Annotated in this window: 108 protein-coding genes (2 of these 108 only partly in view); 63 read left to right on the top strand and 45 right to left on the bottom strand. The window is 72.0% G+C overall.

The features are described from left to right. Positions 1-188: the 3' portion of an alpha/beta hydrolase gene (locus Q5425_RS07620; RefSeq protein ID WP_308671440.1), read on the top strand. It extends 1303 nt beyond the left edge of the window; 188 of the gene's 1491 nt are visible here — the last part of the coding sequence; its start codon lies beyond the left edge, outside the window; its stop codon occupies positions 186-188. On the opposite strand, the gene Q5425_RS07615 is transcribed toward Q5425_RS07620, so the two are convergent. Beyond that, positions 116-1513: an NAD(P)/FAD-dependent oxidoreductase gene (locus Q5425_RS07615; RefSeq protein WP_308671381.1), complete on the bottom strand. Its 1398-nt coding sequence runs from the start codon at positions 1511-1513 to the stop codon at positions 116-118. The genes Q5425_RS07620 and Q5425_RS07615 overlap by 73 nt on opposite strands. Positions 1514-1608: 95 nt before the next feature. On the opposite strand from Q5425_RS07615, the gene Q5425_RS07610 reads away from it, so the two are divergent. The 3 genes from Q5425_RS07610 (at position 1609) to Q5425_RS07600 (ending at position 5193) form a co-directional block, all read left to right on the top strand. Further along, entirely contained in the window at positions 1609-2511 is a 903-nt protein-coding gene (locus Q5425_RS07610; RefSeq protein WP_308671380.1) for a class I SAM-dependent methyltransferase, read from the top strand. A 137-nt stretch (positions 2512-2648) separates the two neighbouring features. Continuing rightward, entirely contained in the window at positions 2649-3338 is a 690-nt protein-coding gene (locus tag Q5425_RS07605) for a hypothetical protein (RefSeq protein ID WP_308671379.1), read from the top strand. A gap of 277 nt (positions 3339-3615) precedes the next feature. Continuing rightward, a complete protein-coding gene (locus Q5425_RS07600) occupies positions 3616-5193 on the top strand; it encodes a DNA polymerase Y family protein (RefSeq protein ID WP_308671378.1) in 1578 nt (525 codons plus the stop codon). A 10-nt stretch (positions 5194-5203) separates the two neighbouring features. On the opposite strand, the gene Q5425_RS07595 is transcribed toward Q5425_RS07600, so the two are convergent. Then, the gene (locus Q5425_RS07595) at positions 5204-6166 is read right to left on the bottom strand and encodes an alpha/beta hydrolase (protein WP_308671377.1); all 963 of its coding nucleotides are present in this window, start codon (positions 6164-6166) and stop codon (positions 5204-5206) included. A gap of 187 nt (positions 6167-6353) precedes the next feature. On the opposite strand from Q5425_RS07595, the gene Q5425_RS07590 reads away from it, so the two are divergent. Next, complete coding sequence (locus tag Q5425_RS07590) at positions 6354-7166, top strand: alpha/beta hydrolase (RefSeq protein ID WP_308671376.1); 813 nt, start codon at positions 6354-6356, stop codon at positions 7164-7166. Between the two features lie 33 nt (positions 7167-7199). Here Q5425_RS07590 and Q5425_RS07585 read toward each other — a convergent pair whose 3' ends face one another. Further along, complete coding sequence (locus Q5425_RS07585) at positions 7200-10067, bottom strand: BTAD domain-containing putative transcriptional regulator (protein ID WP_308671375.1); 2868 nt, start codon at positions 10065-10067, stop codon at positions 7200-7202. A gap of 133 nt (positions 10068-10200) precedes the next feature. Between Q5425_RS07585 and Q5425_RS07580 the strand changes: the two genes are divergently transcribed. The 4 genes from Q5425_RS07580 (at position 10201) to Q5425_RS07565 (ending at position 16149) form a co-directional block, all read left to right on the top strand. Then, positions 10201-10338, top strand: a complete 138-nt coding sequence (locus tag Q5425_RS07580; protein ID WP_308671374.1) for a hypothetical protein — start codon at positions 10201-10203, stop codon at positions 10336-10338. Next, positions 10320-10658 carry a hypothetical protein gene (locus Q5425_RS07575; RefSeq protein ID WP_308671373.1) on the top strand — a complete coding sequence of 113 codons (339 nt, stop codon included), beginning with the start codon at positions 10320-10322 and terminating at the stop codon, positions 10656-10658. Before Q5425_RS07580 ends, Q5425_RS07575 begins: the two co-directional genes overlap by 19 nt. Positions 10659-10720: 62 nt before the next feature. Beyond that, positions 10721-14038, top strand: coding sequence for an error-prone DNA polymerase (locus tag Q5425_RS07570; RefSeq protein ID WP_308671372.1), 3318 nt, complete (start codon positions 10721-10723; stop codon positions 14036-14038). An 80-nt stretch (positions 14039-14118) separates the two neighbouring features. Beyond that, entirely contained in the window at positions 14119-16149 is a 2031-nt protein-coding gene (locus Q5425_RS07565; protein ID WP_308671371.1) for a cellulose binding domain-containing protein, read from the top strand. 52 nt (positions 16150-16201) lie between these two features. Here Q5425_RS07565 and Q5425_RS07560 read toward each other — a convergent pair whose 3' ends face one another. Beyond that, a complete protein-coding gene (locus Q5425_RS07560; protein ID WP_308671370.1) occupies positions 16202-16603 on the bottom strand; it encodes an SRPBCC family protein in 402 nt (133 codons plus the stop codon). Between the two features lie 53 nt (positions 16604-16656). On the opposite strand from Q5425_RS07560, the gene Q5425_RS07555 reads away from it, so the two are divergent. Further along, a complete protein-coding gene (locus Q5425_RS07555) occupies positions 16657-17073 on the top strand; it encodes a MarR family transcriptional regulator (protein ID WP_308671369.1) in 417 nt (138 codons plus the stop codon). Between the two features lie 387 nt (positions 17074-17460). On the opposite strand, the gene Q5425_RS07550 is transcribed toward Q5425_RS07555, so the two are convergent. After that, positions 17461-18324 carry an LLM class flavin-dependent oxidoreductase gene (locus tag Q5425_RS07550; RefSeq protein WP_308671368.1) on the bottom strand — a complete coding sequence of 288 codons (864 nt, stop codon included), beginning with the start codon at positions 18322-18324 and terminating at the stop codon, positions 17461-17463. After that, a complete protein-coding gene (locus Q5425_RS07545) occupies positions 18321-19343 on the bottom strand; it encodes an aldo/keto reductase (protein ID WP_308671367.1) in 1023 nt (340 codons plus the stop codon). Before Q5425_RS07545 ends, Q5425_RS07550 begins: the two co-directional genes overlap by 4 nt. A 90-nt stretch (positions 19344-19433) precedes the next feature. On the opposite strand from Q5425_RS07545, the gene Q5425_RS07540 reads away from it, so the two are divergent. The 6 genes from Q5425_RS07540 (at position 19434) to Q5425_RS07515 (ending at position 23829) form a co-directional block, all read left to right on the top strand. After that, positions 19434-20006 (top strand): TetR/AcrR family transcriptional regulator, encoded by a 573-nt coding sequence (locus Q5425_RS07540; protein WP_308671366.1) that lies wholly within the window; start codon positions 19434-19436, stop codon positions 20004-20006. Further along, on the top strand, positions 20003-20437 hold the full coding sequence (locus Q5425_RS07535; RefSeq protein WP_308671365.1) for a pyridoxamine 5'-phosphate oxidase family protein: 435 nt from the start codon (positions 20003-20005) through the stop codon (positions 20435-20437). Before Q5425_RS07540 ends, Q5425_RS07535 begins: the two co-directional genes overlap by 4 nt. A 164-nt stretch (positions 20438-20601) precedes the next feature. Then, positions 20602-21810, top strand: coding sequence for a cytochrome P450 (locus Q5425_RS07530; protein ID WP_308671364.1), 1209 nt, complete (start codon positions 20602-20604; stop codon positions 21808-21810). After that, positions 21807-22457 carry a TetR family transcriptional regulator gene (locus Q5425_RS07525; RefSeq protein WP_308671363.1) on the top strand — a complete coding sequence of 217 codons (651 nt, stop codon included), beginning with the start codon at positions 21807-21809 and terminating at the stop codon, positions 22455-22457. Before Q5425_RS07530 ends, Q5425_RS07525 begins: the two co-directional genes overlap by 4 nt. Then, complete coding sequence (locus Q5425_RS07520; protein WP_308671362.1) at positions 22454-22654, top strand: ferredoxin; 201 nt, start codon at positions 22454-22456, stop codon at positions 22652-22654. The genes Q5425_RS07525 and Q5425_RS07520 overlap by 4 nt, the downstream gene beginning before the upstream one ends. Continuing rightward, entirely contained in the window at positions 22651-23829 is a 1179-nt protein-coding gene (locus tag Q5425_RS07515) for an FAD-dependent oxidoreductase (protein WP_308671361.1), read from the top strand. The genes Q5425_RS07520 and Q5425_RS07515 overlap by 4 nt, the downstream gene beginning before the upstream one ends. On the opposite strand, the gene glmS is transcribed toward Q5425_RS07515, so the two are convergent. From glmS to dapA, 3 genes are all read right to left on the bottom strand, one after another. Beyond that, entirely contained in the window at positions 23816-25639 is a 1824-nt protein-coding gene (gene glmS, locus Q5425_RS07510; RefSeq protein ID WP_308671360.1) for a glutamine--fructose-6-phosphate transaminase (isomerizing), read from the bottom strand. The two genes, Q5425_RS07515 and glmS, sit on opposite strands and share 14 nt — an antisense overlap. Before the next feature lie 12 nt (positions 25640-25651). Next, positions 25652-25924, bottom strand: coding sequence for a hypothetical protein (locus Q5425_RS07505; RefSeq protein WP_013229189.1), 273 nt, complete (start codon positions 25922-25924; stop codon positions 25652-25654). Between the two features lie 63 nt (positions 25925-25987). Beyond that, complete coding sequence (gene dapA, locus Q5425_RS07500) at positions 25988-26866, bottom strand: 4-hydroxy-tetrahydrodipicolinate synthase (RefSeq protein WP_308671358.1); 879 nt, start codon at positions 26864-26866, stop codon at positions 25988-25990. Positions 26867-26938: 72 nt separating this feature from the next. Between dapA and Q5425_RS07495 the strand changes: the two genes are divergently transcribed. Continuing rightward, positions 26939-27838, top strand: a complete 900-nt coding sequence (locus Q5425_RS07495; protein WP_308671357.1) for a LysR family transcriptional regulator — start codon at positions 26939-26941, stop codon at positions 27836-27838. Between the two features lie 101 nt (positions 27839-27939). On the opposite strand, the gene Q5425_RS07490 is transcribed toward Q5425_RS07495, so the two are convergent. The 3 genes from Q5425_RS07490 to Q5425_RS07480 form a co-directional block, all read right to left on the bottom strand. Beyond that, positions 27940-28293 carry an STAS domain-containing protein gene (locus Q5425_RS07490; RefSeq protein ID WP_308671356.1) on the bottom strand — a complete coding sequence of 118 codons (354 nt, stop codon included), beginning with the start codon at positions 28291-28293 and terminating at the stop codon, positions 27940-27942. Further along, positions 28290-29456, bottom strand: coding sequence for a SpoIIE family protein phosphatase (locus tag Q5425_RS07485; RefSeq protein ID WP_308671355.1), 1167 nt, complete (start codon positions 29454-29456; stop codon positions 28290-28292). Before Q5425_RS07485 ends, Q5425_RS07490 begins: the two co-directional genes overlap by 4 nt. A 62-nt stretch (positions 29457-29518) precedes the next feature. Continuing rightward, positions 29519-30319, bottom strand: a complete 801-nt coding sequence (locus tag Q5425_RS07480) for an alpha/beta hydrolase (protein WP_308671354.1) — start codon at positions 30317-30319, stop codon at positions 29519-29521. A 78-nt stretch (positions 30320-30397) separates the two neighbouring features. Between Q5425_RS07480 and Q5425_RS07475 the strand changes: the two genes are divergently transcribed. Continuing rightward, positions 30398-30784, top strand: coding sequence for a hypothetical protein (locus Q5425_RS07475; protein ID WP_308671353.1), 387 nt, complete (start codon positions 30398-30400; stop codon positions 30782-30784). A gap of 70 nt (positions 30785-30854) precedes the next feature. Here Q5425_RS07475 and Q5425_RS07470 read toward each other — a convergent pair whose 3' ends face one another. The 5 genes from Q5425_RS07470 to Q5425_RS07450 form a co-directional block, all read right to left on the bottom strand. After that, on the bottom strand, positions 30855-31223 hold the full coding sequence (locus tag Q5425_RS07470) for an STAS domain-containing protein (protein WP_308671352.1): 369 nt from the start codon (positions 31221-31223) through the stop codon (positions 30855-30857). Between the two features lie 143 nt (positions 31224-31366). Further along, positions 31367-32335, bottom strand: a complete 969-nt coding sequence (locus tag Q5425_RS07465; RefSeq protein ID WP_396135135.1) for a hypothetical protein — start codon at positions 32333-32335, stop codon at positions 31367-31369. Between the two features lie 103 nt (positions 32336-32438). Next, positions 32439-35369, bottom strand: coding sequence for a beta-galactosidase (locus Q5425_RS07460; protein WP_308671350.1), 2931 nt, complete (start codon positions 35367-35369; stop codon positions 32439-32441). Further along, positions 35366-36397 carry a GDSL-type esterase/lipase family protein gene (locus tag Q5425_RS07455; protein ID WP_308671349.1) on the bottom strand — a complete coding sequence of 344 codons (1032 nt, stop codon included), beginning with the start codon at positions 36395-36397 and terminating at the stop codon, positions 35366-35368. The genes Q5425_RS07460 and Q5425_RS07455 overlap by 4 nt, the downstream gene beginning before the upstream one ends. After that, complete coding sequence (locus Q5425_RS07450; protein ID WP_308671348.1) at positions 36394-39129, bottom strand: hypothetical protein; 2736 nt, start codon at positions 39127-39129, stop codon at positions 36394-36396. The genes Q5425_RS07455 and Q5425_RS07450 overlap by 4 nt, the downstream gene beginning before the upstream one ends. A gap of 270 nt (positions 39130-39399) precedes the next feature. On the opposite strand from Q5425_RS07450, the gene Q5425_RS07445 reads away from it, so the two are divergent. The 4 genes from Q5425_RS07445 to Q5425_RS07430 all read left to right on the top strand — a co-directional run bounded on the left by Q5425_RS07445 (position 39400) and on the right by Q5425_RS07430 (position 44388). Continuing rightward, positions 39400-39606 carry a hypothetical protein gene (locus tag Q5425_RS07445; protein ID WP_308671347.1) on the top strand — a complete coding sequence of 69 codons (207 nt, stop codon included), beginning with the start codon at positions 39400-39402 and terminating at the stop codon, positions 39604-39606. Continuing rightward, positions 39603-40682: a LacI family DNA-binding transcriptional regulator gene (locus Q5425_RS07440; protein WP_308671346.1), complete on the top strand. Its 1080-nt coding sequence runs from the start codon at positions 39603-39605 to the stop codon at positions 40680-40682. The genes Q5425_RS07445 and Q5425_RS07440 overlap by 4 nt, the downstream gene beginning before the upstream one ends. 113 nt (positions 40683-40795) lie before the next feature. Next, the gene (locus Q5425_RS07435) at positions 40796-41908 is read left to right on the top strand and encodes a glycosyl hydrolase 53 family protein (protein ID WP_308671345.1); all 1113 of its coding nucleotides are present in this window, start codon (positions 40796-40798) and stop codon (positions 41906-41908) included. 212 nt (positions 41909-42120) lie between these two features. Then, positions 42121-44388 (top strand): cellulase family glycosylhydrolase, encoded by a 2268-nt coding sequence (locus tag Q5425_RS07430; protein ID WP_308671344.1) that lies wholly within the window; start codon positions 42121-42123, stop codon positions 44386-44388. Between the two features lie 57 nt (positions 44389-44445). Here Q5425_RS07430 and Q5425_RS07425 read toward each other — a convergent pair whose 3' ends face one another. Continuing rightward, on the bottom strand, positions 44446-45642 hold the full coding sequence (locus tag Q5425_RS07425; protein ID WP_308671343.1) for a thiolase family protein: 1197 nt from the start codon (positions 45640-45642) through the stop codon (positions 44446-44448). Positions 45643-45773: 131 nt separating this feature from the next. On the opposite strand from Q5425_RS07425, the gene Q5425_RS07420 reads away from it, so the two are divergent. From Q5425_RS07420 to Q5425_RS07400, 5 genes are all read left to right on the top strand, one after another. Next, positions 45774-46214 carry a helix-turn-helix domain-containing protein gene (locus Q5425_RS07420; protein ID WP_308671342.1) on the top strand — a complete coding sequence of 147 codons (441 nt, stop codon included), beginning with the start codon at positions 45774-45776 and terminating at the stop codon, positions 46212-46214. Between the two features lie 293 nt (positions 46215-46507). Beyond that, positions 46508-50080 (top strand): discoidin domain-containing protein, encoded by a 3573-nt coding sequence (locus tag Q5425_RS07415; protein ID WP_308671341.1) that lies wholly within the window; start codon positions 46508-46510, stop codon positions 50078-50080. 66 nt (positions 50081-50146) lie between these two features. Further along, on the top strand, positions 50147-50899 hold the full coding sequence (locus Q5425_RS07410; RefSeq protein ID WP_308671439.1) for an NAD(P)H-binding protein: 753 nt from the start codon (positions 50147-50149) through the stop codon (positions 50897-50899). Positions 50900-50996: 97 nt separating this feature from the next. Continuing rightward, positions 50997-53324, top strand: a complete 2328-nt coding sequence (locus Q5425_RS07405; protein WP_308671340.1) for a glycosyl hydrolase family 95 catalytic domain-containing protein — start codon at positions 50997-50999, stop codon at positions 53322-53324. A gap of 15 nt (positions 53325-53339) precedes the next feature. Continuing rightward, positions 53340-54041, top strand: a complete 702-nt coding sequence (locus Q5425_RS07400; protein ID WP_308671339.1) for an HAD family hydrolase — start codon at positions 53340-53342, stop codon at positions 54039-54041. A gap of 6 nt (positions 54042-54047) precedes the next feature. Here Q5425_RS07400 and Q5425_RS07395 read toward each other — a convergent pair whose 3' ends face one another. The 3 genes from Q5425_RS07395 to Q5425_RS07385 all read right to left on the bottom strand — a co-directional run bounded on the left by Q5425_RS07395 (position 54048) and on the right by Q5425_RS07385 (position 54986). Next, complete coding sequence (locus Q5425_RS07395; RefSeq protein WP_308671338.1) at positions 54048-54209, bottom strand: hypothetical protein; 162 nt, start codon at positions 54207-54209, stop codon at positions 54048-54050. A 112-nt stretch (positions 54210-54321) separates the two neighbouring features. After that, entirely contained in the window at positions 54322-54750 is a 429-nt protein-coding gene (locus Q5425_RS07390; protein WP_308671337.1) for a hypothetical protein, read from the bottom strand. After that, complete coding sequence (locus Q5425_RS07385) at positions 54747-54986, bottom strand: hypothetical protein (protein ID WP_308671336.1); 240 nt, start codon at positions 54984-54986, stop codon at positions 54747-54749. Before Q5425_RS07385 ends, Q5425_RS07390 begins: the two co-directional genes overlap by 4 nt. A 193-nt stretch (positions 54987-55179) precedes the next feature. Between Q5425_RS07385 and Q5425_RS07380 the strand changes: the two genes are divergently transcribed. Continuing rightward, the gene (locus tag Q5425_RS07380) at positions 55180-56151 is read left to right on the top strand and encodes a LacI family DNA-binding transcriptional regulator (protein ID WP_308671335.1); all 972 of its coding nucleotides are present in this window, start codon (positions 55180-55182) and stop codon (positions 56149-56151) included. On the opposite strand, the gene Q5425_RS07375 is transcribed toward Q5425_RS07380, so the two are convergent. The 3 genes from Q5425_RS07375 to Q5425_RS07365 form a co-directional block, all read right to left on the bottom strand. After that, the gene (locus tag Q5425_RS07375; protein WP_308671334.1) at positions 56130-56750 is read right to left on the bottom strand and encodes an HAD family acid phosphatase; all 621 of its coding nucleotides are present in this window, start codon (positions 56748-56750) and stop codon (positions 56130-56132) included. The genes Q5425_RS07380 and Q5425_RS07375 overlap by 22 nt on opposite strands. Before the next feature lie 127 nt (positions 56751-56877). Then, the gene (locus Q5425_RS07370) at positions 56878-57633 is read right to left on the bottom strand and encodes an MBL fold metallo-hydrolase (RefSeq protein WP_308671333.1); all 756 of its coding nucleotides are present in this window, start codon (positions 57631-57633) and stop codon (positions 56878-56880) included. Positions 57634-57653: 20 nt separating this feature from the next. Continuing rightward, the gene (locus tag Q5425_RS07365; RefSeq protein ID WP_308671332.1) at positions 57654-58442 is read right to left on the bottom strand and encodes an alpha/beta hydrolase; all 789 of its coding nucleotides are present in this window, start codon (positions 58440-58442) and stop codon (positions 57654-57656) included. An 83-nt stretch (positions 58443-58525) separates the two neighbouring features. Between Q5425_RS07365 and Q5425_RS07360 the strand changes: the two genes are divergently transcribed. From Q5425_RS07360 to Q5425_RS07345, 4 genes are all read left to right on the top strand, one after another. Further along, a complete protein-coding gene (locus Q5425_RS07360; protein WP_308671331.1) occupies positions 58526-58960 on the top strand; it encodes a MarR family winged helix-turn-helix transcriptional regulator in 435 nt (144 codons plus the stop codon). 154 nt (positions 58961-59114) lie between these two features. Further along, positions 59115-61379: a glycoside hydrolase family 3 N-terminal domain-containing protein gene (locus Q5425_RS07355; RefSeq protein ID WP_308671330.1), complete on the top strand. Its 2265-nt coding sequence runs from the start codon at positions 59115-59117 to the stop codon at positions 61377-61379. A 52-nt stretch (positions 61380-61431) separates the two neighbouring features. Beyond that, positions 61432-62121, top strand: a complete 690-nt coding sequence (locus tag Q5425_RS07350) for a HEAT repeat domain-containing protein (RefSeq protein WP_396135134.1) — start codon at positions 61432-61434, stop codon at positions 62119-62121. After that, entirely contained in the window at positions 62115-63128 is a 1014-nt protein-coding gene (locus Q5425_RS07345; protein WP_308671328.1) for a MerR family transcriptional regulator, read from the top strand. The genes Q5425_RS07350 and Q5425_RS07345 overlap by 7 nt, the downstream gene beginning before the upstream one ends. Positions 63129-63141: 13 nt before the next feature. On the opposite strand, the gene Q5425_RS07340 is transcribed toward Q5425_RS07345, so the two are convergent. Together Q5425_RS07340 and Q5425_RS07335 are read right to left on the bottom strand one after the other, a co-directional pair. Beyond that, a complete protein-coding gene (locus tag Q5425_RS07340) occupies positions 63142-63876 on the bottom strand; it encodes a hypothetical protein (protein ID WP_308671327.1) in 735 nt (244 codons plus the stop codon). Next, positions 63869-64402 (bottom strand): sigma-70 family RNA polymerase sigma factor, encoded by a 534-nt coding sequence (locus Q5425_RS07335; RefSeq protein ID WP_308671326.1) that lies wholly within the window; start codon positions 64400-64402, stop codon positions 63869-63871. Before Q5425_RS07335 ends, Q5425_RS07340 begins: the two co-directional genes overlap by 8 nt. 116 nt (positions 64403-64518) lie before the next feature. Here Q5425_RS07335 and Q5425_RS07330 point away from each other — a divergent pair, with 116 nt between their 5' ends. The 7 genes from Q5425_RS07330 to Q5425_RS07290 all read left to right on the top strand — a co-directional run bounded on the left by Q5425_RS07330 (position 64519) and on the right by Q5425_RS07290 (position 74588). Continuing rightward, a complete protein-coding gene (locus tag Q5425_RS07330; RefSeq protein ID WP_308671325.1) occupies positions 64519-65154 on the top strand; it encodes a hypothetical protein in 636 nt (211 codons plus the stop codon). Between the two features lie 133 nt (positions 65155-65287). Next, complete coding sequence (locus Q5425_RS07325; RefSeq protein ID WP_308671324.1) at positions 65288-65509, top strand: hypothetical protein; 222 nt, start codon at positions 65288-65290, stop codon at positions 65507-65509. Between the two features lie 255 nt (positions 65510-65764). Then, complete coding sequence (locus Q5425_RS07320) at positions 65765-66937, top strand: ThuA domain-containing protein (protein ID WP_396135131.1); 1173 nt, start codon at positions 65765-65767, stop codon at positions 66935-66937. Positions 66938-66972: 35 nt separating this feature from the next. Next, a complete protein-coding gene (locus Q5425_RS07315) occupies positions 66973-69840 on the top strand; it encodes a PQQ-dependent sugar dehydrogenase (RefSeq protein WP_308671323.1) in 2868 nt (955 codons plus the stop codon). A gap of 141 nt (positions 69841-69981) precedes the next feature. Next, a complete protein-coding gene (locus tag Q5425_RS45715; RefSeq protein WP_396135130.1) occupies positions 69982-72471 on the top strand; it encodes an ABC transporter permease subunit in 2490 nt (829 codons plus the stop codon). Positions 72472-72502: 31 nt separating this feature from the next. Further along, complete coding sequence (locus Q5425_RS07295; protein ID WP_308671322.1) at positions 72503-73477, top strand: glycine betaine ABC transporter substrate-binding protein; 975 nt, start codon at positions 72503-72505, stop codon at positions 73475-73477. Positions 73478-74255: 778 nt separating this feature from the next. Continuing rightward, positions 74256-74588 (top strand): helix-turn-helix domain-containing protein, encoded by a 333-nt coding sequence (locus tag Q5425_RS07290; RefSeq protein ID WP_308671321.1) that lies wholly within the window; start codon positions 74256-74258, stop codon positions 74586-74588. A 49-nt stretch (positions 74589-74637) separates the two neighbouring features. Here the strand turns inward: Q5425_RS07290 and Q5425_RS07285 are convergent, their stop codons facing one another. Next, on the bottom strand, positions 74638-75735 hold the full coding sequence (locus Q5425_RS07285; protein WP_308671320.1) for an AI-2E family transporter: 1098 nt from the start codon (positions 75733-75735) through the stop codon (positions 74638-74640). A gap of 201 nt (positions 75736-75936) precedes the next feature. Here Q5425_RS07285 and Q5425_RS07280 point away from each other — a divergent pair, with 201 nt between their 5' ends. Further along, positions 75937-76128 (top strand): hypothetical protein, encoded by a 192-nt coding sequence (locus tag Q5425_RS07280; RefSeq protein WP_308671319.1) that lies wholly within the window; start codon positions 75937-75939, stop codon positions 76126-76128. Positions 76129-76448: 320 nt separating this feature from the next. Here Q5425_RS07280 and cysC read toward each other — a convergent pair whose 3' ends face one another. From cysC to Q5425_RS07255, 5 genes are all read right to left on the bottom strand, one after another. Beyond that, entirely contained in the window at positions 76449-76970 is a 522-nt protein-coding gene (cysC, locus tag Q5425_RS07275) for an adenylyl-sulfate kinase (protein WP_308671318.1), read from the bottom strand. Then, complete coding sequence (locus tag Q5425_RS07270) at positions 76967-78310, bottom strand: FAD/NAD(P)-binding protein (RefSeq protein ID WP_308671317.1); 1344 nt, start codon at positions 78308-78310, stop codon at positions 76967-76969. Before Q5425_RS07270 ends, cysC begins: the two co-directional genes overlap by 4 nt. A gap of 69 nt (positions 78311-78379) precedes the next feature. After that, the gene (locus tag Q5425_RS07265; protein WP_308671316.1) at positions 78380-79183 is read right to left on the bottom strand and encodes a tyrosine-protein phosphatase; all 804 of its coding nucleotides are present in this window, start codon (positions 79181-79183) and stop codon (positions 78380-78382) included. After that, a complete protein-coding gene (locus tag Q5425_RS07260) occupies positions 79180-79365 on the bottom strand; it encodes a hypothetical protein (protein ID WP_308671315.1) in 186 nt (61 codons plus the stop codon). The genes Q5425_RS07265 and Q5425_RS07260 overlap by 4 nt, the downstream gene beginning before the upstream one ends. Then, entirely contained in the window at positions 79362-80417 is a 1056-nt protein-coding gene (locus Q5425_RS07255; protein ID WP_308671314.1) for a glucose-1-phosphate thymidylyltransferase, read from the bottom strand. The genes Q5425_RS07260 and Q5425_RS07255 overlap by 4 nt, the downstream gene beginning before the upstream one ends. A gap of 118 nt (positions 80418-80535) precedes the next feature. Between Q5425_RS07255 and Q5425_RS07250 the strand changes: the two genes are divergently transcribed. Further along, positions 80536-81369 carry an LLM class flavin-dependent oxidoreductase gene (locus Q5425_RS07250; RefSeq protein WP_308671313.1) on the top strand — a complete coding sequence of 278 codons (834 nt, stop codon included), beginning with the start codon at positions 80536-80538 and terminating at the stop codon, positions 81367-81369. A gap of 7 nt (positions 81370-81376) precedes the next feature. Here Q5425_RS07250 and Q5425_RS07245 read toward each other — a convergent pair whose 3' ends face one another. From Q5425_RS07245 to Q5425_RS07230, 4 genes are read right to left on the bottom strand one after another with little or no spacing between them, the layout of a single operon-like run. Further along, on the bottom strand, positions 81377-81979 hold the full coding sequence (locus Q5425_RS07245; protein ID WP_308671312.1) for a helix-turn-helix transcriptional regulator: 603 nt from the start codon (positions 81977-81979) through the stop codon (positions 81377-81379). After that, a complete protein-coding gene (locus Q5425_RS07240; protein WP_308671311.1) occupies positions 81976-83556 on the bottom strand; it encodes an FAD-dependent oxidoreductase in 1581 nt (526 codons plus the stop codon). The genes Q5425_RS07245 and Q5425_RS07240 overlap by 4 nt, the downstream gene beginning before the upstream one ends. A 21-nt stretch (positions 83557-83577) precedes the next feature. Next, on the bottom strand, positions 83578-84219 hold the full coding sequence (locus Q5425_RS07235) for a class I SAM-dependent methyltransferase (protein ID WP_308671310.1): 642 nt from the start codon (positions 84217-84219) through the stop codon (positions 83578-83580). Continuing rightward, entirely contained in the window at positions 84194-85474 is a 1281-nt protein-coding gene (locus tag Q5425_RS07230; RefSeq protein WP_308671309.1) for a nucleotide disphospho-sugar-binding domain-containing protein, read from the bottom strand. The genes Q5425_RS07235 and Q5425_RS07230 overlap by 26 nt, the downstream gene beginning before the upstream one ends. Positions 85475-85508: 34 nt before the next feature. Between Q5425_RS07230 and Q5425_RS07225 the strand changes: the two genes are divergently transcribed. The 19 genes from Q5425_RS07225 (at position 85509) to asnB (ending at position 100481) form a co-directional block, all read left to right on the top strand. Further along, positions 85509-86168 carry an SDR family NAD(P)-dependent oxidoreductase gene (locus Q5425_RS07225; RefSeq protein WP_308671308.1) on the top strand — a complete coding sequence of 220 codons (660 nt, stop codon included), beginning with the start codon at positions 85509-85511 and terminating at the stop codon, positions 86166-86168. A 244-nt stretch (positions 86169-86412) separates the two neighbouring features. Then, positions 86413-87111, top strand: coding sequence for an LmbU family transcriptional regulator (locus Q5425_RS07220; RefSeq protein ID WP_308671307.1), 699 nt, complete (start codon positions 86413-86415; stop codon positions 87109-87111). A gap of 450 nt (positions 87112-87561) precedes the next feature. Further along, complete coding sequence (locus tag Q5425_RS07215; RefSeq protein ID WP_308671306.1) at positions 87562-89289, top strand: BTAD domain-containing putative transcriptional regulator; 1728 nt, start codon at positions 87562-87564, stop codon at positions 89287-89289. A 103-nt stretch (positions 89290-89392) separates the two neighbouring features. Then, a complete protein-coding gene (locus Q5425_RS07210) occupies positions 89393-89716 on the top strand; it encodes a TcmI family type II polyketide cyclase (protein WP_308671305.1) in 324 nt (107 codons plus the stop codon). Between the two features lie 17 nt (positions 89717-89733). Continuing rightward, a complete protein-coding gene (locus Q5425_RS07205; RefSeq protein WP_308671304.1) occupies positions 89734-90150 on the top strand; it encodes a cupin domain-containing protein in 417 nt (138 codons plus the stop codon). Next, entirely contained in the window at positions 90147-91418 is a 1272-nt protein-coding gene (locus Q5425_RS07200; RefSeq protein WP_308671303.1) for a beta-ketoacyl-[acyl-carrier-protein] synthase family protein, read from the top strand. The genes Q5425_RS07205 and Q5425_RS07200 overlap by 4 nt, the downstream gene beginning before the upstream one ends. Then, positions 91415-92605 (top strand): ketosynthase chain-length factor, encoded by a 1191-nt coding sequence (locus Q5425_RS07195; protein ID WP_308671302.1) that lies wholly within the window; start codon positions 91415-91417, stop codon positions 92603-92605. Before Q5425_RS07200 ends, Q5425_RS07195 begins: the two co-directional genes overlap by 4 nt. Next, positions 92598-92852, top strand: coding sequence for an acyl carrier protein (locus tag Q5425_RS07190; RefSeq protein ID WP_308671301.1), 255 nt, complete (start codon positions 92598-92600; stop codon positions 92850-92852). Before Q5425_RS07195 ends, Q5425_RS07190 begins: the two co-directional genes overlap by 8 nt. A gap of 1 nt (position 92853) precedes the next feature. Beyond that, complete coding sequence (locus Q5425_RS07185) at positions 92854-93315, top strand: SRPBCC family protein (protein ID WP_308671300.1); 462 nt, start codon at positions 92854-92856, stop codon at positions 93313-93315. Next, entirely contained in the window at positions 93315-93773 is a 459-nt protein-coding gene (locus tag Q5425_RS07180; RefSeq protein WP_308671299.1) for a DUF1772 domain-containing protein, read from the top strand. The genes Q5425_RS07185 and Q5425_RS07180 overlap by 1 nt, the downstream gene beginning before the upstream one ends. Positions 93774-93847: 74 nt before the next feature. Then, positions 93848-94579, top strand: coding sequence for an SDR family NAD(P)-dependent oxidoreductase (locus tag Q5425_RS07175; protein ID WP_308671298.1), 732 nt, complete (start codon positions 93848-93850; stop codon positions 94577-94579). An 11-nt stretch (positions 94580-94590) separates the two neighbouring features. Further along, the gene (locus Q5425_RS07170) at positions 94591-94875 is read left to right on the top strand and encodes an antibiotic biosynthesis monooxygenase family protein (RefSeq protein WP_308671297.1); all 285 of its coding nucleotides are present in this window, start codon (positions 94591-94593) and stop codon (positions 94873-94875) included. Next, positions 94872-95168 carry an antibiotic biosynthesis monooxygenase family protein gene (locus tag Q5425_RS07165; RefSeq protein ID WP_308671296.1) on the top strand — a complete coding sequence of 99 codons (297 nt, stop codon included), beginning with the start codon at positions 94872-94874 and terminating at the stop codon, positions 95166-95168. The genes Q5425_RS07170 and Q5425_RS07165 overlap by 4 nt, the downstream gene beginning before the upstream one ends. Then, on the top strand, positions 95168-95608 hold the full coding sequence (locus Q5425_RS07160; RefSeq protein WP_308671295.1) for a DUF1772 domain-containing protein: 441 nt from the start codon (positions 95168-95170) through the stop codon (positions 95606-95608). Before Q5425_RS07165 ends, Q5425_RS07160 begins: the two co-directional genes overlap by 1 nt. Before the next feature lie 24 nt (positions 95609-95632). Then, positions 95633-96328 carry an SDR family NAD(P)-dependent oxidoreductase gene (locus Q5425_RS07155; RefSeq protein WP_308671294.1) on the top strand — a complete coding sequence of 232 codons (696 nt, stop codon included), beginning with the start codon at positions 95633-95635 and terminating at the stop codon, positions 96326-96328. A gap of 28 nt (positions 96329-96356) precedes the next feature. Further along, positions 96357-96719, top strand: a complete 363-nt coding sequence (locus Q5425_RS07150) for a SchA/CurD-like domain-containing protein (RefSeq protein WP_308671293.1) — start codon at positions 96357-96359, stop codon at positions 96717-96719. Positions 96720-96727: 8 nt separating this feature from the next. Further along, complete coding sequence (locus tag Q5425_RS07145) at positions 96728-97597, top strand: NAD(P)-dependent oxidoreductase (protein ID WP_308671292.1); 870 nt, start codon at positions 96728-96730, stop codon at positions 97595-97597. 91 nt (positions 97598-97688) lie between these two features. After that, positions 97689-98711 (top strand): methyltransferase, encoded by a 1023-nt coding sequence (locus tag Q5425_RS07140; RefSeq protein ID WP_308671291.1) that lies wholly within the window; start codon positions 97689-97691, stop codon positions 98709-98711. Continuing rightward, positions 98712-100481, top strand: coding sequence for an asparagine synthase (glutamine-hydrolyzing) (gene asnB, locus Q5425_RS07135; RefSeq protein WP_308671290.1), 1770 nt, complete (start codon positions 98712-98714; stop codon positions 100479-100481). It abuts the gene before it with no gap. Here the strand turns inward: asnB and Q5425_RS07130 are convergent. The 5 genes from Q5425_RS07130 to Q5425_RS07110 are packed head-to-tail and all read right to left on the bottom strand — an operon-like array spanning position 100471 to position 105543. Continuing rightward, on the bottom strand, positions 100471-101625 hold the full coding sequence (locus tag Q5425_RS07130; RefSeq protein ID WP_308671289.1) for a nucleotide disphospho-sugar-binding domain-containing protein: 1155 nt from the start codon (positions 101623-101625) through the stop codon (positions 100471-100473). The genes asnB and Q5425_RS07130 overlap by 11 nt on opposite strands. Position 101626: 1 nt before the next feature. Continuing rightward, positions 101627-102439, bottom strand: a complete 813-nt coding sequence (locus tag Q5425_RS07125; RefSeq protein ID WP_308671288.1) for a class I SAM-dependent methyltransferase — start codon at positions 102437-102439, stop codon at positions 101627-101629. Beyond that, positions 102436-103575: a nucleotide disphospho-sugar-binding domain-containing protein gene (locus Q5425_RS07120; protein ID WP_308671287.1), complete on the bottom strand. Its 1140-nt coding sequence runs from the start codon at positions 103573-103575 to the stop codon at positions 102436-102438. The genes Q5425_RS07125 and Q5425_RS07120 overlap by 4 nt, the downstream gene beginning before the upstream one ends. A 9-nt stretch (positions 103576-103584) precedes the next feature. Beyond that, positions 103585-104733, bottom strand: coding sequence for a nucleotide disphospho-sugar-binding domain-containing protein (locus tag Q5425_RS07115; RefSeq protein ID WP_308671286.1), 1149 nt, complete (start codon positions 104731-104733; stop codon positions 103585-103587). Positions 104734-104736: 3 nt separating this feature from the next. Beyond that, positions 104737-105543, bottom strand: a complete 807-nt coding sequence (locus tag Q5425_RS07110) for a methyltransferase domain-containing protein (protein ID WP_308671285.1) — start codon at positions 105541-105543, stop codon at positions 104737-104739. 177 nt (positions 105544-105720) lie between these two features. Here Q5425_RS07110 and Q5425_RS07105 point away from each other — a divergent pair, with 177 nt between their 5' ends. Together Q5425_RS07105 and Q5425_RS07100 are read left to right on the top strand one after the other, a co-directional pair. After that, positions 105721-106944 (top strand): sulfotransferase, encoded by a 1224-nt coding sequence (locus Q5425_RS07105; protein WP_308671284.1) that lies wholly within the window; start codon positions 105721-105723, stop codon positions 106942-106944. Positions 106945-106946: 2 nt separating this feature from the next. Continuing rightward, positions 106947-108074 carry a nucleotide disphospho-sugar-binding domain-containing protein gene (locus tag Q5425_RS07100; RefSeq protein ID WP_308671283.1) on the top strand — a complete coding sequence of 376 codons (1128 nt, stop codon included), beginning with the start codon at positions 106947-106949 and terminating at the stop codon, positions 108072-108074. Positions 108075-108096: 22 nt separating this feature from the next. Here Q5425_RS07100 and Q5425_RS07095 read toward each other — a convergent pair whose 3' ends face one another. The 4 genes from Q5425_RS07095 to Q5425_RS07080 are packed head-to-tail and all read right to left on the bottom strand — an operon-like array spanning position 108097 to position 112683. Next, on the bottom strand, positions 108097-108741 hold the full coding sequence (locus Q5425_RS07095; protein ID WP_308671282.1) for a VC0807 family protein: 645 nt from the start codon (positions 108739-108741) through the stop codon (positions 108097-108099). A 13-nt stretch (positions 108742-108754) separates the two neighbouring features. Continuing rightward, on the bottom strand, positions 108755-111142 hold the full coding sequence (locus Q5425_RS07090; protein WP_308671281.1) for a PEP/pyruvate-binding domain-containing protein: 2388 nt from the start codon (positions 111140-111142) through the stop codon (positions 108755-108757). Then, a complete protein-coding gene (locus Q5425_RS07085) occupies positions 111139-111768 on the bottom strand; it encodes a PadR family transcriptional regulator (protein ID WP_308671280.1) in 630 nt (209 codons plus the stop codon). The genes Q5425_RS07090 and Q5425_RS07085 overlap by 4 nt, the downstream gene beginning before the upstream one ends. A gap of 33 nt (positions 111769-111801) precedes the next feature. Next, positions 111802-112683 carry an NAD-dependent epimerase/dehydratase family protein gene (locus Q5425_RS07080; protein WP_308671279.1) on the bottom strand — a complete coding sequence of 294 codons (882 nt, stop codon included), beginning with the start codon at positions 112681-112683 and terminating at the stop codon, positions 111802-111804. Between the two features lie 103 nt (positions 112684-112786). Here Q5425_RS07080 and Q5425_RS07075 point away from each other — a divergent pair, with 103 nt between their 5' ends. Continuing rightward, positions 112787-113073 carry the 5' portion of an NAD-dependent epimerase/dehydratase family protein gene (locus Q5425_RS07075; RefSeq protein ID WP_308671278.1) on the top strand. The gene runs 751 nt beyond the window's last position, so 287 of the gene's 1038 nt are visible here — the first part of the coding sequence; its start codon is at positions 112787-112789; its stop codon lies beyond the right edge, outside the window.

The raw sequence follows: 113073 nt of genomic DNA, 5'->3' as shown, positions 1-113073 counted from the left end.
ACGGCGCTCAGGACGGCGCCGCGGAGCTGGCGCGGGCGCGGGTGTTCGTGACCGAGGGCTACGGCCACTCGTCGATGTACGTGCCGAGCACGTGCACCGAAAAGGTCAAGCGGGACTACCTGATCTCGGGGACCTTCCCCGCCGCGGGCAAGACCTGCTCGATCGACGCCAGTCCCTTCGCGGGCTGATCGCCGGGGCGGGCCGCACCGGCGACGGTGCGGCCCGCCGCCACGAAGGCGTCCCGCGGGTGCTGCACCGAAGCCAGGCTGACGATGTCGCGGCCGAACAGCGCCTGCGTCAGCCACACGGCGAGGACCCGGACCTTGCGTTCCCAGGTGGGTACGGCGAGCACGTGGTAACCGCGGTGCACGAGCCACGCCGGGAAGCCCTTGATGACGAGCCGCCGGTACTGGAAGATGCCGCGGCCCAGGCCGAGGGTCGCGATGGCGCCCAGGCTGTGGTGGACGTACGGCTTCGGCTCCCGGCCGCGCAGCGTCGCGATGATGTTGCGGGCCAAGAGTTTTCCCTGCCGGTACGCGTGCTGGGCGTTGGGCACGGCCCGCGCGCCCGGAACCGGCGAGGCGAGATCGGGCACCGCGGCGTCGTCCCCGGCCGCCCAGGCATCGGCCACGCCCTCGACCCGTAGATCCGGCCGCACGACGACGTAGCCGCGTTCGTCGACCGGGAGGTCGGTGTGCCGGCTGACGACGGGGTTGGCGTCGTTGCCCGCGGTCCAGACGATCAGCTCCGAGTCGAACTCCTCTCCGGTCGAGAGCGTCACGTGGCCGTCCTTCGCCGACGTCACCAGGGTGTCCAGGTGGACGTGGGCACCCCGCCGGGTCAGCTCCCGCACGACCCAGCGCCCCGGCCGGCCGGTGACCTCGGGCAGGATGCGGTCCGACGCTTCGACGAGGTGGAACCGCAGTTCGTCGCGGCGCAGTTCCGGGTAGCGCTTGAGCAGCGCCGTCGCGAGCGACAGCAGTTCGCCGAAGCCCTCGACGCCCGAGAAGCCGCCGCCGACGAAGGTGACGGTGAGCAGCTTCCGCCGCCTGTGGCCTTCGGGCAGCGCGGCGGCGCGGTCGAAGGCGGTGAGCAGCCGGTCCCGGATCGCGACAGCCTCTTCGACGTGCTTGAGCCCGATGGCCTGGTCGGCGACGCCGGGCACGGGCAGCGTCCGGGTGACCGCGCCGGCGGTGACGACGATCAGGTCGTAGCCGATCTCGAAGGGAGCGCCGTCGGCGGCCTGCACGGTGACGACGCGGTGGCCGTGGTCGACGGCGGTCACCTTCCCGGCCACGATCCGGGTCCGGCGCAGGTGCCGCCGCAGCGACACGGCGGCGTGGCGCGCCTCGACCGAGCCGGCGACGACCTCGGGCAGGAACGGCTGGTAGGTCAGGTAGGGCCGCGGCTCGACGAGGGTCACTTCGGCCTCGCCCCGCCGCAGCTTCTTTTCCAGCTTCCAGGCGGTGTAGAAGCCCGCGTAACCACCGCCGACGATCAGGATCCGACGCATCTGGTCCTCTTTTCTCGCTTCACCCCGTGGACGAGGTGGCGGCGGCGGGTGTGACCGCGACGTGCGTCACAGCGGATGCGGCAGAATCGGCGGAGATGACTTCTCACAGGCATGACGGCGACACCTGGGACCTGGCGGCCGGCGTCGGCGCGACCGCCACGATGGCCGCGGCCGCCCGGGCGATCGCGACCCGCACCGATCCTTCGCTCATCGACGACCCCTTCGCCGAGCCGCTCGTCCGGGCGGTCGGCGTCGACCTCCTCGCCCGGCTGGCGAGCGGGGAAGTGGCGCCCGGCGAGCTCGTCGAGCAGGTGTGGATCGACGTGGCCAAGGTGCGGACCCGGTTCTACGACGAGTTCTTCCGCGAGGCCGGCCTCCCGCAGGCCGTGATCCTGGCTTCGGGGCTGGATTCCCGCGCGTACCGGCTGCCCTGGCCGGCCGGGACCGTCGTCTACGAGGTCGATCAGCCGCAGGTCCTCGAGTTCAAGACCCGCACGCTGGCCGGGCTGGGCGCCGAGCCCACCGCCGACCGCCGGGTGGTCGCGGCCGACCTGCGCGGCGATTGGCCCGGCGCCCTGGGCGCGGCCGGCTTCGACCCGGCGCGGCCGACCGCGTGGAGCGCCGAAGGACTGCTGGGCTACCTGCCGCCCGACGCGCAGGACCGGCTGCTGGACACCGTCACCGAACTCAGCGCGCCGGGCAGCCGGGTGGCCACCGAAAGCCGGCCCACCCCGCGGCCGGGCGACGAGGACCGGACGAAGGAAGGCCTGAACCGGATCTCCGAGCGCTGGCGCGAGCACAGCTTCGACACCGACATGGCGAAGCTGCGGTACTTCGGCGAGCGCAACGAAGCGGCGCCCTACCTGTCCGCACGCGGCTGGACGCTGAGCGGGAGCACCGTCCGCGACCTGCTCGCCACCCACGGTCTCGCACCCTTGGCCGTCGATGACCTGCGCACGGGTGACGTGCGCTACGTCAGCGGCGTCCGCTCCCCCTGACGTTCCGTCCGGCTTGACAGCGGGCCCGCTCGTCTCGCAGTATGCGAACAAGTGTTCGATGATTGTTCTGGGTTCGCCTGTGGCTTCCTCACGCGGGTGTCTCCGGTGCGAGTACGTGGTGCTGGAGGTGGTCGGTGGTGGCGGTGCCGGAGGCGCTGGCCGGGCTCACGGCGATACCGGGGGTCCGCACGGCCGCGCAGCTGCGTGAGCCGGGTTCCGGCGAGCTGCTGGCGGTGCTCCCCGAGCTGTCCCGCCTGCTCCCCGGCGGCGGTTTGCGGCGCGGCAGCACGATCGCGGTGCGCGGAGCGACCTCGTTGGTACTGGCCCTCCTCGCGGCGGCCACCCGCACCGGTTCCTGGGCGGCGGTGACGGGCCTGCCCGACCTGGGCCTGGCCGCGGCGGCGGAACTCGGCGTCGACCTGGAGCGCATCGCCCTGGTCCCGAACCCGGGCGCGGAGCTGGTGGCGGTGCTGTCGGCCCTGGTGGACGGATTCGACGTGGTGGTCCTCGGCCCCGCGCCGGCCGGCGGCGTGCAGCCGCAGACGGCCCGCCGCCTGGCGGACCGGGTCCGCAACCGGGGAACGGTTTTGCTGACGGCGGGCCCGTGGCCGGGCGCGGAGCTGGAGCTGAGGGTTTCGGGCCGCCGCTGGCACGGCCTGACGCAGGACGGGCACGGCCATCTGCGCACCCGCGAGGTGGTGGCGACCAGCCGCGGAAGGGGAGCGGCGGCCCGGCCGCTGTCGGTGGGGCTGCAGCTGCCGGGCCCGGCGGGAGCGGTGACGGCGGGCGGCTCACCGGGGCGGCGGCTGGTCGAGGTGGCCGGATGAGCTCGGCGGCGTGGCCGGTCGAGCTGCGGGTGGTTCGGCTGTGCGGGGCGTTGAGCTCGGTCAAGCCGCGGGTGGCCCGGCCGCACACGGTGGTCGGTCAAGGTGAGTGCGGTGCCGGCTCTCCACGCCGGGCGCACGGGATGAGCGCGGCCAGGTCGCGGGTGGCCCGGCTGCACACGGTGGTCGGTCAAGGTGAGTGCGGTGCCGGCTCTCCACGCCGGGCGCACGGGATGAGCGCGGCGCTGAGCCCGATGAGGTGGCCGGCCGGTGCCGCCGGATGAGTGATGCGCCACGGTTGCTGGTGCTGTGGTGTCCGGACTGGCCGGTTGTCGCCGCCGGGGCTGCTGCCGGGACTCCGCCCGCCTCGCCCGCCGCCGTTTTCTCCGGCAACCGGGTTGTTGCCTGCTCGGCCTCCGCGCGGCGCAGCGGTGTCGGGCGGGGGATGCGGCGGCGGGATGCCCAGTCGCGCTGTCCGGAACTCGTGGTGCACCAGCACGAGCCCGATCGGGATGCGCGGCTGTTCGAACCCGTGGCCGCCGCCGTCGAAGGGCAGGCCGTGGGGGTCGAGGTCGTGCGGCCCGGGCTCGTTGCCGTGCCCGTCGACGGGGCCGCCGGGTACTTCGGCGGGGAGGCCGCCCTCGCCGAACTGCTCATCGACGAGGTGGCCGCCCGGGCCGGGGTCGAGTGCCAGGTCGGGGTGGCCGATGGGCTGTTCGGCGCGACCCTCGCCGCCCGTCGGGCCGCGCTCGTTCCGCGTGGCCGGACCGCGGACTTCCTCGCGCCGCTCTCGATCGCCGAGCTGAACCAGCCGGGTGAGGAGCGCGGTGAGCTCGTCGACCTGCTCAAGCGGCTCGGCCTGCGGACCCTCGGCGCCTTCGCCGCGCTGGCCGAACGCGACGTCGCCGGCCGCTTCCCGAAGGACGCCGTCACCGCCCACCGCCTCGCCCGGGGCCTCTCCGAACGCCCACCGCTGCGCCGCGCCCTGCCGCCGGACCTGAGCGTCACCGAAAGCTTCGACGAACCCCTGAAGAGAGTCGACGAAGCCGCCTTCGTCGCGAAGACCCTCGGCGAACGCTTCTTCGCCGGGCTCGCGAACCACGGGCTCGCCTGCACCCGCCTGGCCATCGTCGCCGTCACCGAAGCCGGCGAAGAACGCGTACGCGTCTGGCGCTGCGCCGAACCCCTCACCGCCCGCTCGACGGCCGACCGCGTGCGGTGGCAGTGCGAAGGCTGGCTCACCACCCGGGACCGGCCCACCGCCGGCATCGTCCGGCTGCGCCTCGACCCCGAAGAGGTCGTCGGCGGCCAGGCGCTGCAGCTGCAGCTCGGCTCGGTGGGCCGCGACGCCGACGCCGCCGAACGCGCCGGCCGCGCCCTGGTCCGCATCCAGGGCCTGCTGGGCCCGGACGCCGTCGTCACGCCGCTGCTCGACGGCGGCCGCGGCCCGGCCGAACGCGTCCGGCTCATCCCGTGGGGCGAGCCGCGCCGTCCCCTCGCCGCGGACCGGCCGTGGCCGGGGCGGCTGCCCGCGCCCTCGCCGACCGTCGTGCCGCCGCGGCCGGTGCCGGCCGAGGTGCTCGACGCGGTCGGCGACGTCGTCCGCTGCACCGGGCGCGGCGAGCTCGGCTACCCGCCGTCGACGGTCGCCGTCGGCGGCGGGCCGCCGCGCCGGGTCCTCGGCTCGGCGGGCCCGTGGATCGTGCACCCGGCGCTGCCCGCCCGCGGCGAACCGCCCCTCGCCCGGATCCAGGTGGTGCTGGAAGGCGACACCGCGGAAGACGGCGACATCGCGCTGCTGCTCAGAGCGGCCGTCGGCGAAGATCCACAGTGGACGGTCGAGGGCTGCTACGACTAGCGGTGCGGTGTCAGGCGGGACGGCGTTCCGGCGACGATCCCCGCCGGTCCAGCCACTTCAGGATCGCCTGGTTCGTTTCGTCCGGCTTTTCCTGCTGGATCCAGTGACCGCAGTCCAGGCCGGCCACTTCCACGCCGGGCACGAACTCCACCAGCCGTTCGGACCTCGGGACCGCGTCACGGTTGCCGTAGATCATGAGTGCGGGCTGTCGGATGACCGGGTCCACGTCGGCCAGCAGACGCCAGTTGCGGTCGAGGTTCCGGTACCAGTTGATACTGCTCGTGAAACCTGTCGACTCGAAGGCGGAGACGAAGACGGCCAGTTCGCTGTCGCTCATGACGGGCTCGCCGAGGGGTGTCTCCGTCCTGGCGAGATCGATCATCGCCATCCCCGGCCGAGGCGGTTCCGGGGGCTCGTTCTTCCGGAACAGGTTGCGCAGGAACCGGGCTGTGTGCTCGTCGAGCACGGCGTCCGCGACGCCCGGCTGCCGGTTGAAGTGGACGAAGTAGTAGTCGGCGCCGAGCACGGCCTCCATGAACTCGATCCAGGGCACCTCTCCGCGCTCTTGGTAGGGCAGGCTCAGCGCTACCACGCTGTTCACCCGGTTCGGGTGCAGCAGGGTCAGGCCCCAGACGACGAATGCGCCCCAGTCATGGCCGACGAAGGTGGCGTCCTCATAACCGTAGTGATCGAGGAGCGCGACGAGGTCACCCGACAGGTGCTCGATGTCGTAGTCCGTCACTTCGGCCGGACGGGACGAGTTGCCGTAGCCCCGCTGGTTCGGGACGATGACGTGGTAACCCGCTGCGGCGAGGACCGGCACCTGGTGGCGCCAGGAAAAGGCGTGCTCCGGCCAGCCGTGGCAGAGCACGATGGGCTTTCCTGCGTTCTCCTGGCCCGCTTCGAAGACCTCGAGTTCCACGCCGTTGACGGGAACAAGGGTGGGTTCGGGAAAGCCGGTCGGGTCGACCATGGCACGTCCTCTCTGTCGTCCGAGGCGTCGGCGCAGCCGGCGGCCGATGCGGTCAGGTCGTCATCGTGCCAACCGAAACAGGTCATCCCCTGACCAGTTTCCTGGGGGAATGTGGCGGTGACCGGCCCCGGTGCGGGTGTCCGGGCGGTGTCAGGGCCGTGTCAGGCGGGACGGCGACAGTAACCGCATGACCGAGAACAGCACCGCCCCGACCACGACCACGACCACGACCGCGCGCTGGACCGGCCTGGTGCCGGTGGAAGACACGGCACTGGCCGTCACCGACACCGGCGGCCCCGGCCTCCCCGTGGTCTACCTCAACGGCCAGTTCGCCACCCAGGGCTACTGGCGCCGTGTCCTCGCCGAGCTCGGCACGCAGTTCCGGCACATCACCTTCGACGAGCGGGCCCGCGGCAAGTCGAAGCGGTCGGCCGACTACTCCTTCGAGGCCGCCGTGCGCGACGTCGACGCCGTGCTCGCCGCCCGGGGCGTGGAGCGGGCGCTGGTGGTGGGCTGGTCCTACGGTGCCGTCGTCGCCGCGCACTGGGCCGAGCGGAACCCGCGCCGCGCGATCGGCGCGGTCCTGGTCGACGGCGCCTACCCGCACGACTGGCTCGACGACGCCATGGAGCTGCGGATCCGCAAGCTGTTCAAGCGCATGAGCTGGTTCATGCCGCTGCTGCGCCCGACCGGCCTGACCCCGCGGATGACCGCCGCCCAGCAGGCCGAGAGCCACATCGAACTCGGCAAGCTCTCCCGCGAGCGCGCGCTGGGGCCGGTGCTGGACGGCCTCACGGTGCCGGTCCGGTACGTGATCGCTTCGGGCACGTCCTTCGGCAGCAAGGGCGAGGAGCAGGAGCGGATCCGCGCCGCCCTCGACGCCGTGGTCGCCCGGAAGGCCAACATCACCAGCGAGAAGGTGGCGAGCAACCACGGTGCCATCCTGCGCAAGGACTTCGGTGCCGTCGCCGGCGCGGTCCGCGGTATCGCCAACGCGTGACACGGGTGCGGCCCATCGACGAGCCGGCGGACCTCACCCGCCCGCCGCGTCCAGTGCGGCCTGCACGCTTTCGGCGCGCTCCGGCAGGCCGACGGCCTGCCACAGCCCGACCGCCAGGCCCAGGTGGTGCCGGGCCGCGGCCGCGTCGCCGAGTTCGCTTTCGAGCTCGCCGAGCTGCTGCCAGCACGCCGCCTCGTTGCTGCGGTCGCCGTTGAGGCGGAACACGTGCGCGGCGCGCTGGAGGGCCGACTCCGCGCGGGGCCGGTCGCCGAGTTCCGCGTAGATCGCGCCGAGCCGCTGGTCGGTGTAGGCGCCGCACCGCTCGTCGCTGAGTTCGCTGAAGATCGTCAGCGCTTCGGTGAGGTCGCGCAGCGCGGCCGTGGTGTCGCCGATCCCCAGGTGGTACCGGCTGAGCGTGCGGAGGATCACCGCCTGCCGGTGCCGGTCGCCAAGGTGGCGCGCGATCCGCAGGCCGTGCTCGATCCACGCGCCCGCGTCGTCGGCGCCCTGTTCGAAGCCGATGATGCCGATGGCGGCCCGGATCTGCGCTTCCGCCTGCCGGTGCCCGGCGGCCACGAGGTGCGTCAACGCCTCCTTGTCGACGGTCAGCGCCGCGTCGAGTTCGCCGCGGACGCGGTGCACGGTGCCCAGGCTCGCCAGCGCGAGTCCTTCGCCGCGGCGATCGCCGATTTCCTGGTACAGCTTCGCGCACCGGTGCAGGTCTTCCCGGGCTTCGGCCATTTCGTCGAGGTAGATGTGCACCTGGCCCAGTCCTTGCAGCAACGCGGCTTCACCGTGGGTGTTGCCGGCCGCGCCGGCGGCTTCCAAGGCGATCTGGTGGCTGCGGTTCCAGTCCTGGTAGAGGCTGCGGTGGTCGTAGTACGGCACCGCGGCGATCGCCAGCTCCCAGGCCAGTTCGTCCAGCTCCCACTCGGCCGCGAGCTCGATCGCCCGCAGCAACGTCCCGCGCTCGGCGTCGAACCAGGCGATGGGGTCGACGATCGTGTGGTCCGGGGTCCAGCGCGGCGCGCGGCCCGGCGTCGGCCGGAACAGGCTGGGGGAGCACAGGTCACGGGCCTGCTCGGCGAGGGCGAGCCAGGCGGCGAGGACCCGCTCCACCGCCGCCCGGCGTTCCTCGGCCGGGTAGCAGTCGTGCGCGCCTTCCGACGCGTAGGCGCGCAAGAGGTCGTGCAGCCGGTACCGCGGCTGGCCGGCGCGGTCGGTCGTCACCAGGCGCACGAGGTAGGCGTCGACGAGCGCGTCCAGCACGTCGTCTCCGGCCGGGTGGCCGAGGAGCGGGCCGATCACCCACGCGGGGAGCGTTTCCGCGCCCAGCAGTCCCAGCAGCCGGAACGCCCGGACGGCTTCGCCGGGGAGCAGACGCAGGCTCAGGTCGAAGTTGGCCCGCACGTCGAGGTCACCGACCCGCAGCTCGCGCAGCCGCCGGGACTCGTCCTCCAGGCGTTCGCGCAGCACCTGCAGGGTCCACGCCCGCCGGCTCGCGAGCTTCGCCCCGGTGATCCGGATGGCCAGCGGAAGCCGTCCGCACAGCCGGACGATCGCGTCGGCCGGCTCCGGTTCCCGCTCGACGCGCTCCGCGCCGGCGATGCGGGCCAACAGGCTCCGCGCATCTTCCGCGGACAGCACGTCCAGCTCGACGTGCTCGGCACCGGCCAGGTCCGCCAGCCGGTGCCTGCTGGTGATCACCACCGCGCAGCCGCCGGACGGCGGCAGCAGCGGCCGCACCTGCTGGGCGCCGGCGGCGTCGTCGAGCAGCACCAGCATGCGGCGATCGGCCAGCCGCGACCGGTAGAGGGCGGCTCGTTCGTGCAGGCCGGGCGGCATGACGGCGTCCGTGACGCCGAGCGCGCGCAGCAGCTCGGCCAGCATCATCGCCGGGTCGCGGGGCACGGTGGAGGTGCCGGCGAGGTCGAGGTAGAGCTGGCCGTCGGGGAACGCGTCCCGTGCCTGGCGGAGCGCGCGCACGGCGAGCGCCGACTTCCCGGTGCCGGGCGCACCGGCGACGACCACCACCCGGCGCTCGGCCAGCAGGTCCAGCAGCTCGCCCAGCGGCCCGGCACGGCCGGTGAAGTCCGGGATGTCCGCGGGCAGCTGGGCGATCGGCCGCTGCTCCCCGCCCGCGGTGACCGGCTCGAGCGCGGGATCGGCGCGCAGGATCTGCGCGTGCACGCGCTGCAGGCCGTGGCCGGGGTTGGCGCCGAGCTCCTCGGCCAGCAGGTGCTGGATGCCCTGGAACACGGCGAGCGCGTCGCCTTGGCGGCCGCTGCGGTAGAGGGCGATCATCAGCAGCTCCCGCGCGCGTTCGCGGTACGGGTGCTCCTCGGCGAGCCGGGACAGCTCGGGGATGGCCAGCGCGTGCTCCCCGCGCAGCAGGTCGAGCTCGGCGAGGTCTTCCAGCGCGCCGAGGCGGTACTCGTCCAGCCGGGCGCGTTCGGTGGCGGCCGCCGGGGTGTCGAGGCCGCTGAAGGCGGGCCCGCGCCACAGCGTCATCGCCTCGGCGAGGTGCTGCCGGGCGGCGATCAGGTCGCCGTCGCTCCGGGTTTCGCGCGCCCGGGCGAGCCGGGCCGCGAACTGAGCGCTGTCGAGCTGGTCGGGCGCCACCCGCAGCAGGTACCCGGTGCCCACCGTCTGCAGCGAGCCGTCGTCGAGCTCCAGCGCCCTGCGCACCTCGCCGACGTACTTCTGGACGAGGTTGACCGCGCTCCTCGGCGGTCCACCGCCCCAGGCGCCCTCGATGATCTGCTCGCGGTCCACCCGCTGGTTCGCGTGCAGCAGCAGCACCCCGAGCACCCGCAGGCACTTGCCGGACCCCACTTCGACCGGAGCCGCGCCGCGCCAGGCCGCGACCGGCCCGAGCACGCCGAATCGAACACCAGGCATGCCAACGCCCCCCTCCCGTGGGCGAGAGTACCTCCGACCGGCGACGTTCCGTAAGACTGCAGTGCGGTTGCAGTGAACGCTGCCAGGCTCTCGTCGCCGACCGGCAGTGTTGACGAGGGGGGCCACGATGGGAATGAGCACGAAGGTGCGCCGCGGGGGGACGACGGGTCCGCTGAAGGCGGTGCCGCCCGGGTTCTTCGTGCCGTCGTGGCACCGCACCGGGACCGAAGTCGCCTGGAAGAGCGATCCGGTGTGCCGCAGCCGGTCCTGATGGCCGGCGCGAAGGACCTGTCTTCGAAGACCGGGCGCCGGGCCGCGGCTGTGCTCGCCGTCGTGCTGCTGAGCGCCCCGGTGACGACCGCGCCGGCCGCCGTCGCGGCGGCGGACCCGCCCACCTCCACCGCGGCGTGCGGCTGCGTCGCCACCGTCAGGTGGACGGCCGTCACGGTGGTCACCGTCGAGTTCCGCCCGCGGCCGGAGCTGGTGCGGCTGACCCGCGTCAGCCGGTTGAGCGTGGTTGTGATGGAGGTGACTTCGGACGGTCCACAGTTGACACCGGGCGGCGCCGCGCTCAGGATCGGAGCACATTAGTCGTTCAGGTGTTCGAACAGTAGTCGCTGGCTTCCCCACAGCGAAATCGGTGGGAGCTGGCGTTGGCGTTCAACAATCCGCGGGTGCCGTGGTCCGAAGTGGAACGGATCGCTTCCGGGCGGCCTCCCGTTCCCGGGGACGGCAGTGATGCCCCGGCGTGGTCGCGCAAGCGGGAGGGTTACGCCGGTGCGCCGCTCGACCTGCGGCACCGGCGCGGCCGGGACGACGGCGGCGACCGGATCCGGGCGCCCTACGCCGAGCTGCACGTCCACTCCAACTTCAGCTTCCTCGACGGCGCCTCGCACCCCGAAACCCTCGTCGAGGAGGCCGCGCGGCTCGAACTCGACGCGCTCGTCCTCACCGACCACGACGGCCTGTACGGCGCCGTGCGGTTCAACGACGCCGCCCGGGAGCTCGGCGTGCGCGTCGGGTTCGGGGCCGAGCTGTCCCTCGGGCTGCCCGCTCCGCAGGCCGGGGTGCCCGATCCGGCCGGGTCGCACCTGCTGGTGCTGGCCCGCGGGCAAGAGGGCTACCACCGGCTGTGCCGCGTCATCTCCCGCGCCCAGCTCGCCGGCGGGGAGAAGGGCCGGCCCGGTTACGACTTCGACGAGCTCGCCGACGAGCTGGCCGGGCACGTCGTCGTGCTCACCGGCTGCCGCAAGGGGGCCGTCCGGCGGGCGCTGGCCGAGCGCGGCCCGGCCGCCGCGCACACCGAGCTGGCCCGGCTCGTGGACCGGTTCGGGCGCTCGCACGTCGCCGTGGAGCTGATCGATCACCGGCAGCCACGGGACGACGCGGCCAACGACCTCCTCGACGCGATGGCCGGGGAGCTCCGGCTGCCGACGGTCGTGTCCAACAACGTGCACTACGCCCGCCCGGAGGACGCCGTCGTGGCGGACGCGGTCGCCGCGGTCCGGGCCCGGCGCTCGGCCGAGGACCTCGAGGGGTGGCGGCCGCCGTCGGGGCAGGCGTTCCTGCGCTCGGGGATGGAGCAGCGCCGCCGCTTCGAGCGCCGTTACCCGGGCGCGGTCGGCCGGGCCGCCGTCCTGGGCGTCGAAGTGGCGTTCGACCTGAACCTCGTCGCGCCGGACCTGCCGCCGTTCCCGGTCCCCGCCGGGCACGACGAGATGTCGTTCCTGACCGAGCTGACCCGGCGCGGCGCGGCGAAGCGCTACGGGCCGCGGGAGGAGAACCCGAAGGCCTACGCCCAGCTCGACCACGAGCTCGACGTCATCGGGAAGCTCGGTTTCCCCGGTTACTTCCTCGTCGTCTGGGACATCGTCCGGTTCTGCCGGGAGGCGGGCATCCTCTGCCAGGGCCGCGGTTCGGCCGCGAACTCCGCGGTCTGCTACGCCCTGGAGATCTGCCACGCCGACCCGGTGCGGTGGAACCTGCTGTTCGAGCGGTTCCTCGCGCCGGAGCGGGACGGGCCGCCGGACATCGACGTCGACATCGAATCCGGCCGGCGCGAGGAAGCGATCCAGTACGTCTACCAAAAGCACGGCCGGTTCCACGCCGCGCAGGTCGCGAACGTGATCACCTACCGGGCGCCGTCGGCGATCCGTGACGCCGCGAAAGCGCTCGGCCACAGCTCCGGGCAGCAGGACGCCTACGGCAAGCTCGTCGACCGCTGGGGCGGGGTCGCCGCGACGAAAGAGCAGGCGGCCGGGGCGATCCCGGACGACGTCCTCGACCTGGCCGCGCGGATCGAGGACTTCCCGCGCCACCTCGGCATCCACTCCGGCGGCATGGTCATCTCGAAGCAGCCGGTGTCGGAGATCGTCCCGGTCGAATGGGCGACCATGGCCGACCGCAGCGTGCTGCAGTGGGACAAGGACGACTGCGCGGCCGTCGGCCTGGTCAAGTTCGACCTGCTCGGCCTGGGCATGCTTTCGGCCCTGCACCACATGATCGACCTCGTCGCCGAGCACCACGGAGCAGAAGTGGACATCGGGAAACTGGATCTCGCCGACCCGGCGGTCTACGACATGCTCTGCGAAGCGGACGCCGTCGGGGTCTTCCAGGTGGAAAGCCGCGCGCAGCTGGCCACGCTGCCGCGGTTGCGGCCCCGCGAGTTCTACGACCTCGTCGTCGAAGTCGCGCTGATCCGGCCCGGCCCGATCCAGGGTGGTTCGGTGCACCCCTACATCCGGCGCCGCCGCGGTGACGAGGAGTGGGCCCACGCGCACCCGCTGCTGGCGTCCAGTTTGGACCGGACGCTTGGGGTGCCGCTGTTCCAGGAGCAGGTGATGCAGATGGCGGTCGACGTCGCGAGCTTCACCCCGGCCGAGGCCGACCAGCTGCGCCGGGCCATGGGCGCCAAGCGCTCCAGCGCGAAGATGAAGGCGTTGATGGCGCGGTTCTTCGCCGGCTGCGCGGCCAACGGCCTCGACCGCGAGCTCGCCACCCGGATCTTCGAGCAGATCCACGCCTTTTCCGGCTACGGTTTCCCCGAAGCGCACTCGATGTCCTTCGCGCTGCTCGTGTACGCGTCCGCGTGGTTCAAGCGCTACTACCCGGCGGCGTTCTGCGCCGGGCTGCTGCGCGCCCAGCCGATGGGGTTCTACAGCCCGCAGTCCCTGGTCGCCGACGCCCGCCGCCACGGCGTCCGCATCCGGGAGCCCGACGTCAACGCGAGCCTCGCCGGCGCCACGCTCGAACCCGACCCCGGCAGCACCGGCGGCGTCGCCCTGCGCCTGGGCCTCGCCGGCGTCCGCCACCTCGGCGAGGACACCGCCGAGGAGATCGTCGCCGAGCGCGAGGCCCACGGCCCGTACCCGAGCATCGGCGACCTGACCCGCCGGGTCCGGCTGAAGAAGAACGCGGTCGAAGCGCTGGCGACGGCCGGGGCGTTCGGCGGCGACCGCCGTCAGGACCTGTGGGCGGCGGGTGCGGCCGCGGCGACCCGGCCCGGCCACCTGCCCGGCCTCGCCCCGGGCCTCGACGCACCGGCGCTGCCCGGGATGACGCGGCTGGAGGTGACGGCCGCGGACCTGTGGGCCACGGGCGTCTCCCCGGACAGCCACCCGGTGGAGTACCTGCGCGAGCACCTCGACGCGCGCGGCGCGATCACCACCGCGGCCCTCGCCCGCACGGCGGACGGAACGCGGGTGTGGGTCGGCGGCGCGGTCACCCACCGCCAGCGCCCGGCCACCGCCGGCGGGATCACCTTCCTCAACCTCGAGGACGAGACGGGCATGGCCAACGTCGTCGTGTCGCCGGGCTTGTGGCGCCGGCAGCGGCTGGTCGCCCGGACCAGTGCCGCGTTGCTCATCCGAGGCTGGGTCCAGGCGGGAGAAGGTGTGGTCACGCTCGTCGCGGATCGCATCGAAAACCTCGATCTTTCGGTGCGAACGGGGCCCTCGCGCGACTTCCGTTGACTTCGGGCCGCCTCGGTGGTTCTCTCGCTGAGAGCGCTCCCAGTCATCCGTTCGTGCCCGACGAGTGAGGATGGACCTTCATGACAGCTCGACGTCTGCGCTGGGCAGCGTGGCCGGTGATCGCCGTGCTCGCCGCGGCGGTACCGGCAGCCGGTACCGCCGGGGCGGCGGACACGCCCGCGGCCACGGTCACCGTCAACGCCCGTGCGGGATTGGCGACCATGCCGGACACCGGGATCGGGGCCAACCACGCGGTGTGGGACAGCCAGCTGGGAACCGACGCCGTGGCCGATCTGCTCGGAGGCGCCGGTGTCCGCACCATGCGCTACCCCGGCGGCTCCTACGGCGACATCTACCACTGGAAGGACAACACCGCGCCGGGCGGTTACGTGGCGCCGGGCACCGATTTCGACACCTTCATGGGCGGCGTCCGAAGAGCCGGGGCCCAGCCGGTGATCATCGCCAACTACGGCACCGGCACCCCGGAGGAAGCCGCGGACTGGGTGCGGTACGCCAACGTCACCAAGGGCTACGGCGTCAAGTACTGGGAGATCGGCAACGAGCTCTACGGCAACGGGCACTACGGGGCGAACTGGGAAGCCGACAACCACGAAGACAAGAGCCCGACCGGGTACGCCAACGGCGTCGTCGCCTACGCCGACGCGATGAAGGCCGTCGACCCGTCGGTCAAGATCGGCGCCGTGCTGACGACCCCGGCGAACTGGCCGGACGGCGTCGTCGGGGCCGGTGACACCGCCACCTGGAACCAGACCGTGCTGTCGATCGCGGGCCCGCACATCGACTTCGTCATCCTGCACTGGTACCCCAGCGGTTCGACCGCCGCCGAGGCGCTCACCCGGACCGAGCAGGTGACCGACATGCTCTACCTGGCGCGGGAGCAGATCACCCGGTACGCGGGTGCGAACCCGGGCCGGATCGGCATCGCGATGACCGAGCTGAACACCCCGGTCGGCATGAACACCCAGCCCGGCGCGCTGTTCGCCGCCGACGCCTACAGCTCGCTGCTGGCCAACGGCGTGTTCACCGTGGACTGGTGGAACGTCCACAACGGAGCGACGAAACTGTCCACAGTGGCCGGACAACCGGACTACGGCGACTTCGGCCTGCTGTCCAGCGCGACCTGCCTGGACGGCGGCTGCGAACCCGCGCTCAACACCCCCTTCGCGCCCTACTACGGCTTGAAGATGATGAGCACCTTCGCGCGTCCCGGCGACCAGTTCGTCCGCGCCGCCGCGGACGACCCGCTCGTCGGCGCGCACGCCGTCCGCCGTCCGAACGGCGATCTGGCCGTGCTGCTGCTCAACAAGGATCCCGATCAGGCCAGGGCCGTGACGCTGGACTACGCGGGCTACACGCCGGCGCCGGGCGCGCCGCAGGTGTTCACCTTCACCAACGGCGCGACGTCGATCTCGAGCGCCGCGAGCGGGTCGAGCACGTCCCAGACGCTGCCGCCGTACTCGCTCACCACCGTGGTGCTGCACCCCGCGACCACCGCGTCCGCCGGGCCGGGGGCACCCGGGCAGCCGTCCGGGACGGCGACCGACCGGACCGCGGCCATCAGCTGGCCCGCGGCCGCGCCCGGCGCCCACCCGATCGCGAAGTACGAGGTCTACCGGCAGGTCGGTGCGGTCAGCGAACAGTGGGGTGAGACCACCGGCACGTCGCTCGACGTCGGGAACCTGGTGCCGGGCAGCCGTTACACCGTCAACGTGCTGGCGCGCGACACCGCCGGGAATGTGTCCGCGGCCTCCCCGCCGCTGACGCTCACCACGGGGGCGCCGGCGACGAGCAGCTGCACGGCCAGGATGACCGACGTCACCGACTGGGCGAGCGGCTTCGTCGGCGGCATCCACGTCACCGCCACCGGCGTGACAGGGGACTGGACGCTGACGTTCACCTGGCCCACCGCGCGGCAGCGCCTCACCGGCGGCTGGAACGGCACGTGGGCCCAGAACGGGACGACGGTGACGGTCACGTCGTCGGCCCCGGCGGCGTCCGGCGTCGACGTCGGGTTCACCGCCGACTACGGCGGGCCGAACATCCTGCCGACGGCGTTCACCCTCAACGGCGTCCTCTGCGCGGCCGCCTGACCCCGCGGGTGGGTGGCGGGGTACCTGCCACCCACCCGGTGGCCGGCGGCGTTCACCGGCCGCTTTCGACGCGCTCGCGCACGGCTCGCAGCTCCTCGCCGACGACCGCCATCTGCGCGTCGACCGCCGCGGGCTCGGTGTCCTCGGGGAAGAACAGGCTGAAGATCAGCTCGGCGCCGGTCAGGTTCGGCACCACGCGGGTGAACAGGCCCAGGTGCGGGGCGTCGGCGCTGACGACGTCGACGACGCCGTGGTCGGCCGCCACCCGCACGGCCACCCGCTGCGGGCCGCCTTCGGTGTGGACGCGCCAGATGTCGTCGTGGTCGTGGTCGACGGCGGTGGCGAACCCCGGTGCCCACTCGGGGAGGTGGCGCGGATCGGCCAGGTATTCGACGACCCGCGCGGGCGGCGCGGCGACGGAGATGGTGCGTGTTTCGGCTCGTCCCAGTGTCATGGGCAAAACGATACGCAGGTGCTTATGATTTGTCCACGCGTAAAATCCCGCCGGTGAACGAGGACGACGATCTCGGAGCCCTCTGCGCCGGGGCGGGACGCAACCTGGCCGAAGCCGAGCGGCCCGTGCTGGAGCGCCACGGCCTCTCGATGTGGCAGTACGTGGTGCTGTCGGCACTGGCTCCCGGCGCGGCGCCGAGCCAGCTGGTGCTGGCCCAGCAGATCCGCTACGACAAGACCCGGTTGATCGCCCTGCTGGACGGCCTCGAAGCGGCCGGGCTGGTCGCCCGCGAGCCCGGCCCGGCCGACCGCCGCGCCCGGGTGGTCCGCCTGACGCAGGAGGGAATCCGCCGCCACGCGGCGGTCCGGGACGCGATCCGCGAGGTGGAGGAGCGCAAGCTGGCGGGCTTGCCGCCGGAGACCCGGCGGCTGCTGCGGTCGGCGCTGGCCCACCTGGCGAACGCGGACTGATCGCGAGGTGGCCGGCCACCCGCCGCAGGGCGACCACGACGTCACCAGACCTCCCCCGCCCCTCATCCCAGCCGCTGAAACTCCCACCGGAGGGGCGGGGGAGGTCGGACCCGCCTCTGCCGCGGCAGACGTGACAAGACGCAGCAGAATCAAAAGACTGTCCTCGCCGGACGGGCAGGCTCCGGGAAGACCACCAGGAGCGTGGTCCTCTCACGTTGTCGTTGGGGCCGCTGGGTGGTCATCCCGTCGCCTGATTGAGGCCTATCACTTTGAGCCGGGCCCGCAAGCTTGCGTCTTCGGCTCGCCTTTGCCCTTGGGTTGCGGGCCCGGCTCAAGGTGATTCGACGGCCTCAGGCGACGGGATGGCCACCCTGCTCCTTTGTTGGGTCACGTGCGGCGGATCAGCTCATCCGCCACCCACTTCGCCACCCCGTCCGGGTACGGGTTCGCCAGCCCCAGCACAAAATGCCCGAAGCCCGCCTCCACCGCCTCGGCGATCTTCCCCCGCGTCACGTCGGGGTGCTCGTAGTCCACCGGCAGGAAGATCGACCGGGTGATCTCGCCCGGGTCGCGGCCGATCTCCTCGCAATACCTGTCGAGCAGCCGGCTGCGGCCCGCGAGGTCCTCGATGTCGCCGCCGCCCGGGATGTTCCACAGGTTGGCGTGCTCGGCCACCACGCGCAGTGTTGCGCTCGCCCGGCCGCCGATCATGATCGGCGGGTGGGGGTGCTGGACGGGCCGGGGATTGCCGAGCGCTCCGGTCAGGCGGACGTGCGAGCCGTCGAAGTCGAACGGTTCCGTTGATGTCCACAAGCGACGGATCACTGTGCACGCTTCGGCCAAGGCCGCGACCGCGTCCGCCTGGCCGTGGTACGGCAGGCCGTGCGCGTCGTACTCGCGCCGGGCCAGCGGGTGGCTCGGGCGGGAACCCGCGCCGATGCCGAAGTCGAGCCGTCCGCCCGAAACGATGTCGACCGTCGTGGCGATCTTCGCCAGCACGGCCGGCGGGCGGAAGCGGTTGCTCGTCACGAGCAGGCCGACGCGCAGGCGCCGGGTCTGGGCCGCCAGGGCCGAAAGCAGCGTCCAGCCCTCGAAGATGGGGCCGTCCGGGTCGCCGCCGATCGGCATGAGGTGGTCGAACAGCCACGCGTGCTCGATCTCCGGCACCGTGTCGGCCTCCTGCCAGACACGCAGGACCTCGTCGTAGCCCACCTGCATCGGCGGGGTCATGATGCCGAAACTGGGGCTCATCGCCGCCGCCGCAGGGCCGGGTCGAGCAGGGCCGGCGGGGTGTCGAACTTCTCGCCCGGGGCCAGGTCGGTGCCGGGGGCGACGACGGCGTCGAGCTCGTCGAGCACGTCGGCGGGCAGCACCGTGTCGGCGGCCTCGAGCTGCGAGCGCAGGTGCTCCGGCGTCCGCGGGCCGATGAGCGCGCTCGTCACGCCGGGGTGCGCGGTGACAAAACCGAGCGCGAGCTGGATCAGCGTCAACCCGGCCTGCTCGGCGATCTTGGTGAGCTTCTCGACGGCGTCGAGCCGCGCCCGGTTGGCGGGGAGGTCGAGGTCGAAGCGCTGCGGCAGGACCTTCGCGCGGTTGGTGCTGATCTCCCGGCCCGCGCGGACCGCGCCCGACAGCCAGCCCGAAGCCAGCGGGCTCCACGCGAGCACGCCGAGCCCGTACTCCTCGGTCACGGGCAGCACGTGGGCTTCGATGCCGCGCTGCAGGATCGAGTAGCTGGGCTGCTCGGTGACGTACCGGCCGAGGTGGTGCTCGCGGGCGGCCCACTGCGCCTGGACGATGCGGTACGCGGGGAACGTCGAGGACCCGAAGTACCGGATCTTGCCCGCGCGCTGCAGGTCGGTCAGCGCGGAAAGCGCTTCCTCGTCGCTCGTGGCGGGGTCCCACCGGTGGATCTGGTAGAGGTCGACGTGGTCGACGCCGAGGCGGCGCAGGCTGTCGTCGAGCGCGGTGACCAGCCAGCGGCGCGAATTGCCGCGGTGGTTGCGCTCGTCGCCCATGGGCATGGTCGCCTTCGTGGCCAGCACGATGTCGTCGCGGCGGCCGGCGATCGCCTTGCCGACCATCACCTCCGACTCGCCCTGGCCGTACATGTCGGCGGTGTCGATCAGGTTGATGCCGGCTTCGAGCGCGGCGTCGACGATGGCGGTGGCCTCGTCCTGGGTGGTGTTTCCGATGGCGCCGAAGTTCATCGCGCCGAGCGCGAGGGTGCTGACCTGGACACCGGTGCGGCCCAAGGTGCGGTACTGCATGGGGAGTGCCTCCGTGGCAAGATGAGCAACCGGAACGTTGCTCCGCTAACCATACGGAACAATGTTCCGCTTAGCCACCCGGGAGGATCGGTGGGCGAGCACAAGCCCAAGCGGGCGGATGCCCGGCGCAACAAAAAGGTGCTGCTGGACGCGGCGGCCGCGGTCTTCGTCGCGTCCGGGGTGGACGCGCCGGTGCGCGACATCGCGGCCGAGGCCGGGGTCGGGATGGGCACCGTCTACCGCCACTTCCCGACCCGGGCGGACCTGGTCATCGCGGTCTTCCGGCACCAGGTGGAGGCCTGCGCGGAGGCGGGACCGGCGCTGCTGGCTTCGCACGAATCGCCGTACGTCGCGCTGACGCAGTGGATCGACCTGTTCGTGGACTTCTTGGTGACCAAGCACGGGCTCGCCGGGGCGCTCCAGTCCGACAACGCCGGTTTCGAGGCGCTGCACGCCTACTTCCTCGACCGTCTGGTGCCGGTGTGCGCGCAGTTGCTGGCCGCGGCGGTCGCGACCGGCGAGGTCCGGGCCGGCGTGGCGCCCTTGGACCTCATGCGCGGGGTCGGCAACCTCTGCATCGGCGCAGACGACCCCCGGTACGACGCGCGGAGGATGGTGAAGCTCCTCGTTGCGGGGCTGCGGTGCGGGACCATGGACGCATGACGGCGTGGCGGGAGTTCGAAGCGGCGGAGCCGGAGTTCGCGCAGCGGGTGCGGACGCTGTTCGACGCGCACAAGCACAAGACGATCGCGACCCTGCGGGCGGACGGATCGCCGCGGATCTCGGGGATCGAAACGACCTTCGAAGGCGGTGAGCTCGTCTTCGGCTCGATGCCGAACGCGCGCAAGGGTGCGGACCTGCGGCGGGACCCGCGGTTCGCGCTGCACAGCGCGACGGTCGACCCGGTCGAGGGCGCCGAGGCGCAGTGGCCGGGCGAAGCCAAGATCTCCGGGCGGGTGCGCACCGAAGACGGCGAGCGGTTCGAGGCCGACGTCGCCGAGGTTGTGCACACGCACCTGAACGAGGCGGCCACGCTGCTGGTCGTCGAGTGGTGGACGCCGGCAGGGGGCTTGCGCAAGGTCGAGCGCGAGTAGCCGCCCGTCCGCGCCGAGGTCGCGAATGACTCATTCGCGACCTCCGACGTCCCGAATGAGTCATTCGCGGCATCCCGTGCCGAGCTATTAAGTCAACTGCTTGACTTAATCACGGATCATCGCCATGCTCGGGACAAGGGACATTCACCAACGGGAGGCCCGCCATGACGCCAAGCCACACCGACCCGCTGCCGCGTTTCCCGTTCGAGGCCGCCGCGGCGCTGGAGCCGCCGGCCGAGTGGGCCGAGTTCCGCGCGAAGTGCCCGGTCGCGCGCGTCGCGCTGGCCAGCGGGGACGAGGCCGCGCTGATCACCCGCTACGACGACGTCAAGAGCGTCCTGTCCGACCCGCGGTTCACCCGGCCGACCCCGGCGGACAACGCGGCCCGCGTCGCGGACACCGAATCGGGCGGGGTGTTCAACAGCGAGATGGCGTCCGTGCTCCCGCAGCACGGCGAGGCGCACCTGAAGTGGCGGCGCCTGCTCGGGAAGTGGTTCACCGCCAAGCGGATGAACGCGCTGCGCCCGGGCATGGCGGCGATGGCCGGGCAGCTCATCGACGAAATGGTCGCCAAGGGCGCGCCCGGCGACCTCAAGGCCGGCCTGGCCTTCCCGCTGCCGGTCTGGGTCATCTGCGACATGCTCGGCGTGCCGGACGCCGACCGCGACCAGTTCGCCCACTGGTCCGACGTCATGCTCAGCATGACCCGCTACACCCAGGCCGAGTTCGACGCGGCGCAGGCGGAGTTCGGCCGGTACATGGGCGGGCACATCGCGAACAAGCGGGCCGAGCCCGGCGAGGACATCCTGAGCGCGCTGATCGCCGAGGGTGCCGGCTGGTCCGACGCGATGCTGACCGCCACCGGCATCGGCCTGCTCATCGCCGGGCACGAAACCACCGCGAACATGATCGCGAAGATGACGGCGATGCTGCTGGCCGACCGCAGCCGGTGGGAACGGCTGCTCGCCGACCCCTCGCTGGTGCGCACGGCGGTCGAGGAGGCCCTGCGGGCGGACGCGAACGCGGGCGTGGGCATGCAGCGCTACCTCACCGAAGAGTTCGAGGTCGGCGGCACGGTGCTGCCCGCGGGCACCACCGCGATGTGCAGCATGGCCGCGGCCAACCGCGACGAGAGCGCCTTCGAGAACGCCGCCGAAATGGACCTGACCCGCAGCCCGAACCCGCACCTGGCCTTCGGGGCCGGTGCGCACGCGTGCCTCGGGCAGCCGCTGGCCCGCACCGAGCTGCAGGTCGTCCTGGAAGTGCTGCTGCGCAAGCTGCCGACCCTCGAGCTGGCCGTTCCGGCGGCCGAGCTGCGCCGGGTCGAGGGGCTCGCCGTCGGCGGGCTGCGGGAACTGCCCGTCCGCTGGTGACGGACCGGGCGCAGGCGACGCGGGAGCTGATCCTGGCGACGGCGGAACGGCTCTACGCCGAACACGGCGTGCTCGCCGTTTCGAACCGGCAGATCAGCGAGGCCGCCGGACAGGGCAACAACACCGCCGTGGGTTACCACTTCGGCACCCGGGCCGAGCTGGTGCGGGCCATCGTCCGCAAGCACACCGGGCCGATCGAACGGCTGCGCCGCCACCGGCTCGGCGGCGTCGGCGGCCACTCGCCGCTGCGGGACTGGCTCGGGTGCCTGGTGTACCCCACGACCGAGCACCTGGCCGAGCTGGGCGCGCCCACCTGGTTCGCCCGGTTCGCCGCCCAGGTGACGACCGAGCCGTCGCTGCGCACGGTCATCATCGAGGAGACGCTGACGTCCCCGTCACTGGTGCGGACCGTCTCGGGGCTCTACCGGTGCCTGCCCGGGCTGCCCGCCGAAGCCCGCGCCGAACGCAACGACGTCACCCGGCTCGTGCTGGTGCACGCGATGGCCGAGCGGGAACGCGCCCTCGCCGAAGGCGCGGGCACCCCGAGGGACGGCTGGCGCGAGACCGCCACGGGCCTCACCGACGCACTGGCCGGGCTCTGGCTCGCGCCGGTCACGAAGCAACCCCACCGAAAGGATCAGCCATGAAGGTCACCGTGGACGAAGCCAAGTGCTGCGGCGCCGGCACCTGCGTCATGCTCGCGCCGGACGTGTTCGACCAGCGCGACGACGACGGCATCGTCGTCCTGCTCGACGAGCACCCCGGCGAAGGGCTGCACGGGGTCGTCCGCGAGGCGGCGAGCGTGTGCCCGGGCGTCGCGATCTCGGTCAGCGAGGCGGGATGACCGGCGACGTCCTGGTCGTCGGCGCCTCGGCCGCCGGGCTCGCGACCGTGGAAGCCTTGCGCCGCAAGGGGTACGCCGGGCGGTTGACCGTGCTGGGCGCCGAGGGGCACCTGCCCTACGACCGGCCGCCGCTGTCGAAGCAGGTCCTCGGCGGGAGCTGGACCCCCGAGCAGGCGCGGCTGCGGACGCCCGGCGCGCTGTCCGCGTTGGACACCGAGTTCGTCCTCGGCGATCCCGCGGTGCGGCTGGACGCTCGCGCGCGGACCGTCCACACCGCGGCCGGGCGGGTCCTGACCGCGGACTCGGTCGTGCTCGCCACCGGGCTGCGGCCGCGCACCCTGCCCGGGCAGGACGGCCTCGCCGGGGTCCACGTGCTGCGCACCCTCGACGACGCGCTGGCCCTGCGCGCGGACCTCACGCCGGGCAAGCGGGTGGTGGTCGTCGGGGACGGGGTGCTCGGCGCGGAGATCGCCGCCACCGCGTGCGCGGCGGGGGTGCCGGTCACCCTGGCCGGTCCCCAGCCCGCGCCGCTGGCCTGCCAGTTCGGGCCCCTCGTCGCGGGCCTGCTCGCCGAGCTGCACGCCGCTCGCGGGGTCGAGCTCCGGCTGGGCTCCGCGGTGACCGGCCTGGTGGCCGGCGACGGCCGGGTCGCCGGAGTGCGCCTGGCCTCGGGCGAGGTGCTGCCCGCCGGTGTCGTTGTGGTCGCCTTCGGTGCCGCGCCGGCGACGGAATGGCTGGCGGGCAGCGGAGTGCGGTGCGACAACGGCGTCGTCTGCGACTCCCGGTGCCGGGCGGCCGAGGGGATCTACGCGGCGGGCGACGTCGCCCGCTGGCACCACGAAGGACTCGACGCGTTGCTGCGGCTGGAGAACCGGACCAACGCCACCGAGCAGGCGGTCGCCGTCGCGGGGAACATCCTCGGCGAAGACCGGCCGTACACGCCCGTGCCCTGCTTCTGGACCAACCAGTTCGACGCCCGCATCCACGTGCACGGAACGCTGTTCGCGGACAGTGAAGTGTCCATTGTGGAGGGATCGGTGCGGGACGGCCGGTTCGTGGCGCAGTACCGCCGCGGCGGCGAGGTCACCGGGGTGCTCGGCTGGAACATGCCCAAGCAGGCCCGGCAGCGGCGCGGGGACATCACGGCCGGCCGTCGGACGCTCACTCCACGGTGACGGATTTGGCCAGGTTGCGCGGCTTGTCGATGTCGTAGCCCAGCGTGAGCGCGGCGTGGTAGGCGAGCAGCTGCAGCGGGATGGTCAGCAGGACCGGGTCGAGTTCCGGCTCGGTCTTGGGCACCACGATCCGCGGAACGCCGAGCTCGCCGAAGTCGACGTCTTCGTGGGTCACGGCCAGCACCGAGCCGCCACGGGCCTTGATCTGCTGCACCGCGGCCAGGTTGCGCTCGGTCAGCTCGTCCGACGGCACGATCGCGACGGTCGGGAGCTCTTCGTCGATCAGGGCGAGCGGGCCGTGCTTGAGCTCGGAGGTCTGGTACGCCTCGGCGTGGCGGTAGGAGATCTCCTTGAACTTCTGCGCGCCTTCCCTGGCCACCGGGTAGCCGCGGACGCGGCCGACGAAGAACAGGCTCTTCGCGGTGGCGACGGTCTTCGCGTGCTCGGCGATCTCCGGTTCGAAGTCCAGGACGGCCTTGATCTGGCCGGGCAGCGCGCGGATCGCGCCGATGATGCGCTGACCGTCCGCATTGGACAGATCACGCACGCGGCCGAGGGCCAGCGCGATGAGCGCGAACCCGACGGCCATGTTGGTCAGCGCCTTGGTCGAGGCGACCGCGATCTCCGGGCCGGCGTGCAGGTAGACCCCGCCGTCGCAGGCGCGGGCGATCGTCGAGCCGACGACGTTGACCAGGCCCACCACGCGGCCGCCCTTGCGCTTGATCTCCTCGACGGCGAAGGCGGTGTCGATCGTCTCGCCGGACTGGCTGACCGCGATGTAGAGGGTGTCGGCTTCGATGATCGGGTTGCGGTAGCGGAATTCGGACGCGGCTTCGGCGTCGGCCGGGATCCGCGCCAGCTCCTCGATCATCGTCGCGCCGATCTGGCCGACGTAGTAGGCGGAGCCGCAGCCGAGGATCTTCACGCGGGCGAAGCCGCGCAGCTCCCGCGGCGTCAGGTTGAGCCCGTCCAGGCGGGCGACGCCGAACCGGTCGTCCAGGCGGCCGCGGATGATCCGCTCGACGCATTCGGGCTGTTCCTGGATCTCCTTGGCCATGTAGTGCGGGTAGCCGCCCAGGTCGAGGTCTTCGGCGTCGATGTCGATCTCGGTGGCCGGCTTGGTGGTGTCGCTCTCGTCGACGGTGAACGTGCGGTAGCCGGTGGCGAAGACCGTCGCGAACTCGCCGTCGTCGAGGTGCACGACCTGCGAGGTGTGCCGGACGAGCGCGGCGAGGTCGCTGGCGACGAACATCTCCCGCTCGCCGACGCCGATGATCAGCGGCGAGCCGTTGCGGGCGATCACCAGGCGGTCCGGGTGCGCGCTGTCGGTGACGGCGATCGCGTACGTGCCGGTGATCCGGGAGACCGCCTCGACGACGGCGTCTTCCAGGGTGTCTGCGGCCGAGCGCGCGATCAAGTGGGCGAGGACCTCGGTGTCGGTCTCCGACGTCAGGGTGACCCCGGCGTCGGCGAGCTGGGCGCGCAGGGTGTCGGCGTTGTCGATGATCCCGTTGTGGACCACGCAGACGCGGCCGTCCTCGGAGGTGTGCGGGTGGGCGTTGGCCTCCGACGCGGGACCGTGCGTGGCCCAGCGCGTGTGCCCGATGCCGACCTTGCCGGCGAGCCGCTTGGGCAGCGCCGCGGCGAGGTTGCGCACCCGCCCGACGACCCGGTGGACCTGGGCGGTGTTCTTGGTGCCGAGAACGGCGATGCCCGCCGAGTCGTAGCCGCGGTACTCCAGCCGCGTGAGGCCTTCGAGCAGGATGGGGGCGGCGTTCTGGCCGCCGATGTAGCCGACGATTCCGCACATGGGCGAACCTCTCTAGCCGTAGACGATGCGGCGCAGCTGCCGCTCGGAGAGGACGGGCGCGGCCACCAGCCTGCCGCGGAGCTCGGCGGCGATCAGGGGGAAGATCTCGGGGTTCTTCCGGCCCTGGGCCTGCAGCTCGGCGTGCCGGCGGCGCACGTAGTCCTCGGTGGGGGTCCGGTAGAAGGCCAGGACGTCGTCGACGACCCGGGCGGCGACCCGGGGCGGGAGCCCGGTGGACGCGGCCACGCGCTCGACGATGTCGGTGTCTTCCACGCGGGCCATCATGCCTGCCGGAGCGTCGAAGCCCAAATTCTTGCCCGAAATCGGGCAAGACCACCTGGTTGGAGTTCACGACGGCGTCGGGAGCGCCCGTTCCGGGGTACGGGCTGCCGGACCGCTGATCGCTTCGACCAGCGGCAACCGCACGGTGGCGTGCGGGATGACACCCAGGTCCGCGAGTGCGGCCTTGGCGTTCGCCGCGCCGGTGCCGGCGCGCATGATCGTGTCCGTCAAGGGCCTCAGGCCGTCGTTGATCGCCCGCGCCTCGGCGAGGTCGCCGTCGCGGACGGCGCGGATGAGGGCGGCGGTGCGCCCGGCCGCCACGTTGCCCACGACGCTGACCAGGCCCGCGGCCCCGCACGCGAGGTAGGGCAGGTTGAGCTCGTCGATGCCGCAGTAGTACGCCAGCGACGTCCGGCTCAGCACCGCCATCGCTTCGGACAGGTCGCCCTTGGCGTCCTTGACCGCCCGGATCCGCGGGTGGCCGGCCAGCTCGATCAGGGTCGAGGGCGCCATCGCGACGCCGGTGCGGGCGGGGACGTCGTAGAGCATCACCGGCAGCTCGGTGGCGTCGGCCACGGCCAGGCAGTGGGCGATCACGCCGTCCTGCGTCGGCCGGGAGTAGTAGGGGCAGACGAGCAGCAGCGCGTCCGCGCCGGCCGCCTCGGCGTCGCGGGCCCGGCGGATGCTCGTGGCCGTGTTGTAGGTGCCGACACCGGCGATCACCCGCGCGCGGTTTCCGGCCTGGGCCGCCACGGCCCGCACGAGGCCGGCGGATTCGGCGTCGGACAGCGTCGGGGACTCGCCGGTGGTCCCGCCGACGACGAGGCCGTCGCACCCGCTGGCCAGCAGGTGCTCGACGAGCTGGGTGCGGCCGGGTTCGCAGAGGCCGCCGCCGGGCTGCATGGGGGTCACCATCGCGACGAGGTTGGTGCCGAATTCGGTCATCCTCCGACCCTGCCCCGCCCGATTGTGATGGTCCAGCGATGGTTTTTTGCCGATATTGCGTAGCCTGGCTTCATGATCGAGGTCGGAGCCTTGCGGGCGTTGCGCTCGGTGGCCGCGCTGGGGACGCTGGCGCGGGCGGCCGAGGAGCTCGGGTTCACGGCGTCCGCGGTGTCGCAGCAGCTCAAGCGGCTGGAGCGCCAGGTCGGGGTGCCGGTGCTCGCGCCGGCGGGCCGCGGGGTCGTGCTGACCCCGGCCGGGCAGGCCATCGCCGACTCGGCGCCCGAGGTGTTCCAGGCGCTGGAGCGCTGCGCCGAAGCCGCCCAGTCGGTCGCGGAAGGCGCGCCGCGGGGCACGCTCCGGGTGGTGGCGTTCTCGACCGCCATCCGCGGTCTGCTCGCTCCCGTCGTGCCGCGGCTGGCGGCGCGGTGCCCGGAGCTGCGCGTGCACGTCACCGAGCAGGACCCCGACGAGGCCCTGCGCAGCGTCGGCGCGGGCACGGCGGACTTCGCGCTGGTGCACGACGCCGACGGGCTGCTGCCCGCACCGCTGCCTCCGTCGCTGGCGCAGCGGTGGCTGCACACCGACATCGGCGACGTGGTCGTGAGCCGCACGCACCCGCTGGCGGAGCTCGACGCGCCCCTCGACGGGGACGTGCTGGCCGGGCACGCGTGGGTGACCAGCCCGCCGGGAACGGTGTGCCACCAGTGGTTCCGGCGGTTGTTCGCGGAGGAACCGGACGTGCGCCACCTGGTCGACGACTTCGCGACGCAGCTGTCGCTGGTCGCTTCCGGGCAGGTCGTCGCCCTGATCCCGCGCCTCGCCCGGCCGCCGCTGGGGGAGGAGCTGATCGCCCGGCCGTTGCGGCGGCCGCCGAAGCGGGAGGTGCAGGCGGTGTGGCGGCGAAGCGCCGAGGCAAGCCCGGCGATCCGCGCGCTGCTGACCGAACTGACCCCGCCTCCGCCTCCGGCCTGACCAAAGCGCCCCAATGTGGCGTTCGGTGCGTCCAACGCACCCAATGTGGCGTTCGGTGCGTTGGACGCAACCAACGCCACATTGGGGCGCTTGAGGCCTGCTCAGTTCCCGAGGTCGGCGATCGCGGCCTCGGCGCTCGGATAAGTGGGGAAGAAGTCCGCCAAGCCGATCAGCCCGAACGTCCGGCTCAGCCGCGCGGGGACGGCGACCAGCGCGATCCCGGCGCCGGCCGCCTCGGCGACGTTGCGGGCGGCGATGAGCGTGGAGATGCCGCTCGAGTCGCAGAACGTCACCCCGGCCAGGTCGATCACCAGCAGCTGGCCGCTGCCCAGGGGGGCGCCGCCGATTTCCGCGCGGAGCCGGGGTGCGGTCGCCACGTCGAGCTCTCCCGTGACGGTGACGACCGGGCCCGTCCCGGAGCTGCGGGCCGTGGCGGAAAACGGGGTGCCGGTCACGGTCGGACGCCTCCGGGGAGCGGGACGCCCAGCGCCAGCAGGGCCGTGTCGTCCTCGACGCCGTCGCCGAAGCCGGCGAGCAGGTCGGTCACCGCCTCGATCACCGAGGGTGCCGTGGTCGGCGCCAGGCCGGTCAGGTGCTCCTGCAGCTGCTCTTCGCTGTAACGGAGACGGCCCTGCGTGCGTGCTTCGGTCAGCCCGTCGGTGTAGAGCAGCAAGGTGTCACCCGGCGTCAGCAGGACGTCCTCGGCGGCGAAGCGCGCGTCGGGGAGCGCGCCGACCAGCTGGCCGCCCGGGACGGGCAGGAACGCGGACGTGCCGTCGGCGCGGATCAGCAGGGCCGGCGGGTGCCCGCCGGTGGCCAGGGTGACCGCCGCGCCTTCGGCCTCGAGCCGGATGTGCCCCTGGACGACGGTGCAGTAACGCGGATCCGAGCCGCGGTACTCGTGGTGCAGCACGGTGTTGAGGTGGGCCAGCACGCCCGCGGGGTCCGGGTCGTACACCGCGGCGGCACGCAGCGTGTAGCGCGCCAGCGACGTCACCACGGCCGCGGGGGCGCCCTTCCCGGACACGTCGCCGAGGAAGAAGCCCCACGTCTCGCCGGTCAGCGGGAACAGGTCGTAGAAGTCCCCGCCGACCTCGTCGGCCGACGCGGGGTGGTAGTAGGCCGCGACCTGCAGGCCGGGCACCTCGGGCAGTGCGGGCGGCAGCAGGGTCTGCTGCAGCGTCCGCGCCAGCCGCTGCACCCGGTCGCGTTCCCGCTCGGCTTCTTCGCGGGCCCGCAGCAGTTCCTGCTCGTAGGCCCGCCGGTCGCGCGCGTCGAAGATGGTGGTGCGGATCAGCTGCGCCTCCCCGTCGGTGCCGGTCTTGACCGTCGAGGTCACCAGCACCGGCAGCCGGCTGCCGTCCGCGGCCTTCAGCTCGAAGGCGACGCCGCCGAGCTCGCCCTGCATGCGCAGGAGCGGCGCGAAGTGCGTCTCGTGGTAGATCCGGCCGCCGACGGTGAGCAGGTCGGCGAACCGGCGCCGGCCGACCACTTCGTCGCGCTCGTAACCGAGCCACCCGAGCAGCGTCGCGTTGATCTTCGCGATCGTGCCGTCCAGCAGCGTCGAAAGGTACCCGCAGGGGGCGTGCTCGTAGAGGTCTTCCGTGCTGTCCTCCAACAGTGCCGAAAACGCCGGTCCGGCGCTCTCCTGACCACCCGGGGCCGGGTGGTCTTCACACATCACGGCTCGCCCACGAACGCGGTGATCGCGGCGGCCGTGGCCTCCGGCGCGCTGAGCTGCGGGCAGTGCCCGGTCGCGGCCAGCGTCACCAGCGTGCTGCCGGGGATCTGCTCGTGGGTGAACCGTCCCACCTCGGGCGGGGCGATGGCGTCGTTCGCGCACTCGATCACCAGCGCCGGCACGGTGACCTTGGCCAGATCGGCCCGGTTGTCGGACAGGAACGTCACCCGGGCGAAGACCCGCGCGATGGCGGGATCGGTGCGGCAGAAGCTGTTCGTCAGCTCCTCGCCCAGCTCCGGGCGGTCGGGGTTGCCCATGATGACCGGCGCCATCGTCGCCGACCAGCCCAGGTAGTTGGACTCGAGCGCGGCGAGCAGCTCGTCGATGTCTTCGCGGCTGAACCCGCCGCGGTAGCCCTCGTCGTCGATGTACCGCGGCGACGGCGTGAGCAGGACGAGCTTGGCGAACCGGTCCGGTTCGAGGTTGGCGGCCAGCACCGCGATCATCGCGCTGACCGAGTGCCCGACCAGCACGACGTCCCGCAGGTCCAGCTCGCGGCAGATGGCCAGGACGTCGTCGGCGTAGCCGTCGAGGCTGCCGTAGCGCTCGGGGGTCCAGGCGGACAGGTCCGAGCGCCCGGCGCCGGTGTGGTCGAACAGCACGACCCGGTAGTGCCGCGCGAGTTCCGGGACGACGAGGCGCCACAGGTTCTGGTCGCAACCGAAGCCGTGGGCGAGCAGCAGCGCGGGCCCGTCTTCCCGGCCGGTGACGGTCACGTTGTTCCGGGTGCGCATGTTCACCGGGACATCCTGCCATCGACCCGGCGGGGACGTTGATTGAGCCCGGAACCGGACATTTCGGGTAGCCTGACGGCAGGCATGATCGAAACGGGGGATTCGATGCGTTCGTGGCGTCTTGGTGGGTCGGCAGTCGTGCTTTCGCTGCTGGGCGGGGTGCTCGCCGCGGGGCCCGCGCACGCGGGCAGCCCGGACTGCCGCGACTGGTGGACGATCGACGACCCGGCGCGCACGGTCTTCACCGACAGCACCCGCTCGGTCCGGTTCTGGGGCCACCGCAGCTGCGGCGCATCAACGTCACCGCAGTACTGGTCGGCGCCGTACCGCCCGGACGAGCCGGGCGACCACACGTGGGAAGGCGTGCGGGCCCTGCACGGCCACGACCCCGGCGCGCTCGCGTACGGCTTCGAGCTGCGCCGCCAGGGCGACGGCTGGGTGGCGGTCGGCTTCGCCGCCAGCCACGGCTGAGCGACGTCCGGCCCCCGAAACGGCCCAACCCGAGCCGAAGGGGCTTTCGACGCCGCCCCGCCGTCCTTGATCACCCGGTGAGGGCGTCGTCCCTGGTGGACGCCACGGCCAGGGCCTCGTGCAGGCCGGTCAGCCGGAGGGTGCGGTGGACGACGCCGTCTTCGGGGGCCACCACCCGGACCCTGGTGCCGGTGCCGGCCTCGCGGCGGGCCTCGAGCAGGACCGTGATGCCGATCGAGGCGAGGAACGACACCTCCGACAGGTCGACCACCAGCAGCTCCGGCGCGTCGGCGAGGGCCGCGGTGACCTCGGTGCCGAGCATGGGGGCGCTGAGCAGGTCGACCTCGCCCGCCACCGCCAGCACGACCGTGCCCTCGGAGTGGTGGGCCGTCACGCGCAAGAGGTCCTGGGGCCGGACCCGGTTGCCGTCAGCGCTCACTGCGGAAATCCCTTCTCCGTCGTCCGGCGGGCAGCCCGGCACCCATGGCCGGTCCGCTCCGGATCGGTACTACCCACCTCCCCCGAAGACCAAACACCCGGATGGGGCTCGGTTCCGCTTTGCGTTTCAAAGCGGAACTTTCCCTACGAAAGTGGCCGGCTGCGGTATTCCGCGATGCCCTCGAGCAGGACGCTCACCGCCGGGTCGCTCCGCCGCTCGAGGCACCGCCGTTGCAGGGGGGCCAGGCGGTCCTTCGGCCGGACCGATCCCACGTGGCCGGCCAGCTCGATCGCCTCGGCGCCGATCCGGGTGGCCTCGTCGAAGTCGCCGCCGAGCGCGTGGTTCTGGGCCAGCATGATCAACGTGAGCGACCGGCTGCGGGTCATGTCGGCGCCGTAGCGGCCGGCCGCGCCCGTCAGCTGGACGATCGCTGCGCCGCTGTGACGGGGGGCCACCGACTCGGCCAGCTCCGTCAGCACCGTGCCGCACATCGCCGCCATGTCCGCCTCGCCGAAGAACGCCTCCCACGGCCGCGGCGGGAGCCACGAACCCGCCTCGGTGAACGCCGTCTCGGCCTCGGCCAGCCGGTTCAGGGCCGCCCGTTCGTCGCCGCCCATCGCGAACGCCCACGCCTCGTTGGCCTGCAGGATAGCCAGGGCCCGCCGGGAACCCGAGCGCCGCGCGGCCACCCCGCCCCTGGCGAATTCCGCCAGTGCGCGGGGGACGTCGTGGCGGTGCAGGTGCAGGCGGCCGAGCCGGTAACGGATGTTAGCCACCAGGTTGTCGTTGCCCGCCTCGGCCGCGAGTTCCAGTGCCCGCCCGAACCGGCGCCGGGCCGGTTCTCCGTGCCCGATGTCGAATTCCGTCCAGCCGAGCAGGTTGTGCACGTCGGCCAGCACGGTGTACAGCCTGGCCCGCAACGGCTCCGGGACCGTTCCCCAGTGCAGCAGGAGGCTCGCCGTCTTGACCACCCGGACGGCGTCGCGGCAGAACCCGCCGCCCTGCCGGTAGTCCAGTGCCCGCAGGACTCCGACGGCCGCTTCCAGCTCCGCGACGTCGGTGGTTTCGATGTTGAACGGCAGGGGCTCGCCATCGGGCGTCGTCGTCGTCACCATGACCTCACCTCGCGCACAGGTACGCACGGTCAGTCGTTGTGTTGCCGGCGACACGGGAATACCCACGGCGGGCCGCGCGGAAACCGGCCTGCCGCGGGCCTCACCCGCCTGGGCGGGGCCGGTACCGCGGAGAATCCACCAGCCGGACCGCGACGCCGCCCCGGACGGTGCCGAGGTTGGTCAGTGCCACCGTTTCGAGGCCGTTGCCCGGACCGCCGTCACCGGTGACGGCCAAGGCGAGGGTGTTGCGGCCGTGCGGGTCCAGGATTCCGTTGGGCAGCACGAACGTGTGCTGCGGCCCCACGTCGGCGAGGTACTGCCCGAGGTTCCACCCGTTGACGAAGACCAGCGCCCCGTAGTGACCGCCCGACCGCGGCGTGGCCGGGTCGCCGATGGTCAGGCCCAGCGAGACGTCGTGTCCATTCGGTACGTCCAGGGTGAAGTTCGTGCGGTACCACGTGGTTCCCGGGGCCGCCGTCGCGGCGGGCACCTGGGCCGCCGCCCACCGGCCGTCCGGGTAACCGGGCAGGGACCAGCCGGCGCGCTCGCCGTCGAGGCCGCCGTTGTTCAGCGGGCCCCGCACCGGATCGGCGACACCGCCGCGGATCTTCCAGGCGGCCCCGGTGAGCGTCGTCGAAATGAGCCCGCGGCCTTCCTTGTGGGCGTCGTTGACGTCGCCGTCTTCGTTGTGCCCGTTGTTGCGCACCATCACCGACAGGACGTGGTCCCCGCTCCCGCGCAGTTCCGCGGGTACGGCGAAGGTCGCCGTGCCGGACGTCGGCGGGGCGGGCAGTGCGCTCGGCAGCACGTGCCGGCCGAGGTAGTGCCCGTCGAGCCACGCCTGCAGCATGCCCGCCCCGCCCGCGCCGTAGTCCAGGCTCAGCTGGGCCGGGACCGGGTCGCGGGAATGCCCGCGGTACCAGACGTCGCCGGTGTGGAAGCCGTAGTCGTCCGCGGTGAGCACCGGCTGACCTGCCGGCGGTTTGGTGGTGCTCGCGGTGTCCGTCTTGGTCGCCGCCGGCCACGACGAGTCGTCGTAGGCGACAGCCGATTCCGGCGAACCGGCGGCCTGCTTCCAGCCGGTCAGCGCAGGGAGCTCGACGGCCGCCGGGCCGGGAAGCCGCGTCAGCAGGCTCCCCGAAGAGGTCTGCCAGGCCCGGATCGGCCGCCCGTTCCAGGAAATCCTCGCGCCCGGTCCCCACACTTCGAGGTCACCGGCCTGCGCGGTGTCACCGGTCAGGGCGAGCACGCCGCCGTGGAACCGGGCGGTGCGCAGCAGCGCGGGACCGCGGACGAGGACGGGCCCGGCGGCGGTGCCGAGCCGCCAGAACGTGTCCGCGGTGGGGCTGTCGGCCAGCAGCAGGGTGACCGGCGGCCGGCCACCGCCCGAGACCCGCACCCGGGCGAGTCCGTTGTGGACGTGGTTCAGCCGCAGGTCGCCGCGACCCGCGTCCCAGGTGGACGTGACGTTCCCGGCCAGCACCTCCACCTTCGGTTCCCGGGGGTAGCGCAGTGCCGTCTCCCCGTCTTCGCCGGGACGGCCGTGCAGCAGCACGGTGCCCGCGACCGAGGTCATGATCTCCGACGTCGAGTACACCAGGTGCTGGCCCGCGAGGTCGAAGTTCGCCACCAGGTGCTTGGCGTCCTGGCCGTCGAGCCGCAGGGTGCCCGCCTGCGGGACGGTGTACGCACCGTCCGGTGTGGACACCGGGAAGGTGAAGACGTCGTTCGTGGTGGCCTTCGACGGGTTGTGCACCGGCAGGTAGAAGTGGGTTTGCGTGTCCGGGTTGACGTTGTGGTACACCTTCACCGCCGTCGAAGACGGCGTGACGGGATCCGCCTTGTCCTGCTTGGTGATCGGCGGCACCGCCTGCAGGAAGTACCCCAGTTCCTTCATGGTCAGCGCTTTGGGCCGCAGCTGGCGTCCTTCGTCGATCGCCGCGCCGTAGTCGTAGGAGCTGTAGACCACCGGCGCCGGCAGCCAGCCCCACGACGTGCCGCCGAAGGTCATGTAGAAGTTCTGGATGGTCAGCCCGTTGGCGATGTTCGTGCCGTAGAACACGCGCTCGTAACCGGGTCCCTGGCGGACCGCGGTGCAGGGGTAGGTGCCGTTGCTGCCCCAGTAGTCGAACCAGCCGCCGCCGAACTCCGCGGTGAACCCCGGCGTGTTCGGCGACGCGCTCGCGCCGCCCTTCGCCCCGCCCGGTCCGTAAAGCCCCCAGTCCGGTGCGTTGTTGGGCGGCCCGGGAGTGGCGTCGGGACGGCAGGTGCCGCCCGGGTAGGTGTCCCACGCGTACAGGTCGACCTTGCCCGGGACCGTGCCGGGGACGCCGGAGTCCGGCGGCACCCAGATGCCGTTGCGCCCGCGGTCGTTGTGGAAGATCGGGACGGAGATGCGGTCGGCGCGCACCTTGTCGTAGAGGTGCGTGATGTAGTTCTGCTGGGCCACGCCGGTGGCGGCCAGCTCGTTCTCGATCTGGTAGAGGACGACGGACCCGCGGCCGTCGACGTACTGGTGCCGCGCGATGACGCGGTCGATCGCGGTCAGCCACTCGTCGGCCGCGGCCAGGTAGTCGGGCGCGTCGCTGCGGGCGGTGCCCTGCTGCGTGGCCAGCCAGCCGGGGAAGCCGCCGCCGGTGACCTCGGCGTTGATGTACGGCCCGGGCCGGGCGATGACGTACAGGCCCGCTTCGGCGGCGAGGTCGAGGACGCGGTCCATGTCGCGGACGCCGGTGAAGTCGTACACCCCGGGTGCGGGCGAGTGGTAGTTCCAGTCGAAGTAGATCGAGACCGCCGTGTAGCCGGTGGCCTTCATCTTCTGCAGCACGTCCCGCCACAGGTCCGGGCTCGGCAGCCGGAACGGGTGGAACTCGCCGGACCAGAGGAATTGCCGGTGGCCGTCCAGCATCAGCGAATACTTGTCGAACGTGATCCGGTGCTTCGCGGCCGGGGCCGCTTCGGCCACGGGCGCGCTGCTCACCCCGGCCGCCGTGGCGAGGGCCAGCACGAGGGCGAGAAGACGGCGTCTCATCGTCCGAGCCTTTCGGGACGCAGGAAGGCCGCGAGCGGCAACCGGGCCTGGGCCGCGGCCCGCGCGACGAGCGCGGCGAACTGCTCGGCGCCGTACCGGCTGAGGTGGGTCGCGTCGTCGACGCCGTCGTGCGCGAGGGTCAGGTAGAGCGGCCAGGAAGCGGCTTCGCCCAGGCTTTCCAGCAGCGCCTGGCTGCGCGCGGTGAGGTCGAGCAGCGGGATCTTCTGCTGCCGGGCCACGTCCCGCATCACCGCGGGCAGGTCCACGCCGAGGTTGTTGACCACGAGGCCGAGTGGGGTGAGCTTCCCGTCCGCGCCGAACCGGTGCCGCACCGGGGGCGTGACCAGCACCGGTGCCCCACCCTGCGCCCGGACGCCGTCGATCAGCGTCGCGAGGTTGGCCCGGTAGACGTCTTCGGTCGTCTGCTTGTCGTTGTGCGCCAGCTGGATCAGGACCGTGTCCCCGCCCCGGATCATCGGGCGCACCCGGGCGAAGTAGAGCGGGTCCGCGAGGTAACTGACCGTGCTCGCGCCGGACTGGGCGTAGTTCCGCACGCTCGGCCCGGCGCGGAAGAACTCCGGCAGGGCCTGGGCCCAGCCGTTCTTCGGCAGCTTCGCCCAGTCCGAGGCGGTGGAGTCGCTGATCACGAAGATCCGCGGCGCCTTCGGCCTCGGCGTCACGGCGATCCGGACCGGCTGCGGCGCCGGACCGGTGAGGTGCACCTGCAGGCCCGGGGTGCCAGGTCCGTCCTGGCCGCTCGGCATCCCCTCCGGGGTGCGGACCTCGACCGTCACCGAGCGCTCGGCGTACTGCCCCGCCTTGGTCGCCACCGGGGCCAGCGCGATCCGCCGGGCCTCGACGTCGAGCCCGGTCGACCCGGCGTCGCGGCCGCCCAGGACCACGTCGACCTGGTAGTCGCCCGCCGGCACGTCGAACGAGCACGAGCCGGTGCACACGGTCCAGTGTGGGGACGCGGCCGCCGGGACCGAGCCGAGGACGAGGGCGGCGACCACGGCGAGGATCTTCACGGCGCTTCCTCCGGGGCGATGGCGAGCAGGGCGATGGTGGCCAGGTTCCGCTGGGCGAAGTCGTTCGTCGCGAACGTGGCAAAATCGCCCGCGGGGTTCGTCGTGGTGCGCGTGGGGATCTCGGTCACCGGACCGGCGACGGCGGAGCCGGTGACGCGCTCGGCGGGCGGCCACGGCTTGCCCGCCGGGTCGCCGGTGAACTGGTCCCAGCCGCGTTTGCGCAGGCTCGCGTCGCCGAGCTGCTCGCCCGCCCAGGCCGTGACGCGCGAGTAGATCGTCTTGAACAGTCCCGGGTTGAAGTCGCGGCCGTACCGGGCGATCTTCTCGGCCGACGGCGCCTGGGCGTACCGGGCGAAGTCCAGGTAGGTCCGGCGGAACTCCGGGACGTCGACCAGGTCGAGCGCCTCCCAGAGGATCTGCTCGCCGAGGAAGGCCATCGAGAGGTTGTAGCCGCCGTCGAAGTCGCCCTTCTCCAGGTTCACGAGGTGGCCGGTCGCCGGGTCGAAGCCGACCGCGCCGCCCGCCTCGCCGGTGAAGAGCCCGGCGGGGAACGTGGCGATGTCCTTCATGCCGGTGACGATCCTGTCGCGCCAGCGGACGTCGCCGGTGCGTTCCCACTCCGTCAGCCAGTTGCTGACGAGCGCGTACCAGTCGGGTCCGATCCGGACGCGGGCCGGTGCCTTGGTCTGCGGCGGCAGGACTTCGCGCAGCGGGTCCACCGTGCGCAGGGTCTCGTCGACCTGCAGCGACGAGCGGATCAGGTCGCCCAGCAGCTCGTCGGCGGTGAGGTAGTAGGAGAACCGCTTCGTGAACGATTCGCCGACCCGCGCCTCCTTGGCGCCGTCGCCCCAGTGCACAACGGCGTGGCGCGACCCGAGGCCGGCGAACCGGCCGCCGTGGTGGGTGTCCACTTCGGACACGTGCTGGGTCATGGCGCGCGCGAGCCGGAACGTCCGGGGATCGCCCGAGCGCAGGAAGGCGTACCAGAGCAGGGCGTCCGTGCCGAGCTCGGCGTTGTCCCAGGCGTACCCGCCGACGTCGTAGCGCCATTCGTGGCGGTCGGCGTCGTAGGTGTGCATGACGTCGCCGTAGTGCCAGAACCCGTACCACTCGCGCTCGTCGACCTGGTCGGCGTAGAAGCCGATCTCCCGGGCGATCCCGTCTTCGAGGGCCGCGCGGGCGGGCGTGCTGCGGTCGGGCAGGCTCCAGCGGCCGAACACCCCGGCCGCGTGGTAGGTGCCCGGGTCGGCGACGAGCTGCGGCGGCGTGGTCAGCGTGGCCGAGAGCGCGGCGATCGTGTCACGGGTCGGGGTGGCCGCCAGTGCCCACAGCTGCATCTCGGTGGACCGCACCACGCCCTGCGGCGTCGCGAAGCCCTCTTGAACGTCTTCGTAGGACAGGTCGAGGCCGTGGGCGACGGTGTCGTAGGTGCGCAGGTCCAGCGCCGGTGCCAGCGGGGAGTACGACCAGAGCGTCACCGAGGCCGTGTCCGTGGCCGCGCCGCGGACGTCCAGCGAGCGCGGGGCGCGCTGCCAGAAATCGCGCAGCCCGAAGCCCAGGCCGCCGCCGACCCCGCCCACGTAGCCGAAGCCGGACGCGCGGTCGCCGCGGCCCGCGTGCTTCAGCCAGCTGCCCGCGGCGCTCGTGCGCTTCCACACGGCGAAGTGCCGGGCGGATTCCTGGAACAGCGTGAAGTCGTTCCACAGAGCGAGGTTCTGGTAGCCGTCGCGCACCTGCTGGCCCCACTGCGCGACCGGTGGCGTGGCGGTGCCGTCGGTCTGGGCCTTGCGGACCGCGGTGCCGGGGTCGCGGCGCAGGCCGGTGAGCACCCGGACCGGCTCACCCCACACGTCGCCGGCCGCGGTGCCGAAGCGGACGTGCCGGTTGTGCGGCTCGTCGGTCAGCGGAACCGAGAACCGCAGGCCGAGCCCGCGGACGAAGTCGTGGTGTTCGTCGGCGTCCCAGCGGAAGCTGTGCACGACACGCAGGGAATCGTCGCCCGCGCCGAGGTAGATCCGCAGCGTCCAGGGCAGGATCGCGCGGGTGCCGCGGCCGCGGTCGCGCCGGTACCGGCCGGTCAGCTTGACCACCGCGCGCACCGGGCCTGGCTGCTCGACCTCGGCGCGTTCGACGATGCCCGTCCAGTCCTCGCGGCGGGGTGCCCGGTCGTCGTCGGCGTCGTCCGGCCGGTCCTGCAGCCGCAGCACGAGCTCGCCGTCGCGGGCGACGACCCGCCCGGCCCGGGAGAGAGCTGGCACGGCGACGGCGCCGGTCGTGGCGAGCTTCAGCTCGACCGTTCCGTTGGCCACGACGATTTCGCGCGGTGACCGGCGCACGGTGACCGGGACCGGTGGCGCCGCGGGGTTACCGGGCGCCAGCGCGAAGGTGTCCGCGGTGGCGGAGGCGGTCACGGCGTGCCCGGTCCACTTGACCGAGCCGTCCGGCCAGTACGCCAGCGGCCACGACTGCACGGGGACGGCGGCGCCGTCCCCGGCGTGCAGGGCCAGCGGGACGTTCCTGGACAGCGTTCCCCTCGGCCAGGGAACGCCGAAGGCGCAGCCCACCGGGGCGGCGGGCCGGCCGTCCAGCCAGTGCAGGCGCACCGCGCCGCCGGACGCGGCGGCGGTGGCCGCCGTGGCCACCGCCGGTGTGACGGCCGTGGCGGCCAGGGCGGACACACCGCCGAGGAAGACTCTCCGGGACAGGGGGAACTCGGGGGACTGCGGGGACATCGTCGGCCTCCGGTCAGCTCGTCGCCACCGCGATGAACCGATTCAAACCGCCCGGGCGAGGGGTTGTCAACCTCGGCGACCCGATCAGTGCAGTCTTCGAGTAAGCGCTTTCTAAGTCGAAGATCAATCGTGGGTTCGTCGGGTGGAATCCCTTCGACGGGTTCGATCCGGACAGCCCTTTCCTCGAAATTTTCGCTGGTTGACGCCACGAGTGAACGGCACTTACCGTGCTTGAACCGATTCAAGGACGAATTCGGGAAGGAAAATCCGATGAACGGACGGTTCGGGCTGCGCGCCGGCCTGCGGGGTGCGGCGGCGTGGCGGGAGACCGTCCTGAACTGGCGCGGCAGCCTCGGGCTGGTCACCGCGATCGTCGTGGTGGCCGTCGTCGTGGGGCAGGCACCGGCCTTCGTGGTCGTCGCGCCGGGGCTGCTCGTGCTGGCCGCCGTCGCGGTCCGCGCCCGGGAGTGCCGGTGAAACCGCCGATCGGCATCCGGGACGTCGCCGTCCGGGCCGGGGTGTCGGTCGGCACGGTGTCCAACGTGCTGAACCGCCCCGACGTGGTCGCCGCCGCCACCCGCGAGCGGGTCCTCGCCGCCATCGACGCACTGGGGTACGTCCGCAACGAGCCGGCGCGCCAGCTGCGCTCCGGCACCGCCCGCACGATCGGCCTGGTGGTGCTGGACGTGGGCAACCCGTTCTTCACCGACGTCGCCCGCGGTGTCGAAGAGGCGGCGAGCGAAGCCGGGCACGCGGTGATCCTGTGCAACAGCGGCGAGTCGGCGGGCAAGGAACGCGGGCATGTCGAGCTGCTGGCCTCGCAGCGGGTGCACGGCGTGCTGATCACGCCCGTGCAGTCCGGCGCGGTGTCGCTGCGGTGGCTGCGGGACCGGGGGATCTCGGTGGTGCTGCTCGACCACCCGACGGCCGAGGCGGACCTGTGCTCGGTCGCGGTGGACGACCGCCACGGCGGCGAGCTCGCGGTCACCCACCTGCTGGCCGAGGGGTGTGAGCGGATCGTGATGGTCACCGGCCCGGCCGGCATCCACCAGGCGGCCGAGCGCCACCGCGGCGCCCGGGACGCGATCCGGCTGGCCGGCCGGTCCCCGGACGTCCTCGAGGTGCTGCCCGCGCCGGCCCTCAACGTCGCGTGCGGCCTGCGAGCCGGCGAGCAGCTGCTGGCCAGGGCCGTGCTGCCCGACGCCGTCTTCTGCGCGAACGACCTGCTGGCGCTGGGCCTGCTGCAGGCCACCGTGCGGGCGGGCGTGCGGGTCCCGGAGGATCTCGCGATCGTCGGCTACGACGACATCGACTTCGCCGCCGCGGCCGCGGTGCCGCTGACCTCGGTCCGCCAGCCGCGGCACGAGATCGGGCGCACGGCCGCGACCCTGGTCATCGCCGAATCGCAGTCGCCCGCCGAGCACGAGCACCGGCACGTGGTGTTCACGCCCGAGCTCGTCGTCCGCGAGTCGAGCCGCCGCCCGCGGCGGACGCGCGGCCCGGTCCACAGAGGACACAGTCGTGCGGTCACAGAAATCGTCGAACAACCTTGAAAATTTTCCACACGTGCGGTTCCATTCTTACCGGAACGGCGCGTGGCCGGTTGTGCCCGCGCCCGTGAACTCCCTTTCCCCGGCTCGTCACGTCGTCGATCAAAGGAGATCGGATGACCGTGTCCCGCACCGGCCGCCTGGCGCTGTTCGTGGTGGCGCTGACGCTGCCCCTCGCGCCGCCCGTCCCCGCCGCTTCGGCCGCGAACTCCCTCAGCGTGCTGGGTGCCGACGTCTCGACCGTCCAGCGGGCGCTCGACCTCGGCGCGAAGTACGCCGACGCGGCCGGCGTGGCCGGCGACCCCCTCGACATCCTCAAGGGCGCCGGCGTCAACTACGTGCGCCTGCGCGTCTGGCACAACCCGCGCAGCGGCTACAACAACAAAGCCAAGGTGCTGCAGTACGCCCGCGCGGTGAAGGCCAAGGGGCTGAAGCTCCTGGTCGACTTCCACTACTCCGACACGTGGGCCGATCCCGATTCCCAGAGCAAACCCGCGGCTTGGGCGTCGCACTCCATCGGACGGCTGCAGACCGACGTCCACGACTACACCTACGACGTCTGTTCCGGGCTCAAGGCCCAGGGCACGACCCCCGACAGCGTGCAGATCGGCAACGAGATCAACACCGGCATGCTGTGGAACGACGGCAAAGTCGTCAACAACGACTTCACGAACCTCGGGTTGCTGCTCAAGGCGGGCTACACCGCCACCAAGGCGTGCAACGGCGGCACCCAGGTCGTCGTCCACACGGCCGACGCCGACAGCGACGCGCACGCCCGCTGGTTCTACGACGGCATCCGGGCGCAGGGCGTCCAGTGGGACATCACCGGTCTCTCCTACTACTGCTACTGGCACGGCACGATGGCGAACATGGCCGGAGTGGTGTCCGACATGCGGTCCCGGTACGGCAAGCCGGTCATCCTCGCCGAGACGGCGTACCCGTACACCACGGCCGACGACGACGGCACGCCGAACGTCATTTCGTCCGCGCAGCCGTGCGCGGGGTACCCGGCCACGCCGGCCGGGCAGGCGGCGAACTTCACCGCGGTGCAGAACACCGCCCGCACGGCGGGGGCGATCGGCGTTTTCTACTGGGAACCCACCTGGTACGCGGTGAACGGCAACGGCTGGGACCCGGCCGACATCGCCCGTTCCGGCAACGGCTGGGAAAACCAGGCCGTCTTCGACCGCGGTGGCCGGCTCAACCCGCAGATCCGCTGGAGCCCTTGACCGCCGCGCCGGCCGGCCGTCGAGAAAACGCTTTCTCGAACCGGGCCGGAGCACTTAACAGTTAAGCAGCCTGGCCGGTTTCTGTCTCGTGGCCGGTGTCCGCCGGGTGTCTCCCGTGTTACCGTGGGAGCGCTCCCAGATCGCCCGGTCCACTCAGGGCAACGGTTTTGCCGGGGCACAGTCCTGTCGAGTTGTTCTCCAGGAGGTCGGTAATGAACTGGCGATTCCTCCGCGCGGCCGTGGCCGGCCTGCTGCTGGCCGCCTGTGCCGTCGTGGCCCCCGCCACGGCCGGTGCGGCCACGCCCGCGCGGGTCATGGCGCTGGGCGACTCCATCACCGGGTCGCCCGGCTGCTGGCGGGCGTTGCTGTGGAAACACCTCCAGGACACCGGCCACCCGGAAGTCGACTTCGTCGGCACCCTGCCGGCCCAGGGCTGCGGCTTCACCTACGACGGCGACAACGAGGGCCACGGCGGGTTCCTGGCGACCGGGATCGCCCGAGACAACCAGCTGCCGGGCTGGCTGTCGGCGTCCCGCCCGGACATCGTCCTGATGCACCTGGGCACCAACGACGTGTGGAACAACATCCCGGCGAGCACGATCCTCGGCGCCTACACGACGCTGCTCGGCCAGATGCGGGCCGCCAACCCGGCGACGAAGCTGATCGTCGCCAAGATCATCCCGATGAACCCGGCCAACTGCGCGGCCTGCGGCCAGCGGGTGGTCGAGCTGAACAACGCCATTCCCGCCTGGGCGCAGGCGCACTCCACGACCGCGTCCCCCATCACCGTCGTCGACCAGTGGACCGGGTTCGACACCGCGGCGGACACCGGCGACGGCGTCCACCCGAACAGCACCACCGGCATCCAGAAGATCGAGAGCCGCTGGTACCCGGCCCTGGTGGCGGCGCTGGGAACGGACACCCCGGCCGCGACCGGCCTCCACGTCGACGGCACCCGGATCCTCGAGGCCAACGGCGCCCCGTTCGTGATGCGCGGCGTGAACCACGCCTACGTCTGGTACCCGACCCAGAACCGCGCCTTCGCCGACATCAAGTCCTTCGGCGCCAACACGGTCCGCGTCGTCCTCGGCAGCGGGCAGCGGTGGGGGCCGACGCCGGCCGCCGAGGTCACGAGCGTCATCGGGCAGTGCAAGCAGAACCGGCTGATCTGCGTCCTGGAGGTGCACGACACCACCGGGTACGGCGAGCAGAGCGGCGCCGCGACCCTGGACCAGGCGGCGAGCTACTGGATCAGCGTGGCCGGTGCGCTCAAGGGCCAGGAGAACTACGCCGTGATCAACCTGGGCAACGAGCCGTTCGGCAACGACCAGCAGGTGAGCGCGACCTGGACGACCGCGACGGGCAACGCGATCAAGCGGCTGCGCGCCGCCGGGCTGCAGCACCTGCTGATGGCCGACGCACCGATGTGGGGCCAGGACTGGCAGAACATCATGCGGGACAACGCGGCCACGGTGTTCGCCGCCGACCCGCAGCGCAACACGGTCTTCTCCATCCACATGTACGGCGTCTACGACACCGCCGCCGAGATCAACGCGTACTTCGACGCGTTCCGCACCGCCGGGCTGCCCCTGGTCGTGGGCGAGTTCGGCAACATGCACACCGACGGCAACCCGGACGAGGACACGATCATGGCCCAGGCGCAGGCCCGCGGCCTCGGCTACCTCGGCTGGTCGTGGAGCGGCAACAGCAGCGACGTCGCCTACCTCGACATGACGAACGGCTTCGACCCGGCGAGCCTGACGGCGTGGGGCGAGCGGTTCCTCAACGGTGCCAACGGGATCCGCCAGACGTCGAAGGAAGCCACCATCTACGGCGGCGGCCAGGTGGACACCCAGGTCCCGTCGGTCCCGGGCACCCCGGCCGTGTCGGGGGTGACGGCCGGTTCGGCGACGCTGACCTGGACGGCTTCGACGGACAACGTCGGTGTCACCGGTTACGACGTCCTTCGCGCGCCGGGGGCGAGCGGGGGCACGTTCGCCGTGGTCGGTTCGACCGCGACAACGTCGTTCACCGACAGCGGCCTCGCCGCCTCGAGCACGTACCGGTACCAGGTGCGGGCCAAGGACGCCGCGGGCAACACCTCGGCCCTCTCCGGAGCCGCCACGGCGACGACCGGCGCGGGCGGCGGGACCGGCGCCTGCAAGGTGACCTACTCCGCCTCGAACTGGGGTGGCGGCAACGGGTTCACCGCCAACCTCACCCTCACCAACACGGGCACGAGCGCGGTCAACGGCTGGACGCTGGCCTTCACCTTCGCCGACGGCCAGCAGGTGACCCTGCCCGGCTGGGGCGCGACCTTCGCCCAGTCCGGCAGCGCGGTCACCGCCAAGAACCTGAGCTGGAACGGCACCCTGGCGCCGAACGCCTCGGCGGGCATCGGCTTCAACGGCACCTACAGCGGCGCCAACCCGGTGCCGTCGGCGTTCACGCTCAACGGCAGCACCTGCACCGCCGCCTAACGCCCCCGGTCGTGAGTGGTAAGGCGGGTTAGAACCCGCCTTACCACTCACGACCGGTCAGTCCAGGCGTTCGACGATGGTTGCGTTGGCGAGGCCGCCCGCCTCGCACATCGTCTGCAGGCCGTAGCGGCCGCCGGTCTGTTCGAGCACCGAGAGCAGCGTCGTCGCCAGCCGGGCGCCGCTGCCGCCGAGCGGGTGACCGAGGGCGATCGCGCCGCCGTTGACGTTGACCTTCGCGAGGTCGGCGCCGATCTCGTGCTGCCAGGCCAGCACGACGCTCGCGAAGGCCTCGTTGACCTCGAACGCGTCGATGTCCGCCACGTCGAGACCCGCGCGGGCCAGCACCTTCCGCGTCGCCGGGATGATGCCGGTCAGCATGAGCAGCGGGTCGTCCCCGGCGACGGCGAAGCTGTGGATCCGGGCCCGCGGCTTGAGGCCCAGCGCCGCGGCCGTCTCGCCGCTGGTGATGAGCAGCGCGGCGGCGCCGTCGTTGATCGGCGAGGAGTTGCCCGCGGTGACCTGCCAGCCGAGGTGGGGGAACCGCTGCTCCCAGACGTCGGCGCGGAACGCAGGCTTCAGCCCGGCGAGGACCTCCGGCGTGGTGCCGGGCCGGACCGTCTCGTCGGTGGTGACCTCGCGCAGCGTCCCGTCGGGCCCGGGCGCCTTGAGCGGCGCGACTTCGCCGGCGAACTTCCCGTCCGCCCACGCCTTCGCGGCGCGCTGGTGGCTTTCCGCGGAGAACTCGTCCAGCTGTGCCCGGCCGAAGCCCCACTTCGCGGCGATGAGTTCCGCGCTGATGCCCTGCGGCACCAGCCCGTCGGGGTAGCGCGCGGCGACCTGCGGGCCGAACGGGTCGCGCCCGGCCGCCTGGCTGCCCATCGGCACCCGGCTCATCGATTCGACCCCGGAGGCGATGACGACGTCGTACGCGCCGGCGATGACACCCTGCGCGGCGAAGTGCACGGCCTGCTGGCTGCTGCCGCACTGGCGGTCGACGGTCACCGCCGGCACCGACTCCGGCAGCCCGGCGGCCAGCGCCGCCCAGCGCGCGGTGTTCATGCTCTGCTCGCCGATCTGCCCGACCGCGCCGCTGATCACGTCGTCGATCCGGGCCGGGTCGACGCCGGTGCGTTCGACGAGCGAGCGCAGGGCGTGGGCGTGCAGGTCGACCGGGTGCACCCCGGCCAGTGCGCCGTTCGGCCTGCCCTTGCCGATCGGGGTTCGTACCGCGTCGACGATCACCGCGTCCGTCATGGCGTCTGCCTCCTCGCAGATCGGGGATGCCTTCGGTATACGCCGTGTCAGTTGGATTCCACAACTCGCCTGTTCGCCAGGTCACACCAAGCTGACGTGCTAAGTTGGATTTTCAACCCCGTGGAGGTGGCATGGTCCGGCGTGGTCGCGAATGCTCGGTCGCCGAGGCGCTGGAGGTCGTCGGCGAGCGGTGGAGCCTGCTGGCCCTGCGCGAGATCATGCTGGGGGAGCGGCGGTTCAACCAGATCGCCGAAAACACCGGCGCGAGCCGCGACATCCTGGCCGCGCGGCTGCGCAAGCTCGTCGACGCGGGGGTGCTCGAGAAGGTCCGGTACGAAGCCCACCCGCCCCGCCACGAGTACCACCCGACCGAAGCCGGGCGCGCGCTGCAGCCGGTCCTGCTCGGCCTGATGGCGTGGGGTGACAAGTACGTCCACCAGGGCGAACCGCCGACCCTCTGGCGCCACGCGTGCGGCGAGGTGCTGGAACCGGCCACCGTCTGCGCGCACTGCGGCGGACCGGTGAACGCCCCGGGCACCCACCCGATCCGGCTGGGGGCCGTGCACTCCTGACCGAAGCCGGCCAGGCCTCCTCGCGTCCCGGCGAGGAGGCCTTTTTGCTGTCCGGGCGTTGACTTGCGGCCGCCGCAACTGTAACTCTTGAACGAATCAGTGCAAGAACCCGACAGCGTCGCGAGAAACCGCGGCAACAGTCGGGAAGATCCCGCTCAGCTCCTCGACGAAGAGGTGCCCATGACGGCCGATGAGTGCTGCCCGCGTGCGCCCCCGGACCGCGCCCGCTGCGTGTCCCGTCCCCCGGTTTTCGCCCCGAGCCGTCTCCCCTCCTCCCGGATCAGAGGAACCCCATGAGAACGAAGCGACTGCTGTCGCGCGCGGCGACCTACGCCGCCCTGTCCCTGCTCCTGACCGTCCCCGCCGTGTCGGCGAGCGCCGCTCCGGCCGCCACCCAGCCCGCCACCCAAGCCGCCGCCGCGACCTACACGGCCGGCAGCCAGCTCGCCGGCTACCCCGTCTCGAACGTCGGCGACGGCAACCAGGCCACTTACTGGGAGAGCGCCGGCAACCAGTTCCCGCAGTGGGTCCAAGCCGACCTCGGCACCACCACGAACGTCGCCCGGCTGGTGCTCAAGCTGCCCGCGAACTGGGAGGCCCGCACCGAAACCTTGAGCGTCCAGGGCAGCACGAACGGGACCACCTTCGGCGAACTGAAGCCCTCGGCCGGCTACCGCTTCGACCCGGCGACGGCCAACACCGTCACCGTGGACGTCACCGGCAGCACCCGGTACGTCCGGCTGAACGTCACGGCCAACACCGGCTGGCCCGCCGCCCAGCTGTCCGAATTCGAGATCCACGGTCCCGCCGGCGGGGACACGCAGCCGCCGTCCGCGCCCGGCAACCTGACCTACACCCAGCCCGCGAGCGGCCAGCTCCGGCTGACCTGGTCGGCTTCGGCCGACAACACCGGTGTCGCCGGCTACGACGTCTACGCCAACGGCCAGTTGCGTGGCAGCGTCGGGGGCACGACCCTGACCTACACCGACAACCAGCCCGACACCGCGACCGTCACCTACTTCGTCCGGGCGAAGGACGCCGCGGGCAACCAGTCGGCCGACAGCGCCACCGTGACGCGCGCCGGCACCCAGGCCGGGACGAACCTGGCGCTGGGCAAGCCGATCACGGCGTCCTCGACGGAGTGGACCTACGTGGCGGCCAACGCGAACGACGGCGCCTTGACCACGTACTGGGAGGGCGGCGGCGGGACCTACCCGAACCTGCTCACCGTTGCGCTCGGCTCGAACGCCGACCTCAACCAGGTGGTGGTGAAGCTCAACCCCGATCCTTCGTGGGGGCCGCGGACCCAGACGATCGCCGTCGAAGGCCGTGACCAGAGCACGTCCGCGTTCACCACCCTCGCCGCCGCGCAGACCTACAGCTTCAACCCCGCGAGCGGCAACACCGTCACCATCCCGCTCACCGGCCGCGCCTCGGACGTCCGCCTGCGCGTCACCGCCAACTCCGGCGCGGGCGGCGGGCAGGTCGCCGAGTTCCAGGTCTTCGGCGTTCCGGCGCCGAATCCGGACCTGACGATCTCGGCCGTGTCGTGGTCGCCGCAGAACCCGGTGGAGACCGACGCGATCACCGCATCGGCGACCGTCCGCAACGCCGGGACCGCGGCTTCCGGAGCGACGAACGTCAACCTCTACCTGGGCACGACCAAGGTCGGCACGGCCGCGGTGGGCGCGCTGGCGGCGGGGGCGTCGGCGACCGTGTCGGCGAACATCGGCACCCGCGACGCGGGCAGCTACCAGCTCACGGCCAAGGTCGACGAGGCCAACGCCGTCATCGAGCAGAACGAGGCCAACAACTCCTACACCGGTTCGACGGCGCTCGTCGTCAGCCCGGTGCCGAGCTCCGACCTCGTCGCGGCGACGGCGTGGTCGCCGAACAACCCGTCGGCGGGGAACACGGTGACCTTCACCGCGACCCTGCGCAACCAGGGGACGGTCGCGTCGGCCTCCGGCGCCCACGGCGTCACGGTGACGATCACCGACCAGAACGGCACCGTGGTCAAGACGCTCAGCGGGACGTATTCCGGCGCCATCGCCGCCGGCGCCACCGCGAGCCCGGTCACCGTCGGCACCTGGACGGCGGCCAACGGCAAGTACACCGTGAAGACCGTCGTCGCGAACGACGCCAACGAGCTGCCGGTGAAGCAGGGCAACAACACCAGCACGCAGTCGCTGTTCGTCGGCCGCGGCGCGAACATGCCCTACGACATGTACGAGGCCGAGGACGGTGTCGTCGCGGGCGGGGCGTCGGTGGTCGGCCCGAACCGCACGATCGGTGACCTGGCGGGCGAGGCGTCGGGCCGCAAGGCCGTGACGCTGAACTCGACCGGCTCGTCGGTGGAGTTCACGACCCGCGCGTCGACCAACACCCTCGTCACCCGGTTCTCCATCCCGGACTCCGCCGGTGGCGGCGGCCAGAACTCGACGCTGAACGTCTACGTCGACGGCACGTTCCTCAAGGCCATCGACTTGACCTCGCACTACGCGTGGCTCTACGGCGCCGAAACCGGACCGGGCAACTCGCCGGGCGCCGGGCCGCGCCACATCTACGACGAGGCCAGCACAATGCTCGGCACGACCGTGCCCGCCGGGCACAAGATCAAGCTGCAGAAGGACGCGGCCAACAGCACGAACTACGCGATCGACTTCGTGAACTTCGAGCAGGCCACCGCGACCGCCAACCCGGACCCGGCGCACTTCGCGGTGCCCACCGGGTTCACGCAGCAGGACGTGCAGAACGCCCTCGACAAGGTCCGGCAGGACACCACCCTCACCGGGATCTACCTGCCGGCCGGGAACTACTCGCTGTCGAGCAAGCTGAACGTCTACGGCAAGGCCGTGACGGTCACCGGCGCCGGGCCGTGGTTCACGAAGTTCTCCGCACCCTCCGGGCAGGAGAACACCGACATCGGCATCGACGTGCAGGCGAGCGCGAACGGGTCGACGTTCAGCGGGTTCGCGGTGTTCGGGAACTACACCTCGCGCATCGACGGCCCGGGCAAGGTGTTCAACCTGACGAACGTGGCGAACCTGACGATCGACAACATCTGGGTCGAGCACCAGGTGGTCATGGTCTGGGGCACCAACGTGGACAACACCACGATCAAGAACTCCCGGATCCGCGACACCTTCGCCGACGGCGTGAACCTCACGAACGGGAGCACCGGCAACCACGTCACCAACATCGAAGCCCGGTCCACCGGTGACGACAGCTTCGCGCTGTTCGCCGCCACGGACATCAACCCGGGCAACCAGTACGGCAACGTGTTCGAGAACCTGACCGCGATCCTGCCGTGGCGCGCGGCCGGTCTCGCGGTCTACGGCGGGTACGACAACACCTTCCGGAACCTCTACATCGCGGACACGCTGGCCTACTCCGGCATCACGATCAGCTCGCTCGACTTCGGCTACCCGTTCCTCGGGTTCGGGCCGCAGCCGACGACCGTCCAGAACGCCTCGATCGTCCGGGCCGGCGGCCACTTCTGGGGCCAGCAGACGTTCCCGGCGATCTGGCTGTTCTCCGCGTCCAAGGAGTTCCGCGGCATCCGGGTGTCGGATGTGGACATCCAGAGCCCGACCTACAGCGGGATCATGTTCCAGACCAAGTACAACGGCGGTCCGGAGCACCCGGTCGAGGACACCGTGCTGACGAACGTGTCGATCACCGGTGCCCACCGCAGCGGGGACGCCTTCGACGCGAAGTCGGGGATCGGGATCTGGGTCAACGAGCTGCCGGAACCGGGCCAGGGCCCGGCCGTCGGCTCGGCGACCTTCACCGGGCTGACCCTGGCCGACAACGCCGAGGACATCCGCAACCGGACCACCACGTTCACCATCAACCGCGGCTGAGGACCGCCGGTGCCCGCCGGGAAACCGTTTCCCGGCGGGCACCGCCGTGCCAGGATGGCGCCGGAGGTGGTCGACGTGCGGATCCTGGTCACCGGCGGAACCGGGCAGCTGGGCAGCGCCGTGGTGACGCGGCTGCGGGCGACGGGGGAGGAGGTCCGCGTGCTGAGCCGCCGGGCCGCACCGGACGTCGTCCGCGGCGACCTGCGGACCGGCCGCGGTGTCGACAGCGCCGTGGCCGGGGTCGACGTGGTCGTCCACTGCGCCACCGACTACTTCGGGCGGGAGGCGCAGCTCGCGCGCACGCTGGTCGAGGCGGCCCGCTGGGCCGGTGGCCCGCACCTGGTCTACGTCTCGATCGTCGGCGTCGACCGGGTCCCGCTCGGCTACTACCGGGCCAAGCACGAGACCGAGCGGCTCGTCGCCGACTCGGGCCTGCCGTGCACGATCCAGCGGGCCACCCAGTTCCACGGCCTGGTCCGCACCCTGCTCGCGGGGGCGTCCCGGCTGCCGGTGGTGCCGGTGCCGCGGATCTCGTTCCAGCCGGTGGACGTCCACGACGTGGCGCGGCGGCTGGCGGACCTCGCGCAGGCCGACCCGGCCGGTCGCGCCCCGGACTTCGGCGGCCCGGAGATCCTGCCGGCGGCCGAGCTGGCCGAGGCGGTCGGCGAAGCGAGCGGCCGGGCCCGGCGGATCGTGCCGGTGAAAGTGCCGGGGGAGACGTTCCGCGCGTACGCCGCCGGAGGCCACCTGACTCCGGAGCACCGCGAAGGCGAGATCACCTTCCGGGAGTACCTGGCCGGGCAGGTCCACGGCAAGTAAGCGATCAATTACGAACAATCTTGACCGTGGAACGGCATAGGTCATATGTTTGGCGGGCTCCTCGACCGGTATCCGCCCCACGCCGAACGGACCCGTCATGCCGGACCAGACCCTCCCGCCGTCGCGGCGGACCTTCCTCAAGCTTGGTGGCGCAGTAGGTGCCGGAGTCGCCTTCGGCGGCTTGCGTCCCTTTGCTGCCAGCGCGGATGTCGTCCGCCCGGTGAGCGAAGACCTCGTGCCGCCGTCCCGGGCGACCACGCTGTGGTACCCGGCGCCCGCACGCGAGGACAAGATCATCGAGCAGGGCCTGCCGATCGGCAATGGTCGGATCGGTGCGCTCGTCGGCGGTGACCCGGCCGCAGACTTCCTCTACCTCGCCGACGCGTCGCTGTGGACCGGCGGCGCCAACGACGTCCTCGAAGACGACGGCCAGTTCCCCTACGAGCGCGAGAAGTTCGGCACCCTCGGCCTGCTCGCGAAGCTGCGCATCGCGGTGCCGGCGCACACCGGCGTGTCGGACTACCGGCGCACGCTCGACCTGAGCAACGGCCTGGTCGTGCTCACCTACCGGCACCAGGGGGTGTCCTACCGCCGCGAGTACTTCGCGAGCCATCCCGACGACGTCGTGGTGGTCCGGCTCAGCGGGGGGCCCGTCACCGGGTCGGTGTCGCTGGAGCCCACCCGCGGCGAGCAGGCGGCCGGTGCCGGGGCGTTCACCGGCACCTTCGCCAACGGCCTGGCGTACGCGTGCTCGGTGACCACCTCCGGCGGCCTCGCCTTCAGCGGCAGCGAGGTCGTCATCGTGCTCAGCGGCGGCACGAACTACGTGCCCGACGCGGCGCGGGGGTTCCTCGACGCGTCGCTCGACCCCCTGGCCCTGGCGAAGCGGAAGGCGGCTGCGGCGTTGGCCACCGGCGGCGGTGCGCTGCGGGCCACCCACGTCGCCGACTACCGGCGGCTCTACGACCGGATGACCGTCGACCTGGGCCGGTCGCCGTCGGCGAAGCGGGCCCTCGACACGTGGTCGCGGCTGGTCGCCCGCCACGCCGACCCGGGCGTGCCCGACCCGGAGCTGGAGGCGAGCTACCTGCAGTTCGGCCGCTACCTGACCATCACCGGGTCGCGCGACGGCCTGCCGATGGGCTTGCAGGGCCTGTGGCAGAACAACAACACGCCGGACTGGATGAGCGACTACCACACCGACATCAACGTCCAGATGAACTACTGGCTGGCCGACCGCGCGGGGCTGCCCGAGAGCTTCACTGCACTGGCCGATTACTGCCTCGCGCAGCTTCCCGTGTGGACGGACAGCACGGAACGCCTGTTCAACGACCCGAGGAACCGCTTCCGCAACACGAGCGGGAAGATCGCCGGCTGGGCGGTCGCGTTCTCCACCAACATCTACGGCGGCTCCGGCTGGTGGTGGCACCCCGGCGGCAACGCGTGGCTGTGCAACTCGCTGTGGGACCACTACGCCTTCACCCAGGACCGGGCGTACCTCGCGCGGATCTACCCGCTGCTCAAGGGAGCGTGCGAGTTCTGGGAGTCCCGGCTGCTGCCGATGACGGTCGACGGCGTCGAGGTGCTCGTCGACGACCACGACTGGTCACCCGAGCACGGCCCGCAGGACGCCCGCGGGATCACCTACGCCCAGGAGATCGTCTGGGACCTGTTCGAGCACTACCGCGACGCCGCCGCCGTGCTGGGCCGGGACCGCGCCTACGGCGATCGGATCGGCGGGCTGCAGCAGAAGCTCTACCTGCCGAAGGTGAGCCCCACGACCGGCTGGCTGGAGGAATGGATGTCGCCGGACAACCTCGGCGAGACCACCCACCGGCACCTGTCCCCGCTGATCGGCTTCTTCCCGGGCGACCGGATCGCGGCCGGCACGGCGCCGCCCGAGCTGCTCGACGGCGTGCGGGCGCTGCTGATCGCGCGCGGGACGGACAGCTTCGGCTGGGCGTGCGCGTGGCGGTCGGCGTGCTGGGCGCGGCTCAAGGACGCCGACCGCGCGTACCAGCTCCTGCTCACGGTGCTGCGGCCGTCGGTGGACAACGGCAACGGGACCGCGCCGAACTTCTTCGACATGTACAGCCAGGGCAGCTACACGATCTTCCAGATCGACGCGAACCTCGGCGCGCCCACGGCGATGGTGGAGATGCTGGTCCAGTCGCGGCCGGGGGTGCTGGAACTGCTGCCGGCGCTGCCGGCGGCGTGGGCCGCGTCGGGCCGGGTGACCGGGATCGGCGCCCGCGGCGGCTTCGAGGTCGACCTCGCCTGGCACGATGGGAAGGTCACGCGGGCGGTGCTCCGCAGCGTCGGCGGGACCCGGACCGAGGTGCGGGCCGGGACCTGGCGGCGCACGATCACCCTGCGGCCTGGCGCGTCGGTCACGGTCCGGCCGGGAGATCGGCTGCCTCATTAGTCTGGAGTCCGATGGATGTCGATCTGCGCAAGCCGGCGAGAGGACACGATGATCCGCTGGGTGACGTTCGACTGCTTCGGCACGCTGGTGGACTGGCGCCACGGCATCACCACCGGGCTCGAGCTGCTCTTCCCCGGGCGTGGCGCGGAGCTGCTGGAGGTCTACAACCGGTTCGAGCCGCAGGTGCAGGCCGAGGTGCCGGTCCGGCGGTACCGCGAAGTGCTCGCCGAGTCCCTGCGCCGGACCGCGGCCGAAGCCGGGCTGGAGCTGGTCGCGGACGACGCGTCCGTGCTCGGGACCGGGCTGCCGTACTGGCCGGTCTTCCCGGACACCCGGGCGGCGCTGGCCGAACTGCGGGAAGCGGGCTGGCGGCTCGCCCTGCTGACCAACTGCGACCGCGACCTCATCGGCGAGACCCAGCGACGGCTCGCGGTGCCGATCGACGCCGTCGTGACCGCGGAGGACGTCGGCGAGTACAAGCCCGGGCACGGCCACTTCCGGCGGTTCGCGGCCTCCTTCGACGCCACGGCCGCGAACTGGGTGCACGTGGCCCAGAGCCACTTCCACGACATGGTTCCCGCGCGGGCGCTGGACATTCCGCGAGTGTGGATCAACCGGCACGCCGACCCGCACGACCCGGCGGTGGCGGACGCGGTCCTGCCCGGCCTCGACGGTCTGGCCGGGACGGTCGAGCGGGTCCACACCGGAGCCCGCTGACCGCCGTCACGGGTGCGACAGCCCGGCCGGGAACACCGCCGTCCACAGTGCCTTCCACGGCTTCGACGGCGGCCGATCTTCCCGCGGCCGCAACGCCGGCGCCGGGCGGGGCCCGGCCCGGTACGCCATCTCCACCAGCACCCAGTCGTGGATCCAATCGCCTCGCATGGCTTGTTCCTCTCGTCGTCTCCGGAAACCGACGATCGTCCTGAGGGGTCCGCGGCCGCATCGGGCGAACACGCACTCCCGGACCGGCGGAGCCCTTACCCGCGGTGGCCGGTCAGCGTGGCGGAGTGGCTGCGACGACGTTCCTGTTCGCACGACACGACGAGGACGCCGTCGAGGGGCCGGGAGGGCAAGGCCGAAAGTCACCCCGGCTCAGACGGCCCGGGCGATGGCGATGTTCCCGGCGACGCCGGGCGCCGGCTTTATACTCGCGGCCCTGGTAGGTGCCGAAGCTCGGCGCGGCGCACCGCCCGTTGTCCGGCGCGCCGGACAGGGGAGCGTGGTCGGTGTGCCGCACCAGCGGCGCCGGTGAGAACGTCCAGGTGCGCGCATCGGGTGACCAGCCCCAGCCGATGTCGCGGTGGTTGGTCGTGTTGTTGAGCATGAACACCATGACGTAGCGGGCGTTCTTCGACGGCAGGTCGTGGCGGAAGACCCGGGCGTAGGACGTCTCGGTGGTGCCCGCGGGCTGCAGCCGCGTCAAGAGGACTTCCTTCTCGTAGGCGAAGTGGATGCCGTCCGCGGAACTGGCCAGCCGGGTGACGGTGTTTTCGCCGAGTTGCCGATGACGGGGTTGCCGGGGTAATCGGTGAACTCCTCGTCGAGGGAGTTCGCGTACGCCAGGCAGATCCCGCCCGGGGCCGCGGTGGCGGCGGGCAGGAGCGCGGCCGCGGCGAGTGCGGCGGCGCCGGTCAGCAGACCGCGGCGGGTGCAGGTCATGGCCGCTCCTTCGTCGTCGTGGCATCGGGGCGAAGGTGACAAGGCGCGAAGGGCACGGTCAAGGGAGTAATACGTATTAGTACGGTCGGGACAGGTTTGCTGCAGTTTCGGGCAAAACCGTTGACGGCCTTCGGGCGGCCCCGCACTCTGAATCGGATCAGCTGACCCCGGCGACCGGCGAGCGAGGTACCCGATGGGCAGGGTGCGGCAGGCCGACATCGCGCGCGTGGCCGGGGTTTCGCAGGCGACGGTGTCGGTCGTGCTGGGCGGCAACCGCACCGGGGTCCGGCTCGCGGAGTCGACGCGGCTGCGGGTGCTGGAGGCCGCGGAACGCCTCGGATACGCCGATCCGCTGGTGAAGCGCACCACTGCGGCACACAACCTCTTCGGGATCTGCGCCGCCACTCCGGCGTTCGACGCGTACCAGCCGGTCCTGGCCGGCGTCGAGGCGGAGGCGGCCGCGCTCGGCAAGGACCTGATCATGTTCACCGCACCCGGCCCCGCCGCGGTCCGCCGCACCCGGCTCGCCGACGGCTGCCTGTTCCTCGGCGGTCCCGTTCCCGTGGAACTGCTCGCCACCGGGTTCCCCATCGTCCACATCGGACGCCGTCCGGACCTGGGCAGCCGGCTGCCCTGCGTCGACGCGGACCACGCGCCGGCGTCGGCCGAGGTGCTCATCCGGCTGACGCGGGCGGGGCACCGGCGGATCCGCTACCTGCGCACGCCGGACGACACCCCGGCGGCCCGCGAGCGCGAACGCGGGGTCCGCACCGTGGCCACCGGGCCCGGCCTGGTCGTCCGCACCGACGGCACCGGCCTCGACGCGGCCGTCCGGGGCTGGCTCGACGAGGGCGTGACGGCGCTGGTGGTCGACGAAGCCGTGTACCCGGCAACCCGGCGGGCCTTGCTCGCGGCGCGGGTGGAGGCACCCGGCGACGTCTCGCTGGCGGTACTGGGCCGGCCGCCGTCGGGGACGGCGGGCCCGGAGATCAGCGGTTTCGAGGTGCCGCACCGCGCACTCGGCCGCGAGGCGGTGCGGCTGCTGGCGTCCGTCGTGGCCACCGGGGCGGGCGAGCAGCGGCTGCTGACCTGCCCGCCGGTGGCGGGGGAGACGATCGCCCCGCCACCTGAACCGGCGGACGGTCAGGACAGGGTGCCGTTGTAGTCGGGGAGCTTGAAGGTCCGCTCGGCGTGGCCGCCGTCGAGGTCGGTCGGGTTGTTGCCGATGTTCGCGACGATCGTGTAGCCGGCCTGTTCGATGGCGGCCCGGGCCTTGGTCTTGTTGGTCTGGACCGGGTCGAAGTTGAACAGGGGACGCAGGTAGAGCCGGTCGAGCGGGTACCCGACCGTCTTCAGGTTGCCTTCGGTGGGCCACCGGAGCACTTCGGTGCGGTCGCTGACGAAGAAGACGGCGGCCCCCTTGGCTTTGGCGAGGGTGGCCAGCGCCAGGACCGGCTTGACCGCCGGAGTGGTGATCCCGCCGGAGTAGTAGGTCTCCAGGCTGGTGTTGTCGATGTCGAGCACGATCGCGGTCCGCCCGCCCGGCACGGACAGCCGCCGGCCGAGGTACTCGGCGGCCGGCGTGGTGACGGCGGTGACGTCCGCGATCCAGGTGGCGTAGGACGGTGCGGCGGCCACGGCGGCGGGTCGCCGGTCCGGCGCGGCGACGGGACGGGCATCGGCGGTGCCGGTGCCGGCGAGCAGCAGCAGGGCGGCGGACGCGGCGCCGGCCACGGCGAGACGTGCTTTGGATGTCGACGACATGGCTGACAGTCCACCAGCCGGTCGAAGCCGAACGTACCGGCAAGTAGCCGAATCTGATTCATGTTCTGCGCGCGGTTCCACGGCTCGCCGAACCGGGGCGCGGCGGCCGTCGTCGCGCCCCGGTTGCTCACGGGACGGGGACCGTCGTGCCGGGCAGGGCCAGCCGGACGGCGATCTCCGGGGCGATCCGCGCGACGGCGTCGGCGTAGTGGCGGGGATCCCGGTCCCCTTTGGTGATCATCCGGTCGCCCAGCCGTCCGCTGTGGAAGGCGTAGTGGTGCGGCACGGCCAGCGCCGGCCTCAACGCGGCGGTCAGCCCGGCCGCGTCCTCGGCGTCCATGACGACCTGCTCGAGGTGCATCGGCCGGATGCAGAGGCCGTTCGTCGGCAGGATGGCCAGGTCGACGGGCCCGAACCGGTCGGGAATGGTGTCCAGTTCCGGAACCCGCAGCGAGTCGCCGCCGAAGAAGACCGTGCGGCCGCCGGCCTGGATGACGAAGGTGACCTCGTGGACGCCGTGCTTGCCCGGCGTCGCCGTCACGGTGAGGTCGCCGACCGTTGCGGTTTCCCACGCCTCGACGACGCGGACGTCGCGGAAACCCTTGTCCCGCGCGAGGGCCGCGACCGTGCCGGGGCCGATCAGCGGGGTGCCGAGGTCGAAGCCGCCGGTGACGAGGGCGTCGAGGTCGCAGTGGTCGTAGTGCTCGTGGCTGACCACGAGCGCGTCGACCCGGCCGAGGTCACCCACGGCCGAGGCGACCGGTTCGCCCGGGTAGTAGGTGGGGGCCTGGGTGAACCACGGGTCGGTCAGGACGCGGAGCCCGCCGATCTCGATCAGCTGGCAGGCGTGCCCGATCCGGGTCACGCTCAGTGTGGTGCGCATGCCGGTTCTCCTTCTCAGAGTCAGCGGCCGAGGTCCAGCAAGGCGCCCAGCAGTTCCTCGGGCGTCTCGACCTGCGGCAGGTGACCGGTGCGGGGAAGCAGGGTGAACGTCGAAAGCGGGATGGCGGCGGCGTAGGCCTTCCCGTACCCCGGGTCGACGATGCCGTCGCTTTCGCCCCACACCACGTGCACGGGGAGATCGAGCTCGCCGAGCCGCCCGGCGAGCGACGGGTCGGCCATCGTGGGGCCGGTGTAGCCGATCAGGGCGCGCACATCCGGGGTCGGTCCGGTGCCGCCGCCGCCCGGCGGCACGGGTGCCTTGCCCGGGTCGTGGAAGGAGAGCGCCCGGATCTCGGTGGGGGACATGCCGCTGATGTCGGTGAGGGGGTGCCCGTCGACCTCGATGCCGATCCCGTCGATGATCACCGCGCCGCTGACCCGCGGGCTCTTCCGCAGGGCGATCTCGGCGGCCAGCCAGCCGCCGAAGGAGTTGCCGATCACCGTGACGTCGGTCAGATCGAGGTCATCCAGCAGGGCCACGTAGAGCTCGGCCAGTTCGGTCACGCCGGTGAGGCTCGCGGCCTTCGGGGTGCCGCCGAAGCCGGGGTGGGTGGGCAGCAACACCCGGGAGTGGGTGCGTTCGGCGAGCAGGTCGGCGAGCCCGGTCATCGTCGCGACGCCGCCACCTCCGTGCAGGAGCAGAAAGGGGCGGGTGCGGTCGCGGTCCTGCAGGGTCACCTCGGCCGGGCCGAGGGTGCGGGTTTCGGTGCGGGTGGGCCGGAGCGAGCCGGCGGTGGGGAGCGTCGTCATGGTTCCTTCTCGGTCGCGGAGCGCGTACCTAAGGAACCTTATATAAGCTTCTTTAGATAAGCAACCTGGGTTAAGGTGATCGCATGAAGTACCGCCCCGGCGACGTCGCCCTGGCCGTCAAGCGCCTGCAGCACCGCCACCACCGCGCCTTGAGCCGCGCGCTGGCACCACTGGGTCTCTCGCTCGTGCAGTGGGACACCCTCCGCCACCTGCACCGCCACCCGGACGCATCACTGCACGAGCTGGCGGTGCTGACCTTCCAGACCGACCAGTCCTTCGGCTCGCTCGCCACCCGGATGGCCGAGCGCGGCCTGATCGAACGCGTCCCCGGCCCGGGCCGGGCGGTACGGCACCGGCTGACGGGGGAGGGGGCCCGGCTGCGCGCCGAGGGCCAGGACCTCGTGGACGCCGTGGTCGAGTCCTCGTTCCATGATCTTTCGGCGGTGCAGCTCGATCAGCTGGGGGAACTGCTGGACCGGGCCCTGGGTCCCGATCCGGCCAGTCTGACGTCAAACTAAGATGTATAACGCCCTATACCCTATGGCTAGTTTCCGAAAAAATCTGCCATAAAACGAAAACAGAAGCCAAAGACGCCGCGATCCGAACCGCCCAGGAAACCGGCCTGCTGTGCTTATCCTGTTGGGTCTCTTTCTCTCGCGAAAGGTCCCCGCCATGGAACAGCCCGAGAGTCACGAAGCCACGGAAACCGCCGACGGGGTGAACCGGCGGAGCCTGCTCGCCGGTGTCGGTGGCCTCCTCACCGCCGGGGGAGCGGCGGTGCTGCTCGCCCCGCCCGCCGGGGCCGATCCCGCCGCCCGGCCGGAGCGTGATGGGCGGGTCGAGGCGCTGCTCAGGAAGATGACCCTCGACGAGAAGCTCGGCCAGCTCCAGCTCGTCGGCACCGAAACCGCCGCGCGGGCCGCGCTGGCGACCGGCCGCCTCGGTGGGGTGTTTTCGGTTGTGGGTGCGACGAAGCTCAACGCGTTGCAGCGCATCGCTGTGGAGCAGACCCGGTTGCGCATCCCGCTGATCTTCGGCTTGGACGTCATCCACGGTTACACCACGAACTTCCCCATTCCGCTGGCTCAGGGCGCGAGCTTCGATCCGGGTGTGCCGGGCGCCGATGCGACGGTGTCGGCTCGGGAGGCGCGGCGCAGCGGGATCCACTGGACCTACGCCCCGATGATGGACGTGACCCACGAGCCGCGGTGGGGGCGTATCGCCGAAGGCTTCGGTGAGGACCCGTACCTGGCCGCGCGGCTGGCCGTGGCGAAGGTCCGCGGTTACCAGGGTGACGATCTCGCGTCGCCGGACCGGCTGGCCGCGTGTGCCAAGCACTTCGTCGCCTACGGCGGTGCGGAAGGCGGCCGGGACTACAACACCGTCGATGTCTCGGTGCAGCGGCTGCACAACTTCTACCTGCCGCCGTTCAAGGCGAGTGTCGAGGCGGGTGTGGCGACCGTGATGGCGAGCTTCAACACCATCAGCGGGGTGCCCGCGCACGGCAACGGTTATGTCCTGCACGACGTGCTGAAGGGTGCTTACGGCTTCCGGGGGTTCGTGGTCAGCGACTACACCGGCGTCGAGGAGCTGATCCTGCACGGGCTGGCCGGGGACGGTGCGGATGCCGCGGCCGCGGCGCTGCCCGCGGGGGTCGACATGGAAATGGTCAGCACGAATTACGGGCGGTTCGGGGCGCGGTTGCTGGCCGAGCGCCGGATCACCCGGGAGCAGGTCGACGACGCCGTCCGCCGGATTCTGCTGGTCAAGTTCCGGCTGGGGCTGTTCGAGCGGCCGTACGTCGAGGAAGCCGGCGAGGTGAAAGTGCCTTCTCCGGCCGCGCTGGCCGCGTCTCGGCAGGCGGCCGGGCGGTGCATGGTGCTGCTGAAGAACGACGGGCCGGTGCTGCCGCTGGCGAAGTCGGTCGGTTCGGTGGCCGTTGTCGGGCCGCTCGGTGCGGCGACCTACGACTTGAACGGCACCTGGGCGGGGCTGGGTACCGGTGCTGGGACGACTCCGCCGGTGACCGTGGTCGACGGGATCAAGGCCGCGGCGCCGGGTGCGGCGGTGACGTTCACGGCCGGCTGCGCGGTCGAGGGCACGGACACGAGCGGGTTCGCCGCCGCGCAGCAGGCGGCCCGGGCGGCCGACGTGACCGTTGTGGTGGTCGGCGAAACCGCCGCGATGAGCGGAGAGGCGGCCGCGCGCAGCAGCATCGACCTGCCGGGGGTGCAGCAGCAGCTGGTGGCCGCGATCGGGGAGACGGGGAAGCCGTTCGTGGTCGTGCTGGTCAACGGCCGCCCGTTGACGATCCCGTACCTGCACGACCACGCGCCGGCGATCCTCGAGGCGTGGGCGCCGGGTGTGCAGGGCGGGTACGCGGTCGCCGACGTCCTGTTCGGCACGGTGAACCCGGGGGGCAAGCTGCCGGTGAGTTTCCCGCGCGCGGTCGGTCAGATCCCGATCTACTACAACCACGAGAACACCGGACGTCCGGCCGATCCGGCCAGCAAGTACACGTCGAAGTACCTCGACCTGGAGTCCGGTCCGCTCTACGAGTTCGGCCACGGGCTGTCGTACACGACGTTCCGCATCGACGGCCTGCGCCTGTCGGCCACCCGGATGCCGGCGCGCGGTGGCCGGCTCGAGGTGAGCGCCCAGGTGACCAACACCGGGGGCCGCGACGGCGACGAGGTGGTCCAGCTGTACCTGCGGGATCCGGTCGCGAGCATCGTCCAGCCCGTCCGGCGGCTGCGTGGCTTCCAGCGGGTGTCCTTGGCCGCGGGTGCGTCGAGGACGGTGCGGTTCACCTTGACCCCCGAGGACGTCGGGTTCTACGACAACGCGGCGAGGTTCCGGGTGGAGCCGGGTGAGATCGAGGTGTACGTCGGTGCCAGCTCGGCGGCGACGCTGACGGCGAGCTTCACCGTGACCTGATGCCGCGCGCTTGACCTTGACACTGTGGCAAGGTCTTGACTGGGTGCAGGAGGTGATCCCCATCAACCCGACACACACCGACGCCCAGCACCACGAGCGCCTGCTCGCCGCGTTGGGCGCCGGGAATTCGTCCACGCGCCTGCAGGCGGCGCTGGTGGCGGGCACGCGCGCCGACCCGGCTCTTCTGGACGTGCTCGTTGCCCGGTGCGCGATCGAGCCGGACTTCTTCGTGCGGGACATGCTGACCTGGGCGTTGACCCGGCTCCCGGCGGAGGACACGGTGCCGCGGTTGCTCGCCGAGCTCCGTTCCGGGCGGGCTCAGGCGCGCAGCCAGGCGCTGCACACCCTGTCGAAGATCGGGGACCGGTCGACGTGGCCCGCGATCACCAGGTCGTTGCTGCACGACGCCGACGACGAGGTCGCGCGGAGCGCGTGGCGTGCCGCTGTCGTGCTGGTGCCCGCCGGGGAGCGGCCGGCGCTGGCCGCCGATCTGGGCGGGCAGCTCGGTCGTGGTGACCGGGCCGTGCAGCTGAGCCTCAGCCGGGCGCTCGTCGCGCTCGGGGAGGCGATCGAACCGGCTTTGCGGGCGGGACTGGCGAGTGCCGACCCGGTGGTGCGGGCGCACGCCCGGGCCACCGAGCGGCTCTTGCTCGACCCCGACGCCGGGTTCGACCTGGCCGTCGACGAGGCGGACCGGATCGTGGCGCTCGGTCCGGAGCGGGCCGGGGGAGCCGGGTGCTGATCGGCGAGGTGGCTCGCCGTTGCGGGGTGAGCACGCGGATGCTCCGGCACTACGAGTCCCTGGGGCTGGTGCGGCCGACGGGCCGGACCGTGGGTGGCTACCGCGAGTATTCCGCGGCGGACATCCGGCGGATCTTCCACGTGGAAGGCCTGCGGTCGCTCGGCATGTCGCTGCGGCAGATCGGGCGTGCGCTGGAGGATCCGGCCTTCACGCCGTCGGCGCTGGTCGGTGACCTCGTCCGGCGGACCGAAGACCGGTTGCACCGGGAGCGGGAACTGCTCGAGCGCCTGCGGGCGATCGATGCTTCGGCGCCGTCGGGCTGGCAGGACGTCCTGCGTGTGGTCGAGCTCCTGCGGGGTCTCGGCTCGCCCAGTGCCGCCCGCCGGCAGCAGGCCGTCCTGGCGCGGACCGAGGACGTGCCCGTTCCCGTCGATCCGCTGGCCAGGGCGATCCTCGCCGAAGCCGACCCGAACGTCGCCGGCGCTCTGCGGTGGGCCCTGGCCCGGGCGGGCGGTGACGGGGTCGGGAGCGTGGCGTCCGGGCTGCGTTCCGGCGACGCCGAGGTCCGGCGGCGTGCGGTGCGGGCGATCGCCGAGCTGCCCGGTGCCGAGGCGGGCGCGGTGCTGGAGGAGGCGCTCGGTGATCCGGATCCGGCCGTGCGCCGGCTCGCCGCGCTGGCTTCGGGCCGGCGCGGCGCGATCGCCGCCGTGCCGGTGCTGGCCGCCATGGTGGTCGAAGGCACGAACGACGTCGAGGCGGCCGAGGTGCTGGGCACGTTGTCGCTGGACGACGGGCACGCGGACCGGATCATGGGCCTGCTGGCCGCCGAGCTCGCCGCCCACCCCGCGGACCCGGCGGTGCGGATCCGCTTGGCCCAGGCGTTGGCCGAGCTGCCGGGAGCTGCCGCCCGAGATGCTCTGCGGCAGCTGGGACGCGACGGGGACGGGTCCGTTGCCCTCGTCGCGTCGGCCCTCGCGGACGCGCTGGAAGCGCGGCCTGACAGCTGAGTGCGCCTGATGTTCAGGAGACCGTCGCCGCGATCCGCACGGCGGCTTCGGGGGTGAACGCGCCTTCGAGCCGGTAGGTGACGGTGCCGCGTTGCCAGACGAGCGACTGCGCGGCGAGGCGGGTCGTTTCGGTGCGCCACTCCCCGGCCCGGTCGACGTACATCAGCGGGTGGGGCCGGTCGATCCAGATGGCCGGTGCTCCGGCGACGTTCACCCGGCGGCCGCCGGACATGCCGAGGAACTTTTCGAAGACCGGTCCGAGCTGCCCGTCGAACTCGTCGAGCCGGACGGCGGCCGGTCGTCCCGGTCCGTCTTGGTAGAGCACCGAAACGACGCGTGTCGGGTCGCCGGTGATCCGGACGTCGTCCGGTTCGCCGAGTGCGGCCGGGAGCCCGATCGGGAAGGCGGTGAGGCGGCGCGCGTCGGCGAGGTCCACCGATCGCTCGCCGGGGAGCAGGCCTTGGCCGCGGACGGTGGGGCCGGGTTCGCTGCGCAGCTCGATGCCGGCGAACCGCAGCAGGTCGGTCACGGTCGCGCGCACCGCGGGCGACAGTGTGACCGCCGTGGCGAACGCCAGCACGAGCGCCGCGGCGACGGTGGCCCAGCGCGGCACCGCCGGACGCCGTCGCGGCGGGGCGGGCAGCCGCGCCAGGACGGCCGCGCGCACGTCGGGGGGTGTCGGCACGTCGAGGCGGTCGCCGAGCGCACGCAGTGCGGCGGCCAGCCGCGCGTCCTGGGGATCAGTCACCGACCGCCTCCAGGTCCGGCTCGGCCAGCTGCGCCCGCAGCCGGGCGAACGCGCGATGCACCCGTGACTTCACCGAACCCCGCGGGCAGCCGAGCACCTCCGCCGTTTCCGCTTCGGTGAGGTCGAGGAAGTACCGGCAGACCACGACGGCCCGGTTCTTCTCGGGCAGGGCCCGCACCGCGTCCAGCAGCGCCGAGCCGGCGGCGTCCGCCATCGCCTGTGCGGCCGGATCGTCGGCACGGACCGGTTCCAGGCTGGCGGCGCGCAGTTCGGTCGCGGCGCGCCGCCGCCGGGAGCGGACGAGGTTGTGCGTCTCGTTCGCGACGATGCGCAGCAGCCAGGCGCGGAACGAGGCGCCACGGCGAAACGACGGCAGTGCCCGAAAGGCCTTCACGAACGCCTCCTGGACGACGTCTTCGGCCTCGTGCCCGGCGCCGAGCAGGTAGGCCGTCCGGTGGGCGAGCGAGGTGTACCGGTCGACCAGGGTCCCGTAGGACGCCGGGTCGCCGTCGCGAATCCGGGCCACCACTTCGTCGTCGTCCGTCGTCCGCCCCTTCCGGCTGGTGTTCCACCCTCCTCTACACCGGCCGCGGCCGGGAGGTTCCACCGGAACCGGTCCGGGCTCCGCGGTGTAGTGCGGGCATGAAGCCACGAATCGTTTCCCTGTTCGCTGCCGTCTTGGTGGCCATGCTGGTGTCGGCGCCCGGTGCCGTGGCGGGCAACTGGGCGACGACCTACCTGGACCCGCTACCGGACCCGGTCCAGGCCGGACAGCCCTACACCGTCGGGTATTGGGTGCTGCAGCACGGTTCCCACCCCAGTTACGGAGAACTGGGGCCGACCGCGCTCGTTTTCACGCCCGCGGAGGGCGATCCTGTCGTGTTCCCGGGTGTCGCGTTGCGCGAGCCCGCGCACTACGCGACGGCGATTGCCGTGCCGCACGACGGGAGTTGGCGGGTGTCGGCGCGCCAGGGCGGTTTTGCCGACTACGAGATCGGCACGCTCACGTTGCCGGGACGGCTGGTGGTCAGCCCGCCACCGGCCCCGATGGCGGCGGGCGAGAACCAGCCGTGGGGCGCGATCCGGCCCCCGGCGATCGCCCTGAACGGCGGAGGGGCGGTGCAGGCCCAGCCGGTGGTTCCGAGCGGGGCGGCGGCCGCAGCGGAGTCGCCGGCGTCGTTGGGGACGGTGCTGGCGGTGGCGGGCCTGGTGGTCGTGGCGGGGGTTGCGCTCCTGGTGGGCGGGCGCCGGTGGCGGAGAGGTGCTCGAGAGCGGTGACGCGGGCGCGCCCGGATACTACTGACCGGCGGCGGTCCGGTGTGGACGGTGATCCGCTGACCGGCCGCCGACGTTTACCGCGTGGCCCCGGCGGGCAATCCCACGTCACACGATCGAGCACTGGGGAGCGAATATGTACCGTATCCGCCCGTCCAAACCCGCGGCGATCTTCGCCGCGCTCGTCGGCGTCGCGATGATCGTCTTCGCCGTCGTGCAGTTCGATTTGAGCAAGCCGTTCATGTGGCTGTGGCTCGCGGTCTGCGCGGGCATCGTGGGGTTCAACCTGTGGGCGGCGTTCGGCAAGCGTGGCGCCGGCCAGGTCGTCGAGCGGGACGACAGCCGCACGACCACCTGAGCCGGCTCTCACTGGCGTGAAGAGGGCCCGGACGCGTCCGGGCCCTCTTCGGCTTGTCCGGCCGAGACAGCCGTGATCATTCCTTTGTGGACTGTCGGCGTTCTCGCCGTGCACGCATTCGTTGCGGGCGAGTAAGTTTCATCGTGCATTGACGTCGTCGCCGGGCAATCTTATGTTGGCCTTGCCCGTTCGGTGATCGGGCGACTTCACAGCGCGCACCCCGCGCGCTCCTTGCGCTCCTGAACAGGAGTACCCGTGACGACGCTGTCTCGTGCCCTGCGCGCGGCCACCCTGCTCGCCGTGTTGCTGCTGGCGGCCGCGACGCCCGTGTCCGCCGCACCCGCGGCGGCTTTCAAGGTCCTGGTGTTCTCCAAGACCACCGGCTTCCGGCACGACTCCATCCCGGCCGGGATCGCCGCGATCCGGCAACTGGGCCAGCAGAACGACTTCGCGGTCGACGCCACGGAAAACGACTCGGTGTTCACCGATGCCGGCCTGGCCCCGTACGCCGCCGTGGTCTTCCTGTCCACGACCGGCGACCCGGTCGGCACGCAGGCCGGCAAGGACGCCTTCCGGCGGTACATCGAGCGCGGCGGCGGGTTCGCCGGTGTGCACGCGGCTTCCGACAGCGGGTACGACTGGGCCTGGTACGGCCAGCTGGTCGGTGCCTACTTCAAGCAGCACCCCGCGCAGCAGAACGCACTCGTGAAGGTGGCGGACCCGGATCACCCGTCCACGCAGGGGCTGCCCGCGCAGTACACCCACTACGACGAGTGGTACGACTTCCGGGCGAACCCGCGTCCGGCCGTCCACGTCCTGACGACGGTGGACGAGTCCAGCTACTCGGGGGCCACGATGGGTGCCGACCACCCCACCACGTGGTGCCACGACTTCGACGGCGGCCGTGCCTGGTACACCGGCATGGGGCACACCGCCGAGAGCTTCGGCGAACCGAACTTCCTGCACCTGCTGCTGGGCGGGATCCGGACCGCGGCCGGGGCGGTTCCCGCGGACTGCTCGGTCACCACCACGCCCCCGCCGTCGGGCAAGCAGGTCGTGGGCGCGCAGTCGGGCCGGTGCGTGGAGGTGCCGAACGCCTCGACGGCGAACGGCACCCAGGTGCAGCTGCGGGACTGCGTCGCCGGGCAGGCGAACCAGACCTGGACCTACACCGCGGGCAAGCAGCTGACGGTGTACGGGAACAAGTGCCTGGACGCCTCCGGTCGCGGTACGGCCAACGGCACGCCGGTGATCATCTGGGACTGCACCGGGCAACCCAATCAGCAGTGGAATGTTAACGCGAACACGATCACCGGTGCCCAGTCGAACCTGTGCCTGGACGCTTCCGGCCGCGGCACGGCCAACGGCACGAAGATCATCTTGTGGTCCTGCGGCGGGCAGGCCAACCAGCAGTGGTCCCTGCGCTGAACCGTTCTCGCCACCCCTTCGCCCCGAGGAGAGCCATGTCCGGATCTTCCGCGCTGCGCCGCGGCGCACTGGCGGTGGCCGCGGTGCTGACCGCCGCCCTGGTGCCGGTGTTCACGACCCCCGTGGGTACGACGGCCGCCGCGGCGGCGCTGCCGCCGGACTCGAAGTTCCAGAAGGTCACCTTGCACACCGAAACGTCCAACCCGATGGCGCTGGACGTGGCCCCGGACGGGCGGGTGTTCTACATCGACCGGCTCGGTGACGTGAAGGTCGTCAAGCCCAACGGCACCGCGGTCCTCGCGACGCACCTGAACGTCTTCACGGCCAACGAGTCCGGCGGCCTCAACATCGCGCTCGACCCGGGGTTCGCCACCAACCAATGGGTGTACGTCTACTATTCGCCGAACAACGCCGGCAACGTCGACCGGCTGAGCCGGTTCACCGTCAGCGGCGACACCATCAACCAGTCGACCGAGAAGGTCGTGCTGGACGTGCCCGTGCAGCGCGCCGAATGCTGCCACCACGGCGCGGGTCTGGTCATCGACAAGAAGAACGGCAACCTGTGGCTGGCGCTGGGGGACAACACCAACCCGTTCGCCTCGGACGGCTACAGCCCGCTCGACCAGCGCTCCGGGCGCGCGAACTGGGACTCCCAGCGCACCGCGGGCAACACCAACAGCCTGTCCGGCAAGCTCCTGCGGATCCACCCGGAAGCCGGCGGCACCTACACGATCCCCTCGGGCAACCTGTTCGCCCCCGGCACGGCCGGCACGCGCCCGGAGATCTACATGATGGGTGAGCGCAACCCGTTCCGGATGGGCCTCGACCCGAAGACCGGCTACCCCCTGGTCGCCAACTACGGCCCGGACGCCGGATCGGCCAACCCGAACCGCGGGCCCCAGAACACCGTGGAATGGGACGTCGTCAGCAAGCCGGGCAACGCCGGGTGGCCGTACTGCATCGGCCCGAACCTGCCCTACAACCAGTACAACTTCGCCACCGGCGCGTCCGGCGCGAAGTTCGACTGCGCCGGCGGCCCGACCAACAGCTCACCCAACAACACCGGGCTGACGAAGCTGCCGCCGGCCATCCCGGCCCAGGTGTACTACCACTACCAGGCCGACCCGGCGCACTTCCCGCAGCTGTCGGGCGGGGCGCCGATGGCCGGGCCGGTCTACCGGTTCGACCCCGGCCTCGCGTCGGCGCGCAAGTGGCCGGTGGACTTCGACGGCCGCGCGGTCTTCGCCGAGTGGAACACCAGCTCGATGTTCACCTTCCAGCTCGACAGCGGCGGCACGAACGTGACCTCGATCGACCCGCTGCTGCCGTCGGTGAAGTTCAACCGGCCGATGGACTTCGAGTTCGGCCCGGACGGCGCGCTCTACGTCATCGAGTGGGGCACCGGGTACGGCGGCGGCAACAGCGACGCGGCCATCGTCCGGGTCGACTACCTCGGCGGCGGCTCGGCCGCGCCGGTCGCGAAGGCCACCGCGGACCGCACCAGCGGGCCCGACCCGCTCACCGTGAACTTCTCCAGCGCCGGCTCGGCCGACCCGGGTGGATCCACGTTGCGGTACAGCTGGAACTTCGGCGACGGCACCACCTCCACCGAGGCGAACCCCAGCCACACCTACGCGGCCGGCAACTACACCGCGGTGCTGACCGTGACCAACTCGGCCGGCGCCACCGGGACGGCGAGCGTCGCGGTCACCTCGGGCAACACCGCACCGACGCTCACCATCACGGCTCCGCCGACCGGCGGGCTGTTCGAGTGGGGCGACGCGGTGAACTTCGCCGTCACGGTCTCCGACCCGGAGGACGGGACGATCGACTGCTCGCAGGTGACCGTCCAGGCCTACCTCGGCCACGACGAGCACGGGCACCCGCTCGACCAGTACCAGGGGTGCACCGCCCAGGTGCAGACCACCCTTTCGTCGGGACACAACGAGAACGACAACCTCTTCTACGTCGTCGAAGCGTCCTACACCGACAAGGGCGGAGCCGGGGGAGCCGGCCCGGTCACCGGGCGCGCCCAGGTGATCCTGCAGCCCAAGATGAAGCAGGCCGAGTTCTTCGGCGCCACCGGCCGCACCGCGGACGGGAAGGGCACCGACACCGCGGGCGTCACGGTGGAAGCCACGACGGATCCGACCGGCGGCGGCAGCAGCGCGGCGTTCGTCCAGGACGGCGACTGGTGGTCCTTCGACCCGCTGGCTCTCGACAACATCACCGGTCTGCACGTCCGGGCGTCATCGGGCGGCGCCGGCGGCACGCTGGAGGTGCGCCGCAACGCGCCGGACGGCGCCTTGGTCACGTCGGTGCCGATCACCGGCACCGGCGGCTGGCAGAACTGGCAGGAGTTCACGGTCAGCCTGTCGAACCCGCCTGCCGGCACCGGGAAGCTCTACTTCGTCGCCCGCAACCCCGCCGGCCAGAGCGGTGCCGCCTACCTGTTCAACGTCAACTGGGTCCACTTCACCGGATCCGGTGTGGGCCAGCCCGGCACCCCGTCGTCGGGCAAGCAGATCGTGGGGAAGCCGTCCGGCCGGTGCGTGGAGGTGCCGAACTCGTCGACGGCCAACGGGACCCAGGTGCAGCTGCGGGACTGCACCGGCCAGGCCACGAACCAGCAGTGGACCTACACCGCGGGCAAGCAGCTGATGGTCTACGGGAACAAGTGCCTGGACGGGTCCGGGCAAGGCACGGCCAACGGCACGCAGGTGATCATCTGGGACTGCCACAACCAGGTGAACCAGCAGTGGAACGTCAACACGAACGGCACGATCACCGGCGTCCAGTCGGGGTTGTGCGTCGACGCGAACGCGCAGGGCACGGCCAACGGTACGAAGATCATCCTCTGGTCCTGCGGTGGCCAGGCCAACCAGCAATGGAGCCTGCGGTGACATAGAGGCCGCGGGTCCGCTGCGCGACGGCACCACCGCCGCGCAGCGGACCCGGATTTCGCGGTGAACCGGCGGCAGCCGGCCGGGCGGTGGACAGGAACCCGCGGACGTGCTGGGCTTGAGGCCCAGCCGGACCCGGGGGTGGTCGGTCGATTTCCGCCTCCCGCGACGTCGAGGAGTGCGCCACTGAGCCTGTCGGAGTACCTCCGCGAAAACTGGATCGACGTCGTCAACGACGCGATCCTCCACGTGGACCTCACCCTCGCCGCGGTGGTGCTGGCGGTGCTGACCGGGATGACGATCGGCGTGCTCACCTACCGGCGGCGGTGGCTCGGGTCGGTGGCGACCACGACGACCGCGGCGTTCCTGACCGTCCCGTCGATCGCGCTGCTGGGCATCCTGATCGGCCCGTTCGGGCTGGGGCTGACGAACGTCCTGTTCGCGCTGGTGCTCTACGCACTCCTGCCGATCACGCGCAACACGATCGTCGGGTTGCGCGGCGTCGACCCGGCCGTGGTGGACGCCGCGCGCGGCATGGGTCACGGCCGCGTGCGGCTGCTGTGGCGCGTGCGGATGCCGCTGGCCTGGCCGGTGATCCTCTCCGGCATCCGGGTCTCGACGCAGCTTACGATCGGCATCGCGGCCATCGGCGCGTACGTCAAGGGCCCCGGGCTGGGCAACGAGATCTTCGACGGGCTCGGCCGGTTCGGCTCGGTCAACTCGCTCAACCAGGTGCTGACCGGAACCCTGGGGATCGTGGTGCTGGCGCTGCTGTTCGACCTGGCCTTCGTGGTGGTCGGCAAGCTGACCACCCGGCGACGTCCGCGCGCCCGCCGATGGGCGGCTCCGGAGACGTCCGGGGAAGCGGCCGGAGCCGGCGGCGAGACGATCGAGCTGCGGGACCTCGGCAAGCACTATCCCGGACAGGCGCGGCCCGCGGTCGAACACCTGACGATGCGGATCCCCGCGGGGGAGATCGTCGTGCTGACCGGCCCGTCGGGGTGCGGCAAGACGACGACCATGCGGATGATCAACCGGCTCGTCGAGCCCACCTCGGGCGTCGTCACGATCGGCGGGACCGACGTGTCCGCACTGGACCTCGACGAACACCGGCGGCACACCGGGTACGTCATCCAGCAGGTCGGGCTCTTCCCGCACCTGCGGGTGGACGCCAACATCGGGGTGGTGCCGCGGCTGCTCGGCTGGAGCCGCCGCCGCATCGCCGGCCGCGTGCGCGAGCTGCTCGACGTCGTCGGCCTGACCCGCGAGCACGGCAGCCGGTACCCGCGGGAGCTTTCCGGCGGCCAGCAGCAGCGCGTCGGCGTGGCGCGGGCGATGGCCGCGGACCCGCCGGTCATGCTGATGGACGAGCCGTTCGGTTCCACCGACCCGATCACGCGTGCCCGGCTGCAGGACGAGTTCCTGCGCCTGCAGCGGCAGGTGCGCAAGACGATCGTGTTCGTCACGCACGACTTCGACGAAGCGCTCAAGGTCGGCGACCGGATCGCCGTGCTGCGGCCACGCTCGGAGATCGCGCAGTACGACACACCCGAGGCGATCCTCGCCGCGCCGGCCGACGACTACGTCGCCGCCTTCGCCGGTTCGAAGAGGAACCTGAAGCGGCTCGGGCTGATCCGGGTGGCCGACCTGGAGCTTCGGCCGCCGGCCGCGGCCGGCGGACTGCCACCGGTCTCGCGCGAAGCCACCCTGCGGGACGTGCTGGACACGATGGTGCGCACCGGCAGCACCGCGGTCGTGGTGACCGAGGACGGCACCGGACGTGCGCTGGGGGTGTGCGACGTGCCCGGCCTCGTCGCGGCGCTGCGGCCCGCGGCCGAGGTACCGCCGCCCGCGGTCCCGGACGCCCAGGCGTCACCCGGCCGGGACAGCGGGCCGCCCCCGCGGCACCGCCGGCGCCGGCTCGGGCTGCTGGTGCGCCCGGTGCTGCTCACCCTCGCCCTGCTGGCGCTCTTCCTGCTCGTGCGCGCGCACCCGCTCGACTCGATCGAGCAGCGCTATCTCAACGCCGAGGAGATCTTCGCCGAGCTGGGCGCGCACGTGCGGCTCACGCTCATCTCCACGGTGTGCACCATCGCCCTCGCCCTCCCGCTGGGCGTCCTGCTCACCCGCCCCGGCGCCCGGTGGGTCCGGCCGATCGGCCTGGGTCTGGGCAACCTCGGCCAGGCGATCCCGTCGATCGGGCTGGTCGTGCTGCTCGCGCTCTGGATCGGCACGGGAACCGCGACGGCGGTGACGGCGCTGGTCGTCTACGCGACCTTGCCGGTGCTGCGCAACACGATCGTCGGCCTCGACGGGGTCGACCCGACCCTCGTCGACGCCGCGCGGGGCATGGGCATGACGAAGACGGCGATCCTGTGGCGGATCGAGCTGCCGCTGGCCGTCCCGGTGATCCTCGCCGGCGTCCGGACGGCGCTCGTGCTCACCGTCGCGAGCGCGACGCTGGCGACCTTCATCGACGGCGGCGGCCTCGGCGGCGGGCTCGTCGCCGGAATCGGCCTGTACCGCCCGATCCTCAGCCTGACCTTCGGCATCGTCGTCGCCGCTTTGGCGCTCTTCGCCGACTGGCTGGGCCTGGTCGCCGAGGAGGTCCTGCACCCGCGCGGTCTGTAGCTCTTCCCCACGATCCGAGGAGGACCGATCCATGAGGATGTCCCAGCGCGCGACGGCCGCGGTCGTCGCGCTCGCCGCGGCCGCGGCGCTCGCGGCCGGTTGCACGATCGGCAAGGAACAGACCGGCGCCCAGGTGGGGGCGGGGTCCATCAAGAAGATCGACGCGCTGGCCGGCGCACAGATCCGCGTCAGCTCCAAGGAGTTCGACGAGCAGCTGCTGCTGGGGCAGATTGCCCTGGTCGCGCTGCAGGCGGCCGGGGCGAGCCCGCAGGACAAGACCAACATCACCGGCTCGAGCAACGTCCGGCAGGCCCTCACCAGCGGCGCGGTCGACCTGTACTGGGAGTACACCGGCACCGCCTGGATCAGCTACCTCAAGCAGACCGAGCCGATCGCCGACGCGCAGGCGCAGTACGACGCCGTCAAGCAGGCCGACGCCGCCAACGGGGTGACCTGGTGGGCCCGCTCGCCGGCCAACGACACCTACGCCCTCGCCGCCAATCCGGCGGCGCTCGCCCGCACCGGGGTGAAGACGATCTCGGACTACGCGGCCTTGGTGAAACGGGACCCGGCCGCGGCCTCGACGTGCATCGGCCCGGAGTTCAAGAGCCGCGACGACGGGTTCCCCGGCCTGGCGAAGACCTACGGGTTCACCTTGCCCGAGCCGCAGGTGCACGTGCTCAACGACGCCGTCGTCTACTCCAGCATCGGCAAGGGGGACACCTGCGGCTTCGGCTCGGTCGCCTCCACCGATGGGCGAGTGGCGGGGCAGCACCTGACGGTGCTGGAGGACGACAAGCACTTCTTCCCGACGTACAACCCCGCCATCGCGATCGCCGCCGGCGTCGCGCAGAAGTACCCGCAGCTGGAGCAGGTCTTCACCCCGATCGCCGCGAAGCTCGACACGGCCACGCTCACCGACCTGAACAAGAAGGTCAGCGTCGACGGCCAGAAGCCCGGCCTGGTGGCCCGCGACTGGCTCAAGGCGGCCGGGTTCATCAGCTGAGCCGTCCGGGAGCACACGTCACTCGTTCGGGTCGCGCAGTAAATCTATGTCGGGTGGGTTAGACATTCGGCGTTGGGTGTGTGTAGAGTCCTTCTCGTACCGAGAGAGACAACGTCAAGCAGGCGCGGGAGAGGACGTAACTACCCGCGAAGTGAGACAAGCGGTCAGGCAGGACGGGGCCAATCAGTGAACAGGTCTCGGCTGGTGACCGAAGCAGTGCCCGGGACCGGGTTGTGAAGATGAAGTCAGAGGTAGCGGTCCCGGTGAAGTGAAGCAGTGCAGGACGTGGGCGGAGTTCGAGTGCCCGCGGAGCAAGGCAGTACCCAGTAGTCAGTTAGTCCGCAGTAGCAGCAGTACCCGTAGTTGGCTAGATCGCAGTAGGCAGTGAAGTAAGCCAGGTGGCCGGGACCGAGCAGGGTAAGGGGTTCCGGGCAGTGGCCGCGGTGTTGCGCGTGCTGGGGCCGATCGGTGAAAGGGTTCCAGCCGGTGACGACCGCGACAGCAGGACACAGCAAGAAGGAAACACAGGAAAGAAGGGACAGGGCCCATCATTGGATCGCCCGCAGCGGCTGGGCAGTAGCGCCGCGCGGGTACCGCAGTCCCATCGGATTGGCAGGTGGTTCTCGGTTACGAATCAGCGATCCCCGCGTCAGCGGCCTCCCGGCCGGACGCGAGTACAGGAAGCCGGCGGTCGCGCCGGCCGACAATGGTGAAACCCAACCCTGGGACCCCGGGTGCCGTGCATGGCACCCGGGGTCCCTTGTCATGCGGAGGCCGAATGATCCCTGACCAATACCACCCGGCCACGCCCGCGGCCGACAAATTCGACGACGAACACTACCCCGGCTACACGATGGGCCGGGCCGCCGAAATGCTCGGCACCACCCAGAACTTCCTGCGCAGCCTCGACGAAACCGGGCTGATCAAACCACAACGCTCCACCGGCGGGCACCGCCGCTACTCCCGCCACCAATTGCGCATCGCCGCACGAGTACGGCACCTCGTCGACGAAGGCACCGCCATCGACGCCGCCTGCCGCATCATCACCCTCGAAGACCAGCTCCACGAAGCCCAGCAACGCCACACCCGTCCCCAACCCGCCACCGACTGAGCCGCGAGGTGTACCACCGAAAGCCCCACAGGTGGTACACCTCGAACGCTCACTCCGGATCCGGCCCAGCGGTCAAGCTCCGCACGCCCGAACTGAAGACCGCCACCAGCGGCACAGCCAGCAGAGCGCCGACGACGCCCGCGGCGACGAGCCCGGCCGCAAGAGCGAGGACGACGGCCAGCGGATGCAGCCGGACCGCCCGCCCCAGCAACAGCGGCTGCAGGACATGGCTTTCGATCTGCATCACACCGACCACGACGGCGAGCACGATCACCGCCGACCATGCGCCGTTGGTCACGAGCGCCACGAGGACGGCGACCGCGCCGGCGATCACCGAGCCGATGACCGGGACGAACGCGCCGAGGAAAACCAGCGTGCTCAGCGGAGCCGCCAGCGGGACCCCGATGATGACCAGCCCGAGGCCGATACCGGCGGCGTCGACGAACGCGACGGCCGCCGTGCCGCGGATGTAGTGCGCCAGGGTGGTGAACCCGCTGCGCCCGGCGACGTCGACGCGGTCACGCAGGCGTGCCGGCACGGCTCGCAGGACGAACACCCAGATCGCGCGGCCCTGGGCGAGGAAGAAGATCAGGCAGAACACCACCAGCACGAACTCGGCGAGCAGCTCGCCCACGGTCACCGCCGTGGTGAGCGCCCCCGAGGCGATGACCGACTTGTTCCGGCCGAGCATGGCGGTCAGGTTGCCGAGCATCTCGTCGAGCTGGCCCTGGCTCAGGTGCAGCGGCCCGGTCCGCAGCCAGGTGTGCAGGTCCGTCACGCTCGCGGTGACCTGATCTATCAAGCCGGGCATGCCCACGGTGACGGTGATGACCACGAACGTGACAACGCCACCGGCCACCGCGATGCCCACGACCAGCACGATCGCGGTCGCCAGCCCGCGCGGGACCTTCCTGACCGCCAGCCACGAAACGGCAGGCGCGAACAGGCCGGCCAGCAGCAGGGCGACGGCGACCGGAACCACCACCGAGGCCAGCTTGACGGCCAGGAAGCCCACGACGGTCAGGGCACCCGCGACGACCAGCGCGCGCCAAGAGACGGCAGCCGCGACCCGAAGACCGTAGGGAACCACGGACAAGACCTCCTCGGAGGACTCCTGCTCCCGGCTCACCGGACGATCGGCTGTCATGGGCGTTCACCTTTCCGCGATGTCACCACCCGGTCCGACACGGACTTGGCGAGCTCCAGCGTGCCCGGGATGTCACCACGCCGCTGAGCGGGGACCCCCGGCCCGCGTCCGCCGGCGGCGGTGTCTTCGGTATTCCGTGGGGCCGAGGAGATCACGTAGTGTGCTATCGCCCGTGCACGGCCTCTTCGAACAGGAGACGACATGCAGTTCGCGAACGAAGAACGACAGGGGCCGCGGCAAGTGAAGGTCCTCGACCGCGACGATCTCGGATGGGTCGTCGACGAAGGCAAGAGCTTCGGCTCCGGAAACGCTCATGTCTACTGTGTCGGCATCCATTTCCCGGCCACCGGGGAAGTGAAGTTCTACGACAAGAGCAAGGTCACGACGGTCTGACGCCGCGACATCAAAGCGACGAGCGGCCCCGGACAAGCAGGCTCACCGGATCAACGCTCGGTTGAGTGACCTCACCGGCGCATTCTCGCCGACCGAACCCCGATCCCGTCACACGAGCTCGCGGACGCCGTAGTCCTGGTTCGGGGTCTCCTGCAGGGTGCCCGGCGGGGCAGCGGAAGGCACGGAACTCCGCCGCAAGGACGCGCAGGTCCAGCGGCGTGCAAGGCGGTCCTCCGAGCTCGATGCCGGTCCGCGGCAGGCGACTTGGTGTAGTGCGGACCCGGGGAAACCACGGCGCTCGACCGACGCACAGCGCGCGGTCACGTCGACAGCAGCTCGTACACGGCACGGATGGACGCCTGGACGGGCTGCCGGTGGGCGGGGACACGCAGCTCGGGCCGCGCGGGCGGCTCGTACGGGGCGTCCACCCCGGTCAGGCCGGTCAGGTCGCCGGACTTCTGGCGTGCGTACAACCCTTTCACGTCCCGGCTCGCGCACACGCTCACCGGGGTGGCCACGTACACTTCCAGGAACGAAATGCCCTGTTCGGCGTGCCGGGCCCGGATCTTGTCCCGGCCCGCCGCGTAGGGCGCGATCACCGGCACCAGTACCGTGATCCCGTTGCGCGCCAGCAGGACCGCCACGTACCCGATCCGGCGGACGTTCTCCTCGCGGTCCGCGCGGCCGAACCCGAGATCGGGCGTGAGGTGGCGACGGATCTCGTCACCGTCGAGAACCTCGACCGGAGTTCCGTCGGCCCGCAGCAGCCGGGCGACCCCCTGCGCGATGGTGGACTTCCCCGCGCTCGGCAGCCCGGTGAGCCACACCGTCCGCCCGGTCACGCGGGCCGGCCCTCCCCGTCGTCGACGGAGATGACGTCGGCGACCAGCGAGCGGGCGAGGTCGTCGGCGGCCCGCCTGATCTCGGGGATGGCCGTCGTTTCCCAGAGGTCGCCCTTGCGCGGCGCGCCCAGCGTCCACAGTGGTGCGTTCGTCGGCCGGAGCCGGCCGTCGGGAGCGGTCGCGAGGCCGATGCCCAGCGGCCCGGGTGCGGCCAGACCGTCCGCCACGAGCCGGGCCACCAGGGGGTTCCGCTTGGCGTCGGGGTCCGGACCGGTGCAGTTGACCACGGCACCCACCCGGACGCGGCCGCCGGTCAGTGCCACCTCGCCACCTTCGGCGGCCAGCACCTCGCCCCGGCTGACGGTGAGCCGTCCCGCACGCCGGATCCGCGCCAGCCCGGCGGCCGACGACGGTGGCATGCGATGGCGGAGCACCTCCCAATACGCGTGGTCCTCGGCGAGGAACCGCCGTCGGTCGGCGGCGGAAAGCCGCTGCCACAGTTCGGCGGTCCGCGGCCGGATCCCGTCGACGGCCGGGCGCCAGTCGCGCGTCTCGCGCAGGCACTTCCCGAGGTGGTCGCGAACCAGCAGCCGCAACGAAGCCAGGTCGTCCGCAGTGCCCGGCAGCGCCACCGGGGGCACCGGCGCCGCCGCGTGCGGACGGGGGAGGAGACCGTGCCGGGACACCGCGTGGAGCACCCGTCCGGGCCGATCGAGCGTCAGGGCCATGTCGACCATGGTCAGCCCGGTGCCGACCAGCAGGACGTCCTCGGCGGGCGGAATGTCTTCCAGTGCGCCGGGAACCCACGGGTCGGCGACGAACCGTCCACCGGCGCGGAGGGAGTCCGGTGCCCACCTGACGCCGGGGGAGCCTGCCCCGATCGCGAGGACGGCCGCCGCCGCGAACCGCACGCCGGACCCCGACTCCAGGCTCAGCCCCGGGGACCTGCGCCGGATACGGGCGACTTCCTCGCGGACCCGCCACAGCCGGCCGGGTTCGCTGTGGCGGGCGACGGCCCGCAGGTAGCCGGCCAGGTAGGCGCCGAAGTGCTCCCGCGCGACGAACTCGCCGGGCGGGCCCCCGGTCCACCTCGCGAAGCCGGCCGGGTCGTCGGTGGTGGCACCCAGCTTCCCGGCGGGGACGTTGAGCAGGTGCTCGGGGGCCCGTGTCCCGTAGGCGACCCCGTGGCCGGGCTCACCCGGGCCGATGAGCACGACGTCGAGGGGTATCCGCCGCCGGGCCGCCAGGTCGAGGAGCCGGCCGGCGACAAGGACCCCGGCGGCACCCGCGCCGACCACCGCGACGCTCTTCCGGCCGGGCGCCGGCTTGGTCGGGCTCATCCACCGAAGATATTCCCGCCGCTGGTGTCCTGGTCGGAACCGCCTCGAGCCGGGAGGAGCCGGGGCGGCCTAAGCGAGTGTGAGCATGCCGGTGCGGATCCGGAGGATCGTGAGGAGGCTCAGTTCGAGGCCCTGGACGAGGAACGCGGTGAACGAACCGTACTTCCGGGTCGCCTCCGCGAACGCCTCGTCGAGGTACTCGGGGTAGGCGTAAATCCCGCCCAGGGCGTCGTTGCTGCGCAGGTATTCGGCGTACACCGTGTCCTTGTCCACGCCCAGCAGCGTCAGCAGCACGGCGGTGAGCCAGCCGCTGCGGTGGGCGCCGGCGCTGTCGTGGTAGGTCAGCGGGCGTTCGGCCGCGGAGGCGATCCGCTGCAGGGTCCGGCCGAACCCCTTCCGCCAGCTGTCGTTGTCGACGTAGCCGCGGTAGATGTCGAGCAGCGCCGGGTCGACGGCCGCGGTCGTCGCGGCCCCGGTGTTGTGCGGCGGAGCGGTTTCCCCGATGGGGGTCGAGATCGGGACGACACCGGCCGGCAGCCGGTCCGGTCCCTGCGACGTGAGTTCGGCGGCCGTGCGGAAGTCGACGACTTCCTTGAGGCCCAGCGCGGCCAGCTGGCTCAGGCCGAGCGGCGTCAGGTACGCCAGCGTGCCCGACCGGTAGACCTGCCCGCACCGCACGGTGGCCCCTTCGACCGTGCGGTAGCCGCCGACGTCCCGGACGTTGAGGGCTCCTTCGATGGGGATGAGCGTGCCTGGCACCCGGCTGCCCGCCGGGGGCGAGCTCGCCGCGCCGGCGTTCTCGGCGAAGACGAAGCCCGCCGCGACGGCGGCGCAGCCCGCTTTGACGAAGGTGCGTCTGCTGGTGGCATTCATGTCGGCCTCCGGTCGGGGTGGTGGGACGATCGATCGGTCGGGGGGTCGGTGGCGCCGTTCTCGGAAGGGAACTGCTGTGGCGGGTCGTCCTCGTCGGCCGGCGGCAGCAGGAAGCCCGCCGGTGCCGCCAGTGCGGCCAGGCCCAGGAAGAATTCCCGCAGCAGCCCGCGCTCCCCGGTCATCGCTCCACCCGGATCACCGCGTCGTCGCCGACCACGAGCCGGGTGCTCGGCCCGGCCTCCACCCGGGCGCCGCGCCCGATGAGGCAGGACGTCAGGTGCCGGACGCCGGAGAGCCTCGCGCCGTCCAGCACCACCGACGAGTCGATGCCGGCCCGGTCGATGCGGCAGTCGTCGCCGATGGCGGTGTACGGGCCGAGGTAGCTGTCGGTGACGGTGCTGCCGGTGCCGACGACGACCGGTCCGATGACCCGCGACCGGCTGACGGACGCGCCTTCCCGGACGACGACCCGGCCGATGAGCTCGGACTCCGTGTCGACCTTGCCGTCGACGGCGCCCTGCTGCAGGTCCAGCAGGGCGTGGTTGCACGCCAGCAGGTCGGCGACGTTCCCGGTGTCGGTCCAGTGGCCGTTGTACTCGTAGGCTCGCACGTCCCGGCCGGTCGTGAGCAGCCACTCGATCGCGTCGGTGATCTCCCATTCGCCCCGCGTGCTCGGCTTGATCGCGCGGACCGCCGCGTGCACGAGCGGTGTGAAGAAGTAGACGCCGACCAGGGCCAGGTTGCTCGGCGGGGTCGGGGACTTCTCGACGACGTGCACCGGGCGTCCCGCGCCGTCGAGTTCCGCGACGCCGTACTGGGTGGGATCGGCGACGTGCGACACCACGATCGCGGCGTCCGGGCGGTCGCGCCTGAAGCCGGCCGCCAGTTCGTCGATACCGTCCGCGAGGACGTTGTCGCCCAGGTACATCACGAAGTCGTCGTCACCGAGGAACGACCGGGCGACCACCACCGCGTGCGCCAGGCCGAGTGGTTCCGGCTGGTGCAGGTAGGTGACCTCGAGGCCGAACCCGGAGCCGTCGCCGACCGATCCGGCGATGGCTTTCGCGTGGTCGCCGACGATGATGCCGACCTCGCGGACCCCGGCCCGCGCGATCGAGGCGAGGCAGTGGTGGAGAACCGGCCTGCCCCCGACCGGGACCAGCTGTTTCGCGATGGTGTGGCTGATCGGCCGCAGCCGGGTGCCGATGCCGCCGGCCAGCACGAGTGCTTTCATGACCGAACTCCTCTCCCCTGCATTTCGGCGGGGATCGTGGCGAGCGGCCGTCCAGGCCTGCTCAAGCAGCGCTTGAGCGGATCTCTGCAGGCTGCGGGCCATGACGAGCGGAGCTGGCATGAGGATCGGGATCGGTCTCCCGGCGCACGCGCCGGGAATGACGGCGCGGCGGGCGGCCGACTGGGCCCGGGCCGCGGAGGAGGACGGCTTCTCCACGCTGGGAGTCACCGACCGGGTGGCCTACGCGAACTGCGACCCGCTGGTCGCGCTGGCCGCGGCGGCGGCGCGGACGAGCCGGATCCGGCTCGCCACGACGGTGCTGCTGGCGGCGGCCCGCGGTGACGCCGTGCCGCTGGCGAAACAGGCCGCGTCGCTGGCCGCGCTGACCGCCGGGCGGTTCGTCCTCGGGGTCGCCGCGGGCGGCCGGGCCGACGACTACGAGCTGTGCGGGGTGCCGTACCGGGAACGCGGCCGCAGGCTCGACGCCATGCTCGGCCGGATGAACGAGGTGTGGTCCGGTGACGTGGTCGGGCCGCGTGCGCGGCCGACGGTGATCGTCGGCGGCCACTCACCGGCCGCGATGCGGCGGGCCGCCCGGTTCGGGGCGGGCTGGATCGGCGGCGGGACGTCCGCGACAGGTTACGCCGAACTGGCCGCCCGGGCGCGGACCGCCTGGGCTGGGGAAGACCGCACCGACCGGCCGTGGCTGATGGGCCAGCTCTACTTCGCGCTGGGCCCGGAGGCCGACGTCCGGGCCGCCCGGTACCTGCACGACTACTTCGCCTTCGCGGGGGAGTGGGCCAAGGTCGTGGCCCGGCAGGCGCTGACCAGCCCGGCCGCGATCAGGGCCAAGGTCGCGGAGTACGCCGACGCGGGCTGCGACGAGCTGATCCTGATGCCCTGCGCGGCCGGCACCGAACAGGTGCACCGGCTCGCCGACGTGACGTGCTGACGCCGGCTCACACCGAGAGGATCGACGGGTCGCGCAGGATGGCTTCCGGGTCCCAGCCCAGCCGGCTCGAGGCGATCTCCGCCCCGAGCCGGTCGACCCAGTCGAGTTCGGCCTGACGGAGTTTCTGCGTGTACTCCCATTCCAGCAGCGCCAGGCGGTGCACGTGGGTCTTGCCGAGGTCGAGCATGGTCTCGACCTCGGCCAGTTCGGCGCGCAACCGGCTCGCCCTGGTCGCCAGCAGCCGAGCGACCGTCTCCGGAGTCATCCTGACCGCGAACGACAGGGCGATGGTGAACGGCAGCCGGTCCTCCGTCGGCGTCATCAGCAGGTCGGTCAGCTCCTCGTAGAACCGCCGGGTGCCGTCCTCGGTGATCTCGTACACCGACCGCTCCGGCCGCCGTCCGTCCCGGCTCGTCTCGACCAGCCGCACCAGGCCGTCCGCGGCGAGCCGGTCGACGGCGTGGTACACGCTGCGCGGGAGACCGGTCACGAAGGCCATCTTCCTGGTCCGGATCTCCCGGTTCAGGTTGTACGTGTGACTGGGACCTTCCAGGAGCAGGCCGAGCACGGTCAGCGCGACGATCTCACGCGAAGTCAACGAACGGGTCACAGGCTCAATACTGACCGAAGGGCGGTACGGAGTGCACGCTCGGGCTCCTCAGCCGGGGCTTCGGCACGCCAGGCCACGAAGCCGTCCGGACGGACCAGCAGCGCGCCGCCCGCCCCGATCCCGGTGGCGGCGGCCCACGCGCCTTCGGTGTCCACCAGGTCGCCGCCGGCTCCGATCCGGTAGGCGCGCACCGGCGTGCCGCACCGGTCGGCGGCCCGCAGCCACGGCTCGCCCTGGGTGCCGGTGAACAGAACGAACCCGTCGTGCACGAGGTCGAGCGTCGAGACCGTCCGGCCGTCGCGGCGCACCCAGACGTGCGGCACCCGCGTGCCCGGCGCTCCGGTCAGCTCGAACCGGTCCGGCAGCGGCGGGCCGTCCCCGGCACCGAGCACTGCGTCCGAGGAGTAGCGGTAGCCGAGGGTGACGATCAGGTCCTCCTTCATCAACGCCCGGTCCGCGCTCGAGCTGGTGCCGTTGCGGAGCCGGTTGCGCAGCACCGCCTGCGCGGCCATGGCCGCGCCGAGCGGCCGCCGTTCCGCGTCGTAGGAGGACAGCAGCCCGGGGCCGGCCCAGCCGCGCAGCACCGCGGCGATCTTCCAGGCCAGGTTGTGGGCGTCGTGGATGCCGGTGTTGGCGCCGAACCCGCCGGCCGGCGGGTGGACGTGCGCCGCGTCCCCGGCCAGCAGCACCCGGCCGATCCGGAACTCTTCCGCGATCCGGTGCGCGGCTTCCCACGGGCTGGTGGCCACGATCTCCACGTCGAGGTCGGGCCGGCCCGCGGCCCGGCGGATGAGGTCCACGCAGTGCTCGGTCGTGAAGTCGGCCGCGCCTTGGCCCTCCTCGGGCCGGTAGAGCGCCGCGCACAGCCACGGATCGCGGCCGTGCAACCGGGACAGGGCCAGCGGCGGCTGGTGCTCGGTCGCGTAGCAGAGGATGAACTTCCGGCCGTCGAGCACCTGGTCGAGGTCGGCCCGGAAGTAGATGCTCATGGCCTTGAACAAGATGCCTTCGCCGGTCCGCGGGACCCTGAGCTTGGTGCGCACCAGGCTGCGCGAGCCGTCCGCGGCGACCAGGTAGTCGGCCCGGATCCGCAGGGTGCGTCCCGCGTGCTCGACGAGTGCGGTCACCCCGTCCTCGTCCTGCTCCAGGTCGACGAGCCGGTGCCCGAACCGCACGTGCGCGCCGGCTTCGGCCGCCGCGTTCAGGAGGATCGGCTCGTACATGTCCTGCCCGCAGCCGACCACCCGGGCGGGACTGATCTCCGGGCCGTCGAGCCGGGGCGTCTCGATGGCCTCGGCTTCGGCTATCCGGGCGAGGGTCGGCACCTTCAGGATGCCGCCCTCGAAGTACTTCGCCGAGTCCGGCATTTCGATGTCCCGGATCGCCGGTTCGATCCCCGCCCAGCGGAAGATCTCCATGGTTCTGGCCTGCAGGCCGGGGGCGCGCGGCAGCTCCGACGTGCCGTCCCGGCGTTCGACGAGGGTCGGCTGGATCCCCTGCCGGGCCAGGAAGAGCGCCGTGCACAGGCCGACCGGGCCGCCACCGACGACCAGGACGGAGGTACGTACGTCGTACATGGGGTTGCCTCCCTGGGAGTGTCAGCCGGCCCGACGGCAGGCGAACGCGACGAAGTAGCGGGTGGCGGTCACATCGAGCACCTCGTCGAACGTCTCGCGCAGCAGCGGCTCCACCTGCCGGGAGCGCAGCAGCTGGGTGCGGTAGGAGGCCCACCGCAGCCGGCCGCGGCTGACGTTCATGGCCAGCGCGTTCGCGAGGAACAACGCGCAGCGGCCGAGGTGGCCCACCGGCCCGTTGCGGCTGCGCTGGTACTCGTGGAAGTTGTCCAGGGTCCACAGGTTGCCGATGAACGTCCCGCCGGGCTCGACCAGCTCGCTCATCCGCTTCAGCACCTGGCGGACGTCGCCGAGGTGGTGGATCGCGTCGACGCACATCACCAGCGGCGCCGGGGCCGGGGTGTCATCGGTCCAGAAGTCCCCCTGCACCAGTTCCAGGCCCGGGTGGTCCACCCGGGCCCCGGCGCGCCTCAGGGCGTGCTCGGAGATGTCCGTCGCGACGATGCGCCCGGCCTTGGTCAGCTCGGCGGCCATCGCGGTGAATTCGCCGGTGCCGCAGGCGATTTCGAGCACGCGGTCGACATCGGCACCGTATGCGGTGAGGTAATCGGCGATGCGGGCCTTCTGGACGCGGAAGTCGTCACCGATGTCCGGCCGGGCCTCCACTTCGTCCCGGTCCCAGAACCGGGCGGCCCAGTACGCGCGGCCTTCCGGCGGATACTTCCTGATCAGACGGTGACCCGCATCGACCATCGCTTCGGCGAGCATGGATGTCCCCTTCGAACGGTGAAATCGCCATGGCCACTTCGGCAGGCGACGGCTGGGCGAGCATTTCGGCGCGCAGCTTCCCGGCTGCGGTGGCTCGGGCGGGATCGTCGAGCACGGCCGTCACGGCGGCCTCGAGCCCGGTCAGGTCCGGCGGCACCACGATCGCGCTTCCGGTTGCGGCGAGCCGGGCCGCGTGCGCGCGGTGGTCCGGTAGTTGCGGAACCAGGACCTGGGGCAGGCCGGCGGCGAGCGCGGTGAGCATGCTCCCGGCGCCACCGTGGGCGATCACGGCCCGGCAGTGCGGCAGCAACCGGTGCAGCGGCACCGATTCGACGATCCGGACCGACGGCGGCGGCGAGGGGAGCAGGGCGCGCTGCGCCGGGGTCACCGCGACGACGATCTCCACGTCCGTGCGGTGGGCGAGGGCGGAAACCACCGGGTCCGCAAGGAAGAACCGGGCCCCGAGTCGTGACATCGTGTGTCCCCACGTCACGCAGATCCGCTGACGGTTCCGCGGGGGCCCGGACAGCCGGACCGGCCGGCCGGGGCCGTTGTACGGGACGTACCGCATGGCCTGCTCGGCTCCGCCGTCGCGCAGGCTGGGCGGCAAGGGACTGATGGCCGGGGTGGCATAGGGATCGGCCCCGGGCACCCCGAGCCGCCCGGCGAGCGGTCCCAGTGCCGAAACGACGTCGTCCCGGAACGCCGAGAGCAGGTCGAGCCCGTAGAGCAGCCGCCGCACCGGCGTGCCGGAGACCGCCGCGGCGAGTGGCCCGGCCCAGCAGGTCGGATCCGACACCACCAGATCCGGTTGCCACCGGCGGACTTCGTCGACCAGGTCGCCGGCCATGGCCTCGGCGACCGCGCCGAACACCGACAGCACGCGGGGCGGTCCCGGCTTCCGCCCGCCCGTGAGGATGTCCCGGAACATCGAGACGGTGTCCACGTCCCGGCCGGCCGGGCGGGCGGGCAACCCGGCCGCGCGTACGGCGGGGAGAAGCCCGGGCTGGGTGGCGACCCGTACGTGGTGTCCCGTGGCGCGCAGCGCTTTCGCCAGCGGCACCATGGCATACAGGTGCGACGGCCAGGCCCAGGTGGTGAACAGCACGCGCATGGCGGCGAGGTTGGCCAGGCGGTCTCGAAACGCGTTCAAGCATCACTTGAGGCCTCGTGCCTAGCTTGCGGCCATGGCTACGAACAGAAGAGTGCTGGTGACCGGGGCCAACCGCGGCCTCGGCGCCGCCATCGCCGACCTGCTGCGCGAACGCGGGCACGATGTCGTGCCCGGCGTGCGGGATCCCGCCGTCGCGGCGGAAATCGGGGGTGTCCACCTCGACGTCACCGACGCCGCCGGCGTCGCGGAGGCGGCGCGGGCGGTGGGCCCGATCGACGTGCTGGTCAACAATGCGGGCATCCTGGTGCCGTCCCCGCAGTCACCCTCGGCGGTGCCGATCGACCTGGTGCGCGCTCACCTGGAGGTGAACGCGCTCGGCGCCTGGCGGGTTTCGCAGGCGTTCACACCCGGGATGGTCCGGCGCGGCTGGGGCAGGATCGTGATGGTGTCGAGCGGGACCGGCGCGTTCGGCAACGGATTGCAGCACGGGCTCTCCGCGTACGCCGTGTCCAAGGTGGCGCTCAACGCGCTGACTGTCATGCTGGCGGCCGAACTCGAGGGCACGGGCGTCCTGGTCAACGCGGTCAACCCGGGACTGGTCCGCACGAGGATGCGCCCGGACGCCCAGCGAACCGCGCGTGAGGCGGCGGCCGACGTCGTGTGGGCGGCGACGCTCGAAGACGACGGCCCGACGGGCGGCTTTTTCCGCGGTGAGCGCCGTATCGATTGGTGAATCGACCTCCGGCGGTGACCGGACCGGCTGATTCTCGTGCTGCATAGCGCTTTCGGCACAGTTTTTGGCAGTCGGCGAAAAAGATCACCCCGGAACGGTGCCGGTACTGGGATCCGCCTGGCTGTCGAATGGGCGCCCGGGTGCCGCGGAGCCTTCTTGTGCCTCGCCGCGGACGCGGATAGCATGTTCCGGATCAAGATCGGGAAGATCCGTCGGATCTTATCGCGGCCTTGTCGTCGGCTTGATGCTCGGCCTTGGGGGGATTCTGGCAATGCGCGACCGGACAAACCAGGACAACAATGGCAGACCCTATGGCGGAACCTCCGGCGGACAGGTCCAGCCGTCGCGGAATGGTACCACCAGATGGGAGCAAGTCCTCATCACCCGGGTCGGACTCGACATTCCCGCAGGTCTTCCGTTCGACCGGTGGGAGCGTGCCGGGTATCAGCTTTCCGGCATCGCCGACTCGTCCGCCTGGTGCCTGGGTGACTGGCTGATCTACGGGAAAACGCACTACGCCGACCGTTACAAGCTGGCCGTCGACGCGGTTGCCCTCGACTACCAGACCCTCCGGAACTACGCGTGGGTTGCGCGCCGGTTCGACAGCGGCAGGCGGCGGGACCGGCTCAGTTTCCAGCACCACGCGGAAGTCGCCGCGCTGCCGGTCGAAGAACAGGAAAAGTGGCTCGACCGCGCCGTCGAGTCGATGTGGTCGGTGAAGCACCTGCGCGCTCAGCTCAAGGGCGAGCGGACCGCCGGCCGGGGCCGGGCTGCGGGCCTGCTGCTGCCGCGGATCGAGGTGGCCCGCGCGCGGTTCCAGCGGTGGCAGGCGGCGGCGGAGAATTCGGGTGCCGACCTCGACCACTGGATGGTGAGCATGCTGGACCGGGCCGCCGCGCAGACGCTGGACGGGCACGCCGGCGAGCGCCAGGCCGGGCGCTGACCGCCGCCTCGACGCGGTTCCGGCCGGCGTTGGGCCGACTGCCGCGGCCGATGCCACCGGTTGGCGGGCACCAGGCGTCCCGTCGACGGGACACCTTGTCACGAGTGTGGCGTAGCTGCACTATTGCAGATGTAGGCATGGTGCGGACCAGAAGGGCGCGGTGGGGGTGGCCGTCGCACTCCTCGTCGGTGCGCGCACGGGACCACCGCGCGCACCCGCAGGGCCCGGCCGGGACAGTGCGCCCGGTACCGGCCGGGGGCTAGAATCGAATGCGTTCCCGGTGGGGCGGGGACGAATTCAGGTTTCGCTTGGGAACTCCACCTTTGTGCACCCATTTTGTCGGTCGTTGCTCTTTCCGTGGGGGATGGTGTGAAATTTCAGGTACTGGGATCGCTTTCGGTGACTCAGGACGGAACCGTTCTGACGCCGACTGCTTTGAAATTGAGAAGTGTGCTCGCGTTGCTCGTCCTGCAGCACAACCGGGTGGTCTCGACCAACGCCCTCACCGAGGAGATCTGGCAGGATCCGCCCCCGCGCAGCGTGCTGACCACCTTGCAGACCTACATCTATCAGCTCAGGAAGCTGTTGACTTCCGGTGAGTCCCAGCAGGGCATGCTGATCACCCGCCCGTCGGGCTACCTCGCGGCGATCGATCCGGAGGATCTCGACGTGTTCGTCTTCGAGCGGCTGATCCAGCAGGGCAGCGCGCTGTTGGACGACGGCGACCCCGTCCGGGCCGCGACCCGGTTGCGGGAAGCGCTTGCACTCTGGCGCGGGCCGGTGCTCACCGACGTGCAGTGCGGCCCGATCCTGGAGGCGCACGCCGTGCGGCTGCAGGAAAGCCAGCTCCAGGCCGTCGAGCTGCGGATCGAGGCCGACTTGCGGCTGGGCCGGCATCGCGCCCTGATCAGCGAGCTGCGTTCACTGATCAGCGAACACCCCTTGCACGAGCGGTTCTACTCGCAGCTGATGCTTTCGCTGTACCGCTCGGAACGGCGGTTCGAGGCGCTCGACGTCTACCAGCACCTGCACAGCGTCATCCGCCGCGAACTGGGTCTCGAGCCGTCCCCGTCGCTGCGGCGGCTGCAGCTGCGGATGCTCTCCGCCGACCCGCTGCTGGACACGCGGGCCAGTGCCGAGGGCATCGCGCGGGCCGGGGTGGTGCTGGCCCCCGCCCAGCTCCCGCCGAGCACGATGGACTTTTCGGGGCGGCAGGACGAACTCGCCACGATCAGGGAGAGCCTGACCGCGCACTCCGAGCTCGTTCCCAGCGCGCAGATCCTGCAGATCGTGGGCGCGGCGGGGGAAGGCAAGAGCGCGCTGGCGATCCAGGCGGCGCACCAACTGCGCGGCGCCTACCCCGACGGGCAGTTCTACGCCGAGCTTTCCGCAGGCGGTCGGCCCGCCGATCCGGCCGAAGTGCTCGCCGGCTTCCTGAGGGTCGTCGGCGTCCGGCAGCACGAGATCCCCGCGACCCTGGAGGAGCGGAGCCGGATGTTCCGCACGTGGAGCGCCGATCGCCGGGTGCTGCTGCTGCTCGACGGCGCCGCTTCCGCCGGGCAGGTGCAACCGCTGCTGCCGAGCGGCCGCCGGTGCGCCGTGCTGATCACCTCGCGGACGTTCCTGCACGGGCCGCTCGGGACGATGGCGATCGAACTCGGCGAGCTGGATCCGGTCGAGGCGGTGTCGATGCTCGCCCGCATCGTCGGCCGGAACCGGGTGGCCCGTGAACACGCGCAGGCGGAGCACACGGTCAGCCTGTGCGGGTACCTGCCGCTGGCGATCCGCGCGGTGGGCAACCAGTTGCGCCTGTCCCGGCACTGGCCGCTGGCCAAGTCGGTGGCCCGCCTGCAGGATCCGGCGGCCAGGCTGTCGGCCTTGAGCGCGGTCGGGGCCGACCTGCGAGCGGGTTTCGGCGACAGCTACCGGATGCTGGACGGGCGGGAACAGCGGCTGTTCCGGGAGATCGGCGGGCTCGGGCGGCCGGTGGTCACCGCGGCGGAGGCGGCCGATCTGCTCGCCGTCGACGAGCGCGACGCCGAGGCCGCCCTCGACCGGCTGGTGGAGGTCCGGCTGCTGCGCGCGGACGGGCCGTTCCTCTACCGGATACCGGAACTCGTCCGCATTTATTCCGGTGAGCTCGCCCGCGACGAAACCCGCGAGAAGGCGCCCTGCTGAATTGCCGCGCCGCGGTGTTCGAGCGGCACTTCAGCGGTCGTCCAGCCCGCTTCGCCAGTGTTCGCGGTGTCGAGCCACGCGCCTTGACCCCGAGGAGAACCCGGTGCTGCAAACCTTGATCGTCGCCCGGATGGATCCGGCTCAAGCCGGCGCGGTCGCGCGGATATTCGCCGAATCGGATGCGACCGGCCTGCCGGCACTCGTCGGCGTGACCGGCCGGACGCTCCTGCATTTCCACGGCCTTTACTTCCACGCCATCGAAGCCCGGCAAGACCCATTGCCCGAACTGGAGAAGGTCCGGCGACATCCCCTTTTCACGGAGGTGAACGCGGAACTCGGCCGGTACATCTCGCCGTTCGACCCGAGCACCTGGACCGAGCCGAAGGACGCCATGGCCACGCCGTTCTACCGGTGGCGAGCCCAGTAGCCAGAGAGGAGCCGACCGTGCAACGCATCCGGAAGGTGGCTGCAGGCCAGGTCGCATCGAACCGCCGCCGCGGCGGGGACATCCGGGTGGTGCTCGGCCCGGGAACCGCCGGCGCCACCACGGGGTTCCTCGGGGTGCTGCGGCTGGGTCCCGGCGAGTACGTCAGCGAGCACTACCACCCGTACTCGGAGGAATTCCTTTACGTCATCGAAGGCGCCGTCACCGTGCGAGTGGCCGGTGAGCCGGTCGGCCTGGTCGCGGGGGAGGGCCTGGTCGTGCCGATCGGCACCCGGCACCGGGTGGAGAACCCCACCCGCGAGCCGGCCGAGGCGGTCTTCCACCTGTGCCCGCTGGCCCCGCGGCCGGAACTGGGACACGTGGACACCGAGCCGCTGCCCGCCCCGCACCTGCCACAGCCGGAGGTGACTCGATGAGCAAGCGCACGGCCGTGATCACCGGCATGGGGGTGATCGCGCCCGGCGGCGTCGGCACCCAGGCGTTCTGGGCGCAGATCGCCGCCGGCCGGACCGCCACCCGCGCGATCACCGCTTTCGACGCCGCGGGCTTCCGGTCCCGGATCGCCGCCGAGTGCGACTTCGACCCGGCCGCGGAAGGGCTGAGCCCGCAACAGATCCGCAAGCTGGACCGGGCGGCGCAGTTCGCCGTCGTCGCGGCCGGCGAGGCACTGCTCGACAGCGGCATCGAACTGACCGAGGAGCTCGGCGAACGCACCGGAGTCACGATCGGCAGCGCGGTGGGCAGCACGGTCAGCCTCGAAGAGGAGTACGTCGTCGTGAGCGACGGCGGACGGCACTGGACCGTCGATCCGCGCTACGCCGTGCCCCACCTCTACGACCAGCTGGTCCCGAGCGGCTTCGCCGCCGAGGTGGCCGGGCAGTGCGGTGCGGGAGGTCCGGTGTCGACGATCTCCACCGGCTGCACCTCGGGCCTCGACGCGGTGGGGCACGCCGCCGCCCTCATCGAAGAGGGCAGCGCCGACGTGATGGTCGCCGGCGCCACCGAGGCGCCGATCTCCCCGATCACCGTCGCGTGTTTCGACGCGATCAAGGCGACGTCGCCGAACAACGACGACCCGGAACACGCCTCGAAACCGTTCGACCGGCACCGTGACGGCTTCGTGCTCGGCGAAGGCGCGGCCGTCTTCGTGCTCGAGGAAAGCGGAGCGGCTCGACGACGGGGCGCGCGGATCCACGCCGAAATCGCCGGATTCGCCAACCGCGGCAACGCTTTCCACATGACCGGGTTGCGGCCCGACGGGCGGGAGCTGGCCGAGGCGATCACGGTCGCCCTGCGCCGGGCCCACCTGGACCCGACGGCGGTCGACTACGTCAACGCCCACGGTTCCGGCACCGGCCAGAACGACCGGCACGAGACCGCGGCCCTCAAACGAAGCCTCGGCGAGCACGCCTACGCGACCCCGGTCAGCTCGATCAAGTCGATGGTGGGCCACTCGCTCGGCTCGATCGGCGCCATCGAGATCGCGGCCTGTGTGCTGGCCATCGAGCACGGCGTGATCCCGCCGACCGCCAACCTGACCACGCCCGACCCCGACTGCGACCTGGACTACGTGCCCCGTACCGCACGGGAACGCCGGCTCCGCGTGGCGTTGTCGGTGGGCAGCGGGTTCGGCGGGTTCCAGACGGCCATCCTGCTCGCGCGGCCCGGGACCGTCGCGGCATGACGGCGGTGATCACCGGGCTCGGCGTGGTGGCACCGACCGGGACGGGCGCGGACGACCACTGGGCCGCCACCCTCGCCGGGAAGTCCGGCATCGTGCCCATCTCCCGGTTCGACGCGGCACCGTACCCGGTGCGGTGCGCCGGCGAGGTGCCCGACGACCGGGTGGCGGGCCAGGTGCCGGGCAGGCTGGTCACCCAGACCGATCGGTGGACGCAGCTGGCACTGGCGGGCACCGAACTGGCCCTGCGCGACGCCGGTGTGGACCCGGCGGACCTGCCGGAGTACGACATGGCCGTCCAGACCGCGAGTTCCTCCGGCGGCAACGAGTTCGGCCAGCGGGAGATCGAACGCCTGTGGTCCCGCGGGCCGGAGTACGTCGGGGTGTACCAGTCGATCGCGTGGTTCTACGCGGCCACCACGGGCCAGCTTTCGATCCGGCACGGCATGCGCGGCCCGTGCGGGGTCGTGGTCACCGAACAGGCGGGCGGCCTGGACTCGGCGGCGCAGGCCCGGCGCGTGCTGCGGCAGGGCACGCGGCTCGTCGTGACCGGTGGTACCGAAGCCCCGCTGTCCCCGTACGCCCTGCTGTGCCAGACCGCCACCGGTCGGCTGAGCGCGCACGAGGACCCGGCCCGGGCCTACCTCCCGTTCGACCGCACCGCTTCCGGTTACGTGCCCGGCGAGGGCGGCGCGATCCTGATCATGGAGCCGGCGGCCGCCGCCCGGAATCCGTACGCGGTGTTCGCCGGGCACGCGTCGACCTTCGACGCCGCCGGCCCCGGCCTGGCGCGGGCCGTCCGGCTGGCGCTGGCCGACGCGGGTCTGCGGCCGGAGCAGATCGACGTCGTGTTCGCCGACGCCGCCGGTTCGCCCGACCTCGACCGAGCCGAGGCCGAAGTGATCGCCGGGATCTTCGGCCCACGGGGAGTTCCGGTGACCGCGCCGAAGAGCATGACCGGCCGGCTGTACGCCGGCGGCTCGGCCCTGGACCTGGCCACCGCCTGCCTTTCGCTGCGCCACCAGGTCCTGCCGCCGACACTCGGGTCCGGCTCGGCCGTGCCCGGCCTCGACCTGGTGCACACCGCCCGGGACGCCCGCGTGCGAGCCGCTCTCGTGCTCGCCCGCGGCCATGGCGGGTTCAACTCCGCCGTCGTACTCGTACACCCCGAAGGAGCTGCTCATGGCTGAACTGACGCTGGACCGGCTGCACCGGATGATGCGCGAGATCGCGGGCACCGACGAGCCCGTCGATCCCGGCGCCGACCTCGGCGACGTGGAGTTCGCCGACCTCGGCTACGACTCGCTCGTCGTGCTGGAGACCGTTACCCGTCTCGGCCGGGACCTGGGGGTGCAGGTGCCCGACGACGTGGTCGCCGGCTTCACCACCCCCAACGAGGTCGTCGCGTACGTCAGCCGCGTGCGGGCGGTGGGCTGACGTGGCCGGGCACACCGACAACGAGGTGCGGATCGCCGCGCCGCTGCCGTTCGTCTGGGACATGACCAACGACGTCGAGACGTGGCCGGCCCTGTTCAGCGAGTACTCCGCCGCCGAGGTCCTGGAGCGGCGCGGGGACACGGTGCGGTTCCGGCTCACCATGCACCCCGACGAGAACGGCACGGTGTGGACGTGGGTGTCCGAGCGCACGCTCGACCGCGACACGTGGAGCGTGCACGCGCACCGGGTGGAGACCGGGCCCTTCGAGTACATGCGGATCCACTGGACCTACCGGAGCACACCGGAGGGTGCGACGCTGATGCGCTGGGTGCAGGACTTCGCGCTCCGGCCGGACGCACCGGTCGACGACCCGGCGATGACCGCCCGGATCGACCGCAGTACGAAGGTCCAGCAGGAGCGGATCAGAAAGCTGGTCGAGCAGGCGGCGGCCGAGGCCGGGTGATGACCGCTGCGGTGGCGGCGCTCGCCCTGCTCGGCAACGGTGTCGCGGTCGGCGTCATGGCGGCCACGGCGATCGGGTTCGTCCCGCTGTTCGTCGCGTCGCCGTATGAGCAGTACGTGCGGATGGTGCGGTTCCTGTGGCCGCGGTTCGACCCGATGATGCCGATCACGCACGTGGCCACGCTGCTGCTCGACGTGCTCCTCGCCCTCCTTGCGCGCGACGCCGTCCGGTGGTGCGCGAGCGCCGCGGCGCTGCTGCTCGCGGTGGTGCTGGTCATCTCGGTGACCCGCAACGTGCCGATCAACCGTTACGTCATGGCCCTCGACCCGGCCGAGGAACCCCCGGACTGGGCCAGGGACGACCCGCGAAACCGTTGGCGGGCCTGGAACAACGCCCGCACCGTCCTGGCCGCGTTGGCGCTCGTCGCCAACGGCGCGGCCGTCGCCGCACTTCGCTGAAGGAGTCAGCCACACCGTTGCCGTGACCAACCAGGACATCCCGTCCCGAACACCGACGATCTCGTGGAGAGCGCATGACCATCCGCTTGGAAGGACACAAGGTTCTCGTCACCGGGGGAACCCGCGGCGTGGGCCGGGGCATCAGCCGCGGGCTCGCGCTGGCGGGCGCCGACGTCATCGCCGGCTACCACCGTGCCGAAGCGGCCGCGGAAAGCCTGCTCAGCGAGCTGAAGGACACGACGGGCCGGCACCACGCCGTCGCGGCCGACGTGAGCTCGCCCGAGGGGGTCGGCCGGCTGCTCGAAGAGTGCCAGGCCCGATCCGGGCGGCTCGACGTGCTCGTGCACTGCGCCGGCGCCATCAGCCATCAACCGTTCGCCGACCTGGCGCCGGCCGACTGGAACCGGATCATGAACACGAACCTCACGGCGGCGTACCTGCTGGTCCAGGGAGCGTTGCCGCTGATGGAACCGGGCGGGTCCATCGTGCTGATCGGCTCGCGGGCGGCGACCGTCGGCGTGCCGATGCGCGCGCACTACACGGCGGCGAAGGCCGGGCTCATCGGCCTCGCCCGGTCGCTGGCCAAGGAGCTGGGGCCGCGCGGCATCCGGATCAACGTCGTCGCGCCCGGGGTGATCGAGACCGAGCGCCAGCTGCCCGTCGAGGTGACCGAGCGGTACCGCAACCTCACCTCGCTCGGCAGGCTCGGGCGCCCGGACGAGGTCGGCGGCGCGGTGCTCTTCCTCGCCAGCGGCCTGGCCAGCTACATCACCGGCGAAACCATCCACGTCGACGGAGGGATCTGACCGTGTTCCGCGTGCAGTTGCGCATGACCGTCCACCCGGGCCGGGAAGCCGAATTCGAACAGGTCTGGCACCGGCTCGGCGGGATCATCACCGAACAGCCGGCGAACCTCGGCCAGACGCTTTCCCGCAGTGTGGAGGAGGAGAGCGTCTACTACATCGTCAGCGACTGGACGAGCGAGGAGGAGTTCCGGGAGTACGAGCGCAGTGAACGCCACGTGGAGCACCGCAAGCAGCTGCACCCGTACCGCTCCGCCGGCTCGATGACGACGATGCGCGTCGTCCACGAACTGCGATGACCACCGCACGGGTGCGGGTGCTCGTGTACGTCGCCGCGCCCGGCGGAGGTGCGGACGCGGTCACCGACGCCTACCACGACATCAGCAGGGCGCTCGCCGGGACACCGGGCCTGCTGGGCAACGAACTGCTGCGATCCGTGCGGGACCCGGCCGCCTTCGCCGTGATGAGCGAGTGGGAGGACCTGGCCGCGTTCCAGGAGTGGGAGAACGGTCCCGGCCACCGCCCGGCGACCGCGCCCCTGCGCGAGTACGGGACGGGGTTCCAGGTCTACCAGGTGACAGCGGCGTACTGATGGCGGTGCTGCTGAGCGTCCTCGCCATCGTGGGCAGTGGGCTCACCGCGGGCGTGTTGTTCTGCGTGGCCCTCAGTGTCGTGCCGCTGTTCTTCGCGTTGCCGCCCGAGGAGTACCTGGTTACCCACCGGCTGATCGGGCGGCACTTCGACCCGGCCATGCCGGTCATCGTGTTGGTGAGTGCGGCGGCCGACCTGGGCCTCGCCGTCCTCGCCCCGGCTACGAGGTGGTGGCACGTGTTCGCCGCGCTGCTGCTGCTCGGGGTGTCGGCGGTGTCGCACTTCGGCAACGTGCCGCTCAACCGGCTGGTCCGCCGGGGCGGGGACGTGCCGGCCGACTGGTCCGACCCGCGGCGCCGGTGGCGGGCCCTCAACCTGGTGCGCACCGTGCTCGCCGTGCTCGCCCTCATCGTCAACGCGGCCGTGCACGCCGCCCGGTAACGCCCGAACAGCAGGAGGAACCCAGTGAAGGACAAGCGTGTCCTCGTGACCGGCGGCACCCGTGGGATCGGCCGGGCCACCGTGCTCGCGTTCGCCCGCGGCGGGGCACGGGTGGTGACGTGCCACCGGGGGGACGGCGACGAAGAACTGGCCGGTCACGACGTGCACGTCGTGACCGCCGACGTGACCCGGCCCGACGACGCCGGGCGGCTGATCGCCGAGTGCGAACGGCACCTGGGCGGGCTCGACGTGGTGGTGAACAACGTGGGCCGCGACGGGCAGGCCGCTGTCGAAGACCTCTCCGCCGGCGAGTGGCATTCCATGCTCGACACCGGACTCACCTCGGCCTACCTGGTCACCCAGGCCGCACTGCGGTTGCTGGGGCCGGGCGCGTCGATCGTCAACTTCGGCGCGTCCGCGGCCACCCGGGGCATCCCGCAGCGAGCGCACTACACCGCCGCGAAGGCCGGCGTCACCGGCCTGACCCGGTCACTGGCCAAGGAACTGGGACCGCGGGGCGTGCGGGTGAACGCGATCGCGCCCGGTCTCATCGACACCGGTGACGAACTGCCGCCGCACATCAGGGAACGGGTCTCCGGCCTCACCTCGCTCGGCAGGCTGGGGACCCCCGACGAAGTCGCCGACGTGGTGCTCTTCCTGACCGGAGAGCCGTCCCGCTACATCAGCGGGGTGACCCTGCCCGTCGACGGCGGCATCTGATCACGACCACGAACTGGAGGAGAACACCATGCCGTACGCGGCCATCACCTACCGGATCAAGCCGGGCCACGACGACGAGATCGCGGACATCTTCGCGGGCTTCCGCCGGGTGGACACCCCGGTGCTGCGCGACGAGTCCGGTGCCGAGGCGGGCAAGCTGCTCGGCACCGCCGTGTTCATGACCGAGGGCATGCTGGTGCGGGTGATCCACTACGAGGGCGATCTGCGCCTGGTCGGCCGGCACATGGCCACCCAGCGCGGGGTGCACGAGCTGGAGGGCAAGCTGGCGCCGTACCTGGCGGAGCAACGGGACACCAGCACCCCGGAAAGTTTCGCCGCCCACTTCCGCGACGCGACGATGCGCTGCATCTCGCAGATCTCCGCGGGCTGAGGCGCGCGATGGACCCCACAGCCGTGCTCGGGCTCGGCAACATGGGCGCCGGGATGGCCTGCCGGTTGCTGGCCGCCGGTTTTCCGGTGACGGTGTACAACCGGTCCCCGGCCAAGGCGGCCGCGTTGGTCACCGGTGGCGCCGTGCTCGCGAAAACCCCGGCGGAGGCCGTCGCCGGGGCGCGCGCGGTCCTGGTCAGTCTCGGCGACGAGGCCGCGGTCGAACAGGTGCTGTTCGGGCAGGCGCTGCCGGCGCTCACCGCCGGCCAGGTGGTGATCGACACCTCGACGGTGTCCCCGACGTTCGCGCGGGCGGCCGCCGCCCGGCTGGTGGGCGCGGGACTCCGCCGGGTCGAGGCCTGCGTGCTCGGCAACCCGCACCAGGCACGCGCGGGTGAGCTGCGCGTCCTCGCCGCCGGGGCGCCGGAAGACGTCGAAAGCGTGCGAGACCTGCTCGACGTCCTCGGCCGGGAGGTGCGCTACGTCGGCCCGCCGGGCAACGGGGCCAGCACGAAGCTGGTGTTCAACCTGCTGCTCGGCGCCCAGCTGGCCGCGCTGGCCGAAGCCGTTTCGTACGGCGTCGGGGCCGGTCTTGACCGCGAGCTGCTGCTCAGCGCCATCGAGCACAGCGGGTTCAGCTCGCGCGTGCTGGCCTTCCGGGCCGCCCTGATGCGGGAGGCGCGGTACGAGCCCGCCGCGTTCCGGGCCCGGCTGATGGCGAAGGACCTGGACCTGGTCACCCGGGAAGCGGCCGCGCTCGGGGTCGAGCTGCCGGTGACGACGCGGGCGGCCGAGCGGTTCGCCGAAGTGGTCGCGGCCGGGCTCGGCGACCTGGACGCCGCGGTGATCGGCGCCGCCACCGTCGCCGTGGAGCGCTGAGGCGGGCCCACTTCAGCGAGGGTTCAGCCCCACCCGAATCCGATCGGGCAACGTGATGCGGGTCCGACCCGCGAGAGGAGCCACCTCACTCATGAGCGAACCGTCGACCATGCCGAGCCCCATGGAAATCATCCAGCTCGGTACCGCTTTCTGTGATGCCAAGGCGGTGCTCGCCGGCACCGAGTTCGGGCTGTTCACCGTTCTCGACGACGGGCCCGCGAGCGGCGAGCGGATCCGCGAGCGGCTCGGCCTCAACGGGCGTGGCCTGCGCGACTGGCTCAACGTCCTGGTTTCGCTGGGCCTGCTGCGCCGCGACGGCGATCACTACGCCAACACCCCCGCGGCGGAGCGCTACCTGGTGCGGGGCAAGCCGACCTACGTCGGCGGTTTCCTGGAGCGCGCCAACCACAAGCTGTACCCGGCGTGGGGCAACCTCGCCGAGGCCCTGCGCACCGGTGAGCCCCAGGTCGCGGGCCGCGACGGCGACATCTTCGACCACATGTCGCAGCAGCCCGCGGAACTGAAGAAGTTCCTGGCCATGATGGACGCGGTCAACAACCTGCTCGGCCCGAAGCTGGTGGAGGCGTTCGACTGGTCGGCGGGCCGGACCGTCGTCGACGTCGGCGGCGCGCGGGGCAACCTGCTCGCCACGGTGTGCAAGTCCCAGCCGCACCTGTCGGGCACGGTCTTCGACCTGCCCCAGGTGCAGGCGCCGTTCGAAGAGCACATGGCTCAGCTCGGCATGAGCGAGCGGATCGGGTTCCACGCCGGTGACTTCTTCACCGACGAGCTGCCGGAGGCCGACATCCTGATCATCGGGCACGTGCTGCACGACTGGTCGGACGAGGAACGCCGGATGCTGATCGGGAAGGCCTACCGCGCGGTGCGCCCCGGAGGCGCGCTGCTGATCTACGACGCGATGCTCGACGACGAGCTCACGCACAAGGTGAACCTGCTGATCAGCCTGGACATGCTGCTCATCACGCACGGCGGTGCCGAGTACACCGTGCAGGAGTGCCGGACGTGGCTGGCGGAGGCGGGGTTCGGCGACGTGACGTGCGATCCCCTCGGCGAGACCGAGACGCTGGTGGTCGCCCGCAAGCAGGCCGCTTAGATGTGCGGCATCGCCGGGCTGGCCGACTTTTCGCGGGACCTGCGCGACGAAGAGGCGGTGCTGCGGGCCATGACCGGCACCATGGCCTGCCGCGGTCCCGACGCGGAAGGCCGGTGGCTGGACACCCACGCGGCGGTGGGCCACCGCAGGCTCGCCGTCATCGACCTGGCCGGCAGCACGCAGCCGATGGTCGCCGGGTCGGTCGTGCTCACCTACAGCGGCGAGCTCTACAACTTCCGGGAACTGCGGGCGGAACTGGTGGCGTGCGGCCACCGGTTCCGGACCCGCGGCGACACCGAGGTCGTCCTGCGGGCCTATCTCGAGTGGGGCGAGGGCTTCGTCGACCGGCTCACCGGGATGTACGCCTTCGCCGTCTGGGACCAGCGCACCGAACAGCTGCTGCTGGTCCGGGACCGGCTCGGGGTCAAACCGCTGTACTACCACCGGCTCGGGGGCGGGGTGGTGTTCGGCTCCGAACCCAAGGCCCTGCTGGCGAGCGGCCGCGTCCCGCGCACGGTCGACGCGGACGGCATCCGGGAGGTCTTCGGCCTGGTGAACACGCCGGGCCGCGGCCTCGTCGGCGGGATGGTGCAGGTGCGGCCGGGCGAGCTGGTCCGGGTCACGCGTGCCGGCCTCACCCGGCGCCGGTACTGGCGGCTCACGGCCAGGGAGCACCGCGACGACTGGGAGACCACCGTCGCCACCGTGCGGAAGCTGCTCGCCGACGCCGTCACCGGGCAGCTCGTCGCCGATGTCCCCGTCTGCGTCCTGGCCTCGGGCGGGATCGACTCCAGCGCGGTCGCGGCGCTGGCGGGCCGGGACAGTCCGACGTTCTCCGTCCGGTTCGGCGGCGGGTTCCGGCCCGACGCGATGCGCGAGACCGAGGACGAGCCGTACGTCCGCGCGCTGGTGCGGCACCTGGGCACGCGGCACACCGACGTCGTGGTCGGCAACGCCGAGGCGACCGACGAAGGAGTCCGGGCCGCCGCCCTGCGCGCGCGGGAGTTCCCGACGGCGCTGGTCGACATGGACACGTCGTTGTACCAGCTGTTCGGCGCCGTCCGCCGGGACTGCACGGTCGCGCTTTCCGGAGAGGCCGCCGACGAGGTGTTCGGCGGGTACCGGTGGTTCACCGACCCGCGGTTCGCCGGGGCGGCCACGTTCCCGTGGATCGCGATGGTGCGCCAGGCTTCCACGCCGTCCGCCCTGTTCGATCCGCGGGTGTTCGCCGGGCTCGACGTCACCGGGTACCAGGACGAGGCCTACCGGGAGGCACTCGCGGACGTGCCCGTGCTCGACGGCGAACCGGCGGGCGAACGCCGGATGCGCGAGGTCGGTCACCTGTTCCTGAGCCGCTTCCTGCCGGGACTGCTCGACCGCAAGGACCGGATCAGCATGGCGCACGGGCTCGAGGTGCGGGTGCCGTTCTGCGACCACCGGCTGGTCGAGTACGTGTTCAACGTGCCGTGGGCGATGAAAACCCGTGACGGGCGGGAGAAATCGGTGCTGCGCGCCGCGGTCGCCGACCTGCTGCCCGCTGCCGTGCTCGACCGGCCCAAGACGCCTTATCCGTCCACACAGGACCCGGACTACGAGGTGGTGCTGCGGAAACGGGTCCGGGCGATGCTCGACCGCGACGACACGCCGGTGCGCCCGCTGCTCGCGGCGGACGCCGGCGGCCGCGTCGAGGTCATGAACCGCTTCGAGATGGACCTCGCGCTGCAGATCGACGACTGGCTCGCCGCGTTCGACCTGCGGCTCACGCTGTGAGCCGCTCGAGCGCCCGGACCACCTCGCCCGCGGCCGGCTGCGCGCGCGCCTCGTCGCGCAGCCCGGCCGCGGCGCGGCGGTAGCGGGGATCGCCCAGGAGTGCTCCCGCCGCCTCGCGGATGTCGCCGGTGGCGGCGCCGGTGAGCATGATGCCGGCGCCGGACGCCGCGAGCCGGCGCGAGTTGTACAGCTGGTCGGTGAGCAGGGGCAGCAGCAGCTGCGGCACCCCGGCGCACGCCGCCGTCATGAGCGTGCCGCCGCCCCCTTGCGCGATGACGAGGTCGCAGCTGTCCATCACCAGGTGCAGCGGGAGGTCGGAGACCACCCGCACCCCGGGCCGGTCCGCGAGCAGCTCCCGCTCCGGCGCGGAGATCGCCGCGACCACGTCCACGTCCAGCCCGGCCAGCGCGTCGAGAACCTGCGGCACGCCGAACCGGCCGGCACCGCAGATCCGGGTGGTGGAGGTGCCCCAGGTGACGCAGACGCGTGGTCTGGCAGGCGGTTCGAGCAGCCAGCCGGGAGCCGCGCCGGGACCGTTGTAAGGGACGTACCGCATGGCCAGTGTCCGGACCGGACGGGCGCGCTGGAGGCTGGGCGGGCACGGGTCGACGGTCGCGTCCCCGAGGGTGCCCACCTCGCCCAGGCCGAACCGGCGCAGCAGCCCGGCGAGCGCCTCCGGTTCGAATTCGCTGCTCAGCGACGGGTAGTCGATGCCCCAGACGTGGCGGACGGCCGGCACGCCGAGCGTGGCGGCCGCGAGCGGGCCGGCGTACGTCGTCGGGTCGTGGACGATCAGGCCAGGCCGCCACGACCGCGCGTACGAGATGACGTCGGCGGTCATCGACTCGGCCATCTCCACGTACAGGGCCACCGTGGCCGGGCCGTGCTGCCGCAGGTCCTCCCATTCCAGCGAGATACCCGGGATGGACAGCAGGTACTCGAACCCCCGCATGCTCTCGCTGCTCAGCAGGGGAAGGTCACGGCCGGTGGTGACGGCGGGCAGCCCCGAGCGGGTGATCACCGGGCCCAGCGCGGGCTGGCTGATCACCCGGACGTCGTGGCCGGCCGCCCGGCAGGCCCAGGCGAGCGGGACCAGCGGGTAGTAGTGCGACGGCCACGCCCAGGTGGTGAACAGGATGCGCACGTCAGGCCGGCTTTCGCAGGGCCAGTGCCTGGGAGAGCACCGGGTACGTGCCCATCATCAGCTCGGGGATGAGCCGCACCACCCGGTCGAAGTCGAACTCCGGGAAGCCGAGCAGCTCGCGGGGATCGCCGGCGACGAGGTCGAGCCCGAGGCCGGTGACCAGCTCGTGCACGTCGAGGTTGGTGCCCCAGCTGTTGCTCTTCAGCACGCCGAACGGGATCACGTCGAGGAAGAGATCCACGGTCAGGATGAGCAGGCCGCCCGGCTTGAGCAGCGCGGCGGACCGTTCCAGCATGCCGCGCGCCTCCGCGGGCGGCACGTGTTCGAGCACCGAGAGGCAGAAGATCCGGTCGAAGGTCCCGTCGGGCAGCGCGCAGTCCTGCAAGCGCTCCGCCAGCAGCCGCACGCCGGTGCCGAACACGGTGTTCAGCTTCTGGTGGCTCTCGGGCGTCAGCGCCCAGGACACCTGGTAGGTCGAGCCGCTCCACTGGTCGGGGCCCTCGGCGGCCGCCGGGTCCACTGTGGTCACTTCGCAGCCGGCGTCGGCCAGGACGAACTGGAAGCCCGCCAGGCCGCCGCCGATCTCGACGACGCGCATGCCCGGAGCCGGCGCGGCCGTGTGGAAAGCCCACGGGTATTCGAACCGCCGGGTCAGGCTCGGGTGCTGGAAGGCGAACATCCCGAGCGACGCCGGGTCCGGGTGGGCCAGCCGCTCGCGCATGGACAGCTCGCGCACCGCGTGGGTGCCGAACGGGGCACTCCAGACCTTGTTCCAGGTCAGGTACTCCTCGGGAAGGTTCTGCCTGCCGATCATCGGGCACCTGCCAGGGATTCGAGCCGGGTGACGACGTCCAGGGGCGACGGGCGCGTTTCGATCTCCTGCTTCAGCTTGCCCGCCGCCTCGCGGTAGCGGGGTTCTTCGAGCAGACCGGCGACCGCGGCCCGGATGGCCGCGCTCCCGGCCTCTTCGCGGTGCAGGAACGTGCCCGCCCCGGTGGCCCGCAGCTGTTCGGCGTTGGAGACGGTCTCGGGCAGCTGCGGGATGATCAGCTGGGGGAGGCCCGAGCACAACCCGGTGAGCATGGTGCCGAGCCCGCCCTGCGCGACCAGGGCGTCGCAGGTGGGCAGCAGCAGGTTCAGGGGCAGGTCCTCCACGACCCGGACCCCGTCGAGCAGGTCCGCTTCCCCCGCCCGCACGGCGGCGATCACTTCGACGTCGAGGTCGAGGATCGCCTCGATCACCGTCCGCACGAGCACGAGCCGTGGGTCGAGCCGGCCCGTCGAGGTGCCCCAGGTGACGCACACCCGCGGTTTCCCGGGCGGCTCCGCCAGCCAGTCCGGCACGGTCCCGGGCCCGTTGTAGGGGACGTACCGCATGTCCTCCCGGCGCACCGGTGCCGCCAGCTGCAGGCTGGCGGGGCAGGGATCGACGGTGACCGTCCCGATCGTGTCCACCGAGGACAGGCCGAAGCGCGCGCCGAGCGGCCGGAGCGCCGCGGACTCCCAGTCCTTGGCCCGGTAGGAGAAGTCGATGCCCCACAGGTGGCGGACCGACGGGACGCCGAGTGCGGCGGCCACGATGGGGCCGGCGTAGGTGGTGGGCTCGTACACGACCAGGTCCGGCCGCCACGCACCGGCGAACGCGGACAGGTCGTCCACCATCGACGCGGCGATGCCGGCGAACATCCTGACCGCCCGCTCGCCCTTGCCGGTCCGCAGCTCGCTCGGCCGGACGTCGTCGCGCACGCCGAGCGTCTCCCTCGCCGACGCGGCGACGTCGATGTCTTCGCCCACCGCGACCGCGGTCAGGCCCGACTCGATGATTTCCTCGGCGAACCCGGGCTGGCTCGCCACCCGGACCTCGTGGCCGGCGCAGCGGAACGCCCACGCCAGCGGTACCAAGGGGTAAAAATGCGAGGGCCAGGCCCACGTCGTGAACAGGACACGCATCGGTTCCCCTCAGATTTCCCGGAGTGCGGAGACGGTTTCGTGCGGTGCGGGCTGCCGGCTCATCTCGGTGGCCAGCGTGCGCGCGGCGGTGCGGTACGCGGCGGTGCCGAGCACTTCGGCGGCCTCGTCGCGGATCAGGTCCGGAGTGGCCTCGACGCCGTACACCAGGGAGCCCGCGCCGGCCGCCTTGAGCTGCACGGCGTTGAGGCCCTGGTCGTGCAGCTGGGGGATGACCAGCTGCGGGACACCGGCCCACGCCGTGGTCAGGGTGGTGCCGAGGCCGCCCTGGTGGATCACCAGGTCACAGCTGGGCACCAGCAGGTGCAACGGCAGCGCCTCCACGACCCGCAGGTGCGCCGGCACCGGGCGCAGCCGCTCGTGGTCGGCAGGGGTTACCGTGACCACCACTTCGGCGTCCAGGTCCACGGCCGCTTTGACCACGTCGTCGGCCAGGAACAGGCCGTCGTCGAGCCGGGTGCTCGAGGTCCCCCAGGTCACGCAGACCCGGGGCCGCTCCTTGGGTTCGGTCAGCCACCGGGGCAGCAGTCCCGGGCCGTTGTACGGGATGTAGCGCATGCCCAGCCGCCGGTAGGTGGTCGGCACCTGCAGGCTCGGCGGGCACACGTCGACGGTGACCGTGCCGAGCGTCTCGACGGCGGGGATGCCGAGCTTGTCGCACAGCGGGGCCAGCACTTCGGGCTCGTATTCGTGCGCCCGGTACGTGTAGTCGATGCCCCACGTGTGCCGCACCGCGGGGACCCCGAGGACGGCGGCGGCGAGCGGCCCGGCGTAGGTCGTCGGCTCGTACACGACCAGGTCCGGGCGCCACGCCCGGCCGAAGTCCAGCAGGTCGTCGAGCATCACGTCGGCGAGGTCGGCGAAGATGCGGAAGGCCGTGGTGATCTTCTCGCGCAGCTGGTCGAGCGGAACCCGCACCCGCACCGGGCCCACCCGTTCCAGCAGCGGCCGCTGCCGGGTGATCACGTCGATGTCCCGGCCGACGGAAACGCCGGGCAGGCCCGACGACCGGATCGCCGCCTGCAGGCCCGGCTGGCTCGCCACCCGCACGTCGTGGCCCGCCGCCCGCATCGCCCACGCCAGCGGCACCATCGGGTAGTAGTGCGACGGCCAGGCCCACGACACGAAGAGAACACGCATCGGTTACCGCGCCTTCCGCAGCACGAGGGTCTGCGACAGGGCGGGGTAGTTGCCGACGAACAGCTCGGGCAGCCGGCCGACGACGTGGTCGAGGTCGAACTCGGGGAAGCCGTGGAGTTCCCGCCGGTCGCCCTCGACGAGCTCGAACCCCTCGACCAGGTGGCTCACGTCCACGTTGGTGCCCCAGACGTTGCGCTCCAGCACCCCGAACGGCCGGAGGTCCAGGAAGAGGTCGATCGTCAGCACGCACCGGCCCTCCGGCGCGAGCAGCTCGCCGATCCGCTCGAGCAAGGACCGGCCTTCGTCCGGATCGAGGTGTTCCAGCACCGACAGGCAGAGCACCCGGTCGAACCCGCCGGCCGGCAGGTCCGCATCCTGCAGGCGCTCGGCGACGAGCCGGACGCCGGTCCCGAAGGTCTTGTTCAGCAGGGCGTGGTTGGCCGGCGTGAGCGTCCACGCGTACCCGGGGAACGGCATCGCGCGCCACGTCTCGTCGTCGTCGGTCGCCGACGGGTCGACGTTGGTGACCTCGCAGCCCTCCATGTCCAGGACGTACTGCAACCCGCTCAGGCCACCTCCCACCTCCAGGACCCGCATCCCCGGTTCGAGCTCCGCCGCGTGGTAGGCCCACGGGTACTCGAGAATCCGGGTCATGCTGTTCCACTGGAAGGCGAACGGGCCGAACCGCTCCCGGTCCGGGTCGGCCAGCCGCTGGGTGACGGACAGCCCGGTCGGTGCGTCGCCGAAGGGCGCGTTCCACCGTTTGTTCCAGTCCTGATGGTTTTGGGGCAGTCGCTTGCGGCCGATCATGTGACGCCTCGCAATCCCTCGTCATTCCGGCGGAGGCGACAGTCACACCGGGTGTTCGAACATCGCTGAAGTATCGCTCGACCGCGCTTTCCCGCCGTGGGCCCGGATGCCAGGCTGGACGGCGTCCGCCTCGTCCCGGCCGATTCCCCGCCCGCGTCACCCGGAGGCCGCTTTCCCATGAACTGGTTCGAAGTCGACGATCTGGCGTCCCCACGTCCCAACCCGCGGATCGAGCCGATCCTGCGTGCGGTGCTCGACGCGGGCGGGACGCCGCTGCGGCCCGGTGAGCTGCTCGCCGAAGCCGTCCGGCAGACGGGGTTGACCGACTTCGGCGGCGAAGAGTTCCGCCGCCCACTCGAAATCCTCTGCACGGCCCTGCGCACGGAGGCCGGGCTGAGCCCGGTCGGCGAGGTGAGCCTGGCAGCAGGCCTGGTGCAGTTGCTGGGCAACCGGTTGCTGGTCGAAGACCTGTTCGCCCGGCACCCCGAAATCGCCGCGGTGCCGGTGGACCGCCCGATCGTCATCGCGGGCCTGCCCCGCACCGGGACCACGCACCTGCACCGGTTGCTCGCCGCCGCGCCGGGGGTCCGCACCGTGCCGTACTGGGAGTCGGCGGAACCGGTCCTGGCCACGCCGGTGCACCCCGATCCGCGTCCGGAGCGGGCGCACCGGGCACTGGAGTTCGTGGACCTGGCCTTGCCGCACCTGAAACGCATGCACGAGCTGGACGCGCGCGAGGCGGAAGAGGACATCCGGCTGCTGGCAATCGCGTTCTCGTCGACGTACTTCGAATGCCAGGTGCCGGTGCCCGCTTACCGCGACTGGTACCTCGGCACGGATCAGAAGCCCGCGTACGCCTTCCTGCGGCGGGTGCTCCAGGCGCTGACCTGGCTGCGCGGCGGTGGCCGCTGGGTGCTCAAGGCGCCGCAGCACCTGGAACAGCTGCCCGCCCTGTGCTCCGTCTTCCCGGACGCCACCGTGGTCTTCACGCACCGCGACCCCGCCACCGCGGTCGCCTCACTGTCCACCATGGCCGCTTACTCGGCCCGGATGATCCAGCGGGTGGTGGACGTCCCCGCCATCGCGAGCTACTGGGCGGACCGGATCGAGCACCTCATCGGCCGCTTTCTCGCCGACCACGCGGCCGTGCCCGCCGAGTGCTCGGTGCACGTGCCGTTCACCGAGATCGTGACCGATCCGCTCGGCGTGGCCGAACGCGTTCTCGCCGCGGCCGGCGTGCCGTACACCGCCGAGGCTAAGGCGGCCCTCGACGACTACGTGCGCGGTCATCCGCGCGACCGGCACGGCCGGATGCGGTACGACACGGACGTGCTGGGCTTGACCGGGCGACGGCCCTCTGCGGCCCTGACCGCCTACCGTGCCCGGTTCGGAGAGGAGTGATCGTGCGGATCCTGTTCACCAGCTGGGCGTGGGCCTCGCACTACTACCCGATGGTGCCGCTGGCGTGGGCGTGCCGGGCCGCGGGCAACGACGTCCGGGTCTTCAGCTCGCCCGGGCTGCGGCGGGTCGTCGAAAACTCCGGCCTGCCCGCTGTTTCCGGCGGGGCCGACGTCGACGTGGCCGGCATGGTCCAGCAGCGCATGCGCGACGGCGCACGAAGCGGGACCGGGCGCGACGGCGGCAGTTTCCGCGGGCTGTCCATGTTCGCCGCGGTCGCCGAAGCCATGGTGGACGAGCTGATCTCGTTCGGCCGGTGGTGGCGCCCGGATCTCGTCGTCTACGAGCCGACCACGTATGCGGGGCCGCTGGCGGCGGCCGCGCTCGGCGTGCCGGGCGTCCGGCACGGCTGGGGACCGGACTTCATGCACCAGGCGAGTGCCCACGAGCCCGGCCTGCTGGCGCCGCTCGCCGAGCGGATCGGCGCGGGGCCGGTGAGCGTGCGGGGGGCGCTGCTCGTCGATCCCTGCCCGCCGAGCCTGCAGTGCGCGGGCCTGCCCGAGCGCCAGTCGATGCGGTACGTGCCCTACAACGGGCCGGGCCAGGCGCCCGGATGGCTGCTCGAACCCGGGCGCGCGCCGAGGATCTGCGTCACCTGGGGAACCTCGACGACCAAGCTGAACGCCGAGCTGACCGTCGTCGGCGACGTGCTGCGCGCGCTCGGCGACGTGGACGCCGATGTGGTCGCCACACTGTCCGAAGAGGACAGGGAGCTGCTGGGACCGGTGCCCCCGAACGCGCGCGTGGTGCCGCCGGTGCCGTTGCACGCGCTGCTGCCCACCTGCACCGCGCTCGTCGGGCAGGGCGGCCTCGGCACGATGATGTCCGCGGTGACCTGCGGAGTGCCGCAGCTGGTCGTCCCGCAGTTGCCGGACCAGCGGTTCAACGCGGGACTGCTGGCCGCCTCGGGCGCGGGCACGGTGCTCGAACGCACGGAACTCGACCGCCTCGCCGCCGAGGTGGCCGCGCTGCCCGCCCGGCAGGCCGCCGCCGAGCGGCTGCGGGACGAGAACGCGGCCCTGGCGGCCCCCGTCGACGTGGTACCGGTGCTGGCGAAGCTCGCCGGGGGCTGAGCTCCGCCGGCACCGGCCGGCATCAGGCGGCCGCGTTGACCCGTTCCCTGATCCGCCCCGCGTACTTCGGGGTCCACAGGACCAGGAGGCCGAAGGTGACCACGTAGAGCGCGGGGGAGACGAATACGGAGGCGTCCACCGGAATGGTGTAGACCACGATCACGCGGAGGATCGACTCGAGGATCAGCGCGACGCCCCAGACCGCCGTCATGAAGTTCATCCCCTTGCGGAACTCCGCCGACTCGGTCCAGAACTTGTCCCAAGTCGGCGCGTCCATCTCCGGTATGCCGCCGCTTTCGGCGAACTTGCGGCCGAAGACGTTGATCAGCGGCCGCCCGACGAAGATCGACCCGATGAAGGCGCACCCGACGAACCCGGTGAAGGCCGATTCGCGCGCCAGCACGAACCGGGCGTCCCCGCTGATCAGCGCCATCGCGATACCCACGCCGAAGAGGCAGACCATGAACACGGCGAGGCCGTCGACCCGGCGGTGGAGGACGAGCTCCACCGCGAACCCGAGCGCCGGCACGGCACTGGCCGCGATCAGCGCGTACAGGTCCCGGACGTCGAAAACCCGGTGCAGCACGACGAACAGGACGACCGGGAGTACGACGTCCACCAGCAGGCGGGGCAACATCGCCCGGAACCCCGCTCCTTTGCCAGCCATTTTGGCTCCTCACTCAGCTTTCGATGAAATCGACGGTTCCCGAGTCGCCGTCGACGGTCACCAGTTGCCCGTCCCGCAGGACGTGCGTGCCGTTGCCGGTGGCGACGACGGCGGGGACCTGGTACTCGCGGGCGATGATCGCGGGATGGGACAGGATGCTCCCGGTGTCGGTGACCAGCGCGCCGACGCTGCCGAACAGCACCGACCACTGCGCGTTGGTCTCCGGGCAGACCAGCACGTCGCCGGGCCGCAGCTTGTGGAACTCGGTCTCGTCGAGGATCACCCGCACGGTCCCGGTATAGCGGCCACCCGACGCGGCGAGCCCGCGCAACCCGGTCGCGGTGGCCTGGGCCTCCGCGACCGGTGTCGCCGTGCGCCCGACCCAGAGCACGATCTCGATGGTCCGCCGGGAGGCCGGGTCGAGCGAGTCCAGCCAGGCGGCGCTGTCCTTTTCGGACGGTTGCTGGGGTGGCTCGCCGTAGAAGGGCGGCCCCACGTGGGCGGTGGCCCATGCGCGTTCGGCCCGCCGCACGTCCGCCAGCTCCCGCCGGTCCGCACCGTCGCGCAGCGCGTCCAGCGCTTCCGCCAGGTCCAGCAGGAACACGTCCGCCGGGTCGGCGAGCAGGCCGCGGGCGGCGAGCCGGCCGCCGAGTTCGAGCACCCCGCGGCGCAGCACCGCCAGCATCACGTGCGTGTAGAAGGCGCTGTCGTCGCGGACCGGGTAGCTCCGCCGTGCCAGCCGCACGGCCTCGGCGAGCCGGTCGCGCTGAGCGTCGTCGAGCCCGGCGACGGCCTCCGCGTAGGCCCGCTCCCGGTTCCCGGCCAGGGCCCCGAACTCGGCTTCGGGATCGCTGTCGCTCTTGAGCTGCGCCTCGACCAGCCGCAGCACCAGTTCCGGCTGCTCGGCCAGCGTCGGCTGCGTGATGTCCTGGCCCATCGTCCGGCTGCCGTACTCCCGCAGGTAGTCGCCGAACGCCGTGGCGAATTCCGCATCGGCCGCCAGAATCCGGGCCGTGTCCCCGCTCGGCAGCAGCTCGCGGACCGCGGGATCGGCCGCGGCCATGCGAGCCAGCTCGGTGAGCCGGAGCCCGGGTTCGGTGGTCTTCCCCGGTACGCCGACGATCAGCCGCAGCGCCTGGAAGGCGTCCCAGCCCAGCAGTTCCGAGCAGGTGAAGCCCAGCTCGCCCCACACGAACGAGCTGGCGCCGCCGACCCGGAAGTGCACCTCGTTGGAGACGGTCGACAGGACCCGCGCGGCCTGCAGGTGCTCGGCGAGCCCGGTGTCGGACAGCCCGGTCAGGTCCCGGTCCCGCATGGCCTTCACCCGCGCCTCGATGTCGGGCTGCCATTCGGTGTACCAGCGTTCCACCACCCGCGCCGGTTCCCCGGCGGCGACCGCCCCGATGATCCGGCCCACGCGCTCTCCGGTGCGCTCGCCCAGCGGCACGAACCGCAGGTACGACCAGCCGCCGATGTCGCGGTACTCGAAGCCGTACATCAGGCCGTACTCGAACAGCCGCCAGTTGACCTCGTTGAGACCGTCCTGCAGGAGGGAGCGCTGCATCGGGGTCCACGGCCGCCGCAGGTAGGAGTCGCGGAGCCAGAAGCCCTCCGGCACCTCGAACTCGATCTTCCGCTGGGCTTCGGGCAACGCGGTGATCGGCCGCGCCTGCAGCAGCATGATCTCCCCTCCGTCGATGGCCCACTCGATGTCCTGTGCGGCGCCGAAGTGCCGTTCGACCCGGCGGGCGAGCTCGGCGACCCCGCACGCCTGCTCCGGGGTGATGGCCCGCTCGGTGCCCGACCGGTGCTGTGCCTGGTCCCGGACCACCCACTCGTCGGCGGTGGCCTGCCCGGAGACCAGCCGGTCGGCGAGCCCGCGCACCGCGCTGACCACCGCCTCCGCGCGGTCGCCGGAGACCGGGTTGGCGCTGAACGCGACGCCGGCGGCCTCGGCCGGCACCATGCGCTGGACCAGCACGGCCATCCGGCCCGAGCCGTCGATGCCCCGGCCCTGGCGGTAGGAGGCGACCCGGTCGGAGCCGGCCGAGTCCCAGCACACCTTGACCGCGTCCAGCACGGCGTCCAGGCCGCGGACGTCGAGCACGCTCTCGTACTGCCCGGCGAACGAGCCGCCGGCCAGGTCTTCGTCCACACCGGACGACCGGACCGCCCAGGCGTCGTCCGCGCCGAGTTCCGCGAGCGCGGCCCGCACCGGTTCGCGCAGCTGCGCGAGGTCCTCTTCGCCGCCCGTCTTCCCGAAGGCGTCCACGGTCAGGACGAAGCCGTCAGGGACCGGGAAGCCCGCGCTGAGGAGCTCGCCGAGCGTCCCGGCTTTCCGGCCGACGGCCTCGGCGTCGGCCCGGGACACCTCGTCGAGCCGGCACACGTGGTTGCTCATGATCTACTCCGCTCTGTGGGCACGGCACGCAGTTTGGGGGCGCCGGCGCGCAGCACCCCGGGGTCTTCGCGCACGGCTTCCGGGTTCCAGTCCAGGTCGCCGCGTTCGATGTCGGTCAGCACGGATCGCAGCCACGTCAGTTCGGCCCGCCATACCTGGCTCAGGTGCTCCAGTTCCAGCCCGCACACCCGGTGGGCGTGCTCGGCGACGAGCCGCTGCTGCGCATCGAGGGCGGCGATCCTGCCTTCCAGCAGGGTCCTGCGCACGCCGAGCAGGCGGGCGGCGTCGGACGGCGGCAGGTGCACGATCATCGAAAGTGCCGTCGTCGTCGCGGTGTGGTCGGCCGGTGCGTCGGTGAGCAGTTCGCCCAGGTTCCCGAAGAACTCCTCGCGGCCTTCGCCGGTGATCCGGTAGACGGTCCGCTCGGGCCGGCGGCCTTCGCGCTGCGACTCGCACGCTTCGACGAAACCGGCCTTGTTGAGCCGGTTGATCGCGTGGTACAGGCCGCCGGCCAGGGGATGGTGCCGTTCCCGGCAGATGCGCTGCAGCTCGTACGGATGCCGAGGGTGTTCCAGCAGGAGCCCGAGCACGATCAGCCCCGCCAGTTCGCGTGGTCTTGGCGTCATGCATTACTCCAAACCAAATTAGTGCAGCCGACACTATACGAGATGTGGCTGGTGGTCCAACCGCCAGGTGGCGGCGAGTCCGGCGGTCAGGGAGGTGGTGGCCCGCCACGCGAGCGTCCGCGCGGCCAGCCGGCAGTCGAGCCACACGTCGTGCCGGTCGAACCCCCTGGCCGGCTCGGGGGCCAGCGGGGCCGGGCACCCGGTGGTCGTGCGGATCGCCGCGGCCAGTTCGGTCAGCGAGACCGGAGTGCCCGAGCCGATGTTCAGCGTGCGGGGGATGCGCGTGCCCAGGTTCCGCGCGCGCAAGTCGTGGACCCGCAGCAGCGCCCGCACGACGTCGTCGACGTAGACGTAGTCCCGGCGGGCGCTCGGATCGCCGAACACCCGCAGCGGCCGGCCGGACCGTGCGGCCAGCAGCCACTCGCCGATCACTCCCTGCAGCGTGCTGGTGCGCTGGCCGGGCCCGTAGACGTTGGACAGGCGGAGGATGACCGGGCGGGCGGTGCCGGCCAGCAGTTCCCGCTCCAGGTTGAGCTTGGCGAAGCCGTACGCCGTGACGGGCATGGTCGGCATCGACTCGTGGTACGGCGCCGCGAGATGCGGGCCGTAGACCGTCCCGCCCGAGCTGGTCAGCACGACGGTCGTCCGTTCCGGCAGGCCCCGCAGGAGCGCGGCGAACCGCTCGTGGTCCTCGTCGATCCGCTCCGGGTGGCGCACCGCGAGCGCCGGGTTGATGGTGCTCGCCAGGTAGAAGACGAGCCGGGCGGCCGCCAGTTCCGGCACCGGCCGGCCGGCGCGCAGGAACGGTGTCGTCCGGTCGAACCGGGCCGTGGCGATGCCCCTGCGGTCCAGCGCCGCGATCAGCCTGGTGCCGATGAAACCGGTCGCACCGACGACTGCCACGAAAGGTCTCATGACCGTGCTCCCTCTCCCGGGTTCGCAAGGAGACGCACAGTAGGAACGGCGGGTCGAGCGGACCTCGAACCGTTCTGGACGCGGCCACGACAGGGTGCGCGCCATGCGGATTCTGCTGACCGGCGGCGCGGGGTTCATCGGCTCACGGGTCGCCGGAAAACTGGTCGAGGACGGACACGAGGTCCGGGTGGTCGACGCGCTCGTGCACGGTGCGCCGCCGGTGTTCCCGGAAGAGGTGGAGTTCGTGCACGGCGACCTGCGGGACCCGGACACCGTCGACCGCGTGCTGGGGGGTGTCGAGCTGGTCAGCCACCACGCCGCGATGGTGGGGCGGGGGAAGGAGATCCTCGACGGCCCCCGCTACGTCGGGTGCAACGACCTCGGCACCGC

It is taken from the genome of Amycolatopsis sp. A133, from assembly GCF_031082405.1.
GTDB lineage: Bacteria > Actinomycetota > Actinomycetes > Mycobacteriales > Pseudonocardiaceae > Amycolatopsis.
This window is presented reverse-complemented; position numbering and strand designations above follow the sequence as displayed.

Coding starts and splice junctions, on each gene's coding strand:
- Q5425_RS07165 (WP_308671296.1), top strand. CDS start 94,872: ATGACCACCGCACGGGTGCGGGTGCTCGTGTACGTCGCCGCGCCCGGC.
- Q5425_RS07585 (WP_308671375.1), bottom strand. CDS start 10,067: ATGCCTGGTGTTCGATTCGGCGTGCTCGGGCCGGTCGCGGCCTGGCGC.
- Q5425_RS07535 (WP_308671365.1), top strand. CDS start 20,003: ATGACGGCGTGGCGGGAGTTCGAAGCGGCGGAGCCGGAGTTCGCGCAG.
- Q5425_RS07140 (WP_308671291.1), top strand. CDS start 97,689: ATGAGCGAACCGTCGACCATGCCGAGCCCCATGGAAATCATCCAGCTC.
- Q5425_RS07220 (WP_308671307.1), top strand. CDS start 86,413: ATGCTCGGCCTTGGGGGGATTCTGGCAATGCGCGACCGGACAAACCAG.
- Q5425_RS07095 (WP_308671282.1), bottom strand. CDS start 108,741: ATGGCTGGCAAAGGAGCGGGGTTCCGGGCGATGTTGCCCCGCCTGCTG.
- glmS (WP_308671360.1), bottom strand. CDS start 25,639: ATGTGCGGAATCGTCGGCTACATCGGCGGCCAGAACGCCGCCCCCATC.
- Q5425_RS07495 (WP_308671357.1), top strand. CDS start 26,939: ATGATCGAGGTCGGAGCCTTGCGGGCGTTGCGCTCGGTGGCCGCGCTG.
- Q5425_RS07365 (WP_308671332.1), bottom strand. CDS start 58,442: ATGACGACGCTCCCCACCGCCGGCTCGCTCCGGCCCACCCGCACCGAA.
- Q5425_RS07225 (WP_308671308.1), top strand. CDS start 85,509: ATGGCTACGAACAGAAGAGTGCTGGTGACCGGGGCCAACCGCGGCCTC.
- Q5425_RS07580 (WP_308671374.1), top strand. CDS start 10,201: ATGAGCACGAAGGTGCGCCGCGGGGGGACGACGGGTCCGCTGAAGGCG.
- Q5425_RS07080 (WP_308671279.1), bottom strand. CDS start 112,683: ATGAGACCTTTCGTGGCAGTCGTCGGTGCGACCGGTTTCATCGGCACC.
- Q5425_RS07595 (WP_308671377.1), bottom strand. CDS start 6,166: ATGGTCGACCCGACCGGCTTTCCCGAACCCACCCTTGTTCCCGTCAAC.
- Q5425_RS07110 (WP_308671285.1), bottom strand. CDS start 105,543: ATGATCGGCCGCAAGCGACTGCCCCAAAACCATCAGGACTGGAACAAA.
- Q5425_RS07600 (WP_308671378.1), top strand. CDS start 3,616: ATGAGTGATGCGCCACGGTTGCTGGTGCTGTGGTGTCCGGACTGGCCG.
- Q5425_RS07200 (WP_308671303.1), top strand. CDS start 90,147: ATGAGCAAGCGCACGGCCGTGATCACCGGCATGGGGGTGATCGCGCCC.
- Q5425_RS07280 (WP_308671319.1), top strand. CDS start 75,937: ATGCAGTTCGCGAACGAAGAACGACAGGGGCCGCGGCAAGTGAAGGTC.
- Q5425_RS07610 (WP_308671380.1), top strand. CDS start 1,609: ATGACTTCTCACAGGCATGACGGCGACACCTGGGACCTGGCGGCCGGC.
- Q5425_RS07325 (WP_308671324.1), top strand. CDS start 65,288: ATGTACCGTATCCGCCCGTCCAAACCCGCGGCGATCTTCGCCGCGCTC.
- Q5425_RS07430 (WP_308671344.1), top strand. CDS start 42,121: ATGAACTGGCGATTCCTCCGCGCGGCCGTGGCCGGCCTGCTGCTGGCC.
- Q5425_RS07420 (WP_308671342.1), top strand. CDS start 45,774: ATGGTCCGGCGTGGTCGCGAATGCTCGGTCGCCGAGGCGCTGGAGGTC.
- Q5425_RS07120 (WP_308671287.1), bottom strand. CDS start 103,575: ATGCGTGTCCTGTTCACGACGTGGGCCTGGCCCTCGCATTTTTACCCC.
- Q5425_RS07400 (WP_308671339.1), top strand. CDS start 53,340: ATGTCGATCTGCGCAAGCCGGCGAGAGGACACGATGATCCGCTGGGTG.
- Q5425_RS07565 (WP_308671371.1), top strand. CDS start 14,119: ATGACAGCTCGACGTCTGCGCTGGGCAGCGTGGCCGGTGATCGCCGTG.
- Q5425_RS07355 (WP_308671330.1), top strand. CDS start 59,115: ATGGAACAGCCCGAGAGTCACGAAGCCACGGAAACCGCCGACGGGGTG.
- Q5425_RS07380 (WP_308671335.1), top strand. CDS start 55,180: ATGGGCAGGGTGCGGCAGGCCGACATCGCGCGCGTGGCCGGGGTTTCG.
- Q5425_RS07515 (WP_308671361.1), top strand. CDS start 22,651: ATGACCGGCGACGTCCTGGTCGTCGGCGCCTCGGCCGCCGGGCTCGCG.
- Q5425_RS07175 (WP_308671298.1), top strand. CDS start 93,848: ATGACCATCCGCTTGGAAGGACACAAGGTTCTCGTCACCGGGGGAACC.
- Q5425_RS07270 (WP_308671317.1), bottom strand. CDS start 78,310: ATGAGCCCGACCAAGCCGGCGCCCGGCCGGAAGAGCGTCGCGGTGGTC.
- Q5425_RS07090 (WP_308671281.1), bottom strand. CDS start 111,142: ATGAGCAACCACGTGTGCCGGCTCGACGAGGTGTCCCGGGCCGACGCC.
- Q5425_RS07415 (WP_308671341.1), top strand. CDS start 46,508: ATGAGAACGAAGCGACTGCTGTCGCGCGCGGCGACCTACGCCGCCCTG.
- Q5425_RS07105 (WP_308671284.1), top strand. CDS start 105,721: ATGAACTGGTTCGAAGTCGACGATCTGGCGTCCCCACGTCCCAACCCG.
- Q5425_RS07150 (WP_308671293.1), top strand. CDS start 96,357: ATGCCGTACGCGGCCATCACCTACCGGATCAAGCCGGGCCACGACGAC.
- Q5425_RS07505 (WP_013229189.1), bottom strand. CDS start 25,924: ATGATGGCCCGCGTGGAAGACACCGACATCGTCGAGCGCGTGGCCGCG.
- Q5425_RS07385 (WP_308671336.1), bottom strand. CDS start 54,986: ATGACCTGCACCCGCCGCGGTCTGCTGACCGGCGCCGCCGCACTCGCC.
- Q5425_RS07265 (WP_308671316.1), bottom strand. CDS start 79,183: ATGAATGCCACCAGCAGACGCACCTTCGTCAAAGCGGGCTGCGCCGCC.
- Q5425_RS07195 (WP_308671302.1), top strand. CDS start 91,415: ATGACGGCGGTGATCACCGGGCTCGGCGTGGTGGCACCGACCGGGACG.
- Q5425_RS07445 (WP_308671347.1), top strand. CDS start 39,400: ATGAACGGACGGTTCGGGCTGCGCGCCGGCCTGCGGGGTGCGGCGGCG.
- Q5425_RS07560 (WP_308671370.1), bottom strand. CDS start 16,603: ATGACACTGGGACGAGCCGAAACACGCACCATCTCCGTCGCCGCGCCG.
- Q5425_RS07250 (WP_308671313.1), top strand. CDS start 80,536: ATGAGGATCGGGATCGGTCTCCCGGCGCACGCGCCGGGAATGACGGCG.
- Q5425_RS07425 (WP_308671343.1), bottom strand. CDS start 45,642: ATGACGGACGCGGTGATCGTCGACGCGGTACGAACCCCGATCGGCAAG.
- Q5425_RS07545 (WP_308671367.1), bottom strand. CDS start 19,343: ATGCAGTACCGCACCTTGGGCCGCACCGGTGTCCAGGTCAGCACCCTC.
- Q5425_RS07115 (WP_308671286.1), bottom strand. CDS start 104,733: ATGCGTGTTCTCTTCGTGTCGTGGGCCTGGCCGTCGCACTACTACCCG.
- Q5425_RS07370 (WP_308671333.1), bottom strand. CDS start 57,633: ATGCGCACCACACTGAGCGTGACCCGGATCGGGCACGCCTGCCAGCTG.
- Q5425_RS07530 (WP_308671364.1), top strand. CDS start 20,602: ATGACGCCAAGCCACACCGACCCGCTGCCGCGTTTCCCGTTCGAGGCC.
- Q5425_RS07375 (WP_308671334.1), bottom strand. CDS start 56,750: ATGTCGTCGACATCCAAAGCACGTCTCGCCGTGGCCGGCGCCGCGTCC.
- dapA (WP_308671358.1), bottom strand. CDS start 26,866: ATGACCGAATTCGGCACCAACCTCGTCGCGATGGTGACCCCCATGCAG.
- Q5425_RS07590 (WP_308671376.1), top strand. CDS start 6,354: ATGACCGAGAACAGCACCGCCCCGACCACGACCACGACCACGACCGCG.
- Q5425_RS07475 (WP_308671353.1), top strand. CDS start 30,398: ATGATCGAAACGGGGGATTCGATGCGTTCGTGGCGTCTTGGTGGGTCG.
- Q5425_RS07520 (WP_308671362.1), top strand. CDS start 22,454: ATGAAGGTCACCGTGGACGAAGCCAAGTGCTGCGGCGCCGGCACCTGC.
- Q5425_RS07330 (WP_308671325.1), top strand. CDS start 64,519: ATGAAGCCACGAATCGTTTCCCTGTTCGCTGCCGTCTTGGTGGCCATG.
- Q5425_RS07285 (WP_308671320.1), bottom strand. CDS start 75,735: ATGACAGCCGATCGTCCGGTGAGCCGGGAGCAGGAGTCCTCCGAGGAG.
- Q5425_RS07290 (WP_308671321.1), top strand. CDS start 74,256: ATGATCCCTGACCAATACCACCCGGCCACGCCCGCGGCCGACAAATTC.
- Q5425_RS07145 (WP_308671292.1), top strand. CDS start 96,728: ATGGACCCCACAGCCGTGCTCGGGCTCGGCAACATGGGCGCCGGGATG.
- Q5425_RS07435 (WP_308671345.1), top strand. CDS start 40,796: ATGACCGTGTCCCGCACCGGCCGCCTGGCGCTGTTCGTGGTGGCGCTG.
- Q5425_RS07550 (WP_308671368.1), bottom strand. CDS start 18,324: ATGAGCCCCAGTTTCGGCATCATGACCCCGCCGATGCAGGTGGGCTAC.
- Q5425_RS07450 (WP_308671348.1), bottom strand. CDS start 39,129: ATGTCCCCGCAGTCCCCCGAGTTCCCCCTGTCCCGGAGAGTCTTCCTC.
- Q5425_RS07360 (WP_308671331.1), top strand. CDS start 58,526: ATGAAGTACCGCCCCGGCGACGTCGCCCTGGCCGTCAAGCGCCTGCAG.
- Q5425_RS07190 (WP_308671301.1), top strand. CDS start 92,598: ATGGCTGAACTGACGCTGGACCGGCTGCACCGGATGATGCGCGAGATC.
- Q5425_RS07160 (WP_308671295.1), top strand. CDS start 95,168: ATGGCGGTGCTGCTGAGCGTCCTCGCCATCGTGGGCAGTGGGCTCACC.
- Q5425_RS07180 (WP_308671299.1), top strand. CDS start 93,315: ATGACCGCTGCGGTGGCGGCGCTCGCCCTGCTCGGCAACGGTGTCGCG.
- Q5425_RS07315 (WP_308671323.1), top strand. CDS start 66,973: ATGTCCGGATCTTCCGCGCTGCGCCGCGGCGCACTGGCGGTGGCCGCG.
- Q5425_RS07085 (WP_308671280.1), bottom strand. CDS start 111,768: ATGACGCCAAGACCACGCGAACTGGCGGGGCTGATCGTGCTCGGGCTC.
- Q5425_RS07240 (WP_308671311.1), bottom strand. CDS start 83,556: ATGTACGACGTACGTACCTCCGTCCTGGTCGTCGGTGGCGGCCCGGTC.
- Q5425_RS07125 (WP_308671288.1), bottom strand. CDS start 102,439: ATGATCGGCAGGCAGAACCTTCCCGAGGAGTACCTGACCTGGAACAAG.
- Q5425_RS07395 (WP_308671338.1), bottom strand. CDS start 54,209: ATGCGAGGCGATTGGATCCACGACTGGGTGCTGGTGGAGATGGCGTAC.
- asnB (WP_308671290.1), top strand. CDS start 98,712: ATGTGCGGCATCGCCGGGCTGGCCGACTTTTCGCGGGACCTGCGCGAC.
- Q5425_RS07255 (WP_308671314.1), bottom strand. CDS start 80,417: ATGAAAGCACTCGTGCTGGCCGGCGGCATCGGCACCCGGCTGCGGCCG.
- Q5425_RS07615 (WP_308671381.1), bottom strand. CDS start 1,513: ATGCGTCGGATCCTGATCGTCGGCGGTGGTTACGCGGGCTTCTACACC.
- Q5425_RS07295 (WP_308671322.1), top strand. CDS start 72,503: ATGAGGATGTCCCAGCGCGCGACGGCCGCGGTCGTCGCGCTCGCCGCG.
- Q5425_RS07460 (WP_308671350.1), bottom strand. CDS start 35,369: ATGAGACGCCGTCTTCTCGCCCTCGTGCTGGCCCTCGCCACGGCGGCC.
- Q5425_RS07260 (WP_308671315.1), bottom strand. CDS start 79,365: ATGACCGGGGAGCGCGGGCTGCTGCGGGAATTCTTCCTGGGCCTGGCC.
- Q5425_RS07405 (WP_308671340.1), top strand. CDS start 50,997: ATGCCGGACCAGACCCTCCCGCCGTCGCGGCGGACCTTCCTCAAGCTT.